We start from the raw sequence: 115,343 nt of genomic DNA, 5'->3' as shown, positions 1-115,343 counted from the left end.
CAACATAACCATTAAGTAGATAGATGCGACGACGAAGATTTTCTTATTTACCGCTCTTAGAGAAAGCAGCAACGATTGCATTAGCGGTACTTTCTTATCACAAATCAGCAGAATTGAATTGCTGAATGCGAGTGAAAAGTAGATAGACAAGAACGGCAAAAGCATACCGGCGATGCCTTGAAGCATTAGGCTGAACAAAGTGACTAGAATGACTGGAACCGTGAACTGTAAACCTTTCCCTATGTGGCGCACTTTGGTTTGTAGTCCGGCAGCGTGGCTCATTGCCATTAAACAGATACCAGCATAGATAGGTGCGCTGACCACTTCATAGCTGAAGTTAGCAATAAAAATCGATTCAACGATTTGTGGTGTAAATGCTTCTGGGTCGATAACCGCGTCTAAGATAACCGCGGGGTCACCAAGCTGCAGTTTGAGTGCGATATAAAAGATAGCCAGTTGCACGAACATCAATGCAACGATCGCAGGAGAAAACGAAAGAAAGTGACTTACAGTATGTTTCCATGCTTCTTGGAATACAGCCGTTGCTTTGAGCTCATAATCGCCGGAAAGTGCACGGTCGATACTACCGCCCAAATTAAAATCTTTTTCGATGTCGTTGTTCATATTGATACCTAGGTGCGCCAAGTAAACGAAGCCACCTAACTTATTGATAAAAAATTGCCTCCATTATACCCATATGTAGACTGCAAACTAAAATATGAATCTGTAACAAGGCTTGCTTTTGCGTCTTGATGGTTAATAATTAGACACTTGTTAAGGTGTGAACCTGATAAATAACAGTATGGTAAAGGATGTTTACTTTTACCTGCGAATTTTTTTATCCCTGAATGGTAAAAAATGCTTTGAATTCACGTTTTTGGTGATTATGATGCGCGCCTTAAAGGTGTATAGCAACAGGTCTCAAATAGAACCAAGGTGGAGAAAAACAGACGTTGAACGCTAAAAAATCAGTAGGAAAGCCAGTCGTACAGTTAACTGGCATTAGTAAAAGTTTCGATGGTAAGGAAGTCATCGGCAATCTTGATCTAAACGTAAATCATGGTGAGTTTCTCACGATATTAGGCCCGTCCGGTTGCGGTAAAACTACGGTACTAAGAATGATTGCAGGGTTTGAAACGGCAGATAGTGGTGAAATACTATTAGCCCAACAGAATGTAACCCAAGTTCCTGCTGAACAAAGGCATGTTAACACTGTATTCCAAAGCTATGCCCTATTCCCACATATGACCGTTTTTGACAATGTGGCATTTGGTTTACGCATGCAGAAAGTGCCAAACGCTGAGATTGAACCTCGTGTTATGGATGCTTTAAAAATGGTGCGCCTAGAACAAATGGCACAACGAAAGCCACACCAGCTATCCGGTGGCCAACAGCAACGTATTGCAATAGCTCGTGCTGTCGTTAATAAGCCTAAGGTTCTTTTGTTGGATGAGTCTCTATCTGCTCTTGATTACAAACTACGTAAACAGATGCAAATTGAGCTTAAACAACTGCAACGCCAACTTGGTATTACGTTCATTTTTGTAACGCATGACCAAGAAGAGGCGCTGTCTATGTCTGACCGTATTATTGTTATGCGAGATGGCGTGATTGAACAAGACGGAACACCAAGAGAAATCTACGAAGAGCCTAAGAACTTATTTGTTGCTCGTTTCATTGGTGAAATTAACGTATTCGAAGCGACAGCGAAATCTCGTCAAGATGAAAAGCGCATTGTTGCGACAATCGAAGGTGAAGAGTCCATTATCTATTACGATAAAGACGTAACACCGGGCCAAAAACTACAAGTACTACTTCGCCCTGAAGATCTTCGTATCGAAGAAATTAAAGAGTCGGACCAAAGCGGTATTGTTGGCCACATTGTCGAGCGAACCTACAAAGGCATGACATTAGATTCAGTCGTAGAACTTGAATCAGGTATGCGTGTCATGGTTAGCGAATTCTTCAACGAAGATGACCCTGATGTTGATCACTCACTGGGCCAAAAAGTTGCAGTAACTTGGGTTGAGAGCTGGGAAGTGGTGTTAGAAGATGAGCAAGAAGTTTAATTTACAAAACGCGATTGTTGCTTTAATCACAGGTTGGTTGGTGCTGTTCGTGATGATTCCAAACATCATGATCATCGGTACTAGTTTTCTAACTCGTGACGAAGCGAACTTGATCGAGATGACTTTCACTCTCGACAACTACCTGCGTTTGGCTGACCCGCTGTATTTTAAAGTGCTGATGCACTCTTTCTATATGGCAATTGTCGCAACCTTACTTTGTTTAATTATTGGTTACCCGTTCGCCTACATCGTGGCAAAAATGCCTGCGAAATGGCGTCCAATCATGTTGTTTTTAGTGATTGTGCCATTCTGGACAAACTCTTTGATTCGTACTTACGGATTAAAAGTGGTTCTGGGTACTCAAGGTGTGTTGAACAAAGGCTTGTTGGCGTTAGACATTATCGATAAGCCACTTCGTATTATGTATTCAGAAACGGCAGTAATGATCGGTTTAGTGTATATCCTCTTACCTTTCATGATTTTGCCGTTGTACTCAGCGATTGAAAAGCTAGATGATACTTATTTAGAAGCAGCGAAAGATTTAGGTGCGAACAAACTGCAAACGCTATTGAAGGTTGTTTTACCGCTAACGATGCCTGGCATTATCGGCGGTTGCTTACTTGTATTGCTTCCTGCGCTTGGCATGTTCTACATTTCAGACTTGTTGGGCGGTGCTAAGAACCTATTGATCGGTAACGTAATTAAGAGCCAAGTACTCAATGCTCGTGATTGGCCGTTTGGCGCAGCAACTAGTATTGCACTGACCACGGCTATGGCCGTGATGCTTTATGCCTACTACCGTGCAGGCAAGTTATTGAATAAGAAAGTGGAGCTAGACTAATGGGTCGCACAGTTAAGTTCAGCTTTATGGCGCTGGTATACGCTTTTCTATACCTACCTATTATCGTATTGATTGCAAACTCGTTTAATGCCAATAAGTTCGGCATGAAATGGGGTGGCTTTACCACTAAGTGGTATGACGTGTTGATTAACAATGACAGCCTCATGCAGGCTGCGTGGCACTCTATCAACGTAGCGGTGTTCTCAGCAACTGCCGCAACGATTGTCGGAAGCCTGACTGCTGTTGCCCTATTCCGTTACCAATTTAAAGGTAAAGGAATCGTCAATGGCATGTTGTTCATCGTGATGATGTCACCAGATATCGTAATGGCGATTTCGCTTCTTGCGCTATTCTTGGTAATGGGTGTGCAACTTGGGTTCTTTACCCTACTTGCAGCGCATATTACTTTCTGTCTGCCGTTTGTTGTTGTCACGGTCTACAGTCGCTTGAATGGCTTTGATGTGAAGATGCTAGAAGCCGCAAAAGATTTAGGCGCAAGTGAATGGACGATTCTAAAACAGATCATCCTGCCTCTTGCTAAGCCAGCGGTTGCTGCGGGTTGGTTATTGAGCTTCACTCTGTCTTTGGACGATGTGATCATCAGCTCTTTTGTTACAGGGCCAACCTACGAAATATTACCACTGAAGATTTACTCGATGGTTAAGGTCGGTATATCTCCAGAGGTCAATGCCCTAGCAACAGTGATGTTAGTGGTGTCGTTAATACTGGTGATTATTTCTCAGTTATTAGCGAGAGAGAAAATCAAGTAAGCCTTCTGCGCTTTACTGAGGCTAACTTGATAAGAAGTTAAGATACTTCAAGTTCAATAAAGTGTTAATCATAAACAGAATGGTAAATTGCCATTCTGTTTTTCTATCTACTGCCTTTAGGCAACGTTTAGTTTGGAGCTAACGTCAATGAAAAAATGGGCTACTCTATTAGCTGGTAGTGCATGTGCGCTTTCAATGTTATCTGCACCATCGTTTGCAAAAGATAACAAAGAATTGGTATTCATGAACTGGGGACCTTACATCAACAGTGAGATCTTAGAACAGTTCACTGATGAAACTGGTATCAAAGTGATTTACTCGACTTACGAGTCGAATGAAACACTGTATGCCAAATTGAAAACACACAATAAAGGTTACGACCTTGTGGTTCCTTCGACCTACTTCGTGTCTAAAATGCGCGATGAAGGCATGCTTCAAAAGATCGACAAAACCAAGCTAAACAATTTTGCGAATCTAGATACAAACTACCTAGATAAGCCATATGATCCGAACAACGACTACTCTATTCCACATGTTGTCGCTATTACGGGACTTGCTGTTAACACGGACATGTACGATCCAGAGGATTTCCAAAGCTGGGCTGATCTATGGAAGCCTGAGCTTGAAGGTCAGTTGATGATGATGGACGACACGCGTGAAGTGTTCCACATCGCACTGCGTAAGTTAGGTTACTCAGGTAACACGACCAACGAGAAAGAAATCGACGAAGCTTACGCAGAACTGCGTAAGCTGATGCCAAATGTTCTTGTGTTTAACTCAGATAACCCTGGTGCGCCATACATGTCTGGTGAAGTGGGTCTTGGTATGCTTTGGAACGGTTCTGCTGCTGCAGCACAAAATGAAGGCCTACCGATTAAACTGGTTTTCCCTAAAGAAGGCGGCATTGGTTGGGTTGATAACTTTGCTATCAGTTCTGGCGCAATCAACGTAGAAGCCGCTCATAAGATGATCGACTTCCTACTTCGCCCGGAAATCGCAGAGCAAATCTCTCGTGACACAGGCTATCTAACAGCAGTTAAAGCGTCTAACGAGAAATTTAAAGACAGCCCTGCTCTGTTCCCGTCTCAAGAAGACCTCGACCGTGTTGAATGGCAAGCGGCGGTGGGTGATAAGACGGTGAAGTATGAAGATTACTTCATGAAGCTTAAAGCGGGTCAGTAAGCGAGTTCGTTATCTCATTGCTTCGGTCAATAGACGCTAATAAGTAACGAGTTTATCTCACAAGCCTACTTAGGTAATCAACCAGTTAAAAATAAGAATATCAGTGAATAGGCAGCTTAGGCTGCCTATTTTGTTATATCGCTGCTATAATCTAGCGCGATTTTTCGAAATCCTTTTACTTTGGGTTCACCACCCAGCTCCAAATCAAACAAATGAACGGAACAGTAATGAAAAAAACACTGTATACCGGCGCATTGTGTGCTGCTACTTTACTTTCTACACCCTCTTTCGCAGCTGACCAAGAACTGTATTTTTACAATTGGTCTGAATATATCCCTAATGAAGTACTAGAAGACTTCACAAAAGAGACGGGTATCAAAGTCTACTACTCAACTTATGAGTCTAACGAGAGCATGTACGCTAAGTTAAAAACTCAAGGTACGGGTTATGACTTAGTCGTTCCTTCTACTTACTTCGTTTCTAAGATGCGTAAAGAAGGCATGCTTCAAGAGCTTGATAAAACTAAGCTAAGCCACTTTGCAGATTTGGATACAAATTACTTAGATAAGCCATTTGACCCAAACAATAACTACTCGATCCCGTACATCTGGGGCGCAACGGGTATTGGTATCAACTCAGATATGCTAGACAAATCTTCAGTTAAAAACTGGGGCGATCTTTGGGATACACAGTGGGAAGGTCAACTGATGATGATGGATGACTCTCGTGAGGTTTTCCATATCGCTCTGTCTAAATTGGGTTACTCTCCAAACACGACGAACCCTGAAGAAATCAAAGAAGCGTACGAAGAACTTCGTAAGCTAATGCCAAACGTATTGGTGTTTAACTCAGATTTCCCAGCGAACCCTTACCTAGCGGGCGAAGTGTCTCTTGGTATGCTCTGGAATGGTTCGGCTTACATGGCTCGTCAAGAAGGCGCAACGATTGACATTATCTGGCCAGAGAAAGGCACTATTTTCTGGATGGACAGCTTAGCGATCCCATCTGGCGCTAAAAATGTTGAAGCGGCACATAAGATGATCGACTTCCTTCTTCGTCCAGAAAATGCAGCGAAGATTGCGCTAGAGATCGGCTACCCAACTCCAGTTAAAACCGCTTACCCTCTTCTGCCTAAAGAATTTGCTGAAGACAAGAACATTTTCCCTCCACAATCAGTGATGGATAATGGCGTTTGGCAAGACGAAGTTGGTGAAGCGAGCGTTATTTATGACGAGTACTTCCAAAAGCTTAAAGTGAACAACTAAGTTATTGTTAGTGTTTCAGTACAATAAATGAATAAAGCGGCGTAAGCCGCTTTATTTTTATCTAAATTTTTTCAGACTCAGACTCAGACTCAGATGTGCTTTCTCAACATTATGCCTAGGCCGTTAAAGACCCTTTCTCAGTGCACAACAATTCCTCGACTAGTTTCGGCACCTCGATACTCGCTTTGCCATAACGCTTCTCTTCAAACTCACTCTCAACCGCACTTGGCTCTAAGTTAATCTCTATAGTGTGTGCACCATGCATTCTAGCGTCATGCACAAACCCTGCGGCTGGATACACCACTCCGGACGTACCAATCGAGATAAACAAGTCAGCTTCTTCTAATGCAGAATAGATGTCTCCCATCCTCAGTGGCATTTCACCGAACCAGACAATGTGAGGGCGCATCTGAGCTGGGATCTGACAACAATGGCAAAGTTCACCGGTATGAATGTCGTCTTTGTGCTCTAGAACTTGGTTTGATTCACTGCAGCGTGCTTTAAGAAGCTCACCATGCATGTGAATAATATGACTACTCCCGCCTCTCTCATGCAGGTTGTCGATGTTTTGAGTGATAACGGTAACCTTACCATCTAGTTTGGCTTCAAGCTCACCTAACGCCTTGTGAGCCGAGTTTGGTAAGATAGTTTCGCTCTGTAATCCATGACGACGTTTGTTGTAGAACGCCTGTACGAGGTCAGGATCTTTTGCAAAACCTTCTGGTGTCGCGACGTCTTCGATTTTATGGTTTTCCCATAATCCGTCTTGTGCTCGGAATGTTTGTATTCCCGACTCCGCTGAGATGCCGGCGCCAGTAAGAATTACGATATTTCTATATGGGAAATGCATATAACGTCCTTTTCAATATGTCACTTGGTAACAGCTTAGCACTGTTCAAATTCCAACAATAGTTTTAGGGATTAGACCATAGTCTTAGCCAACTGAATTCATTGGGTTATTTGTGACATAACTCGCTTGTTAGCTGTGGCTCCTCTTTTTAATCAATGTCGTCTTGTTTTCTATTTTTATTTTCAATAAGCAAAAAAAAGCGGCCGAAGCCGCTAATTTTTTCAAATATTGAGTATGACGTTGTTCTGAAATATCGAAATAAATCAAATCATTGAATAGCTTAATCTTCGTTGATAGAAGAGATCTTATGGATTGAAAGGTCAGCTCCGTTAAATTCGTCCTCTTCGCTCAAACGTAAGCCTGTCACCTTGCTAAGAATACCGTAAACAACCAATGCGCCAGTCAAAGCTACCGTAATGCCTGCTAGTGTACCAATCACCTGAACGGTAAAACTAACGCCACCTAGGCCCCAAAATGCTTGTTGGCCGAAGATACCAGCAGCAATGCCACCCCAAGCGCCACAAACACCGTGCAATGGCCAAACACCCAATACATCATCAATTTGTGTTTTGTTTTGCATGTATGTAAATAGGTAAACAAATAACGCTCCCGCTACACCACCCGTTATCAAGGCGCCAAGTGGGTGCATTAAATCTGAACCAGCACAAACAGCGACTAAACCGGCTAAAGGACCGTTGTGGATGAAGCCCGGGTCATTTTTACCTGCGACTAAAGCTGCAAGAATACCGCCAACCATCGCCATTAATGAGTTCATCGCGACTAGGCCACTGATGCCATTAATTGCTTGAGCAGACATCACGTTAAAACCAAACCAACCCACACATAAGATCCAAGATCCTAATGCTAAGAAAGGAATGTTCGATGGTGCAAAGTTAGTGTGTTTACCTGCGCGGATTCGACCTTTACGCATACCTAGGAAATAAACTGCAACTAAAGCAATCCAACCCCCAACACCGTGAACCACAACTGAACCTGCGAAGTCATGGAAACCATACCCGAATTGCGCCTTAAGCCAATCTTGAAAACCAAAATTACCATTCCAGATGATGCCTTCAAAGAATGGGTAAACAAAGCCAACGGTGAACAGTGTTGCGATGAGTATTGGATAAAAACGTGCACGCTCCGCGATACCACCAGAAACGATCGCCGGAATTGCCGCTGCGAAGGTCATCAAAAAGAAGAATTTGACCAGTTCGTAGCCATTCCCTTGCGATAACGTTTCTGCATCTGCAAAGAAATGCGCACCGTAAGCAACCCAGTAACCGATAAAGAAATAGGCAATTGCAGAGACGCCGAAATCCGAGAGGATTTTAACCAATGCGTTAACTTGGTTTTTCTTTCTTACTGTACCGACTTCCAAAAATGCAAAGCCTGCATGCATTAAGAAAACCATTATGGCGCCTAACAATAGAAATAAAGTATCCGAACTCTGCGTCAAGCTCTCTACTGCGCTATGAACTTGGGTAACCGTTTGACTCATTAAAGCTCTCTCCCTTAGCTTTGTCTCAATTGCACTAGAACCGTGCGAATTGATGTCGTAATTAATTAAAGACTCAACAATCAACGCAAGATGCGTTCCAACTTGGTTACGCAAAAAACGTGCAACAAAGTTCTATTTTAACCTATTGATTATTAATGGTTAATTTCTAAAGTGCACTTTGTTGGTTCTCAAGGAGAGAAAATATTCGATAACTGATTGCACCAATTGAGGGAGTTGCACCATATTGATGCGGTTAATATAAGGCATTAGATCAGTTACCTAGCGACCAAACGACAAAAGCCCAGTGAAATGAATCACTGGGCTTTAAATGTCTTTCGCTGTTTCGAGTAAACTCACGACAAAGGAGTTATTATCGAGTTTGGTAACCCAAACGACTTTCATTTAAACGCTTAAAGGTTTGGACCTGTTGTCGGATTTTGCGGTAGGTTTTGGCTTAAACGCTGCATACCTTGATACATACGTATAAACCAAACCACAATCGCCACACCACCAAATAACATGCCCACATATGGAATGTAGTAAGCGATGTCATCGATAATATGGTTTTGATACCAGTAATCGTTCACACCAATTAACACGCCGTTTGAGGTCGCTACCGTGACGATAAGCACAACAAAGAACGTCAGGTTCAAGAAGAACGAGCGAATCAAGCCGTAGTAATGGGTATCCACTACTTCGCCGTCTTCGCCTTTATCTAAACGGTAGCCCGCGTAGATAATCGCAACCACACCCGAGAGAAGACAAGTAAATGGTGTAAAGCAGCTTAGGATGTAAGCAACCCAAATACCCTTATGAGGTTTGTTCATTCTTATTCACCCCTTCTGTTCTCTCTGTTGCTACGTTAGCGCTTTGTTCAACGCCGTTTTTCTCTTGTTCCATCACTTCTTTGTACCAAAGGTCATGGTGCTCTTTAGCCCAGGTTTCATCGACTTCGCCTGTTACCATACCTTCTAGTGCGCCTTCCATACCGAACAAGCCAATATAGATGTGGAACACAAAACCACAGATAAGGATCAGAGCAGCAAGCATGTGAACTAAGTTTGAAAGCTCCATATCACGTCGTGTTTGGCCAAAAATTGGGAAATCTAACACCAAACCACTGATCGCAGCGACACTGCCCATAACGATAAGCAGCCAAAATAGCGCTTTTTCACCCGCGTTCGAAAACTCTGCCGATGGATGAGAACCTTTATGTTTCCCGACCATACCACCTAGTTTGATGAACCACTGGATATCCACCATCTTGAAGATCGACTTGCGCCACCACTTGATAAGAACAGCCATCAATAGCACATAGAAAATCGGGCCTATGTAGTTATGGTATTGCTTGGCCAATAGAACGATGAAGCCCCAAAGGTCAGTTGGAATGTACGGCTTCAAGAAGTGCTTGCCGTAAACCAACATCAAACCACTGAACGCGAGCGTTAAGAAAGTAAACGCCATGCTCCAGTGCAACGCACGATCCAGTCGAGACCAACGTTTGATCTTACGGCCAGTTCTTGGCGCACTCAGCATTAGTGGGCCAATCACAACGTACATTAAGGTAACGAAAGCAATACTGCCAAAGATAGCGACTGCACCGGCTGGTGACATCCACTTCTCTTTCAATATGTACCACGTTTGGCCTGGAGTACTGATCAACACACCGTGCTCAGCAGATTGAGATGTGGTGTAACCTTCCTCACCGTTTCTTACTTGTCGCCAAAAATCAGCGCCAGCAAGTTGTGTGACTTCTCTTTCTGCACTACTCGATTGAGTTTGTGAAGCGTTAGTCTCTGATGCATGGCTCATAGGAGACAGCATTGTTAGTGCTGCCAACATTGGCAGCACAACAAGGAAGAGACGCTTAAACATTGTAAGCATATGTCTCTCCTAACTAGCTCTTCATCGCATCGTAAGAAAGGTCATTGCCGTCTGTCCAGCCTGCACCTTTCGCACCACGCTCAACAACACGCTGACGGAATACATCAGAGACTTTCTCTGCATCACCCGCTAGCAGTGCTTTGGTTGAACATAAAGAAGCACACATTGGTAGCTTGCCTTCAGCAATACGGTTCGCACCGTACTTCTGACGTTCTTCCACAGAACCTGGCTCTGTTTCAGGGCCACCGGCACAGAAAGTACATTTGTCCATTTTACCGCGCTCGCCAAATGCTTCCTGTTTAGGGAATTGAGGTGCGCCAAACGGACAAGCAAACAAGCAGTAACCACAACCAATACATAGGTCTTTATTGTGAAGTACGATGCCGTCTTCTGTATGTTCAAAACAGTCTGCAGGACAAACGGCCATACATGGCGCATCAGTACAGTGCATACATGCTACAGAGATAGAGTTTTCACCCGGCTCACCATCGTTCAGTGTTACAACGCGGCGACGTTGAATACCCCATTCAAGAGCATCATCATTTTCATTCTTACATGCAGTGACACAACCGTTACATTCGATACAACGTTTGGTGTCACAAAGAAATTTCATTCTAGCCATTTTAAGACTCCTTACGCTTTACGAATATTACAAAGGGTTACTTTCGTTTCCTGCATCAACGTGACAGGGTCGTAACCATATGTGGTAGCTGTATTGGCTGCTTCACCAATAACGTAAGGATCGGTGCCTTCAGGATATTTAGAACGCAAATCTTCGCCTTCAAACTTACCACCGAAGTGGAACGGCAAGAACGCTAAACCCGGTTTAACACGACGAGTAACCATCGCTTTCACCTTAATTCGACCTTTCTCAGCACCTTCAACCCAAACATCATCGCCATCTTTGAAGCCAATGTCGTTTGCATCTTTCGGATTCACTTCAACAAACATCTCTTGTTGGAGTTCTGCTAGCCATGGGTTTGAACGTGTTTCTTCACCACCACCTTCGTACTCAACCAGACGACCAGAAGTCAAAATAATCGGATATTCACCAGATTTATCTTGGTCTTGAATCGACTTGTACAGTGTAGGAACACGGAAAATCGCTTCTTTGTCATCCCATGTCGGGTAGTCGGCAACTAGGTCGCGACGTGGTGTGTAAAGTGGCTCACGGTGCAGTGGTACGCGATCTGGGAATGTCCAAACAATCGCACGTGCTTTTGCGTTACCAAAAGGAATACAACCGTGCTTAATAGCGACGCGTTGAATGCCGCCAGAAACGTCAGTCTTCCAGTTCTTACCTTCAGCCGACACTTTCTCTTCTGCGGTTAGGTCGTCCCACCACCCCAGTTGTTTTAGTAGCTTGTCACTGAACTCTGGGTAGCCATCTTTGATTTCGCTGCCCTTCGAATAGCTGTCTTCAGCCAGTAGGCTTTGACCTTCAAATTCCACACCGAAACGAGTACGGAAGTTACCGCCGCCCTCAGCAACCGGTTTAGACGTATCGTAAAGGATATGCGTACCTGGGTGTTTCATTTCTGGGTTGCCCCAACATGGCCAAGGCAGACCATAAGTCTCGCCATTCGCTGGACCACCTTCTGCAGCAAGCGTTGTTTTGTGGAACGTGTGCCAGTTTTGTTGGTGTTCTTTCAAACGTTCTGGGCTTTGACCTGTGTAACCGATCGTCCACATACCCTTATTGAATTCACGAGTGATGTCTTCAATAAGCGGTTGATTATTATCAACACGGATGTTTTTGAACAGCTGATCAGAGAAACCAAGCTTCTTAGAAAGAAGGTACATGATTTCGTGATCAGGCTTAGATTCGAACAGAGGATCAACAACCTTGTCACGCCACTGTAGAGAACGGTTTGATGCCGTTACACTGCCGTAGGTTTCAAATTGAGTGGTTGCTGGAAGCAGGTAAACGCCGTCGGTGCGATCGTTCATTACCGCTGCAACGGTTGGGTATGGGTCAACAATAACCATCATATCCAGCTTCTGCATCGCCTTTTTCATCTCTGGACCACGAGTCTGAGAGTTCACTGCGTGACCCCAGTAGAACATGGCACGGATATTTTCGCGTTGACGAATCTTATCTTTGTCTTCAAGCACGCCATCAACCCAACGAGATACAGGAATACCTGCACTGTTCATTGGCTTTTGACCGCCGTATGCGTTGTCGTCGAAACGTCCTTTCACCCAGTCAAAGTCGATGTCCCAAACTTTAGACCAATGGCGCCAAGAACCTTCAGACAAGCCGTAGTAACCTGGAAGCGTGTCAGACAGTACGCCAAGGTCAGTTGCGCCTTGCACGTTATCGTGACCACGGAAAATGTTTGCACCACCGCCTGATTTACCAATGTTACCTAGAGCAAGCTCAAGTACACAGTAAGCACGCGTATTGTTGTTACCCGTAGTATGTTGAGTTCCACCCATACACCAAACAATACAACCCGGACGGTTTTCAGAAAGTAGTTTTGCTGTGTGGTAAACGTCTTCTTCGCTAACGCCAGTTACACGCTCAACTTCTGCAGGGCCCCACTTCGCGACTTCTTCACGGATCTCGTCCATACCGAATACACGTTGGCGGATGAATTCTTTGTCTTCCCACTTGTTAGCGAAGACATGCCATAGCACGCCCCAAATGAAGGCTACATCTGAACCTGGACGAAGAGAAACATAGTGATCAGATTTCGCAGCAGTACGCGTACGACGAGGATCTGCAACAACGATTTTACAGTTGTTCTTCTCTTTCGCGATTAGGATGTGTTGCATCGCAACCGGGTGAGCTTCTGCAGGGTTTGAACCAATGAACAGCATTGATTTACAGTTGTGCATGTCATTGAACGAGTTTGTCATCGCGCCGTAACCCCAAGTGTTCGCAACACCGGCTACTGTGGTTGAGTGACAAATACGTGCTTGGTGGTCAACGTTGTTCGTTCCCCACAAAGACGCCATCTTACGGAACGCGTAAGCTTGTTCGTTACTGTGTTTTGCACTACCTAGGAAGTAAACGGAATCAGGGCCAGACTCTTTACGAAGTTCTAGCGCCTTGTTACCGATCTCTTCTATCGCTTGTTCCCAAGACAGTTTCTTCCACTTACCGCCTTCCAATTTCATTGGGTACTTAAGACGACGTTCACCGTGGCCATGCTCACGCAGTGCTGCACCTTTCGCACAGTGTCCACCAGCGTTGAATGGGTGATCGAATGCAGGCTCTTGACCCGTCCAAACACCGTTTTGAACTTCAGCGTAAATACCACAACCCACAGAACAGTGAGAACAGATAGTGCGTTTCACTTCTGTTTTCGCTTCAGGGTCGACTGACTTAGCTTGCGCCTTTTTCATCATACCCGGAGCGAATAGACCAGCGCCTACTACCGCACCACCAGCCGCTAGAGAGGTGTTTTTCATGAAGGCACGTCGAGACACACCCAGTTGATTGGTTTCTTTGCTCACACGATCGGAGCGTTTGACAAGTTTCATCCGTTATCTCCTAAAGTGTGTCGTAGTAATCGCGAATATGTTGTGTTTCACGATAGCCCGTCTTCTTCATGTCTTCTTTCGGCATTTCAACCGTTTCTGAAGCAGTTGCCACTTTAGTTGTACCCGCGACAACGGCACCAGCGACGGCTGCAGTCGTTAAGCCTTTGAGTAAGTCCCTACGGCTTGTGTTTATTTCTTTATTATCTTTCATCATTGCTTCCTTACCTTACGGTAGATCTTTTTGGAGGCTTAATGCCCCTCTATCGATATAATCGCGTACTGCTCGATTACTCGTAATCAGTGACGTTTTTCACATCAATCTTTAATTTGTGCTTACTGCTTTTTGTATTCACGCTAAAACGCACTTGTTCTAACGTTAAGAATGCTTCACACAGCTGTGCTGCGGATTTATAGAAGTTGGCACTTTCTGCTCCTTCAAGCTGACGCGTAAAAGAGTTAAACCAAGGGCCAAGGTGCTTATTGAAAACCGCTTGTTGTAGCGCTTCTTCTTCATTGCTTAACATTGCCATGACTTCACAAAGCGCAGCAATATGATCTTCTGGCTCTTTCACTTGATCATCACGCTCAATGCCTAAAAGCTCTAGGTCATGACGAATCTCTGCTAATGGTTTTTCCATCATGGCGCCAGTGCGATGCCAAGAACCGAATGGAACAATCTCTCCACGGCCAATGCCAATGAACAGATCTTGATATTCGTCTTCTAACGCTACGCGATTTGATTCAGTTGCCGCTTGTTGAATGGCAATCCAAGCTTTTTGCATTGCACTCTCAGACGCTTCAATGTCTAACGTCTTTAGGAAATCAATGACCTCTTCAGAAGGTGCGCTACGGAACAATGCAGAAAGAACCAAGTAGATTTCAGTTCTTAGTGTTTGTTCTTGCTCTAGCTTTTGTTCTTGATCTAAATGAGTATCCAATGCCAACTCCTAGTATTTCAATTGATTCAATGGGTCTTGAGCCATTGAGTCGAACATGTCCACTACACGACAGTCTTCACACATCGCAATACGATTAATCGCAGTTTCATCTGAAAAATGAGAGTGACCGCGTAACTTGTTCTGTAACATGTCAATCATAGACTGTGGAGCGAATGGCTTATGGCAACGTAAACATTCCGCCGCTTTCTCTTCATGAATCACAACTGCTTGTTGACGTTCTTCTTTAACCCAATTCATGCGAGGTGTCAGAGTGAGAACATTCTCAGGACATGCCTTTTCACACAGACCACATTGAATACAGTCTTGTTCTACAAACTTAAGTGATGGAGAAGCACCGTTGGTATGAAGAGCACGTGTAGGACAAACCGCTACACAACTCATGCATAACGTACAATCTTTGCTTTCACACGAAACCGTGCCGTATGGCGCATTCGAAGGTAGCTCAACAATGTTTTCAACCGGAATACGAGATGAAGACATCGCATCAAGTGCTGTGAATAAACGTTGACGTTTATTGCCTTGAAGATCGCCAAGTGCAAGGTCGAATGAATCAACACATAGTGTCGGAGGGCCTTCGCGAAGCGATTCTAGGTAAAGGATATCGATGGTTTCTTTCGGAATACCAATCTGGTCAAGAAGCTCTTGAGCGATCCCGACTTCGTTATTCAGAACGCGAATGATGGTTTCTGGCATAAAGCGAGAAGCTGCAAACAGAACTTGAGTCGCCCCATTCACTAGCGCTGCAAACCAAGTATCGATACCAATAGACGGAAGTTCCTCAACAACGATTGGAATAACGTTATCTGGCAATGCTTTTAGCGCCATCACATTGTAGGTTTCATGACGAGAGCTACAGATAAGTACGATTGGATCCAGACCGCCCGCATGTTCATAGTTAGCTAGCGTACGTTCAATGAATTTTTGAGTATCGTCAGGGTTTGGAAGCGCATAGGTAATCGCTTCTGTAGGACAGCTTGTTGCACAAGTTCCGACGCCTTGACATAGATAAGGGTTAATCTCGATCTTGTGACCTGTTTTGTCTGAGCCTTCACTTGATAGCGCGCCAGCAGGACAAGCATCAACACAACGCTCACACCCTTTTACGCCACGAGAACTATGCGCACAAAGGTCAGTGTCTAAACGGAAGAACTTGGGCTTATCGAATGTGCCCATTAGCGTTGGAATCTCTTCCAATGCTTCGGCCAGTTTTGGATAGCCACGGCCTACTGGGTAATAACCAGGAACAGGCACCTCTTCTGTCATGCAGCTATTCAGACATAGATCTAGAACAACATCGAAACAATCGTGATTAATCGCGACTTTCGCCAGGTTGCTTGATGTGCCTTTACTCTCAATCACAACTTCAAACGTGCCAAGGAAACCGGATACTTGAACCGAGTTCGCGAAGTACAGTTCTGGGTTTTTGCCCTTTTCGCCGTCTGTCGACAATAAGGTTAAGCTCGTCAATTGAGGTAGTTGAGCCGCAGCACTTTCAATGATCGCAGTTGGACCAATAACAAGAGTATTACCGCCGCTTTCGTAGCTAACAGTAGGTGGAATCAGATTTGTTAACTCAACTGTATTTTCAAATGCATACAGTCTTGCTTTAGCGTTATTTGAAGTTGCTTGTTCTAATAATTGTTTAAGCATTGCTCAGTTCCATCTTTGGACATGGATAATCTGTTCAACCTTCATTGTAGTAAGCGATAGAGAACTTGCTGAGTAATCCGTTAACAACTAACCCTTTAGCCAGTGTTCTATTCGTCAGACTATGAACTCGTCTATCTACAAAAAAGTTGATAATGAACGTTATTTAGCAAATGCCATGCCAATATAATAAGTCTTGTATATCAGTGGTTTAATTCGTTATAGCGTTTATTGTGCGTATAAAAAAACCGCTTGGGACATTTTGTCGCAAGCGGTTCATTGAGTATTTAGTCAAAATGTACCTATTCTTTGTGTGGTATATTTTGTCCCACCTCTTTTAGATCTTCTTCAGTTGTTAAAGTATCAAACCTCTCGGGTACTGTATTTTTATCCAGTAGTTCTTGTTGTTCCTTGATTTCGGTACTTTCAGAAGATTCAAGCTCTACCTCAGAAGTGTCTGATTCAAGATTTTCATTATTACTATCAGTGAGTTGTGCTTCTTCTTCAGGATTTTCTTCTTCTGTCTTATCTTTTACCCAATCGCGAAGAGTTTCTGCAACACCTTCAGAAAGAGTCTTCAAATTGCTGTAATCGTCGTCATAATCATCTAAACCATCACGGACGTTAAACTCTTCGGAGAGGAATAATTTACGTAATGCGGCTTTTTTTACGCTTTCTGAGGCCTCTGATACCAATAATTGGGCAACAGACAAGTTTTCAGTGGCTTCTGGCGCTAGACCTTGAACATCAGTCGCGTCTTCTGATGACAACGTCGTTTCAGTAGAAGCTTCAGTATCAACTTGTTCTATCTCAGAGGGTGCATTTGACTGAGCTGACGAAATCTCAGAAGAAGATTCAGTGGTCTCAAGCGTTTGTTCTGTTTCCAGAGACTCGTCAGTAGATTCATCGAGCTTACGTTGTGACCAACGGCTAAAGAAATTAGTTGCCATTTGATCTGCCCGCTCCTTTGCGTTTCTTACGTCGTGCTTCTAACAACTCACCATGACGGCCTATAAAAGCTTCCATCCAAGCTTGTACCGGGAGTGGTATGTCGTAAGAAAGCACTTGGTTATCTCCGTCCATGTATTGACCAGCAACCGTTTGAGAGGCTGTAAGGAGTTGAATTACAGGCCTAACATCGGAATCAACGTTATCCATCACCAAGAATAGCTTGGGCTGCTGCGAGCTTAAGTTGAACCGGTAGTCTGTACGCTCATCTTTGTGTAATTGAAGTAAACATACGTCTAGAGTCTCAATACCAGGCGTCAATTCAAAGCCAGTCAATTCCCATTGAATCATCACCCATCGGCCCGTCGAAATTTCTTTCTCTAATCTGTTTACACCTATCGGCCAAGTTGCTTCTGTTTTTTCATATTGTTCTTTGAATTCTTTTATCTCAGACATACTTCACCCAATTGATTTTCTTTGGTCTGAATGCACTTAGGACATTTTGTACTGTGCGCAATCATATACACCCTATAAAGCAATAAACACGCCAATACAGGTTAACTTCGAGAGCGTATCTACAGCGCTCGCTATCAAGTTGTCACTATAACGTTAGTCGATAGCGGTTATTTCAGACAGCTCCACCCGGTGAACTCTCATATTTTGCGCTATTTTAATCTAATGCTTCATGTTTCCATCAATCCCCGTTATTTTGGAATAAGATTTGCTTTAGCTAGTTTGCTAATGTTATTCACAAGCTATGTATTTACAAATCTATGTATCTATAGAGTTAAGGGTATTTATAGAGTTAAGGCATGTTCGAGAACGATAATCGAAACTAGGCTTTGGCGACACCAACAAACTAGCGCATTGATGAATGAGAGCTTTATTGCTCTTGTTGACTTCTTATCTCATAAAATCGCTCTCTCATTAAGTAGGAAATGACTGTGGTAAAACCAAACATAATAAAAACCAGTGAGAACCCACTTCAGACAATCGAAGTTGAAGTGTTTGATGAATATGGCGAAAAGCTAACAAAACAGATCGCGTGTGAGCGCCCTCTTACCGTGATGTTGAACTGGAAAGAGATTGTGACGTTAATGACATTGGGCTCTCGTCCTGAGTCATTAGTATTAGGTTATTTGAAGAACCAAAGCTTTCTTTCTGACCCTGAAGCGGTTGAATCTATCATCATTGATTGGGAAACCAGCTCTGCAGCGGTTATCACCAAAGAAGATACGAGCCAACTTGAGCAAGCGCTTAAGAAGAAGACGGTGACTTCAGGATGTGGTCAAGGCACCATGTTTGGCAACGTGATGAAGCAATTGGAAGATTACCAAGTGCCTCAAACCAAGATTAAGCAATCTGAAATCTACACGGCTCTAGAAGCGTTGACTCATTATAACGATACCTATAAGAAAGCCGGTGCGGTACATGGCTGCGCGGTTTGTAAAGATGACAAGGTTCTATCGTTTGTTGAAGATGTTGGTCGTCATAACGCCGTTGATACGCTGGCTGGTGAGATGTGGCTTAATAAAGAGTCAGGTGATGACAAGATCTTCTATACAACAGGTCGTTTAACGTCAGAAATGGTTATCAAGGTCGCACAGATGGGTATCCCAGTTCTGCTATCACGTTCTGGTGTCACTCAAATGGGCTTAGATTTAGCGCAGAAGTTCGGTATTACCACGATTGCTCGCGCGAAAGGTTTACGCTTCCAGGTATTCACTGGCGCTGAAAAGATGGACTTTGATGTGAAAGGCGAACAAGCATCAAGTGAACAACAAGCATAAGTTCGATTTTATGATTAGTTAACTTTTTATAATTAATTAACTTCTTATGATTTGAAGAGTTAGCGACTCAGAAGAGAGTAGATACAAAAACGCCGTCATACTGAAAAGTATGACGGCGTTTTTTAGTTTAAAGCTTAATTCTCAACGAGTTGAGTTGAAAATTTAAGTTGCTTTAAGCTTAACCGCGAGATTTCAACAGTTCAGCGTAAGTGCCGCGGAAATCGTTGATCTTGCCGTCTTTGATCTCAAGGATACGAGTTGCTAGCGAGTCTACGAAGATTCTGTCGTGAGATACGAAGAACAATGTGCCTTTGTAGTTCTCAAGAGCCAAGTTAAGCGCTTCGATAGATTCCATATCCATGTGGTTTGTTGGTTCATCCATTAGAAGGATGTTTGGCTTGTGCATCATGATCTTGCCAAGAAGCATACGACCTTGTTCACCACCAGAAATAACCTTTACCGATTTCTTAATGTCGTCTTGACCAAACAACATACGACCTAGGAAGCTACGAACAACTTGCTCGTCTTCGCCTTCTTGGCGCCATTGGCTCATCCAATCAAACAGATTTAGGTCTTCTTCGAAATCATGCGCGTGATCTTGAGCGTAGTAACCGATGTTTGAGTTTTCAGACCACTTGTACTCACCAGTGCGAGCTTCAAGAGCACCCGCTAGCGTATTAAGTAGTGTTGTTTTACCTACACCATTCTCACCGATGATAGCTACACGTTCACCAACTTCGAAGATCGCATCGAACTTGTTGTATAGGTCTTCTTCAAAACCTTGAGATAGATTTTCAACCACAAGTGCGTTACGGAATAGTTCTTTCGACTGTTCGAAACGGATGAATGGGTTTTGACGGCTAGACGCTTTAATATCGTCTAGTTGAATTTTGTCGATCTGTTTAGCACGAGACGTTGCTTGCTTCGCTTTAGATGCGTTAGCTGAGAAACGAGAAACGAACGATTGAAGTTCAGCAATTTGAGCTTTCTTCTTAGCGTTATCAGACAGTAGACGATCACGAGCTTGTGTCGCTGCTGTCATGTACTCATCGTAGTTACCTGGGAAAAGACGAAGTTCACCGTAATCAAGGTCAGCCATGTGTGTACAAACTGAGTTTAGGAAGTGACGGTCATGCGAAATGATGATCATTGTGCAGTTACGTTGGTTTAGCGTATCTTCCAACCACTTGATGGTGTCCATGTCCAGGTTGTTCGTTGGTTCGTCTAGAAGCATGATATGCGGGTCTGCAAACAGTACTTGAGACAATAGAACACGAAGTTTCCAACCTGGCGCTACTTCGCTCATTAGCCCGAAGTGCAGTGATTCTTCAATACCTACAGCAAGAAGCAGCTCACCCGCTTTAGCTTCTGCCATGTAACCGTCCATTTCAGCGAACTGAACTTCAAGGTCGGCTACTTTCATGCCGTCTTCTTCGCTCATTTCTGGAAGCGAGTAAATACGGTCACGTTCTTGTTTGATTTCCCAAAGCTCTTTGTGACCCATGATAACCGTGTCGATTACCGTGAATTCTTCGTAAGCAAATTGGTCTTGGTTTAGCTTAGCAACGCGCTCATTTGGATCGTAGCTTACGTTACCGCCAGTCGGCTCAAGTTCACCAGATAGAATCTTCATGAACGTCGATTTACCACAGCCATTCGCGCCGATTAAACCGTAGCGGTTGCCTTCGCCGAACTTAACTGAAATATTTTCGAAAAGTGGCTTAGCGCCGAATTGTTGGGTGATATTTGCTGTGGAGATCAATGCCGTTACCTTTTTAATGTGAAAAACGCCGCAACGTTACTTGTTCAGGGCTTTAACTGCAAGTATTGATTGCAATTACTCGACATTAAGTGAGTGATAACCTAACCAAATCATAGTTTGAGCCAACTCACACTTTTGGTTTTCTATTTTGCTATAAAAAAACGTCTTTTTTCATGATAAATAAAATAACGAACAACCGCTGGTATTAAGATTTATATAACAGCGCTTATAATGCTTCTAAATGAATATATCGCACGGCGCATCGTTACAGTTGAACCTGCTTCTGGCTCATCAATATACGATCTAGCTAGATGCTCAAATACTAGCCTAATCCCTGACAATTTCATGACAATGAAGAGAGAAACAGGAATAAAGTACTCGGCCCTGAAAAGGGGTTGGATTTCACAAAGTAAGATTAACTAACTATAGTAATCCTAACCTCATAATTCTAAGAGACTTTTATGCGTTCACTATCGCGCTTCTTAATCTTCACTTTGGCTATTCTCTCTTGGCCTAGTCACGCCAACTTGGAATATGACTTACAATCACAACCTCAAGTATCGGATCTCGCCCAAGACTTGAATAATCGCATCAATGCACTCCCCGACCCTTTATTCATGAATGACTCGGATAAGCATAACGTTAACATCTTATTGGCCGAGGTGCTTCGAGTTCAAAATCAGCAAATAACGACATTTGATCAACAGCTATTCGCTTATCGAGAAAACAACGATGTTGATCTGTGGTTTGATGTTGAATCGAGTTACGTGACGTTAAACAGCTTAAACGTCAGTAAGCAGCACCTACTTGAACAGACCACGACTTCGAACAAAGATCGCCTAACGGGTTTTGGCCCTTATGGCGTGACTCAGTTTAAACAAGAGTGGGAATTAACGAAGCTGAATGTTGAATACCTTGTCTATTTCCAGATACGCAGCTTCAAAGCCCTGATTAAAGATATCTTTATTTCACCAGTGCCGGTCATTGGAGCATCATTAAAAGTCTTGTTCATTTACTTTGGATTAGCATGGTGGCTTGCCAATAGCACTCGTTTGATCGAAGCGTTTCGAGTCAACTTACTTGAAGCGAAACAAAATCCGCCTTTTCTGATTCGTGTCATTTGGTATATCAGCCGAGCCGATCGAGCGATTGCTTGGTTGATTGCCATTACGCTATCGTTGAGAGTGTTATCCAGCATCCCTAGCCTGCAACATCTGATTTTCCTCGAGATCTTTACTTGGTGGATTCTTGGTGGCTCGATTGCGATTAGCTTTATCCTCGAATTTGCTTATCGTTTAGGTCGCACGTCAAATCAAGAAGTGATTGCTCTACGTTTATCGACTATTCGTCGTTACGTATGGAGCTTCATTGTTGCGGGTGTGATTCTTCAAATATCGAGCATTACACTGGGTAAAGGTACTATTTACAGTTGGATTTATAGTGCCCTGTTTTTCTGGTTTGTATTGGTTACGATTTCAGTACTCAGATTATGGCGAGCAAAAGTCTTCGATACGCTGCAACACATTTCCGACCGTCCGGTATGGGTGAATTGGGCAGTAAACCGTAAGGATACCTTTTTACTTAATATACTGGCGACGGCGATTGGTATCGTATGGCTGAGCGTTTACAACTTCCAACACCGCATCATGGCATTGCTTTCCAATTACACATTGTTTAGCCAAGCCTTGGCTTATCTCTTTAGAATTGAAGTAGCCAAGCAATCTGATCTTGATAAAAGCCAACAGAACTTAGTAAGAATCAAAGGTGACCAGACTTTTGAATACATCCTCCCCGGATCAATCGACAGTACCCTCATTGATTACGCCGGTGATGAGGTGAAACAACTTTCTCGTTACTTGATGTCTGACAGCCCTGCGATTTGTATCGTTTCAGGCGAACGTGGTGTAGGTTCAACAACGTTGCTTTATACCTTACTGCACAAGGTATCGAATGCAGAGCCGATTTACGTAAGCTGCCCTTATGCTGGATATAGAGAATTCTTGGCCCATCTAGCCGTTAGTATTGGTTTAGATGAAGAAGCCACTGAAATTCAGATCTTGGCACATTTACGTAAGAGTGAAACCACCTATCTTATTGCGATCGATAATGCCCAACGCTTAGTCAAACCTATGGTTGGCGGCTTATCTGATCTTATCCGCTTAACTAACTTGTTACGTCGTTCTAAAAAGAATCACCGAGTCGTGATGTCGATTGCCAAGTCTAGCTGGCGCTTTGTTGATAGAGCTCGTGGTGAGCGTTTGTTGTTTGATTTGGTTTGCTTCCTTCCACGTTGGACGGAAAAGCAAGTCGGTGAACTTCTGACAAGCCGCATCAACACAGAATTAGAAAAGCCGTTGTCGTTTGATGGTTTGGTGGTTCCTAAACAGTGGGACCAAGATGACATGACAGAAGAAGAACGTGCCCGTAACGGATTCTATCGAATCCTATGGCACTACTCAGATGGCAATCCGACCGTTGCCCTGCGTTTCTTCCGTTTATCTCTGAATCGAAATAAAGAGACAGACCAAGCTGTGGTGCGTTTGTTTCATGTACCAGAAGCTCAAGAATTAGAGAACATGCCTAAACCCATGTTGGCTGTGCTGCGTTCGATTGTGCAGTTGGAAATCGCTTCCCCTGAAGTGTTGTCTGAATGTACTCAATTGAGCATCGCTGAAATTACCGGGATTCTGCGCTACTTCGAAAGCCGAGGTTACATCGGTTGGAATGAAGACAAGGCTAAGATCTCTGATCACTGGTTCCGTCATATTACCAACGTTCTCGACCGTCAACATTTATTGGTGAAGTAAAATGAAAAAGTTATTTGTCCTATTACTTGTTGGCTTAGCGACTGCGGTGAGTTTCCCGACTTACGCAACTGAAGAGTTAGCCAACGTAGAAAACATATCAAAGATAGCAAGCTTGGTGCGATGGAGCGGTGTGTTCTTCTCCATGATTGTTATTGCGGCGATGTGGCTGTTACTCAAGTTCATCAATTCGTTGGTCACTAGCTTCGGTAGCCAGTTTGTACAATATCGTATGTTGCTGCAAAAGCTTCAGTCGTTTACTCAGTTCTTCATCTATGTGAGCACGGGGCTTATCGTGTTCATGATGAGCTTTCGTATTAACGATCAGATCTTAGCGTTAATTGGCGGTACCCTCGCCGTGTCGGTCGGCTTTGCTCTTAAAGATTTAGCGGCGTCGTTCATTGCCGGTATCACAGTGATGATTGATAGACCATTTCAGGTTGGTGACCGCGTAACGTTTGAGGGCAACTATGGAGATATCATTACTATCGGTTTACGTTCAGTACGTATGAGAACTTTGAATGACGACATCATTACCATTCCAAACAACAAATTCTTAAACGAAGTCACTACCAGTGGTAACTATGGCGCGTTGGATATGCAGGTGGTGATTCCATTTTATGTAGGAATGGATGAAGACATCACCCTAGCCCGTGATTTGATTCAAGAAGCCGCTTCATCAAGTCGTTATATCCACTTACCAAAGCCTGTTACGGTTCTAGTCAAACAGACGATCACGGATAATTATTTGGCGATACAGTTAACGTGTAAGGCTTACGTTGTCGATACGGCGTATGAGAAGCTGTTTGAAACCGATATTACCTTGCGTGTGATGAAAGAGTTTAGAAAGCACAATATCAACCCACCGAAGATTTCAGTGGCAGCGCATTAGTCGAGATTGGCTTAACGCTCATTCTTGTCTATGAGTGAGTTATCTACAAAAACACCTCCGCACTTATGGTTAAAGTTCGGAGGTGTTTTGTTATGGGCTTCTTGGATTCATCTCTTGAAGATAAGAAACCGGTGACTGGTATAGTCCGTTATGAAAAACCTTAGCGGTTAAACCTTAAAGTATTTCAACTGATCGGTTAGGTGCTCGGTGGTGTTCGCCATTTTCTGACTGTCTTCTGCAAGCGATTGTGAGGCCTGCAATACTTCATTTGCTGCAAGATGAATCCCAGTGACACTTTCACTCATTTCGGTTGCTACCGTGCTTTGCTGTTCCGAGGCAGCAGCGATCTGCGCGACCATGTCGTTAGCGTTGTGAAGTTCATTCACAATTACATCGAGTTGTTGGCGAGTTTCGTTAGACGCGACAACACTATGGTCAACTTTCTCATTACTGCTTTGCATTGCTTTAAAGGTACGCTCTGCTTGCTGAGTCAGTTTTTCAATCGTGGATTGCACTTCATTGGTTGAGTTTTGAGTACGACTCGCAAGATTGCGCACTTCATCGGCCACAACTGCAAACCCTCTTCCTTGCTCTCCTGCTCGGGCTGCTTCTATTGCCGCATTAAGCGCTAACAAGTTAGTTTGCTCAGATACATCACGTATCACGCTCACCACTTGGCTTATCTCTGTGACACCAGATTGTAAGTCTCTGACAAGATCGTTCGCGGTCGAAATGTTTTCTGAAACTTGAGATATCGTCTTAGACGTTACTTGCATGTTCTGGTCGTTCTGATTTGCGTGCTCAACAACCTTATTGGTGCTTGCGGCAGTGTTTTCAGCATTAACGGCGACATCAGAAATGGTGGCACTCATTTCTGTCATCGCTGTCGACAACAATTCAAGTTGAGCATGTTGTGAGTTAACACTGGTCGCAGCCTCTTCACTGGCTTGTGCAATGTGACTCGCCATGTTGCTGGATAAACCTGCTGATTCATTCGCTGTACGAAGCGTGCTTTGTAACTTGTTGAGCATGGTATCAATTTGATTACTCATATCGCCCAGTTCATCTTTACGTGTCATGTTCATGCGTACACGAAGATCCCCATCTGCAATCTTATGGGTGTTTCCGATAAGCTTGTTAAGTGGCACAAGGATGTTGTTAGAAATTGCGTAGCCCATCGCAAACAACAGGCCTGACAATACAACCGCGACCAGTCCCTCTTTAAGTGCTAGTGCATAGAAAGCGTCTTGAATATCTGCAACTAAGATTCCCGAACCCACAATCCAATTCCACTCAGGAAATAGCTGTACATATGAAATCTTGTCTTTGAGCTCACCTTGCGGGCTCATCCATTGATAATCAAGAAACCCCTTTTTCTCTGGGGTACGGGAAATGGTGACCATCTCACGCCAGTGGTGTTTACCCGCGCCATCTTTAAAATTGCCCGCGTTCTTGCCATTTAGCTCAGGCTTCAATGGGTGGATAACAACGTTGAGCTGTTGGTTTAAGATCCAGAAGTAATTGGTGGCGTCGTAACGAAGCGTTTCAATCGCTTGCAGCGCTTTTTTCTTTGCTACTTCTTCACCGAGCACGTTACGTTGGCTGTAATAGTAGCTCGCTAAGCTGACCGCGGTTTCGACTTGAGCACTGAGTTTATCTTGGCGCTCTTGCATCGAGCTGTCACGCTGTTGCATTAGGTTGAAAGATGACGCCATTACCAATAGAACGACCGATAAGATGACGATGGAGATAAGTTTTGATTTAATAGATAGATTGCTTAATTTCATAGCTGACTGACTTTATTACATTTTTTGATTATGAATTTTGGGTCAATGTATCAAAAATCCGTACGGTTCAGATGATATGCATCAAGAACAAGGGATATACACTGTGTTACATATTCAAAAGGAGGGGCGCGTCAAGCGGCCAAAGGTTGAGGTTTCGCTCGCAATGGATTAGTAGAACGAAATTTGCGTGCTTGTGCTGAGAAATATATACAGCAACACAAGCACGTGAGAGAGGTTAAAAGATAATAATTGAGGTTGTATGGGTTAAAGGTTAGACACCAATAACTGCGGTGTGGCTTTTTGTTGAAGATAGATACTAAAGCGACTTCCTTTTCCTACTTCCGACTCGACACGTATCTCACCGCCCGTTTGGCTTAGGATACTTTGAGATACTGACAAGCCTAAGCCTGTACCGTCACGTTTGGTGGTGTAGAAAGGCGAAAAGATGCGTTTCAGTTGTTCTTCTTTGATACCGCAGCCTTCATCTTCGACATGAACGATTGCACCATGGGACACGCCATTCTCTACCCAGTCTTCACTTGAGATAGTCAATGTGCCCTGTCCGTCCATGGCATGAATAGCGTTCATCTGTAGGTTAACCAGAATCTGCAAAAGTTGGTTGCGGTTAACTTCGACAGACGTTCTAGCATGCAATTGTGATACGTAGACAATGCCTTTCTTTTTCGCGCCTGTTTTTACTAACGTAATACTCTCATCAACGATTGGGTTGATGTGCTGCCAAGTAATTTCGTCTTGTACGCCGCCATGTCGGCTGTATTGAAGCAAGCTTCGTGTGATATTTCGGATTCGGTCAATCTGCTCCATGATGGCGTGGACTTCTTCATCTACACGAGCCACTTCGTCACCGAGCTCAAACTTCATCAACTCTACATTGCCAAGAATCACAGCCGTTGGATTATTGATCTCATGAGCAATCCCCGCGGTTAATTCACCTAATGCGGCTAATTTCTCGTTGACCACCAGCTTATCTCGAGCTTGATTCAACAGCTTAATATGCAGTTCTAGTTCTTCGGTTTTCTCTTTCAAGCTAGCAGTACGAGAATGAACCTTACATTCAAGCTCTGAAGCGGCTTGTTGGATTTCTTGATTACGTTCGTGCAGCAAGTCCAACATCTTATCGAATTGCTTAGCGAGTAAAGTGAGTTCGTGTTGATCGTTTAAACCCAGTGTGCCAATTCGCTTGTCTTGGCCCATCTGTACAAGCTTGACGACTTTATGGATGCGTTCAATGGGGTCAAAAAGATCACGCGCTCCACGATGAACGATCAAGCCAGAAGCCAATAATAGTAGAACAATGGTAATGCTGATCTCACCAAGGTTAGTCAAGTACGTTTCCACTAATGGCCAAATCAGATAACCGGTATAGAGCATGCCGATGACGTTATCGAATTGGTCATGAATCGGCTGATAAGCGGTGATGTACCAAGCGTCGTAAACATACGCTCTGTCTAGCCACTCCTTCCCTTCATTCAATACTTTAGAATGAACCTCGTGAGAAACACGAGTACCAATTGCGCGCCCTGCACTTTCTTCGCTGCTCAACGGTACATTAGTGCTGACACGTAGGTCGTCAAGGAACACCGTGACGGTACCAATACGACGATTAAAACCATCGCGTTGCGGATAAATTAGGTTGCTGATCTGATCAACCAACTGTGTGCTGTTATTAAGCAGGATCCCACCATCAAGAAAACCAATCACGTGGTCATTCTTGTCTCGAATCGACACAACGGTGCGGCTAACTAAACCCCGAGTTTCAACATTTTGACTATTGAGCATTGGGACCTCGGCTTGCCTTGCAAGGTTTTGGTCTAAATCGTTGAGTTCGTTTTGGCTCAATACACTAAAGAATGACTCTTTGTGTGTCAGGTTGAGGTATTCAAGCTTTTTCTCCATGCTCTCGACGCTCCGCCAGCGCAGGAAATCGAGTTCATAGCGAGATTTGTTTTCCGAAACCCAACGTGTGAGCTCTTCTTTCGAAATATCACTCGTTAGTTTGATTCGGAAATTGTAAGACTCAGCAAATGCTTGAACGTTATAAGCCTGTTGGTTTTGAATTAGGTGAATACTGTTGTCGGCAACATCCAAACGCTCATCGACATCAATCAGAGCGCCTTGCCACGTGTAATGTACTGACCAATACAGTGTTATAGCCACAAGCGCACATAAGGTCAGAATGATGGGAGCGGATGTTAGAAATAGCAGGCGATAACGCACCATGGTTTTGAACCGGAACGCCCATTTTGTCCACCAATGACGTCTAATCGGCATATTCAGAGCCTTCTGTATTCCACTCTTTGTATTTACGCTCTAGTGTTTTACGTGCCACGCCAAGATCTCTCGCAGCTGCCGATTTATTGCCATCATGAAAACTCACCAGTTGTTCTATGTGAGATTTTTCTACTTCTTTGAGTGTCCAAGTGTTCGGGTAACCCTCAGCAGCGTCTACGTTGATTAAGTTTGGTATCTCTGCCCCATGTGACACCGTCACTGAAATGCTGGTTGGGGTTGGATCGCCATTAACTTCACGCCAATAGTGTGCTGGTGGCTTATCTAAAAGTATGCATCGTTCGACTAGGTTCTTTAGTTCACGAATATTTCCCGGCCATTCGTATTCATTCATAGCCAGGATATCTTCATGTGCCCAGTTCGGAACAGGCATACCAAGTTCATTTGATAAAAGACGAGTGAAGTATGGAACGAGCTCTATCAGATCAGACGGACGTTCTCTTAGTGGGACAACGTCAATCTTAAGAACATTAAGTCGGTAAAACAGATCACGGCGGAAGTGGCCTTTATCGACCTCTTCTTGAAGGTTTCGGTTTGTTGCTGCGACGACACGTACATCGACAGCGATCTCTTTCTCACTGCCAACGGGACGAATAGTACGTTGCTCTAACACACGTAATAGCGCAGCTTGCATTGGTAACGGCATTTCACCGATCTCATCAAGGAACAAGGTGCCACCACTTGCGACTCTGAATAGACCTTCACGGTTTTTCTTTGCGCCTGTAAATGCGCCAGAGGTATGGCCAAACAATTCACTTTCTAGAAGTTCAGGGGCAATTGCACCACAGTTGATTGGCACAAATGGGCCAGTACGTTTGCTGGCTTCATGTACACCACGAGCAACTAACTCTTTACCCGTACCCGACTCACCTTCTATAAGAACTGATGCTCTCGACGGTGCAAATTGACTGATCAGCAATTTAAGCTGTTTAGTCTTGTCTGAATTGCCAATCAATTCGGTCTTAATATGACGGCTAACATCGCGCTTCAACGCGTACTGCATTCTTTGGTCAAGGCGCTTATCCATACAACGCAGAACCGCTTGTATCATTTGTTCGAGGTTGAACGGCTTAAGAATAAAATCTGACGCACCAAGCTTAAGTGCAGATATGGTCATCTCTAGATCAGCGTAGCCTGTCATGAAAATCACATCGGCACGTTTGTCGTTGTCGTTAAACGCCTCTTCCCACTCAATACCAGACCGACCTGGCAGGTTGATATCAAGAACAATGAGATCAAAATGCTCGCTCGAACGCAGTATTTCTGCTTCTTCAACCGACCCCGCACTCGATACCTTGCCAAAGAACTTACCCAGTGCTTTCTTTAAAATAGCCTGCATACCCATTTCATCATCCACAACCAAGACGGAGAACGCTTGATATTGAGTCAATGTGCTCGGGTTGAGATTGGATGCAGATGAACTAGTTAAAGACATAATGATTAGCCGGTGGGGAAAGTTGGGACAGAGTGTACCAATTAACCTTTTGTGCAACAGGGACAATGTGCGACATTTTGTCCTAGCTCATGTTTTGATTCATTTTATAGGGTCAAATGATGCAGTTTTGTTCGATATAACAGCAATTTAATGAGATCTGATGCATGATTTTTTGGCATTAAGTTTGCTTATAATGTGTAGATTTCTAATTACAACAATTAGCGTCTTATGCACATGCCCTTTTTGAGCCCTTTAAAACTGAAGGCATGTCATTCATTTATAACAGAATGGACATAATAATAATGAAAGCAATTCCCTTAACTATTGCAGCTCTATCTATCGTCAGTTACACGGCTAGTAGCGCGGAAGACACCACTCATATTAAATTGGCGACGACCACAAGCACCTACCACTCAGGTTTGCTGGACTACTTATTACCTGAGTTCGAAAAAGATTCTGGTATCAAAGTTGATGTTTTAGCTGCGGGTACAGGTAAATCACTTCGCATGGGTGAGAATGGCGATGTAGACCTAGTGATGACTCACGCACCAAAGGCTGAAGCGAATTTCGTTGAGCAAGGTTACGGGGTTCTACCTCGCAAGCTGATGTACAACGATTTTGTCATCGTGGGTCCTCAAAGCGATCCAGCGAAGATTGAATCTCAAAAAGCAGTAACTGATGTGTTCAAAGCCATCGCGAACAACAACGTGACCTTTGTTTCTCGTGGTGACGACTCGGGTACTCATAAAAAAGAGATGGGTATTTGGGCACAAACTAAAATGGAACCAAACTTCGGTGGTTATCGCAGTGTTGGTCAAGGCATGGGCCCTACTCTGAACATGGCGTCAGAGATGCAAGGCTACACCATGACAGACCGTGGTACTTGGTTGGCTTACCAAAACAAATTGGACCTTAAAATCCTTTTCCAAGGTGACAAGAACCTATTTAACCCTTACCAAGTAATTCTTGTTAACCCAGAACGCTACCCAAGCATCAACTACCAAGCTGCGAAAGTATTCAGTGATTGGCTGGTTAACCCTAAAGGTCAGAAATTGATTAACGACTTTAAACTGCACGGCAAACAGCTATTTGTTGCAAGCGCAGAATAGTTGGTTGCAAGCGCAGAATAGTTCGTTGTAAGCAATGAGTCGTTGGTTATAAGTAAAGCGTAACGTTGAAGGTGTAGCCAAAACCAACAAGCACTACACTAACTAAACAGTCAACGAAACACTCTTAAAAACAATAGCTGACCAATACAGGCTCAAATAGTTTGTGTCAGCTATGATTAACATCAGTCATTACCGATAAAAACCTATTATCGATTCACACGAGATACTTCATGACCTTATGGCAAACAACGGTTGATGCAATGAACCTACTAGTGAGTTTTGACCACGAATTGTGGAAAATCGTCGCGGTATCCTTCAGCGTATCTTTGTCCGCCATCTCATTGGTGATTGTGCCTGCAATCCTTCTGGCTTTCTTATTGGCTTATACTGAGTTTCCCGGGAAGTGGGCATTGTTATCGGTGATCAACACCTTACAAGCGATCCCGACCGTCGTTATTGGTTTGTTGATGTACATGATGCTCTCTCGTTCAGGCCCACTCGGTGATTGGCAATTGTTGTTTACCCAAAAGGCGATGATTCTAGGTCAGATGCTGATCTGTTTTCCAATCCTCGTTGCGATGATGCACGGCGCTCTGCAAGCCAGTGATCGCCGAGCGGTGGAAACAGCACGCACGCTTGGCGTATCAACGACTCGTGTGGCATGTACCTTAATCTGGGAAACGCGCTTCCCTCTTTTAGCTGCAACTATCGCTGCCTTTTCTCGTATCGTCACTGAGGTAGGTTGTTCTATGATGGTCGGTGGCAACATTATGGGGATGACAAGAAACATCCCAACAGCTATCGCTATGGAAAGCCACAAAGGCGCATTCGCTCAAGGCGTCGCACTTGGTATGGTGTTATTAGCATTGGCATTAGCCCTTAACTTTTTCCTTTCCAGTGTGAGAGGAAAAGGCTATTTAAGAACTTAGGAACGCTGTCATGAGTATAAAAATAACAACACAGCAAATTTCAATGCGCTACAAAGAGCGTGTTTTGTTCCATATTCCCGAATTGTCGATCGGCCCCAACGATGCCATTTATCTCAAAGGAGATAATGGTGTGGGCAAAACGACCCTACTTAAAATATTGTCTGGATTGATTCAGCCAAGCTCTGGCCGCATTCAGTCTCCGACACAAAGCTGGCAGCAGATCTTATTCCCTAGGCTTAAGTTCAAAGACATTATCTATCTGCATCAAACCCCATATCTTTTTGATGGTTCGGTGTACCAAAATGTCGCTTATGGCATTCGCTTTAACAAAGAGAGCCAAAAAGATAAGCGAGCTCAAATAATTAATGCGTTGAGAATGGTAGGTTTAGAAACCCTCGCAGACGAGCATATTTCTGTTTTGTCTGGTGGTGAACGTCAACGCGTTGCAATGGCAAGAGCTTGGATTCTTAAGCCTTCAATCTTGCTTATGGATGAACCAAGTGCCTCTTTAGACAAAGAATCTATTGAAAGATTGGTGATTATGGCCGAAGATCTTCTTCAAAGAGGCGCGAGTTTAGTTATCACTAGTCACCAAACTAATGCGTTAACCGACTTATGTAAGAAGCAATGGTGGATCAAAGACAATACTTTGACCGAATCGCCGCTTCTGCAAGTTATTCAGAAAGATAAAGCACAAGAGAATATTTATGCTGCTTCCAACGCAAACTAGTTGGGTTATTTTGGCTGGCGGACAGGCCAGTCGCATGGGCGGAAAAGATAAAGGACTTGTTGAGCTCAACGGTTCTCCGCTTATTGAATACGTTATAAACAAGCTGTCACAGCAAGATGTCAGCATCACTATCAATGCCAACCGCAACTTAGACAGTTACCAAGCATTTGCTCCGGTTGTTTCTGATTCTTTCCCTGATTATCCCGGTCCACTGGGCGGCATTCATGCTGGCCTCAAAAACGCGAGCACAGATTGGGTCGGCTTTGTCCCTTGCGACAGCCCACAAATCAGTGACGATCTTGTTGAACGCTTTTGTTCTGCGGTAAAAGAAGACAGTGACATCCTTGTCGCGCATGATGGCGAATTTAAGCAACCTGTGTTCACCCTATTCCACAAACGTGTTCTGCCAAAGTTAGAGGCGTTTTTGGAACGTGGTGATCGTAAAATCATCTTGCTATACAAAGAGTGTGTTACGGAATATGTCGATTTTAGCGATTCACCTAACTGCTTTGTTAATCTCAATACGCCAGAAGAACTCACCCAATTTGGAACGCTTCAATAATGAAAGATTCAAAACAACGCCCTAACCTTCCTTTATTGGGTTTTGCTGCTTACAGCGGCACAGGAAAAACAACGGTACTTGAAGCGCTGCTGCCCCTGTTGACTAACGCGGGTTTAAAAGTGGGTGTTCTTAAACACGCTCACCACGATTTCGATGTCGATAAGCCAGGCAAAGACAGCTACCGCCTACGCAAAGCGGGCGCCAATCAAATGCTGATCGCTTCGCGTAATCGTCACGTGATGATGACAGAAACGCCAGAAGCCGAAGCTGATTTTGATTATCTACTGACACGTTTCGATACCAACACGCTGGACTTGATTCTGGTTGAAGGCTGCAAGAACATTGCCTTCCCAAAAATTGAATTGCACAGAGACGAAGTTGGCAAACCTTGGTTGTATCCAAACGATGACAACATTATTGCTATCGCTGCAGATAGCCAAGTGGAATCCGAACTGCCACAAATGGCGATCAGTGATTTGGAAGCGATTCGTGATTTCATCATTGAATATGCTCAGTCGTTTGACCCTTCATCGACAACAAGCAAAACCGCGTCGTGTTCATCTTCAAACGACGATACACCTGTTGTGTGTTGTGACTCCTTCTCTCCTGCTGGCCTAAGCGTTACGCAAGGTCAGCAAAAGATTGTTGATAGCATTGATGCGCTTGACCTAACAGAGAGTGTTGAATTACTACAAGGCTACGGACGTGTGCTGGCTGAAGATGTTATTTCACCAATCAACGTACCTCAGAATACTAACTCTGCGATGGACGGCTATGCGATCCGTAGCGAAGACCTAGAATTGGACAGCTACAACATCGTTGCTGAAGTCATGGCTGGTCACAGCTACGAGCAAACCGTTCAACAAGGTGAAGCCGTTAAGATCATGACTGGCGCTCCAATGCCAGAAGGCGTTGATGTCGTCGTGATGCGCGAACAAGCCGTTCAAGAAGGCGACACAGTTAGCTTCCCTGACGCTAAAATCTCGGTTGGACAAAATGTCCGCATGGCGGGTGAAGACTTAGAAATCGGCCAACCTGTCTTTACACGTGGCACACGCATCGAAGCACCTGAAATGGGCATGATGGCGTCGTTAGGTTTTGGTACCTGCCCTGTTCTACGCAAAGTGAAAGTGGGTGTGTTCTCTACGGGTGATGAAGTTCAAGCTCCGGGTAGCGAGCAAAAACCAAACTCTATCTACGACTCAAACCGTTTCACTATCATCGGCATGCTGCAAAAGCTTGGTTGTGACATCGTTGATTACGGCATTATCGAAGATGACGAACAAAAGATGATGGATGTACTTCATGCTGCGTCGTTAGAGACCGACATGGTTCTGACTTCAGGAGGCGTGTCTGTTGGTGATGCTGACTACATCAAACTCGCGTTAGATAAGTTGGGTGAGATTAACTTCTGGCGTATCAACATGCGCCCGGGTCGCCCTCTTGCTTACGGTAAAATTGAAGACAAACCTTTCTTCGGTTTACCTGGCAACCCAGTAGCCGTGATGGTGTCGTTCATTAACTTTGTAGAACCTGCAATCCGCAAGCTACAAGGTCAAACTAACTGGACACCAGTGAAAGCGATCGCGATAGCAACTGAGCAATTACGTTCTCGTCAAGGTCGTACTGAGTTCAGTCGTGGTGTGTTCTCAATGAACGAATCAGGCGTACTTGAAGTGAAAACAACCGGTAAGCAAGGTTCAGGTATTCTGCGTTCAATGAGCGAAGCGAACTGCTTAATCGAAATCTCGCCAGCGGTTGATACCGTGAAAGTCGGCGAAACAGTGACGATTATCCCTTTGCAGGGGCGCGTTTGATTCAAAGCTCAATGAGCTAAGTTGACTTACCAGATCTTTAATTGACTTAGCTGCTTTTTAATTGACTGAGAAGATCTTCGCCAAAACATAGACGAAGCCCCTATATAGATTTTTCGATGTTATGGGGCTTTTTGTTCTTTTCGCTTCGTGAAAAACAACCTGTTCGTTGCCTAAAAGACAAATAGCTTAGATTACGCTAAACGTTAGAACGATAATCTTAAGATTTTTTATCATAACCTTGAGCCACGTACTGTTTTTATGTAGAGTGCGCGCAAAGTAATAATTCTATTGGAGAGCATCATGGCTCGTACCATTCTGTACACTTACAAAGACGAAGACAAAGAGTTACTGTTTTCGAAACAAGAACACCGCACGATCCAAGAAGCTGTAGCTGCAGCTGAAGGTATCGACATCACTGAGTATCTAAAAACTGAGCAACAGCTTGAGTTTATTTCTGATACTAAAGCGGTTCGTAACTACCAAGACAACTATTTCCGTAAGCTAGGCTTTACTAAGCTTACGTTGAAGCAAAAAGACAACCTTGGCGTTGGCAAAAAAAAGAAGTAAGCCCTCTGGCTTCTTTTTCTCAAAATTTAGCTTCTAGCTTCTAGCTTCTAGCTTTTCGTTTAACTTGATAGCTAAGAGTTAAGAGCTAAAGAAACGAAAACAATGAACAATAAAAAATGCCGCAACCTCTTTCGAGATTGCGGCATTTTTATTTGTGCTTTTTAACTAGCTTAACGTTAAGTTTCGATTACTTAATGTTAAGGAATGCAGCACCACGAACGCCGCCTGAATCACCGTGTTTCGCTTTGATGATCTTAGGACACTTCGCTACAGACAGTAGGTACTTTGGTATACGCTTTGGCATTTCTTCGTAGATAAGTTCGAAGTTTGAAAGACCACCACCCAGTGCAACAACATGTGGGTCAAGACCCGTAAACAGGTTCGCAAAACAGATAGCCAATAGCTCCATGAAGCGATCTACGTGCTCAGCCGCTTTTGCTTCACCTTCGTTGTATGCTTGGATGATTTCAATCGCTTTCTTCTTCTCACCGAAGTAGTGCTCGTAAATCAATTCGAAACCACGACCAGATAAGTAGCTGTCTAAACAACCTTTTTTACCACAACCACAACCTAATAGCGGTGCGTTGTCACCAAGGTGGAACCATGCATCAATAGGAAGACGCATATGGCCGAGCTCGCCTGCAACGTGGTTACGACCAGAGAAAACTTTGCCTTCATAAACTAAACCGCCACCGAAGCCAGTACCTAGAATTAGGCCAGCCACTGATGGTTCATCTTTAAGTTCATCATCCCATGCTTCTGAAAGCGCAAAACAGTTCGCATCGTTCTCGATTTTTACACTACGACCAATAAGCGCTTCTAAGTCTTTACGTAGTGGCTTACCTGTTGAAGCTGGTACGTTAACAACAAGCATTGTGCCGTCGTCTGCGTTTTCCATGCCAGGAAGACCAAGGCCAATTTTGCCTTCGCAAGAGAATTCGCTATCGTACTTTTTGACCAAACCAGCAATCGTATCAAGCAGTAATTGATAATCGTCTGTTGGTGTAGGAACACGCTCTGTTGCTACTCGCTCAAGTTTCTCATTGAATGCACCAAACTCAATTTTTGTGCCGCCAACATCGAAGCCGTAATACATGAAATCTCTCCAATTTTTCCCTAAATTCGGGCAAATAAAATTTTTAAATTAAACAACTAAGGAGCATTATCCATAACACTCCCCCTACAAACCGTGATAGATAACAAACTTATCTCGCGTTCGAATCTGTTTGAACAACAAGTCAGCACAAAGCGGTTAAAGGTTAGAGTGACGTCTCACTTTTAGTATGCTCTATGAATGCATTCAGGCTTGGTTTGGTTGGATCGGACTTAAAACGCGTCTTGCTTAGCATGTAGCTTTCGCGAAATACTTCAAACCATAGCTGTAAAGTCTTAGCACCCTGCTCTTCACCGGCTTGTTTTAAAACTAAGCTCGCGACTTCGGCCGTTGATAGATGTTGTTCGTTGTCTGACTTACGCATCATGTATTGAGAAACCGATTCCGGTTCAATAGACAACACAGGTAAATCTTGCAGATACTCTGAACGACGGAAGATACGTCGTGCTTCGCGCCAACTGCCATCAATGAAAATCAGCAGCAGCTTTTTATTTGGGTCACGCATTTGTGGCAGATCTTGAACCACTCGCGTTTTGTCATCGGTATAATCTTCAGGGAATACGATAACGGGTTGGTATCTGTCATCTTTGAGAACATCCAACATCTCTTGATTTGGTTCAGTGCGATGCCAAAGGTAGGCGTAACTGTCTTTAACCGTATCAATAATCAAACGACCAGTGTTACTTGGCTTTAAGATTTCGTTGTCTGACAAGATCAACATAGTCGCGACGTTCGTATTAACGTTAGGTTGATGCTCACAGATACAGCTGTCTTGTTTGATTTTACAAAACTCACATCGCACTACTTTACACCCGCGCGCATTAAACGGCTTGGTAGCAATGGATAAACGGTGTTGATATAAACGGTGAAAAGCGTGGATTCTCATGGACAATAACGATAAATCTAGAAAAGTGGCACGATTGTACTTACAGTGTCTTCAGAATGATAGAAGGAATTCCTATGCAAGACCCATCACTGCTTCGCCTTGTTTGTTTTATTGTCGTTTTTGGATTATGTGCGCTTTGGGAGCACCGTTTTCCGCGTAAAGTGCTGACTCAAAGCAAATGGTTTCGTTGGGGGAACAACTTTGCGTTGGTAGCTTTGAACAGCTTTCTATTAGCCACATTGATTCCTATCGCGGCATTCCAAGCCGCGGTTATCGCACAAGAAAACCAGTGGGGTCTGTTTAACACCCTGTCACTTCCAAAAGAACTCACGGTTCTGCTCTGCGTGCTGCTGTTGGATTGCGCCATTTACCTTCAACACTTGGTGTTCCATCGTATTCCTTGGCTATGGAAATTACACCGAGTTCACCACGCAGACTTAGATATTGATGTTACAACCGGAACCCGCTTTCACCCTATTGAGATGATTGTTTCAATGCTCATCAAAGTGAGCTTGGTAATCGCACTAGGAGTCCCTGTCATTGCGGTCGTGATATTTGAGATTGTCCTTAATGCGAGTGCGATGTTTAACCACAGCAATGCACGTCTTCCGCTATGGATGGATAAGCGATTGAGAAAAGTGATTGTGACCCCAGACATGCACCGCGTTCATCACTCGGTCATTGTGAAAGAAACCCACTCAAACTTCGGCTTCTTTTTATCTGTGTGGGACATCTGGTTTAAGACTTACCGCGCTCAGCCAAAGCTTGGCCACGATAACGTTCAGATTGGCGTTCCAGAGATTCAAGATGGTAAAGAACAACGGTTAGATCTGATGCTACGTCAGCCATTTACTCAATTCCCGGCGACGAAAAACTAGGTTTGCAGTCGTTTGAGGCTCAAGTTTATATTGAGACTAAATTTATCTCAAAGCCAAACTTATCGTAATACGGAAACAAAACGCCCTCAGATTCTTGTGAGAATTTAAGGGCGTTTCTGTATCGATAGTCGTTAATTGCGTAGTGGGTGATTGAGTGCTGCTAGTGCTTAAATTCTTGCGCTATCTAGCTTAACTCCGCGCACTTGTTTACCTCAGTACCTCGTTTATTTCAGTACGTATTTGTGAAGCATGGCTTGTTGGTGCCCTGCTATCTCGCCGACTTGCTCTGAACTCTCGATCATAGATTCAAGTTGCAGCTTAGTATTCTCACCCTGCTCTGATACTCGGGTGATAGAATGCGTTACATCGACAGTCGCACGTGCTTGTTGCTCGGTAGCCACCATGATTTGCTCTACTCGTCCTTTGATCTGGCTAACCGCGACTTCGATTTTCTCGAAGGCTTGTTTTACATCGCCACTGGTTTCCAGTGCATTTGCCATTTCGCGTCTAGATTCCGTAACAGAAGCACGAGAGCGATCAGCCGCCGCAACCAATTCGTTCATCATATTTCGAATATTAGTGGTTTGCTGGGATGTACCACTCGCCAGTTTTCGTACTTCATCGGCAACCACTGCAAACCCGCGACCTTGGTCTCCTGCTCGCGCTGCTTCTATTGCAGCATTCAATGCTAGTAAGTTGGTGTTTTCAGCTATACCACTGATCATATCAACCATTTCACGAATCTGTTTAACGCGGCCATCCAAATCAGTCATCGATTCTTCATTCAGGCTAAGAGATTGCTCTAGTGCTTGTAACCGCTGTTGGTTAATGCCGACCACTTGGCTGCCATTGACTGATTCGTCTTCTGCCATCTGCGCGTCATCATTCGATGCATTCGAGATTCGAGCAATCTCACTAATGGATGCTTCAAGTTCTGTAATTGTAGCGATCATATTCTGTAGCGATTCATTTTGCTCGTTCAAGCTTGAATTGGTTTGCTCGGCAGCGTCATGGCTTACTTCAGCGGTTTGATAAAGCGTTTCACAGTTGCGCGTTACCAAACGAACCGAGTCAGCGGTTGAATCTACGACCGTATTTAGCTTCGAAGTAATAGCCTGCAGCTCTCGCGGCCCCAGCAGCTCACTCAGTTTAGAGAAGTCATGATCTGCGAGTAAACTTAGTTGTTGAGTAATGTTTTTAAGCCCTTTATTCATCCAACGACGTAATACAAACCATGAGAGCACGATAATTATGGCAATCACCAATCCACTTATAAATAACACACGACCAATATTGGCAATGGTTTGATTTACGACGAGTTCACTTTCATCAATCAGTTGATACGATGTAGAAGATAACTGATTTAGTGTATTGATAACCGTGTTCGCTAAGGTAATGGCTTTCTCTAAGTTCTGCTCTTGCTGCTTAACCAGTTCGAGCTTTAAGAGGATCTGTTTAATCACGCCATGTTCCGTGAATCCCTCTTTCACCATATCATAAGGCGCGGTCAGGCTAGCAAACTCAGCAATATCTGGGTGCCATTCTGAAAAGTCATCGTAAGCGAGGTTAATCCCAGCAATGCGGTTTCTTAACTCACGAAACTCATCTTCCGCTTTATTTAAGTCTGATTGCATCAATAGCATTAAGAAGGTGTTAGCCATTGCAGAAGCGCTTGCCGTAAAGCGGTTGGCAGCATCATGTGCTTCAGGGTTGTTTTGAACCAGAAATGAGCTAATACGGTTCATCTCAGGACCAATTGAACCCACACCATAGCGAAAACCACCAATTTGGCTATCGATGACGTTTTGCTTACCTTGTATATCAATCTGCGCCAGTAACACGCTGTTAGTCATTCTTTGTAGCTGAGCCATATCATCAATCAGGTTTTGTTTTTGTTCTAGAGAGATCGCATCGGGGAAAGATCGGGAGATAAAAAGGAGTTCCTCGAGCGTTGTATTACTCTCTGTCGCGAGTCGGTCAATTAAGCCCCTAGTCGAATTCAGTGTATCTAAGTCGGTTGATTGGGTGCTGTAAGTGAGAAGTTTCACTTGCTCTAAAACGCTTTGCGTTAATTCGGCGTTGTGTAAAGCAAGGGGTAATGCTTGTTCTGAAAGTGCCTCAAAATATCCTCCGACCCGTTCAACTCCCCGAATGCTAACCATTGATAAAAAACTAACGAGTAAAAGAATAGAAATAAATACAGCAGTGATGGTTTGAATGAGCGAGAATGTATAACGTGAAGGTTTTATTGATAAATTTGTGTCGGGCATGTGAAATCCAGTTTGACTACGAAAAGAGATATCCTTAAGTTAGTCCGTATACTAGAAGTCCTTGATGACGTTTATATTTCAGTTTTTTGTCAGAAGAGTTACATATGAAAATCAGAAAAATAGCTGTAGTTACAATAACTTTAGCAACATTGGCTGCTTGTAGCTCGACTCCATCCCCTTCTCAACTTAGTCAAACCGCACAAAAACCTTTATCAAAGTCGGAAAAATTGACCACCAACGCGTATATGAGTGTGTATGAACAGTGGAAAGGTGTGCCATACCATTTTGGTGGGACATCGTTTCGAGGCATAGATTGCTCCGCTTTTGTTCAAATTGCCGTCCAAAATGCGACTCAACAAGCCCTTCCAAGAACCACAAAAGATCAGAGTAAAAAAGGAAAAGAAATAGCGTATGGGCAGGCAATAAGCGGTGACTTGGTGTTTTTCAAAACTTCAATGACGGTGCGACACGTAGGTGTGTATTTAGGAAACAATCAATTCCTACATGCTTCTACATCGAAGGGTGTCATTATATCGAGGTTGGATAACCCTTATTGGGCTTCCAAGTTTTGGCACTTTAGGCGTTTATAGCGGTTTAAAGTTTTAACCGCTAAACAAGGTCATTTCTGAAGGTATGACTTAAACGCCTAACATCGTGAGCATAATCATCGTGACAAATGACTAACGAAGAAAAAAGTAGCTAACGAAGAAATGGACAAATAGTTAGTCGTATTTAGCGACAGCAGTATCAAATAGATTCTTCACTAGTGCGATGTATTCATCTAGAAATACAATTTGCTCGTTGGTCGCTTTCTTAGCCCATACACCCGCTAAAACTTCCCCTAAATCCGCTACCACAGCGTCAGCTTCTTTCAAAAGTTGAAAACGGACACTCGAATGCAACTCTGGATTTTGCTCAAATATAGCCATGATGTTTGTTGAAATCATGTCGGTGATGATGTCTTCAACACTCTCACTTCCTGTATCGCCATTACTATTGGTAAAGACATCCAGATTAAATGATAAGTGTTCGATCAGAGCCAAATAGCCATCGGTTTCTACAACCACAATAAATCTCCGTTTTAAGCTCAAGAGCAGATTAATACGTACTTGCTTAATACTATGTAAATGAAGCGATTTGTCATCACTTTATTACCAAAAACCGTATTAAAATGATCCTAATTAGTATTTCAGCTTAAATATTAAACCAATAGCTGAATATATACGTGTCGCTAGATGTCTGTTGGTCAAGATATTTGAAGACTTAACACACCATTATCACTCGGCTATTAAAGAGCTATTCAATAGTGAGTAAGAGCTAGGCTGCTCAAATTTCACGTACCCTATCGTTAACCATAGTCGTTTCAAGCTACTCTAAAAGTACATTTAAGTTAATGCGTAGATAATAACAAGCTCCAACTACTTTTCCTGTTTGTTTCAATCAAAACCGTTTCGATTGTGATGCCAGTTCCAAACAATTCTATAACGTCGCTTACCAATTTCTGTTTGTATTTCAAAGAGCTTGAATCAGTTCAAGTTCACAAATTGACCAATTGATTCTACATAAGGTGAATAAGAGCTAAGAACATTGACGAGTGCGTCTATAAATTGCTCAGATTTATCCTAAACTATGACTATCAAACAAGATTTTTAACCTTCATTCTTTTTAACTTTCAGTCTTTGAGGATTTCCTATGTGGCAGGCCATTTCTCAACAACTTTCAGATACTCTTCTATTTAACTTTCAGATTACTGAACGTACCAAGGTTTCTGGTGGCGACATTAACGATTGCTATATGATCAGCGATGGTAATGAACGTTACTTTGTGAAAGTGAATCAGCGGGAATTTCTACCTAAATTTGAAATCGAAGCTGAAAACTTACGTTTGTTAAGAGAAACCTCGACCGTTTATGTTCCTGAATTGGTTCTGATTGGTAAAACCAAAGAATGTTCATTCATTATTCTCAATTACTTGCCAACTAAGCCGCTTGATACGGGTAATAACAGCTTTGATTTCGGAGTACAGCTTGCACAACTTCATAAATGGGGCGAGCAAAAAGAGTTTGGTTGTGATCAAGATAATTTTATCGGTAGTACACTTCAGCCTAACCCTTGGCATAAGAAATGGGGTCGGTTTTTCTCTGAGCAGCGCATAGGCTTCCAACTGCAGTTACTAAAAGAGAAAGGTATCGAATTCGGTGATATTGACGACATCGTTGATGTAGTAAACATGCGTCTAGCAGGCCGCAACCCTCGTCCTTCTTTGCTTCATGGTGATCTCTGGAATGGCAACGTCGCTAACTCAGCCTTCGGGCCAATCTGCTACGATCCTGCTTGTTACTGGGGCGACCATGAATGTGACTTAGCGCTAACCGAATTGTTTGAAGGGTTTCCAAAAGAATTTTATGAAGGTTACCAAAGCGTCAACCCACTCGACGTTGGCTATACTGATAGGAAGGACATTTACAACTTGTATCATCTTCTCAACCACTGTAATCAATTCGGTGGTGAGTATTTAGCACAAACTGAGGCGTGCATTAAGAAGATACAGGCCGTTTAATACCAATCTCGGGGTCGGTTTAGTTATTTATTACGAGCTATATAAGCGACTTATTACGCGATTTAAGCTACTACGATTGGAACAAGTTACAGTGAGGAGAGTTTGCCATGCATAAATACACAGAGAAACATGTCTCGTGCCCCCACTGTGGGCATGCAATCAGCATAACGCTCGACGCTTCGAATGGAAGCCAAGATTTTTATGACGATTGCCCAGCGTGTTGCAATGCCATTCACCTCGACATGCAGGTAGATGAAGTAAGAGACAGAATTAGCCTTTCGATTGATGCAGACGACGAACAAGTCTTCTAAGCTTCGCTTTCTCTATTGAGGCAATCCTAGAGTTCGACCAAGTAAAATACAAAAAAGAGCACATTCGATGCTCTTTTTTAATATCTTCGACTTTTTACTTAGTGTCGCTGTATAGGCAATCGCTATTTATAAACCGTCACTAATGCTGCTGGTTTGCTAATACGCGTTCAACAGTATCAACAATCGCTTGTGTTTGAGGATCAAACTCAATATTTACTTGGTCGCCTACTTCGCGGCTGCCAAACAAAGTGCGATTCAGCGTTTCTGGAATCAGGTGAACGGAGAAACGGTTCTCTTCTACTTCACCAATCGTTAGCGAACAACCATCAACGCCGATGTAACCTTTGCTCAATACATACTTCATTGATTCTTGCGGTAGTTCGAACCATAGCGTTCGGTTGTTTTCTGTCTTGATTACATCAACGAGGTTAGCCATCAGAGTAATGTGGCCAGACATGCTGTGCCCACCAATTTCATCACCGAACTTTGCTGCACGCTCAACATTCACTTTGTCACCAACATTCAGTTGGCCTAAGTTCGTTAATCGTAATGTAGCTTGCATTAAATCAAAGGCAATCTGGTTGCCTGAAATTTCCGTTACCGTTAAGCAGCAACCGTTATGAGCCACAGAAGCACCAATGGCTAATCCCTCAACCATTTCGTCAGTTAACTCAATGGTATGAGTCTGAAATAACTCTTTCTTATTTATTGCAACCAGTGTTGCCATGCCTTGAACGATACCTGTAAACATAAGATTCCTATTTAGCATTCTAATAACAGTTTTTCATAGCAGTTATTGTGACATTTCTTTATGATTCGTCCAGTGGAAGCTTAAGATCATTGTCTCTGATTCCTTCAGAATGCCCTTTCCTACACTATTATTCTAATTTTTCCTCTTATTTGGAGTTGTTTGTGCATCGTTACAAAGAAGAATCCTCGAATCTAATCAAACTTGCTACCCCAGTTTTGATCGCATCTGTTGCACAAACTGGGATGGGTTTTGTTGATACCGTGATGGCCGGTGGCGTAAGTGCTATCGATATGGCGGCGGTTTCGATTGCAGCAAGTATCTGGCTACCATCAATATTATTTGGTGTAGGTCTTTTGATGGCGTTGGTTCCTGTTGTTGCACAACTGAACGGTTCAGGCCGCCAAGTCAAAATACCATTTGAGATTCAGCAAGGTGCATTTTTGGCACTCGTCATCTCGTTACCTATCATTGGCGTGCTGTTCCAAACGCAGCTGATATTGGAATGGATGGACATTGAACAACTGATGGCAGATAAGACCATTGGTTACATGAATGCGGTGATGTTTGCTGTACCTGCGTTTTTGTTGTTCCAAACATTGAGGAGTTTTACTGATGGTATGTCTTTAACTAAGCCTGCCATGGTGATCGGTTTTATTGGCTTGCTATTGAACATCCCGCTTAACTGGATGTTCGTATACGGAAAACTAGGAGCTCCTGCTCTTGGTGGTATTGGCTGTGGCGTTGCAACGGCTATCGTCTATTGGGTGATGTTTGCGCTGCTGTTCGCCTATGTTCTTACCTCAAAGCGTTTAGCGAAAATTAACATCTTTGGAACGTTCCATAAGCCTCAACTTAAAGCTCAAATTCGTTTGTTCAAACTTGGCTTCCCAGTTGCTGCCGCTATCTTCTTCGAGGTAACGTTGTTCGCAGTCGTTTCCCTATTGGTTGCCCCATTAGGTTCATTGGTTGTTGCCGCACACCAAGTCGCGATTAATTTCTCTTCTCTTGTGTTTATGATTCCAATGAGTATCGGTGCCGCTGTTAGTATTCGTGTTGGTCATAAGCTCGGTGAAAACAACACGGAAGGCGCGAAGATCGCTACGCACGTGGGTATCATTGTTGGTTTAGTCACTGCTTTGATGACCGCGACATTCACTGTTTTGTTCAGAGAGCAGGTTTCGTTACTGTACACAGAAAACACGGCGGTAATTACCGTTGCAATGCAGTTACTGTTGTTCGCTGCTGTTTATCAATGTACCGACGCAATCCAAGTGATCGCTGCAGGTGCTTTGCGTGGATACAAAGACATGCGTTCGATCTTCAACATTACTTTCGTTGCTTATTGGTTGCTTGGTCTTCCTATTGGCTACATCTTAGGAATGAAAGATTGGATTGTTGAGCCTATGGGCGCGCACGGCTTCTGGGTTGGTTTCATTATCGGCCTAACGTCAGCAGCCATTATGCTGGGTATGCGTTTGCATTGGATGCATAAACAAGACGATGATGTGCAGTTAGAATTTAGCTCTCGTTAGATTCTCACTGCTACGCCGGTATAACCGATATCGCATACAAAAAAAGAGCTCTGACTTTCAGAGCTCTTTTTCGTTTACGGGTGCGTATAATTTAGGGCGCGGTAGTTTGTTTTAGCCGGTAAATTAGTGTGCCTTAATATTCACTTTTCTCTCGAACGAAGCGCGCAAACTTTGGTTTTCCGTTTTGAGTAAAACCATTGTAGCGAAAGGTAATACGGCTGCCGATCTCAGGCGGTGCGAGCCTCATTTGGTCACTGAATCCACTACCAATATAGAATTCAACGCCCTCTTCTGTGTGGACTAAGACAGAACCCATCATCCCTTTATACTTCCCTGTCCCGCCTTTGTAGCCAATAACCGTGGCTTCTGCATCGTGATGTCTTTTCAGCTTTAATAAATCATTACTTCGGCCTGCTTGATAACGACTGGTGATTTTTCTAAGCATCAAACCTTCACCATTACGTTCATCGACATTGTCTAATTGATAAAACAGAGCTTCTTCATTGTGAATAGGCACATGTTCGATGTAGCTGACATGAGGTTCATCAATCATACTTACCCAATGCAAAATGTTGTAATAGCGCTTTTGATAATCACCTGCAGCTCCTGGCATATCAAACAGCATTAAATCTATTTGGCGCCATGCTACGTCGCTAGGCGTATGATCCAGGACGGTAGATTGGACCAAATGGAATTTGCCTCTTCCTGCCCACAGTTCCCCTTCAAGATGTACTTTAGGCAAATTTTCTGTAAACCACTTCGGTGAGTAAATGCGATTCCCATTTCGAGTATAAAGATGTTCTCCATCCCAAAGAGCGCGAATCCCATCTAGTTTTTCACTCTTCCAGTATTGGGAAACATCAATGCCTTGTTGGTATGTATTAGCCAGCACCAAATGGTCAGGTGGTAAATAGGATGAGTGAGAAGAAAGCGAACACGCCCATAAAGTTGCTATCGCCAATTTAGTTAATCTCATCATCTGCTCCGTATTGATATCTGTAGTGGTCAACAAATGCCTTTAATCCTAAGCGTTCTGATGCGTAGGTAGACAACCTTTGTTAGAAGATGCGATCCACACGCCAACCTTATTTAACTTTCAATTTCATTCATATAATTAATGACTTATGGATCTCAAATGTTCACCCGTTTTTAGTTCTCATATTGAGAAACTGACTTTTTCAATATGAGATAAAGATTAGCCAATTCATTAAGCTGTTGAAAAATAACAATATAAAAGTTGGCACATTCAGTGCAATTGTTCATACATACTCAAAAGGAGATATCGCTATGGAACTACGTAAGATTGATTTGAACACAACCACACTGACACTTTCTATTTTTGGTAATTTAGATGCAGCGGGCAGCCGTGATGCTCAGACCGATATTGATGATGTAATCTCAAACGATGGTCATCCAGAGATCGAAGTTGATTTCAGCCAAGTAGAGTTTTTGGATTCATCGGGTGTTGGCGCAATTGTTTACATGTTCAAACGCCTAACTGAACGCGAACGCAATATGCGACTTGAAAATGTGACTGGTCAGCCTCTTGAAATTATGAACCTACTACGTATTGGCCACGCTATCCCAGTAAATTCAAAAAATCCTGCAAATTCATGAAGATCCACTAAGCTAGAAGTAACAAAACATAATAATAAAAAGTAAAAACATAGGACGTTGGCATGAAAATACTGAAAAATCACATAGCCCTTTCTCTGTCTGCTCTGGTTCTAGGTGGCTGTACTAGCTACCCTGAACAAGGCACAGGCGGTTTGGCTGAAAGTTATGATTCCATCAATTATCAAAATTCTGACTTTTCTCCTGTCATGCCAGACGAGCCTCTTGGTCCTGAGCATGGATTGCGTTTTGATTGGCAACTGGCTAAGTTACATCTTGATGCCTTGATTCAAGAAGGCGCTCGTTGGTGCTTCCCCGCTGCTGTTGTACAAGCGATAGAGAAGCAAAATCGTATCGCTCGTGAACTACAAGGTGGCCTACTTCTAGATGCGGCCAACGATCTAGTCATACAAAGAAAACGCCTAAACGAACTTGAAGTCCAACTCGATTACGTAACCTCACAAGCTCGCTGTGAGCCACCAAAAAATGAAAACCAATTTAGAATGCAATTGTCGGTTATCGAACAATTGTATGACCTGCTTAATGTTGATAACCAATTCGCTGCAAACTCTATTGAAGTAAATCCTAAATACATGGGAAGACTTGCAGAGGCGACAACTTTATTGAAAGAACATAAATCTCTAGACTTAGTTGTTACAGGCCATGCTGATGCTGCGGGTGCTGAGGGGTATAACGATAAATTGGCACTTGGACGGGCTAAACAAGTTGAACGCTATCTTACTATTTTTGGTTTGGGTGCTCAGCGAATCAAAGCAGTATCTGTTGGTGAAACTGTCCCTCTTTTTGAAGGCGAATCAGACGGTACTCGTTTAACTAACCGTCGAGTTAGTATCGAGGTTATCTCCCCTAAAAATGCCGAGAAAATGGGAGGTGGATTATGAAATCATTGATCGCTTTTATCATCACCCTGTCGTTATTCGTTTCGAACGTCGTAAGTGCTAACGAAGAGTTTTCAGATGCGGTTCAAGTCGGCGATCTTATCCAAGTTAACGTGCCCGGAGAAAGCACTCTAAATACTGGGTTTCAAGTTGATAAACGAGGCCGTATTACCCTTCCTGAAGTGGGTGCAGTATTCGTGGCAGGTTACGACAGTGAGCAGCTAAACAAAGTCGTTCTAGAGTCACTAGCTACCGCTTATAAAGACCTTTCGAACGCTTCTGTGTATGTAAAAGAACAACAAATCATCATCTACGTTCAGGGTTATGTAGAACAGCCTGGCGAATACACGCTGGCATTGGGTTCTAGCATCCAAATGGCGCTTTATGCTGCGGGTGGATTGCGCCCGGGAGCACAATTGGACAAATTGATTCTTAAGCGAGGCGCTGACAAGAAAGAGTTTAACTACAAACGATTCCTTGATTCAGGCGATGAGTCAACATTACCTATTCTGCAATCACTGGATTCGCTGTTTGTTCCTGCATCTCCACTTGTTGGTAACATCGAGCAAGAATTCGATGCTGCGAAGCTTGCTAACTCTGGTGATAGTGCTGATTCTCGCAACTCTATTAAAGTGTTCGGTGAGGTAAACGCACCGGGCTCATTCACTTATAAAGAGAGCACTGACCTTGTCGACGTATTAATGCGTTCAGGCGGTGTGACTCGTTATGCGAGTGTTGAACAAATCCGAGTGATTTCAAACAACACCCCTACGTTATTTAACCTTAAACGTTACTTAGATTCTGGTGACGAAAGCCTACTCCCTAACTTACGCCCAGGCGCGACCATTTTTGTGCCGAAGCAAGAAGAAGAGATCAAATCTGGCGCTAATATGGTTTACGTAATGGGTGAAGTTGCGGCTCCCGGTGCTTTTGAAGGAAAAAGAGACGCAACTTTCATGGACATCCTTGCTAACGCTGGCGGTCCGACTCGATTTGCTGAGTCACGACAAATACGTGTCATTAAAGCAGATGGTCGAGTGCTTAAATTCGATTTAGCGGCTTACACAGAAGGTCTGCCTAACTCTAACCCTCCGAGCATTAAAGCAGGTGACGCGATTTTCGTTCCTGAGAAAACCGATATGAACGAAAAGTCTTGGTTGAAGATTGCGCCAGACAGAGCGGTTAACGTCATTGGTGAAGTAAACCGACCTGGACGTATCGAATGGTCAGATGAAATGAACTTCATGGGACTATTGGCTCACGTTGGCGGCCCTACACTACGCGCTGATACATCAAAAATTGAAGTTGTGACAGGTAGGAAGTTAGTTGTGTTTAATCTTGATGATTTCATCAGAAATGGCGCGCCTCGAGATCTGATGCCGCAAATTCGCGCAGGCTCTATCGTCCGTGTTCACGACTTACCACAAGATCCTTCAGACAATAAATCTCAATGGGTACGTCAAAGCTCTGATGCTTCGATATACATCTTTGGGCAAGTTAATGCGCCGGGTCGTTACCGTTTCACTAAAGACATGCACTTTCTAGACATTTTGTCTGCGGCAGACGGTCCTACTAAGGATGCTGACATACACAACGTTCGTGTAACGCACCGTGATAAAACCTACTCTAAAGTAAGCAAACTCAATTTATCGCTGTACTTTGAAACCGGTGATGAATCACTACTGCCAAACGTAACCACTGGTGACACCATTTATATCCCAGAGAAAGGTAAAAACTGGCTAGATACACCGAAAGAAGAAACCGTTCGTGTACTTGGTGCGATTAACAATCCGGGTCGTTATGTATTCAACGACAACATGACCATCCTAGATATCTTGGCAGAAGCGGCAGGCCCTACTGACAATGCTTACGTAGAGAAAATCACCATCGTAAACATGTCTTGCTGCCAAGGCCAAGCCCGTACTTTCGACCTTGTTGAATTCAGCAAAACAGCTAACATTTACAACCTACCTGTGCTACGCGCTGGTGATACCATTTATATCCCAGACCGTCGTGAAAGCTTTATTGAGAAAGCACGTGTCGGACTAGATGACATACTACGTATTACGACCACCATCGTACTAATAGGAGCTTTATAATGACTATTTCAGCGACCCATGCCGAAGTCGAGCAGCTCTATTTAGCTTCTGAACTTAACGGCCACAAATCAATTTGTGTGACGGCTTGTCATTCAGGTGACGGGGTAACGTCTGTTGCGGCAGCATTAGCGGAACGTTTCCTTCTTGCTGGTCATTCTACGCTTTATGTTGACCTCAACTTATACAACCCAGCTTTCAAAGATTTGAACATGTTAGAAGACAATCAACAGGGACAATTAATAGAACATGTTGAGTCTCATCGTTTATTCATTGGTGTACCAGCCCCTCAAGTGGCATCAACGCAGCTCGCTTATAAAGATCCGACAACGCTACAAAACGTAGTGAAGAAATGGTTAGAGAAATACGATAGAGTCATCATCGACACCTCACCGCTTCTCAATATAAATAAAGGGAATATCCCCGCGCAATCTGTTGCGAGTGCCTGTGACAGCACATTGATGGTTATCGCCTATGGTGAAACGTCGAGTCACCACTTAGAGCAAGCGAAAAAACTGCTTGATGCACAAAGCATCAACCTAATGGGCAGTGTAATGAACATGAAACAAACACCTAGCTTTGCACAAGACTTGGTAAGACAAATCAATCGAATGAAATTCCTTCCAACTAAACTTCGCGATAGCTTGACAAATAAGCTGTATCAAAATGAGTTTTTAAACCTGCCAATGTAACTTTTCTCTTCCACTATAGGTTTCTTGTACAGCTATAACTTTTCTGTGCCGTTTTATGGCTGTCATTGATACCAAGACAGCCTGCTATTTTATTAGAACTCGATCTTAGCCTTCCAGAACTAAATTGGGTGTTTTTGGCGAAATTATTGTTAAAAATACGATTTTAAAAACCATTCAACGCATTTCACACACGTCAATTATGGTCTTACCACCTTTAAATCCCTTCAAAAATCAACAGCCCCATGCCTAACTTTAGCGGTAATGTGACACAGACGGTTAAAGTGCCATGTAAAATGCATCAAAGATGGAATTCGTACGATTATTCCCTAAGATTATAACTAGAGGTGGTTTTTGACGAATTTGTAATAGTTTGACAAAGTTATCCGATGGCTGTTGAAACACAGTGGATGAATTGGCAAATCACACTTCACAGACTTTGCACGTTTATCTATTCAAACTTCACCCATCCCTCCTTCTGCTCAAATGGTTCAAATACACGGAAAGGATCACCATCGAGCAATTTAGATAATCAATTTACCTTGGTTACCTTAGTTGTATTATTAAAGAGAAAGGAAACTCAATATGAAATACAAGTTAAGCTCCGTATTTTTGTTAGTAGCAGCAGCCAGCGGTAATGCTAACGCTGGAGAATGTGGCAGCGTAACAATCGCAGATATGAACTGGAACTCTGCAACACTGATCGCCAATATTGACCAATTCATCCTAGAACATGGTTATGGGTGTGATGCCGAACTTATCCCTGGCGATACGATGCCAACTGGCACATCTATGATCGAAAAAGGCCAGCCCGATGTCGCCCCTGAACTTTGGAGCAACAGCTTAAAAGACGCATTAGATAAGGGTGTTGCAGAAAAACGTCTTCGCTACGCAGGTAAAGCACTTGTGAACGGCGGCGAAGAAGGTTTTTGGGTTCCGGCTTACCTAGTTAAACAGTACCCTGAAATCGCAACTATTGAAGGCGTGCGCAAGAACGCTAGCTTATTCAAACACCCTGAAGATCCAGATACATCTGCATTCTACAGCTGTCCAGCAGGCTGGAACTGTCAGATCAGCGCTGGAAACTTGTTTAATGCTCTTGAGTTAGAAAACAGTGGTTTTACCATTGTTGACCCTGGTTCGAGTGCCGGCTTATCTGGCTCTATCGCAAAAGCTTATGAACGTGAAGAAGCTTGGTTTGGTTACTACTGGGCACCAACCGCTGTTCTAGGTAAATACGACATGGTTAAAGTTGATTTTGGAAGTGGCGTTAATGAGGAAGAGTTCCTTAACTGTACCACCAAAGAAGATTGCGACTCACCTAAAGCAACCATGTACCCGCCTTCACCTGTCCACACTATTACTACTGAGAGTTTTGCATCACGTGCACCTGAAGCTTATGACTACTTTACTAAACGTGGTTTCACTAACGAAAAAATGAACTCACTTCTTGCATGGATGGAAGACAACCAAGCTGATGGTGAAGAAGCGAGTATTCATTTCTTGAGTGAATTCCCGGAAGTATGGCACCCATGGGTTTCTCAAGAAGTCGCTAAGAAAGTTGAAGCTGAGCTTTAATTTCAGCATTCCAATAGTGGCAGTATTTTGATACTCACTGCGCACTAAGCATTACGCTTCAATAATACGGAAATAACGTCGCTATACTTGATGTTATTCATGATTCGGAGCCCTTTTCATTGGTGAACACCTCATCGCATGAACAAGTGGCTCCGAACTATAAGGATATAAAATGGCTGACAGCAATTGGTTATCAAGCTTTCCAGAGATGGAACGCGCTGATTTACGAACCATAAAAAAGACGCTAGATGGCGCATACCGTGAATTCTCTCGTGAATACGGTGAAATGATTGAATCTCTATTTGACCCTCTTCTCTCATTCCTTGTTTGGTTTGAAAAACTTCTTATCTCAACCCCTTGGATTATCGTCCTCGCAGTGTGTACAAGCCTTGTCTACGCCGCGAGCCGTTCTTGGAAGTTGGCTTTGGGTTGTGTGGTTTCCCTGCTCCTTATTGGTTATTTCGGAATGTGGGAAGACACCATGCGGACACTCAGTATTATCACAGTATGTACCTTGGTTTCGATATTCCTAGGCATTCCAATTGGCATCGCGATGGCACGTTCAAATCGAGCTCAATCAATCGTTACGCCTATGCTTGATATTATGCAGACCATGCCGGCATTCGTTTACTTGATCCCAGTCGTGATGCTACTCGGAATCGGTAAAATTCCAGGGCTGATCGCCGTGGTTATCTACGCTATCCCACCAGTGATTCGTTTAACCAACCTCGGAATACGCTTAGTCGATAAAGAAGTACTAGAAGCCGCTACTGCCTTTGGTGCTAGCAAGAAACAACGTTTATGGGGTGTTCAACTTCCTCTAGCGATGCCAACTATCATGGCGGGTATCAACCAAACCATCATGATGGCACTGTCTATGGTGGTCATTGCCTCTATGATCGGTGTTAAAGGCTTAGGCCAACCGGTTCTTAAATCTATTACCAACCAATACTTCACATTAGGCCTGATGAATGGTTTTGCCATTGTTGCCCTCGCGATCCTTTTTGACCGAGCTTCACAAGCTTACGCGAGAAGAACCAATGCGCACCTTGGAGGATTCAAGCATGACTAAACCATTGATTGAAATTAGTGGTCTATACAAAGTGTTTGGACCAAAACCTTTATCTGTTATGGATCGAGTTCAGAACGGTGACCAAAAAGACGACATATTGGCAGATACCGGGCACACCGTCGGTTTGAAAGAGATTAACCTTGAGATTAACCGTGGTGAAATCTTCGTTATCATGGGGCTTTCTGGTTCAGGGAAGTCCACTTTGATTCGCCACTTCAACCGTTTAATTGACCCAACTCAAGGGAAGATCATGGTTGAAGGCATCGATGTTATGAGCCTGAATACCAAGCAATTAGAAGAGTTCCGTCGCCATAAAATGTCGATGGTATTTCAACGCTTTGGGTTAATGCCTCATCGCACTGTGGTAGAAAACGTTGCGTACGGGTTGGAAGTACAAGGCATCAAAAAAGAAGACCGTTTAGCAAAAGCCAATGAATGGTTAGAAACAGTGGGGTTGAAAGGATACGGTAAGCAATATCCTGCTCAGCTTTCTGGCGGTCAACAACAACGTGTAGGGCTTTCTCGTGCACTGTGTACTAACGCAGAAATATTGTTAATGGATGAAGCGTTTTCTGCGCTCGACCCTTTGATTCGAAGTGAAATGCAAGATCAACTCATTGAACTGCAGGAGAAACTTCATAAGACGATTGTTTTCATCACCCATGATTTGGACGAAGCACTCCGCCTTGGTGATCGAATCGCAATCTTGAAAGATGGCGAGTTGATACAACAAGGTACGCCACATGAAATTCTACTGAATCCAGCCGATGACTATGTAGAGGCGTTCGTTAAAGACGTAAACCGTGCTCGTGCATTGACGGTTGAAACGGTTATGCAGCCCCCTCTTTATCGAATCACCTCAGAAACGATTGAAGGTGCTTTGGCACAAATGAAGATGCTGAAAAACGACTACGCTTACCACGTAACGGACGAAGGCTATCAAGGTTTAGTGACTCAAGAGAGCCTACAAGATGCGGTTGAAGATGCCTCTGTCCACGACTTCAGCGACGAGATTTACGAAGAGGTACCTGCTGTTTTACCTGATGCGGTAATTGAAGAAGTACTTCCAGACACTATGTCCTGTGACTACTCCCTTCCAGTTGTCGACGAAGAAGGCAATCTAAAGGGTGAATTAGAGAGAAGCGCCGTTGCAGATATCTTCTCTGAAAGTAGCGAGGAAGAAGTTGAAGTCGACCCAAAGCCAAAAATTGATAAAGCTTCTTAGTTCCATTCGTCGTTATTTTAATCTGATACAAATCTCTTAATATGATCTAAGGCCACTGTTGTTATCTAACCTCAGTGGTCTTTTTTATGCGTATCGCCCGAGTTTTCTCATGCACTCTATGCGCACTTTACGCTTTATAGGCACCTAAGTTTATATTTAATAAGAGAAAACAGCGTTAAATCAGTTCGTTAGGTTTGTCACAAACATAGTGACAACACGGGTGATAAGGCATTTAATTGCTCTATTTATACGGCAAGCAGTTGAAATTATTCTAGAAAATGACTAAAACTTAATAGGGGCTGTTGACCTTTCGAGCTGGGTTTTGCAGCATCTTGTGGAAAATTAATACAAGGAAGAGGCTTTGACGTGTAGCTGGCCTACATGAAAAGTCTCTAACGCAGTAGAAATGAACCACAAGGGCTGCCCGAAGGGTTCGAGCTAGGCGCCCCCACAAAAATCGTTTTATGCTTTGTTGAAGAATATTTGCTTAGAATGACTAGGCTACATACTCTTCGCCGCACCTAAAACGATTTTATCTCGAACAAAACTTAACCACGAAAGGTCAACAGCCCCTTTACTCACGGATATTAGGCTCAAAAAAGGACTTAGTTTGATGAATTCCACTTTAACGTCAGACACACCTGCAGATCTAAACTCACAAGAAGTTAACCGGCTTGTTGATGAAAGCGTTCTGGAGCAAATGATTCGAGATACAAGTGCGGAGATTATCCCGATCTTGATCGACCATTATGTCGAAGAATCACAAACACGATTGGTTGCTATAAAAGAAGCGGCCAATCAAAAAGACGCTCAAACACTTGAATTTGAGGTCCACACGCTCGGAAGCACAGCGCTATCACTAGGTAACCGTCCCTTGGGTGAGTTATCTCGCGATCTAGAAAAACAATGTTTAGAACAGTCTCATGATGCCGCATTTCTTCAAGTTGAAGAATTACTTGAACTCGCCGAACGTTCAATCAAAGCCTTACTTGAAAGAAAAGAGGCAGGGTTCAACTAGTTTGGGATGTTCATCATGGGTCAGGTTAAAAACTCAACATAGTGGTTATTAATACACTTACCGTTATTAATGGATTTATCGATTTATCGTTAAGATACGTTCCATCATGACTAACAACGCGAGAAAGTACACCGATAGCTTCTTAACAGATTGCATGCGGTAGATAACAAAAACACAAAACTCGTATTGATGGATACATACCACTATGTTATTGATTGGTTAGGATAAAGTTTCAAAAGGAATACACAATGCGCCCTAAGGTATTGTTAGTTGAAGACTCCACCTCACTCGCCGTACTCTACAAGCAGTACGTAAAAGACGAGCCTTACGATATTTTCCACGTCGAAACTGGCGCGGAAGCTAAAACCTTCATTGAAAGACATTCACCACAGCTTGTTATTCTCGATCTTAAGCTACCCGATATGCCAGGTGAAGAAGTATTAGATTGGATTAGCGAGAATGAAATACCAACCGCCGTCGTCATAGCAACAGCACATGGATCAGTAAACATTGCTGTAGACCTCATCCAGCGCGGTGCGGAAGATTTCTTAGAAAAACCGATTCAAGCCGATCGACTTAAGACCTCTGTTCGATTGCATTTAAAACGAGCTAAGCTAGAGAATCTCGTTGATGACATGCAAAGTAAGTTTGATCGTGACCGCTTTCATAATTTCATCGGCTCTTGCCTACCCATGCAAGCGGTTTACAAGATCATTGACTCTGTAGCGCCCACCACTGCTAGCGTGTTTATCAATGGCGAAAGTGGTACGGGTAAAGAAGTGTGTGCGGAAGCGATTCACCAAGAGAGTCAGCGTAACAGCAAACCTTTTGTAGCCATTAACTGTGGCGCCATCCCACGAGACTTGATGGAGAGTGAAATCTTCGGTCACGTTAAAGGAGCGTTTACCGGTGCAACAACCGACCGTAAAGGTGCTGCAATGCAAGCGCATGGAGGCACCCTATTTCTCGATGAGCTTTGTGAAATGGAATTGGAGATGCAGAAGAAGCTCCTGCGATTTTTGCAAACGGGTACTTTTACTCCACTCGGTGGTAATCGAGAGATTAAAGTTGATATCAGAATTATCTGTGCAACCAACCGTGACCCCCTAGTTGAGGTAGAAGAAGGGCGTTTTAGAGAAGACCTTTACTATCGTGTTCATGTTGTTCCTATCGAGATGCCACCGCTTCGTGAACGAGGAAGTGACATTGTCACCCTATCCAATCACTTCTTGAAGCTGTACGCGAAGCAAGACAAGAAGAAGTTCAAATCAATAGACAAAGAAACGCAGAATCTACTCAAACGTTATGCTTGGCCAGGCAACGTACGTCAGTTGCAAAACATCATCCGCAACATCGTGGTGTTGAACAATGAAACGAGCGTGACCAAAGACATGTTACCGCCTCCGATTAATAAGGTGGACGTTGCGACACCATCGAAATCAGTGACGCCAATTCGAGTAGCGGCGCCCCAAACTGCTGTTGTGGAAGCACCGGAAGCTAAATTGTCACCTATTACTCCGGAAGAGTTGGAACAATCGTCAGTTGTTCCCGCTAACAACAACCAGATAACGCCCGTATTTACAACAAGCCAAGGTGCTATTCGTCCGATGTGGCAAATAGAACGTGAAGCGATTCAACACGCGATCAATTATTGCGACGGAAATGTGTTAAACGCAGCTGTGTTGTTAGAACTTAGCCCTTCTACTGTTTACCGTAAGAAACAGGCTTGGGAATCGGAAGATGAGTACAATCAAGCCTAACCATGGTGTACTCAATGTAAACCTTCATGAGGTTTGGCTGTTAATCGACAGCCAAACTTTTGGAGGTATAGAAACGCATGTTTTAGAATTAGCACAAGGCCTGATATCTGAAAGCAAACAGTATTCAGATGCTGTTCGAATCGTTCTGTTGACCAAATTTTCCCCTCAAGCGATCATCGTTGAAAAGTTGAATGCGCTGAACATCCCTTTTAGTTACCTCTCCGATTTAGCCTCATGCTCTGCAGATATAAGCGGCAACAGCGCGACACAGCTTAAAAGTGCTGTCCAACATTATCAGCCCAGACTTATACATGCTCATGGTTATAAAGCCAGTTTGGTCAGCAAGCTAATAAAGCTCCCACCTCGTTTAAACAACACCAAACAAATCACCACTTATCACGCAGGTGAAACCCCAACAGGAAAGGTGTGGTTCTATGACTGGCTCGACCGTTACAGCAGCTTCCTTTCGGATCAATCTCTTGTAGTCAGTGAGAAGATTAAGGCGAAAGTGCCGAGTAAAACCCATCAATTGAATAACTTTGTCAAAGTTCCGACCGGATTAACACATACTCCTTCATCAAGCTCATTCCATGTCGGCTTTGTCGGAAGGCTTAGCCACGAAAAAGCGCCTGATCGATTTGTCGCATTAGCTAAACAGTTTCCCGAGGTTCAGTTTGAACTTTATGGCGACGGGCCCGAAATGGAGGCTTTAGTTAAATCGCAGCCTGATAATGTTACCTTTCATGGGCATCAGACCAATATGGATGATATCTGGAGCCAAATCGATCTATTAATCATCCCTTCCCGCTTCGAAGGCTTGCCGATGGCAGCATTAGAAGCCATGATTCGCGGCATCCCCGTTCTCGCCACCTCCGTTGGTAACTTACCTCAACTCATCGAACATCAAGTTAATGGCTACCTCGCCCATTCTGAATCTGATTCAGAAATATTATTAATACTAGAACAGCATTTATCCTCGTGGATGTCATTGACGAGCGAACAACGTGACTCTCTCAAGAGTAACGCGATAGAAACCGTCAAAAACCAATATTCGCCACAAGCTGTTGTGCCGCAGTTGTTGGAAATCTATCAACTCGACCGCTAATACTGTTAGTTATAATCGATATCAGTTATAAGCGCTATTAGTTATAAACGCTAATGGTAATAAAGAACTGATCGCAGTAAATACCCGTTTATTTTAGATTGACGATTTAGCCGTTCTAGCCAGTTTTATACTGACTCTCAAAATGACAACCCTCAACTCAAGATTAAAGCCTGAACCAACAATAAATAATTAAATCAATTAGTTATAGTGGATTTATAACTGGCACTTGCTTTGCAATCTTTAACATCAGGCGTCAATGCGACTATCAAATGTATAACGACAGCGAGCTGCCATGAATAGTTTACTTAGTAATCGAGGTTACAATGATCACCCACGACACAAATAGATTACCGATCATCATAACGATCAGCGTCTTGTGCGTTGGACTTGGTATTGTTTGGTACTTTGTGCCGCACCCTGCTGTTATTGTTGCGCTAGCACTTCTTCCTCTTGCTGGTATGTTTGTCATTAACAAGACCTTTTGGATGGTGATACTGTTCGTAGTCTTTTCATTTTTCCGAATCCACGAAGCGATACCCCTGCTCTATTCGTTAAAAATACCGCTATTACTCTCGTTAGGCGCCCTTTCCGCTTTGCTCTGGCACGCTTTCATCAGCAAAGAGCTTAAAATATTCTGGCATCCTACATTAAACTGGCTTGCCATATTTTGGGCCCTCGTCTTTATCGGTCTGATCTTTGCGTCTAACCGTTCAATAGCAATCGCTGAGTTTAAAGGTGTGTATTGGAAAATAATGGTGATGACACTCGCTATTGTGTGGCTAGTAAACAGCGTCGAAAACTTAGCAAAGACATCGACGATCATAATGATGTCGGGTTCGTTAGTCGCACTTATTGCAATCAATAACTCAATAAATGGTATCGGATTAGTAGAAGGGTCACGTGTCACTATTGGCCGTGATTTTGGCTCGATGCTAGGAGACCCAAATGATTTGGCCTTGGTTCTTTTGTTCCCACTCGCGTTTGCGCTCAGTCAGACGACCACACAAGGCATTCATACTTTAAAACGTTTATTGAGTATTGGTGTCGCTGTATTGTTACTTGCTGCTATCGTTGCAACCCAAAGCCGTGGTGGATTACTTGGTGCGCTAGCAGTGGTCGGTATTTTTGCGTTAAAAGTAATACGTTCAAAATCACTGTTGATCACTTTGGGCGTTATCGGAGCGATTGGCCTTTACTTTGTCGCTGGAATTTCAGACCGAGTATCAGGTGGCGCAGCTGAACAAGGGGTCGATGAATCAGCAATGGGTCGGATTTACGCGTGGGAAGCCGCGTTTAAAATGGCACTGGATAATCCTTTAACCGGAGTCGGCCTGGACAATTTCTTTTCTAACTACTTCTTCTACAGTTCCCATTGGGATGGTTTAAACCATGCGGTTCACAGCACCTGGTTTGGCGTGCTCGCTGAAACCGGCTTTCTAGGGTTGATTATCTTTTTGATATTGATTGGCTCACTGGTCAAAACAATACGCTCGACGCTCAAACAACTTTCAGAGACGGCCAACGCAATCGACCCAAACCTGAATGCTGCAGCTTACGCCGTATATGCCGGATTAATTGGCACCATCGTTTCGGGTACCTTCCTGACACAAGGCTTTAACTGGCCTATTTATATTCTTTCCGCATTAATTGTCGCTGTTGCGAATATATCTCATACTGCTTGTCAAAATGATAAAATCTAAAATCGATTTTTTAACTAACTGAAAATTATAACTTTATTAGATGGCACAATATATGAAAGTACTTCTATATAACAAAAAAGAGGATTTTCATTATGACGTCAGTAACTATTCATCAATTCAAACATTGGCTTAAGTTTCATCCTAATTCTCGAATTAGAAATGTGTTTTTCATTTTGAAAGACATCAGAAGCATAGAGCTACCTACCCCTCAAGTGCTGAATCGCTGCCTGTACCAAGCACATAAGCTTGTCGTAAATTTGGTTTCTGGCTTTACTCGATTCTTCTACTGGACACCTGCGTTCAAAGGACGTGTCGCTCAATGTGGCAAGCGCCTGTACTTATACGGTGGTCTTCCTTTTGTCAGCGGTCCGGTACAAATCACAATTGGCGATAACTGTCGCATCTCTGGCCACACCACGTTTTCAGGCTGCACGCAGCCATTGGAAGGCTTAGAACACCCACTGCTGACGATTGGTAACAATGTCGACATCGGCTGGCAGTCAACTATCGCGGTTGGAGGTAAAGTGGTTATCTCTGACAACGTACGCATCGCAGGTGGTGCATTCTTGTTTGGATATTCTGGACACCCACTTGATGCAAAACGTCGAGCACTAGGTGAAGGCGATGACCCTCAGCAAATCAGCGACATCATTCTCGAACAAGATGTATGGCTAGGCACCAATGTTACCGTCAAAGGTGGCGTAACCATCGGCGAAGGCGCAGTAATAGCCGCAGGCAGCGTGGTAACAAAGAACATACCTGCCTTTGCCATCGCAGGTGGTAACCCAGCTCGAGTTGTTGGTCAGATTAAATCCGTTGAAGTGACAGAATCCGATGTATTCGACTCGTTAGAGACTCATGGAGGTGACCATGCGTGATTTAATCGTGTTTGGTGAAGACTTCGGCGGCCTACCTTCATCGACTCAACACTTAGTTCGCCACTTGGCTAAACAACACAAAGTCTTATGGGTTAACTCTATTGGTCTAAGACAACCGAAACTGTCCGCTAAAGATGCAACACGAGCGTTCAACAAGTTGTTCGGCAAAACCAAAGCCGTGACTCAAAACATGCTCGACTCTGAGGGACACGACAACATTACAATCGTTAACTTAAAGACCATTCCTGCGCCTGCTTCTAAATTATCGAGAAAACTGGCTCAGCAAATGATGTTACGTCAATTGACGCCAGTTATTGCTGAACTAAAACTTCATAGACCTATTCTATGGACTTCACTTCCGACGGCTGTCGACCTATGTGGCCATCTTGGTGAGTCAGCGGTTGTTTATTACTGCGGGGATGACTTTAGCGCACTCGCGGGCGTTGACCACAAAATTGTTGCACAGCACGAATTGGAATTAATTGAAAAATCAGATCTGATTTTCGCTGCAAGTGAAAAGCTGATGGGCAAGTTCCCTAGTGAAAAAGCTCAACTCTTACCACATGGTGTCGATGTCGGTCTATTTTCTACACCAGTACCAAGAGCACATGATTTGCCAAGTAACCATCGTCCAATTGCGGGCTTTTATGGCAGCCTATCTAAGTGGCTTGATTATGAAATGATTGGTCATGTTGCGAATACGATGCCGGAATGGGATTTTGTTTTCATTGGTCCGAATGAGCTCGATACGCTCATGCTACCGAAATTAGATAACGTACATTACCTTGGGCCTCGTCCACATCACACATTGCCAAGTTATTCTCAGCACTGGGATGTGAGCCTATTACCGTTTGTTGATAACGAGCAGATCCGAGCTTGCAGCCCACTCAAACTAATGGAATACCTTGCGGCTGGCACGCCAATTATTACAACACCGTTCCCTGCTTTGGTTCCATATCAAGAGCACGTAACAACTGTCGGAAGTGCAAACCAAATGATTTGGGCGCTTGACCATGCACGCCAACTGCGCAATTCACCTATCTCTGTCGTCGAACAAGACAGCTGGCAGAACCGCGGTAACTTCGTACATTGGATGTTGGAGCTATTATGAATAATCTAAAAATGCGTTTGCTTGTTATCATCAATGCTATGTGGCGCCAACGATATGTCATATTAGTGCCTATTCTTATTTTGCCTTTTGTCGGTTTTGGCGTAAGCAAACTTGCTCCAACAAAGTATGACGCACACACCAGTATGTTGATTCAAGAAACGGCTAAAATGAATCCATTCTTGGAAGACATCGCCGTTTCTACCATGCTTAAAGACCGCCTAAATGCTTTGAGAACATTGCTTCACAGTCGACATGTTCTTTACTCTGTAGCGGAAGAGCTTGAACTGACCACGCCAGATATGTCTGAAGTAGAGAAACAAGAAATTATCACTGACCTGTCTCAGCGTTTATCAGTAACACAACTCGGAAAAGATTTTCTTAAAATTAGTTTAACGTCAAACACGCCAGATGGAATGGAAGCCATGCTTCGTTCAGTAAGTGAGCATTTCGTTGAGCAGTTGTTGGCCCCTGAACGTTCTTCGATCGAAGACTCGAGCAACTTTTTACAAATTCATATAGATAAGCGCAGTGCTGAACTTGAAGTAGCTGAAGAAGCCCTTGCCTTATACATGAATGAAAATGTCCATTCGACGCCTGAGGTACAGAGCCAAAGTCTCAATCGTTTAGCATCTTTAAAGCAAAGCCTTGCTGAAAAAGACGCTGAATTGTCGGGTGTAAAAAAGAGCTTAGGTTCAATCGACCAACAACTTTCAAGAACCAATCCAGTGATAGGCAAACTCGAAGATCAAATCATTGATATTAGAAGCGACCTTACCTTGCTACAGGCAAAATACACAGACCAACACAGTGCTGTGCAAGCCAAGGTACGCGAACTAGACAGACTTGAAAACGAAAGAAAAATGCTACTGGATGTAAAACAACCAACCATGAATAGCGACAAACTGTGGGACATTGCAAGCAGCACGACTCTGAACAAACTATCGGATACTCAACCGCTTTTAGTGACCCAGTTACACAGCTTACAACTGGTTCGTGCCCGTTATGAGTCTTTGACAGAAGAGACCAAAAGCCTTCGTACAATGATCTTTGAACTAGAACAAAAGGCTAATAACTTTGGCGAAAATGCAAAAGAAATGTACCGCCTTCAACGTCAAGTTAATATCAAGCGTCAGCTATACGATGAACTGACAGAACGTTATGAAATGGCTCAGCTAACGGGTTCGTTGGGCGTGTTCGAGCAAAACAAACGGGTGAAGATTATCGATTTACCCTTCACGCCTAGTATCAAATCTAACATACCTTCTTTTGTGTTTGTTTTGGCTGGTTTCGTTGCAGGTATCGGCCTTGGAATTGGACTAGCGATACTGTTTGAGCTGTTCGATTCAACAATCAAGCGTAAAGACGAAATCGAGGACATCTTAGGTGTTCCCGTGATTACCGTAATCCCTAAAATGAGTTAATGAGCTCTATAAAATCAAAGCTTAACTTAGATTTATTTCCTTTCAGCAAACGCCAACATTTGATTGGCGTTTTTCTTGTTTAAAGATCCAACAATTAATCCCACTGTCTATTTCCACAAGTACCACTGTCTAATTCCCCAAACACCAACATTCAAACTGCAATTCACTCATATTTTGTTTTGATTCCCATTTTGAGAAATGAAAACCACCCTTGGGCTGCACTCCATAACCTTATGATAATTAATAACTATTTATTTGGCACAACTCCTGCAGACTCCTTGTGTAGTCAAACGTTTTAAAGAAGCCACTTCTAGGTAAACGTCAGAAAAGCGAAACAAGATTAACCAAAGCAGGGACCAAATTATGAATAACCAGATAACAAAGCATGGCAAGAAGATCATACACGTTGTTCAACACCTTGCTCCGGGCGGATTAGAAACGCTAACGTTAGATTTGCTGCGCCTTGCTAAGCCAACAGATCAAGTGTTGATTGTCAGTTTAGAAGGAACAAAACAAGACTCGATCAACAATTGGCCTAAATTGGAGCAGTATCAAAATCAAATCGTCTTTTTGGATAAAGCGCCAGGCGTACAATTCAACGTCATCATCAAACTCATTAAAGCATTCAACTCGATTCGACCAGATGTGGTTCACACCCACCACATTGGTCCCCTACTTTATGCAGGCTATGCGGCTCGCGTCACCGGTGTTCCAACTCGAATTCATACTGAACATGATGCTTGGCATTTGAAAAACAACAAACGTCGTCGCCTACAAGCACTAGCGTTAAAGGCGGCCCAACCTACATTGGTTGCCGACGCAACACGTGTTTACAATCAACTGCGTAGTGCCTTTTCATACAAAAACATAATCACGATTAAAAACGGCGTGGATTGTGAGAAGTTCAAACCGATGTCAAAAGCAGACGCGAGAACAAAGCTCAAACTACCGACCGACAAACACATCGTAGGTTGTGCTGGTCGTTTAGAACACGTGAAAGGTCAAGATCAGCTGATTAAAGCACTTGCTCTACTTCCATCTAACACCGTTGTTGCATTGGCAGGCGATGGTTCAAAACGCAAGCAATTGGAACAGCTCACTAGTCGCTTAAATCTCAGTGACCGCGTCATCTTCCTTGGCCTCGTCGAGGACATGACCACCTTTTACGGCGCGTTAGACACCTTCTGTCTACCTTCTCGTCATGAGGGCCTTCCTCTTTCTACACTCGAAGCTCAAGCTTGTAACGTTCCAACTGTCGCGATGAACGTCGGTGCGGTTGACGAAACCTTATGTCCAATCAGCGGAACTCTAGTTAAAAGCGGCAGCATTGCGGGATTAGCCAGTGCGCTATTAGAAAAACAAAATGAACGCTTTTTGTCACCTCGTCGTTACGTACTCGACAACTTCGACATTGTGAAAATGGTTGCCTCATACAACGATATTTCAGAAGGAGTTTGCGCATGATCGACTGGTTGCTTGCAGGTCTTTGCTTATTCTCTGGTGCGCTGATTGTCTACCATCACGCCGCCTATCCACTGTTACTGCGCTGGTACGCTAAAAGTCACCCCGCGCGTCAAATTGAAGAGAGTCATCGTTGTTACAAAGACGAACAACAAGATTGCACACTACCGAGCATTACTATTCTTGTACCTGCGTTTAATGAAGAGCAATGGATAGCAGACAAGATTCGCAACCTCTCAGCATTAGACTATCCAAAAAAGAAACTGCAAGTGATCATCGCTTGTGATGGCTGCACTGATAACACGGTAGAAATTGCTCAAATGGCGATTCAAGAAGCGATGTGCAGCGATATCTATTTCGAGATACATGACCACAAGGTCAACCGAGGAAAAGTTGCCGTTATCAATGAAGAAGTGACAAATATAAACAGCGACATCACGGCGTTAAGTGATGTGTCAGCCCTTATTTCATTGGATGCACTACTTATTGCAGCTGCTCATTTTGAAAGTGACAAGGTTGGTGTGGTCAATGCAACATATCAGCTTTGTCCAACAGGGAACGAAGGAGAAAACACCTACTGGAAGTACCAAACCGCCGTTAAAGAGTCAGAGGCTTCGTTAGGCTCTAGCTTAGGTTCTCATGGCGCGTTCTACTTGTTCAGAACCCATTTGTTTGAACTACTTCCTCTAAATACCATTAACGATGATTTCATCCTACCGATGCAAATCGTTAAACAAGGTTACATTGCAGAATACGAAACACAAATGGTCGCATTAGAGCTAGAGGAATCAAACCTAGAAACTGACTTCAAAAGAAGACTTCGTATTTCAGCGGGCAACATGCAACAAGCGATTCGATTGTTTGGCTTGTTCAGCCCGAAGTTCAAAGGTATCGCATTTGCGTTCTTCTCTGGAAAAGGACTTCGCCTACTCACTCCATATTTAATGATTGTGTGCTTGGTGTGCTCAATCTTACTTAGCGACTACTTGGTGTTTGAAGCCTTGTTATGGGCTCAAGTTGCCGTTTATACCATTGGCGTACTTGGCTGCATATTGCCAAAGCGTCTACTTAACAAACCTATTTCACTAATTTCATATTTGATAGTTGGACACTATGCCAACTTCATTGGTGGCATTCGTTACCTAATCGGACTAGAAAATTCACCTTGGACACGAGCGAATCATTAAGGACTTATTATGACCAATATTGAACAGCTATCTACTCAAAACCTATACCAATACAAAATCTCGCGAGCTAAGCGTACTTTCGATTTCGTGAGCTCACTGATTGCTTTGATTTTGTTAGCGCCGGTATTTCCATTGATTGCGATGGCCATAGCGCTTACTTCTCGTGGTCCTATTTTCTACCGTCAACTGCGTGTTGGTAAATCTACACCAGAGAAAATGGAGATCTTTGAAATTATGAAGTTTCGTAGTATGTATGAAGATGCAGAAACTCGCTCTGGTGCCGTTTGGGCAACGGCGAATGACCCAAGAATTACGCCAGTTGGCCGCTTCTTAAGAAAGACACGTCTTGATGAGCTTCCACAACTTTTTAATGTATTAAAAGGCGAAATGTCTCTTATTGGCCCACGCCCTGAACGCCCTACTTTTTACACCAAACTAGAGAACGAAATCCCTTACTTTGCCGATCGTACATACGGTGTAATGCCTGGCATAACGGGCCTAGCACAAGTTAATCAAGGTTATGATACGTGTATTGACGATGTACGTCGTAAAGTCGGCTTTGACCACAGCTACGCACTGAGTCTATGTTCTGTAAAATCTTGGATTGCGGCGGACTTAAGCATTATTACGAAAACGATTGTTGTTATGGTTGATGGACGCGGTCGTTAACCCTAACGATATGTGTATCTTTAGAGCTCACAAATCTTCAGAGCACGTTCGCCTTGAGAAGCATTAGTATCGAAAAGCGCTAGTATTGATAGTTATAAGTATCTGGAAACAGAAGTGTCGGGAAACAAAAGCATCGAAAAACATAAGTATTGAGACGCTCCCCCTAGGCAATAGTTGATTCAAATCCAACCACGACCGATGAGTACACAATTACTCATCGGTTTTTTCGATTTTATATACCATTTGGTATACGATACGTGCCAATCATTCCAAATCCACAATCCAAGCCGTTCATCATTATGAAAATCGAAGACCTAAAACTATTTACTACCGTTGTTGAGCTTGGCAGTTTTACCGCCGCTGCTAATGCACTCGATCTGCCAAGAGCAAATGTAAGTCGACGAATTAATGATTTAGAGAAAACGCTCAACATCCAACTTTTCTTCCGTACAACTCGTAGCTTATCCGTGACTAAGTCTGGCGAGCTCTACTATGACGAGCTGTTAAAGGCGTTGGGTGCGTTAGATAAAGCAAATCGCATGGCTTCAAACTTACTCGAAGTCCCTCATGGGCGTGTGAAAATTGGTTTACTTCCTGAAACCAGCGACATGCTTCAAGATACGCTCTTCCAGTTTCAAGATATGTACCCGGACATTGAACTGGACGTGCGCAGCATCAACAACGGCTTTCTCGACATGTACCGACAAGGGCTTGATCTTGCTATGCATGGCGGGCGTTTAAGTGACTCTAACGTAGTAGCGCGTAAGATGATGGACTTACAACGTATTTTTGTTGCGACTCCTGAATACATTGAGAAATCAGGGCAACCTTCAAACCTCGAAGAACTCTCTAAATTCCCATTTGTTTGCTTCCGTTGGCCAAGTGGTGACGTAGACAAGGAATGGGCAATATCCGATCAAGTGATTAAAGTCGAACCTTCTATCGTCAGCGATAGCATTGGTTTCGTTAAAGGTGCATCTACACGGCACCGAGGCATCGCTCTATTGCCTGAAATAATGGTGAGACAAGAGCTCAAAGACGGCTCTTTGATCAACCTTTTTCCTACCGATACCATTCAAAAAGAAGAAGCATGGCTGTTGTACCCACAACGTAAAGCATTGAGTCATGCAAGCCAATTATTGATTGATTTCTTGTTACAAGAACTGCCAAATATTTAATTATTGTCTCGAATATCGTGACAGTGTTTTACCGTTTACGCTGATTATCTCTTGCTAACATCTCGATAGAATTACTCCATAAATTTTTAGGAGCAATTCATGATGTCTATCTATCGCTACTCCCTACTTGCTGCAACTCTTCTGCCTCTTATCGGTTGCAACCAATCAGTTGCTACTGCGCCCGCACCAACCAAGGAAGAGCGTCCTATTCAAGTCATCCAACTTGAACCATTAGCGAATCAAACACAGAAATCATTTACCGGCAAATTGCAATCTTCTGAAACCGCGGGGGTAGCATTCCGCGTTCCTGGCACTATCCAAAGCATATTGGTTTCTACGGGTGACACTGTAATTAAGGGCCAACCTTTAGCAGAGCTTGATCCGCACGATTATCAAGTCGCGTTAGAAGAGTTACAAGCGCGTGCATTAGAAGCGAAATCAGCACACAAACTGGCTAAAGCTGAACTCGCACGCGTACAACAAGCAATTGATGATAACGCGATTGCCGACGTGAATCTCGATCGAGCAATCAGTGGTTATGAACGCAGTGAAGCGGCTGTAAAAGTCGTAGAACAAAATATCCGTCGAGCTAAAGACTCTATTCGTTACACCCAGCTACTCGCGCCTTTCGACGGTATTGTGGCATCTTCAAACTTCGACCAATACGAGCAAGTTTTACCGGGTGTTTCTGTCTTTACTATTCACAACCCAGAACAATTAGAAGTTAAAATTGACGTTCCTGAAAACCTTATTCATCAATTCAGCCCACAGCAACAATCACACATTAGCTGGTACGGTTCACAACAAGACCTAACGGCTTACGCGACCGAAATTTCAACGCAACCTCATCCTATCAAACAAACGTATTCGGTAACGTATCGCTTGGCACCTTTGGACACTGACAAAGCAACGGGTAACCTTTTACCGGGTAAAGCCGTGACCTTATCTACGCATTTAGGAGAACGTTCTAACAACTTCTGCTTGCCTTACTCCGCCATTGTTAACCAATCCGGGATCGAACAAGTGTTCACTGTTGAAAATGAACAGGCGCAAGGCGTTATGGTTAATGTCGTATCACTAAATAAAGATACCGCGTGCGTAGAATCTACGTTGAAAAAGGGTGACTACGTTGTCGTCAGCGGTTCTCAATACGTGATCGAAGGCCAACATTTCTCCAATATCCAAGTTAAGACCCTGTAGGAAACCATGATGAATCTAGCTGATTTTGCGATCAAACAACGCACCTTCATCCTGTTTTTCACTGCATTGAGTGTTATCGCAGGCCTGTTCTCTTATTTTGATTTGGGCAAACTTGAAGATCCAAGCTTTACGATTAAAACCGCCGTCGTTGTCACGCTGTACCCCGGCGCTTCTGCTGAAGAAGTTGAACAACAAGTAACGGATACCGTAGAAACCAAGCTTCAAGAGATGGCGTCGTTAAATCGACTGCGCTCACTTTCTCGTCCTGGCATGTCGATGGTGTTCGTTGACCTGAAAGAGTCACTGCAATCAGAACAGCTGCCACAAGAGTGGGATCTACTGCGTCGTAAAGTGTCTGACATGAAGTTGCTTCTTCCTAGTACTGCGCAAATCAGTGTCGTTCAAGACGAGTTTTCTGAAGTATATGGAATGCTTTTCTCAATACACAGTAACGATGCTTCACCCGTGGAACTTCGTCGTTATGCAGAAGAGCTGCAACGACGCATTAAAACCGTTGATGGTATTAAGAAAGTGGAATTACACGGTGTTCAACCTCGTGTCGTTCATATAGATATCCCAGATGAACGATTAGCTCAATACGGCCTATCAATGGCGCAAGTTTGGAGCCAACTGAATACACAAAATACTACATTTGATGCTGGTAAGTTTGCGGCGGGTAGCGAACGAATCCGCGTTCAACAATCCAGTGAGTTTTCATCTTTAGATGACATAAAAAACTTGATGATTAAAGGCGGTGTGAGTGAGCTAGGCACAGGCTTGATTCGCCTGGGTGACATTGCTGAAGTTACCATGGGTTACCAAGAACCAATGATGACAGAAAACCGCTACAACGGATCACCAGCCGTGACCTTAGCGATGAGCCCTGTTACTGGCGTCAACGTTGTTTCATTAGGCGACGACATCAATCGTATTGTCAACGAGTTCCAAGCTACTCTCCCACTCGGTGTTGATATTGCCACCGTAGCGAACCAACCGGAAGAAGTACAAAAATCAATCGACAACTTCGTCAACAACTTGGTTGAAAGTGTCGCGATAGTATTCATTGTTCTTGCCGTTTTTATGGGCTTGAAGAGTGCGACTATCGTTGGGACCAGTCTTATACTGACTATCCTACTCACTCTAATCTACATGAACTTAGCGTCTATAGACCTGCATAGGGTGTCGTTAGGCACGTTTATCTTAGCGTTAGGTATGTTGGTTGATAATGCTATTGTTATCACCGATATGATGATCGTAAAGATCAACAAAGGAATTGATCGCACTCAAGCGGCGATAGATTCAGTAAAAGAAACAGGAACGCCTCTATTTGGTGCGACCGTTATCGCTATCATGGGTGCCAGCCCGGTTATCTTTTCGAAAACAGATGCCGCCGAGTTTTCTAGCTCTGTATTTTTGATCATCGCCTCTTCGTTACTGTTGTCTTGGTTTGTTGCCATGACTTTCACGGCGCTAATGTGTTGGATATTCATTAAACCAACCAAACAGAGCGAAAACACCAAAGTCAGCTTATACCGTAAGAGTGTTAACTGGACAGTAGATAACCCACTGAAGGCGTTGAGTGCCTTGGTACCATTGATATTAGTGACCGCATTTGCAATCCCAAGCATTGCCGTTAACTTTATTCCACAAGCTGACCGACCAATCCTGTTCTTGGATTACTGGTTACCGAATGGCGCTAAAGTGGAACAAACATCTGAAGACATGAAACGCATTGAGGCTTGGTTATTAGAACAACCAGAAGTTGAAAGTATCTCGACTTATGTCGGTGCTGGTGCTCCTCGTTTTTCTGTGACGATCGAGCCAGAACCATTCGATCCAGCTTACGGCCAGATCCTAATCAACGCGACAGACTTCCCGTCATTGAGTCCATTGATTGCCCGCGGTGATAAATGGTTAACGGAAGAGTTTCCAAGCGCTGATCCCCGCTTTAGAGGCTTGAAACTCGCCACCTCAGATAAGTTCAGTGTAGAAGCCCGCTTCTCTGGCCCTGATGTAGACGTTCTACACGATCTATCTGAGCAAGCAAAAGTCATTCTAGCTGCTCACCCAGATACCAAGTACGTTCGCGACGATTGGCGCCAAAAGAGCAAAGTATTAGAGCCGATCATTAACCAAGACAAGATTCGTCTCGCGGGAATTAACCGAGCAGACATTGCCTTTGCTATGAAGCGCGCGTCTGAAGGCATGCCTCTTGGTCGCATGAACTTGAACGATGAGCTGGTGACTATTCAACTGCGTGGCACTGAAAGTTCAATTGAATCACTGGAAACATTGCCAGTTCGCTCATTGCTTGGATTGCACAGCGTGCCACTAGGCCAAGTGATTGATGGATTTGAGTTGACCAGTGAAGAAACGATGATTTGGCGTCGAGACCGCGTGAAGACCATTACCGCACAAGCTGGCGTTGGTCGTTACACCACGCCGGCAGCGGTGAGGAATTCAATCAAAGATCAAATTGAAGCGATTCACCTACCTAACGGTTATAGCCTTGAATGGGGTGGCGAATACTATGACGAATACAAGGCTGTCAGCGATATTCTCAAGCAGCTTCCAAAAGCAATCTTGTTGATGGTGATTATCTTGGTCGCGATGTTCAATGGTTTCAAACAACCCGTGATCATCTTTACTACCCTGCCGTTGGCAGCAACAGGTGCGACATTCAGCTTATTATTATTGGATAAACCATTTGGCTTTATGGCCTTGATTGGCGCGGTAACACTGACCGGTATGATCATTAAAAACGGCATTGTATTAATGGACCAAATTGAGCTCGAACGTAACAATGGCCGAACGCTTTCAGATGCAATCAAAGAAGCGACCGTTAACCGTACCATGGCAATTTCTATGGGCGCACTGACTACGGCTCTGGGTATGATTCCTCTGCTTAGTGATTTGTTGTTCGACCAAATGGCCGCAACCATTATCGGTGGGCTAGCGGCGGCAACCGTGTTGTCTTTGTTCGTTATGCCTGCGCTGTACAAGCTCTTCTATCGTTCAGAAGAGAAGACCACTACGGTCGGCGAAGCCATTCAAGACGCGATTGTGGTCCTTGATGCAACACCGAATGGTTCTTCAAACACCAACCAATCTAACATCACTCGATAAGGAGCAATAAACATGTATCTATTACCTCGGTTTAAAGTGGCTCCTATTGCCCTTGCGTTGTTACTGACTGGTTGTGCGGTGGGCCCTGATTACGAAGAGCCACAAACCACCATGGCGGAAACCTTCTTGTATAGCCAAGACGGTGTAAGCTCAAACGAGACTAACGAACAACACAATCACTGGTGGAAGCAATTCAATGATCCAACGCTTAATCAATTAGTCACCGATGTTCAAAGCCAAAACATCCCCTTAAAGTTGGCAGCAGAACGCATCAACATGGCGAATTCATACAAAAGCGTGGTTGAATCTTTCAAAGTGCCAACGGTGAATGTTGGCGGTGGTTATTACAACTATCAACTGAGTGAGAACGACTCCCTACTCGGCCCTGTATTTGGTGCATCTGACGCGGTTCAATCGGCGACAGGAATGTCGCTGTTGGAAGCGCAACACGATGGTGGTTTCTTAGGGGCGAGCATCGCATGGGAAATGGACCTGTTTGGCCGTATCGACAGACAATCTAATGCGGCAACAATTCGAGTTGAACAAGCCGAGATATTCCAATCAGGTTTGAATACCCTGATCACGGCAGATCTGATTCATAACTACCTACAATATCGAGGTGCACAAGAACGAAAAGCCATTGCGCTTGAGAACATTGAAGACCAAACGCAAACGTTAGAGTTAGTCACTAAGGTAGTACGAAGCGGCTATGGCTCTGAGCTTGACCTTGCGCAAGCCAAAGCCATGCTGGCAGGAACAGAATCTATCGTGCCTCAATTGGAAATTGCTGAACAAGTTCATAAGCAACGCATGGCGGTGTTGTTAGGCGAATCACTCACGAACGTGGATCAACGTTTAGCGGGTGAGTTTACCTTGCCAAGAATGACAGATGTTATTCCTACTGGTTTACCGTCTGACTTGTTAGAACAGCGCCCGGATATCCGAATTGCAGAACGGGAAATGGCAGCCATCAATGAAGAACTCGGCGCAAGCATTGCCAATCGTTATCCAAAGTTCTTCCTAACGGGTACGCCAGGTGTGACGGCGGGAAGTTTTGATGACTTGTTTAGCAGTGACTCATTTGGTTGGGCAGCATCAGCAGGCATCAGCTGGAACGTGTTTGATGGTGGTCGCGGTGAAGCTTTAGTCGAGATGAACGAAGCTCGATTTAAATCTGCAGCACTTAACTACCAACATTCGGTAGACAGCGCATTCGCAGAAGTTGATTCAACACTGTTTGCCTATGGCAGAAGCCAAGAAAACCAAAAGCTCATTGATGAAGCAACAGATGCGGTCGATAACGCAGTGAGCAAAGCTAAATCGTTATACAAAGCTGGCCTGGTGGATTACTTATCGGTGTTAGATGCACAAAGACAACAGAAAATGATGCAAGACCGCCAAGTGGCAGCCAAACTTCAAACCGCCAATACCACCATTGCGGTCTATAAAGCGCTAGGTGGCAATTGGAAAGTAGCCAATGAAGCAAAATCTTCAAGATCTACAGAAGCGACAGAAGCGACAAAAGTAAACTCTAATGAGCAAAAAGGTGAGATTGAAACAGTCGATTTAGCTTCAATCAACTAAGGGCAACAGCCCTAAGAACATGAGCGATAAGCTCAATAACAAATACCGCCGATATTATCGGCGGTATTTTTATGGGTAGGTCTTTTAGTGTATTCACGTGAAGCTTAACTATCGACTTGATTGCGTTTCGCCCACTCTTGCAAGGCATCACCCATAGTCAATCCTGTCGCATTATTCATCCACTGCATAAAATCACGGTCGAATTTAAACTGTTCGCCAAACTTAGATTTAAAATATCGACGCACATTCTGAGTCGTTTTGTAGCTGTTCGTAATCACTGTATTGTCATCAATCTGATTTTTGTGCCAATCAACCTTTTCCATGGTTTTAATCTCTTCCTGTCACTTAACGCACGAGTTACGCGTTTCGTGGGCCAAACATAATAATCGCCATACCTATGAGTGCGATCGAGCCACCAACCAAATCCCACGTTGTCGGCTTTTCGCCATCAACAAACCAAAGCCATATCAGAGCAACTGAAATATACACACCGCCATACGCAGCATAAATCCGCCCTGTCGCGGTTGGATGAAGCGTCAATAACCAAGCAAATAACGCAAGGCTTATCGCAGCAGGAATCAATAACCAAATGCTCTTATCTTCTCTTAACCAAAGGTAAGGGAGATAACAGCCTACAATCTCAGCTACTGCCGACCGACCGTTTTAAATTCAATCACAACTTACCTTTATCTATTTAAATGCTGAATACCCTCTGACGTCTAGGGCCGACAAACACGACAACCTGTGATTAAGAGCTAGAAGCTTCGCTGGTATCACTATCTAGAGCCTTGATCAATAGACCAGCGCACTCGATAAAATCACCGATATCAGAAAGTATCTGGTGTATCGGCTCCGCCCGTCACACCAAAACTGCCTTTCACCGTTGGACACTTCTCAGTTTTATCTGCGTCTAAAATGATCTCTACTTTATACGTATGACCGTCAGGAAAGAGTTTGGCACACTCCTCCAATGTTGAAATACTAAAACCGAACAAACGCACCGTTGGTTATACATGAACGTTACTTTGGCGCTTCTGATGCTGTAAAATTGGTTTTAAAAGTGAAGGCATACGACGTATCACCGATTTCTCTGAGGCGTTCAAGTCGCTCTATCGCTTCTTCGAGTGTGGGAGTATGGTCTTCTTCAATCCACCAAAGAACATAAGTATCTTCAGATAAACGATGAAACCAGTCCCCCTTTCTGCGCATGAAATCACGGTGATGAGTGCGGAACATGAAGTTCTTTAACGAATCCACAGAGTCCCACACCGACATGTTCACAATCATATTAGGATCATCGAAAGCTTGGATATTGGTTGCGTCACCAGATTCATCTTTCAGACGCCAAACAAACCCTTCACTGCTTTCTGCGATTCCATTAACCAACTCTAAGTTATCAACAAACTCTTTGATTTCCGGCGCATCTAACGGGTACTTCGCCAGAGCGATATTTAACTGAGCTAATTTCATAACGTTTCTTCCTTGATAAATTATGATTAGAAAATTTCAAACACACCGACTGATACTAAGACAACTAAAGAACCGTCACGCCTTCAACTTCAATCACTGAGTTAACATTAGCGCGTTCAATTATCTTGAGTAACGTCGTTTGGATTAGCTCATTATCTCGAATTTCTGTGTCACAAGAAAAACGCTCCTCTTGGACACCATCGCCCTCACCCAGCATAAATTGAACTGCGACTTCCGTTGCGAGATCTTTGGTCGCACCGTAATACGCTAACGTGATTTTTGGGTATCCGTGGTCGCCTTTTTTAACCTGCTTTGCGATACGTTTCTTGGCTTTATCTAAATTCATACAACTTCCTTTTAAGTCTGAAACTAACATGAACAAACGTCTGATATTTCTTAGCTTTACTATAAAGCATTACCACATTCACTACATGATTTAATGGATGAAAATCCACTTTTTCTTCCGTTAGTTTTTCCACAAGAACCACAAAATTTCAAAGAGTGGACATTGTAAATAGACATTAAAGTAACAAGCGGAATCCAGACCAACAATTCTGGCCCATTACCACCTGAACAATAGATAAAACCAATCGCGAAGATACCAAACATAACAGACTCCAAAGTCCACAATGTTTGTTTGTACTTTGCATCTTTGATAATAAAAAACGTAAAAAATCCGATTAAACTACTGATAACCCCATAGACCGCAAATCCTATAAAGGCTTCTTGTTGATTCATAACTTTCCCTGTCCACATACCACTTTACGGTCCGAGCAACGCCACTAACCTAAACCATAAGACGTTAAACACTAACCTACATTAAACGAGAAGTGCCAAGCCTTGTAAATCAGTGGCAGGCGTACTTTTCAAATTCTAATCACATTCAGTTAAGCACGTGACAGCACGTAAGAATTACGCGCCAAGAAGCGGTAGATGTTTTCGTTGTTGATAAGTTAAGGTTAGCTCTAAGCACTGCTTAATCGGTGCCTTGGGAAGTGGTTCAGTTCGGTTCAAGACGATTGCCCTATTACCCTGAAATGTCAGCGTACCATCGTGCAATTCTCTGAATGTGTCGATTAGCTTCGTTTGACAGTTAAAGAACAAGTAATACTTGTTTGGTGATTTTAATTTCCAGTCGATTCGAATTGGACTGCCCGTCTTAACGCTGTAACTCGGCTCGCCCCATTTCAGAGACTCTTCGACTTCACCTAGTTCCAAATCAAAGCAAAGCTCAAAGATTAATGAACGCAACTCTTCAAGCCGAGCTCGAACATCATCGGGATACTCGTCGAAATGTGTTTTGATTGCTCTGTCCATTCAATCTCCGATTCACTTATTACGATATTAAGGTGCTGCTAACTCAAACTAAGCTTGGTTATATAACTTGTTAAGTGTCTTGTTGAACCCAAACAACATTTTCATTTAAAGTGGGAACCTCAAACCAAGACCAAAACAGATCTAACATTTCAGGTGTCATTTCATAAGACTTACCATCCAGTTCAGAGTTACGGCTAAATGCTCTCTGCTTACAAGTCTCAAACGGAACATCAAGGTAGTGAACTTCGCTGTCCACGCCTAGGTTTGATGCCCAGCTTATAAAAGAATCTCGGTCGGACTTACGCCAAAAACCAAAGTCAAAAATCACCGGAACACCCAAAGAAAAGAGCTGCATTGCAGAGTCCTTGAATAAACCTTGAAGCGTAGCCAGCCGGCTATCAAAAACTTCACGCTCCATATGTTCGCCATACAAAGGAATCATCCACTCATCAATCGAGAAACGAAAGGCGCCATGCTTTTCTGCAATCGCTTTAGAGTAAGTCGTTTTACCCGAACCAATAAAGCCACATACGAAATAGATTTTAATCATGATGCTCCATTAGTCTCCTTGTTACGCATGATTCTTTCTTTTAGAAGTGTACCAATACTGCTCACTACAAACGTAAAAGCAAACGCCACAATTGGCCGATAGAAATCAAACGCACCATCCGTCATAAAAAAGTACTGATGAATGGCAACACCAAAGCCAACCCCTAATGCCAACTTCAGATTCTTGAAAATTCCTTGTCTCATGTTCATTCCCTCGTAGAAAGCAACACTATGTATGGGTGTGAGTGAGTTTATGATCAGATCTTAAATCAATGCGAAATATGCGCTTAAACTGAAGTAAGCCGAAAATGTCCAGCGTTGGACATTCGTCTTAAACGCTTTGTATGTTTAATAGTTGTGCTCTTGCGTACGGTGATAAAAGTTAGAAGATAAGTTCACTCGTTTGAAAAGATCGCTAGTCATAATAAGCCCTAGTAAAGTCTGCATTACGACTCCATATTCGCTTAACTTTTGATCATCGCCACTCAATTCATAATGCTCATCGTATGCTGCTTCATCATAGCCAGGCATACCATAAAGTGCGACAGCATAACGGTTACTCCAATCTCCGATATTTTTCCTGACTCGTTCGCGGGTCTCTTCGGACCTATATGTGTCCTCTAACCTGTTACTCTCGCGCTCAGCGTTAATCAACTTCAACAACTCAACTTTATGCTTAACGGTCAACTCAGATTCATTTGCCTTAACTTTCTCTTGAATTTGTGTATCTATGATTCCATCCAAATCAGACCAAGTATCTAACTTATCCTCTTCGTATTCTTCAAGCTCTTCCCAACTGTCTAAGGGCTTGTTTGCCTGATCCCACCAGTTAATGTACTCATTGAGAGTTTTGTTGAGACCAGCTTCTGTATGAATGTAAACAACGCCTTCAGAAATCACTACCGCGTAAATACTTTCACTCTCATAGTTATCAATTAATACTTTTAGCTTAGGCTCAAGCTCCTGAAAAATTAAATCCGCGTTTAAACGCCTTCTCATAAAGTTTCCCTATTAAACTAACGCTTAGTTAAGCCGCCACAACGCTGATGGCACTACAATTCGCGAAGCAAGAGTGCCATGCGTTTGAGGTTGGCTTGAACGCCTTGTTATGTGACTATTAAAACATCGAGTTATTGTTGGCTGACTCTTTTGGGACCACTTGAATTGAATCCCAATGCTCGACTATTTTTCCATTTGAATCGAAACGAAAAAAGTCCATCGTTACGTACTCTTCACCAGCAGGCCATGTTTGCCTTGTATGCAAAGCTACCTGATCACCTTCAGCTATAACTCTCAAAAACTCTATATCCTTTTTTGGATAGTCCCGAGACATTTCTTCAAAGTAATCTATAAAGCCCTGCTTACCATCAGCAACAACTGGATTGTGCTGGATATAATCATCACCAACATACAACTCTACTGCTTTAGCTGGCTCGCCGATGTAAGCAGTTCTATAAAAAGCAATAGCATTATCTTTGTTTTGTCTAAGTTGATTCGTCATAGCAGCCTCATGAAGGGAAGTTTCACACTAACAATATGAAATATCGAGTGCTTTCGCCAGCGATGGATTAACGCTTGTCACATAATGAATGACACGGATTCCCCCTACCGAGGTTCTGCCACACTTATGTGGTACTTAAATACATCGGAGGCACCATGTCTGATTATTCTTATTTCGGCGATATCGACCTAGCCAAAAAACCACTTCAGTGTTCATGCCGTAGACCAAAATGCTAAAGTCATACTTCATAAGTCGGTAACTCGCTCTGAACTACTGACTCCAATAGCAAATATGCCGATCATGGGTGTCGCTCCAATAACACGCGAAAGTGGGCGCTACCAAGGTAAGCGCGTGATTCAAGGTGGTCGAGCACAAGTACGCATAATGTTTTATATGGCAATGATGTCAGCCATGCAATGTAACCCCGTATTCAAAGCAACTTATGCTCGACTTGTAGCTGCCGGAAAGCCTAAGAAAGTCGCAATAATCGCGTGTGTTCGAAAGATGGTTGTGACCCTAAACTCTATGCTGAGAGATGGCGCTATGTGGAATGAAAGTACAGCCAAAAACTAATCATTGACGCCATAGTCGTTTGTTAGCCGTACATTGCCCAACGAAAATACGGACGCTGATTATCTATACGCTCGACTTCTGCACCTAACTTTTTGTAAAACTCGTGTGCTCTGGTGTTATAAGGGCTAGCAGTCCATGAAATGTGAGAAGTTAACGACTCTTCAGCAACCATTTTCAAAGCATGCATAAGTTCAGCACCGTACCCCTTTGAGCGATTCTTACCAACAACTAGAAGGTCATCAAGCCAAATAGACGGCTCACCACGAAAGGAGGAATAACGATAATGAAATAAGGCGAACCCCTGAGCTTCGCCATCGACCTCCAATAACAAAGCGTGAGCAAACGGATAATCACCAAATAAGGTTCGTTCAATCTTCTGTTTAGTCGTAGAGATTTCGCCGTCGAACCCTTTCATACTTCGGTCAAACTCTGCTTTGTATCCAATAAGTTCTAACAACTTACCGGAGTCTTGCTTGATCGCTTTCCTTACGTTCACTTTGTTCTCCATAACTAAAATTTGTGCTTGTCGGCTAACGCTTTGCTAAGCGGCAATAAAATAGCTGGCTAAAATTAGCGAGGAACGAGCAAAAGCCAGCTGTTTTTTGTCCGTTTAAGCAACTTGTTATGTTTAAACCTTCTTTGCTTCCCAGTTATCAATTAAAAATAGAACTGCACTATCTTCATCTTGGTTCCATACAGTACGCTCTAAGCCCCAATAGAAAAAGTATGTTTTATTACCTGATTTGTTTTGTTTGATAGAGTCGGTTCCATCTTTTGTGTAAATAACAACCAAAGAATTTTTTTCCACCGATTTATCCGGTATCCAGAATGTATGCCTAACCTTATTAGATACTTCATTATCATTAATGTAAGTAGTATCTGCTAGCATATAATTACCCACATTTACATCATCGATTGCTTTTAAGATAATACGTTCTGACTTTAAATTGCCGTGCTCTTTAACTGATTGGATTGCTAATTTCATTTTTTCACCAACTTAGCTACTATCGCTCCAGCAACTAGAATCAAACCTATACCGCCGATAACTAGTGGTTGATTTTTTGTAGAATCTAACGATGGAGAAAACCCTAAAAGGACTGCGCCTAGCGTTAAGCTCACCGAGTATAATATTTCGGAAAATTTATGCGTTTTTTCCTTTTCTAGCGAAACGGCTAATTTTTTATCTGCATCATAAAATTTATCCCTAAACTTATCTATGCGATTGATAAGTGTTTCTAATCTAGATATTTCAGCTAAAAACATCTTCTGAACACCAGACGAACTTAATTCATCATTAGTTAACTCAGTCGCTAACTTCGAATATTCTTTTCTCGCAGGCTTAGTCGTAGCATTTGTAGTGCTTGGTTCAATATCATCACCTGGCTCTACATCGTCAAACTCATTACTCATAAAGATCTCTTAATTTAAACGGGAATTGATTAATACTCCCGAGGTGAACATTAAACATAACGCTTTGCTAAGAGGCGTAAAATGCTTGGCTAAAATTAGCGACGAAGGAGCGTAAGCCAAGCGTTTTACGTCCTATTGAGCAACTTGTTATACATCTACTTGCTTGATTTATCTGGGCTTTTCTCATTAAAAGACAATCTACTTACTGCCTGAATTACATTAGCCGCACTTTCCAGTGTTTTAGGGTCAAATGAATCAGGAGAATTTGCGCAAAATGCAGTGTTGCTGGAAATATTCCAATGTTCAAATGCTTCTTTAATTTGAGCCCAATCAGCGTCTGCACCATATGATTCAAGGTAAAACTTACCAAAATTTATTGCGTGCCGCCTTTCACTGCTCTTTAGTGATTCATGCATATACGACTGGCTAAAAGTAAACGAATATTTTGCTAACGCGATAAACAACCCTACAACTATCAAGCCTTTAAACGTAATCAGAACGAGGAAGCTCCAACTGACAGCATCTTTTTGTTCTAGAGTATTAAAGCTCTCAACCCCAAGATATGACAGAATAAATATCCCTGCAGCAATAGAAATGGCTCCAAACACCGACCAAATCCGAGAGATTAGGTGATATTGTTTCTCTTTTGTTTCTAGGACCTCTAAGGCATCGTTTACATAGACTCCTGATTTTTGCTCAATACTTTTACGACTCTCCTCGCGATATTTTTCCTTATCTTTTTCCAACTGCAAGTACGACTGCTTGAGTTGTTTTTCTTGCTCAATTATTTGAATTTGAAGTTTTTTTGCATCCTCTCTTTCTTTTTGAGCCAACGCTTCGATTTTATGCAACTGTTCTTGCTGTTGCATAAACATCACTTTCCTTTGCTCTTCTTCTTCTGCTAATCGACGCATACTTTCTTTTTGCTCATCACTTAATTTAGCCTGATAAGCGTCTAGTTGAGCCTTTTGATGTTCGATTTGCATTCGATAATTATTTTCTCTTTCAAATGCTTCTTTTTCTCTAACATTTAATTCATTTTGGTGTTCTTTCAACTGCTCGAAGAGTAGCTTAGTTCTGTAGTGCTCGTTGTCAGAGATAGAATGATTAAATTCATTTTTAATTAGCATTAAATTTTCTAAGTCTGAGCTTCCACCCTTGCTTCTAGGTTTTATGTGTTCAACGGCAAGTTCGTCAGGGTGGTTAACTTCTTCCCCTGTTACAGCACACCTAAGACCATCTCGTTCAATCAATTTTTTCTTTATATTAGTAGATACCATGATGGTTCCTGATTAGATGTATAACGCCCAATTAAGTAGCTGACAACGCTACCAATACACTCAAATTTACCACTAAAATCATTGAAGCTAAACCAAGCTGAAAATGCCAAGCGTTGGCAGTGATCTTCACCCGATAAAATGGACACCCTATCTTCTTTAACCCGTCATGACTTCATATTCATGCGGGCTTCGATATCCAAGACTTGAGTGCAGTCTATAACGGTTATAAAAATGCTGGATATAACCGGCAAGTTTATCTCTAAGCTGCTTCTCACTTTTAAAACTATTTTTCCTAATTATGTCGCCTTTGAGCGTATGGAAGAACGACTCCACCTCCGCATTATCAGTGCAATGACCTGGGCGATTCATGCTTGGGACAATTCCATTTTTTGATAACAAAGCTTGAACTTCATGGGCTCGATATTCAGAGCCTCTGTCGGTATGAAACAATAAGCGCTCTTGTGGCTTTCGATTTCTAATTGCCATTCTCAACGAACTCATCGTTAGCTGTGTACTCTTCTTACTACCAAGCGACCAACCGACGACTTTACGTGAGTAAAGGTCGATAACGACGGCTAGATACATCCAACGTTTGCCTTGCCTGATATACGTTAGATCTCCAGACCACTGTTGATTAACTGCCGTTGGTTTTGGTGTGTCTTTTTTAATATTCTTAATCGATTGATAGAACCGATGTAGCTTGGCCATTTTCATGTAAATGCGATAACTTCGTGCTCTTAGCCCTTGCTCTCTCATGATCCGAGCCACACGCTTGCGGCTAACCAAAACTCCTTGGCGCCTCAGTTCTGCATGAACTCGTGGGCTGCTGTAAGTCTCTCGACTCTGGGTAAACACTTTAATTATACGCTTCTTCAAAGCCTGCTCTTCTTGTTCGTAGCGGCTTGGTTCTCTATCAAGCCATGCGTAGTAACCCGACTTAGAAACAGATAGAAAACGGCACATCAATACAATGGAATAACGCGTTTTGTAATGGGCTATGAATCGGAATTTTGTCGATTTTCTTGGGCAACGAATCGTTGCCACTTTTTTAGCAAGTCATTCTCGAGCTTAAGTTGTTCGTTCTGACGTTCGAGCTCTGCAATCCGACTAGACTCAGTTTTCTGGCTCGGGATCTGAGTCCTTTTCTTACGTTTATCTTCCATAATAACCCCTTCTCTATAGTCCTTTCGCCATTTAGAAAGCATATAAGGGTGGATATCTAATGATAGCGCCACGCTTTTAACTGTAACTCCTTCTCGAAGCGAAAGTCGGACAGCAGTTACCTTAAATTCCGTAAGATATTGTTGAGTTTTTTTACCTGATTTATAAGCTGGCATAATCACCTCCAATTACAATTGAAGGTGTCCATTAGATCGGGTCAACTACACAGTCTGCTTAAATTGCTTGTTAGTTTTATTACAGCAAGCGATCTTTGAATACACTTAACAACTGACAATGCTGGTCTTGAAGTCTGTCTATCGACTCTTCCATATACTGCATGTACTTCTCCGCCTCTTTAGCTTCCGCTTTGTTTTTATAAGCCAAGCTAATTTCTTCGTAGTTAAACCAACTTGAAGCATTTGAATCAACATTAGTTAGCCAGTCAATAATGCCCTCATCAAAGTAAAAATCAGCCAGAGCAAGTGCCTCCTGAAAATTTTCATACAGCTTGTGATCGACTTTACGAGTGTTATCAGTGTTCCGCAAAAGTCTTTGCACTGACATATATATCTGTAGTCTTTCAGACTTACTATCACGTTTTTCCTTAGCAGCATTCAACTTCCATTGCTGATAAGCAATATAAGCGACTGAAACAGCAATCACTGGACTAAGTAGCGCAGAAAAAATGTCAATTACTTGTTTTATTAGACTTAGATTATCCAACGATTTCTCCCGTAAAACTAACGCCCAATTAAGTAGCTGACAACGCTACCAATATGCTCAACCATAACACCTAAATCACTGAAACCAAATTGGAAGTAAAACTGCCGCGCGTTGGCTGTCTGCTTAAATTGCTTGTTATGGCGCGTTACTGGTAGTGTTGCTTACACCAATTTTCCCAACTTGTTTCACCCAAGAGCTTTCGTGCCTTAATGGTGCGAAACACGTTAATAAGCGCCATACAAATGCCAAATAGGGATGATGTGATAAGATAGGTTATCCAATGGTCAGGCTCTGAATGCCAAAATAATATCCACATTAGCGCCCCCCACAACCCTCCCATGAACAAACCATTTGTTATTAGTATTCTTATAGGAGACTGAAAAACTATTGGTTTTTGGGACGGGTCTTTGTATTTAGACCAAATAAAAGTTGTTGGCTTGGTTAAGTCTGCTGGTACACCCTTTTCAATGAGGTGCTTTTGAATGAATTTCGCCTTTTCCATCTTAGCCTCTATGCATGTATATCAACTTCAAGTCTAAGTCCATATCACGACTTATCGAGAATAGTGATTAAAGTGCTGCGACTGACTTCAAAGTCTGGCTTGCGCCATAACGAATGACATGGATTCCCCCTCCCGAGGATCTGCCACACTTATGTGGTACTTAAATGCATCGGAGGCACCATGTCTGATTATTCTTATTTCTGCGGTATCGACCTAGCTAAAAACCACTTTAGTCTTCATGCCGTAGACCAAAATGGTAAGGTCATACTTCATAAGTCAGTAACCCGCTCTAAACTACTGACTACAATAGCAAATATGCCACTCATGCGTATAGGCGTTGAAGCGTGTGGTGGTGCACATTATTGGGCAAGAACACTCAATAAACTCGGTCACGACGCCCGTATTATGGCCGTTAAATACGTAATTCCTTATCGAACCAAGGGAAAGAACGACCTTAATGATGCTGTTGCCATATGCGAAGCTGTTCAGCGACCATCCACTCGCTTTGTACCCGTAAAATCCCCAGAGCAACAAGCCATCTTATCGGTACATAGAATGAGAGAGCATTGGGTTCGTGAACGCACCGCGCTTATGAATCGCATGCGTGCCTTACTCTCTGAATTCGGGTTGATCATTCCTGTTGGCCGCTCTTCGTTAATGAAACACGTTCCCTTAATGCTGGAAGACGCAGAAAATGAACTGCCGCACCTCGCAAGAACTGTGATTGCCGATGCCTATCATCACCTTGGAGAATTGAATCAACGTATCGCCGATACTGAACAAGTCTTCGATTCTTTTGCTAAGGTCAGCACCAATGTTCAACGAGTGATGAAGGTTCGAGGAATTGGACCGCAAACCGCTACTGCGATACTTGCTTCGATAGGCAATGGTTCTCAATTTGATCAAAGCCGTGATTTTTCTGCTTGGCTAGGACTCGTACCAAAACAATATTCCACAGGAGGAAAACCTCGGTTAGGCCGAATAACCAAACACGGCGACAAATACTTACGAACACTATTAGTTCACGGCGCAAGGACCGTGATTGCCAACCTTGGCGACAAGCAAGATAAGTTAAGTCAGTAGTGTCGCGGCGTTCTAGAACGAAGAGGAATGAACCGAGCGATAGTTGCACTTGCCGCGAAGAACGCACGGATTATATGGTCGCTTTTACACAATCAAACAGAATATGAAAACTATGCTGCTTAAGTAAAAACTTAAGCAGCATAAAGAGTTAAACCCACCGGGTCATTGCAGACGCTAATGATGGAGATAGGTTAAGACCACTTGCGGAGAGCCTGTTAATGCGGCGGACACACTAGATGTCATCTAACGAATAAGGCACCGCAGTCGCGCAAGTCATCAGGGCCACGACGTATGCGAATCGTCGATAAGTAGGCCGAATGTAGAGCGGCAGTCCAAAACCCATCAACATAAGTTTAGCGGATGTTTGACAACCTGGGGGGAATCCATGTAGCCGCATTAAGGTGTGAGCAACGCTACCACGGAACGAAACCATACCACCGTAAACACAAAACCCAACGATGGAATGAAAAATGCCATGCGTTGGGAATCACTCTTAAATGCTTTGTTATGTGCGTGTTATTTCAATAGTTTAACTGAACTTTTTCACGACATACGGGATTAGTTCATCAGGAGTTATCACTTCACTAACGCTATCCACTGCACCTAAATCTAAGAAAACTGGTTCATTGAGTTTCTTTGAACTAATAGCTTGACTAGCGAAACGAAATTCAAACTCTTCGGCATATGATTCATCTTTGATGAATGGGCACAAAACGCCCTCTGCTCGAGGAACAACTCCCTGAGGTAAATAATATACCTCACCAAACTCCATATGTTCATGCAACGCTAGTACCTGAGATACAAATTGTTTGGGGTTATTAATAACAATGACGCTATATTGTTTACTTTTGTCATCCTGAAATTTCTCGATATCGTACTCATTTAAGAACCGTTCAAGAGTATGTCGGGTAACAAAACTAAAGCAAAGAATACTGTACAGCCCACCAATAGAAAGCTCCATCAACTGTATGTCAACACCTGGCATTTTTACATTTTCAACTTTAATAGCTTGGTGTGGACGATTTTCATTGAGATCATACCAAGGTCCCTCACTCTTAGGTTTTCTGTAATTTTGTGTTGGCGCGAACCTACCGACTTTATCCTGCATAAAACTGTCGACGTATTTAGTTTCTACAACACGAAATAGAACCGAGTCCTCCAAGGAGGATAACCCATTATTTTGATAAAGTTCTCTGTTTATAAAAGTTGTAAACTTTTCTACGCCCTTTTTATGTCCTAATTCTGAAGTCAGAGAATTGTGCAAACCTTGCCACACACCGAGCTTAGTATAGTCGGACAATATAGACGTTTTAAAATGTTCTACTGCTCTATCCCAAATTCCTAGATCTTGATAATGGCGCCCCAATAGGTAATGTGTGTAATAACAGGTAGGATTAATTTCCAACTGTTCCATACAAACACTTAGTAATAAAGGTGAGGAAAATTCTTGGTTTTCAATGAGCTTCTTTATTTTCTTTGTTCTTTGAAGTAGTACATTTTTCTTGTTCCAGTACTCTTTCAGCTTTCTGTTTCTACGCCTTTTTTGTTCTAAGCGCTTTCTGATATTCATTTTTCCTCCTAGCACATAACGCTTAAGTATTTATCCGTTGTCGTAGCACAATGGATAAATACCTGTTGGACTTGGCCGCTTCTATCTATGGAATTTGCTTTTTAGGACTGACTTGCGTTCTACTCTTATCATTAAGACCGGTACCCCGTCAGCCGTCCATTTTCCACTTCTAGCCGCCAATTTATCTACAGCGACTATACCCGTTGCATAATATTTTTAAAAGCGAACAATGCCCCTCTCTCGCCATAACACAACGATAATTTTATTCATTATAATCAGACAACTAGGTCAGTCGGTGCTCTGAAACGACTATCCTAGGTCTAATATTGATGCACACGAGTACCATGCTGTTGCTATGGCAGTTCGGACAACACGGTTTCTCTTTCAGCACTTCCGATTTCTCTGCGGGTCGCTCTCGTAAGCTATGCCTAATTTCCGCTATCGCTTTTACCCGTACAGCATTAGCTAAAAAGCCATAGTAGCGTATTCGCATTAGCCCTTTAGGCAACACATGTAAAAGTAAGCGTCGAAGTAACTCGCCCGCATTACAACACATTCTTTGCGTCCCATTTGTTCGGTAGTCTTTGTAACTCATCGTGATACGGCCATCCACGTTATAACTTAATTGGTTGGGATTTAACCCGATACGATTGCAATACCGAGATAGATAACCCACTACCGCTGTAGGCTCGTGGAGTACAGGTTTACTGTACACAACCCATCTCTTACTAGCGGCTTCCTCTAATAAATTACTGTGCGTTGCTATCAACTCGCTTACTCGACATAACATCTCTTTCTTAAAGCGAACGGATAAGGCTTTAACCGGAAGCAGGTAACTCTCTTTTCTTGTCGGTTGCCATTGCCGATCTTTTGTAAGCACCCCACTCGGTAGTAGGCAATGAATATGAGTATGTTGACTCAGGTTTCTTCCCCAAGTGTGAAGAACCATTAATGCTCCAAGTTGACCGACAAGGTGATGCCGCTCATTAGCAAACGCGCATAATGTTGCCCACACGGAATGAAACAAGCATTGATAAACCACCTTAGGATGCGCTTTAACCAGAGCATTGAACTCGTGCGGTAAGGTAAAAACCATATGATGATAGGCCACGGGTAAAATATCTTGGCTTCGCTTTGTTAACCATTGCTGCCTCATCTGCTCTTGGCAATTGGGGCAATGGCGGTCTCGACAAGAGCAGTACCAACGAGTTTCATGACCACATTGCTGACAACGCCAGTCGTAACTGCCCATACGCTCCGTTCGGCAGTCTCTTAAATGGTTAAGTACTTGCCACTGTCTCGGTGTGACTTTGCTTTTATCAAGCTCTTCTAAACCTTGGGTTAATACGGCTTGGTAAGGAGATAATGCGTTCATTCGCTCTCCTCCCATAGTTGAGCAACTAAGTCGAACTTACTTCCGCCCGAGCTTTCGTTGTGATGACCTATCCAATGGGTGTACCTCAATGTCGTTTTGATATTCGAATGCCCAAGGTAACGCTGCAGAACATTCAAAGGCATGCCCGATTCAAGCTGATGTGTCGCATAAGCGTGCCTCAAGGCGTGTATTCCTCCTAATTTTCTGACGTTTGCCTCAACTTTCGCTGCTTTGAAGCACTTCTGCAAAGAGCTAATACCCAATGGTTTTTCGGGCTCTAGGCTGGGAAACAGCACTACGGTTGGGTGATAATGACGCCAGTAATTTCGAAGATGATTCAGTTGGCTATCACCCAGTGGAACAAAGCGATCTTTTTTACCTTTACCACAATGAATGTGCAGTCGTTTCGCCGTACCATCAATGTCTTTCACGTACAAACCCACGACCTCACTGACACGTAGGCCACATCCATAACACATTTCAAGTGCGGTCTGATATTTAAGACTTCGACAATGACTAATGATACTTCTTACTTCCTCGCGATTAAGCAGCTCCGGTATTTTACTGGCGCGTTTAATCGGGGGAACCAGTCGCTCTTCAAATTCTCTATTCAAAACGGCACGATAAAAGAACAAGATGGCATTCAAAGCTTGAGCACAAGTACTACTACTTAAGCTCCGCTCTGTGGTGAGCGTACGTAAATACGCACTAATCTGTTGATCGGTGAGTAAATTGGGGGACAGATCGTAAGTAGTAGATAGATCTTTAACCCAACGTAAATAGCTTGCATGGGTTTTCGGAGAAAAACGGCGAACCGCCATTTCATCGATAAGTTGTTGTCTTAATGGGGTCATGATGTATTCCTTAATCTATGGATACATCATAAGTTTGGTCTATCGGGTAAGTGAGAGGAAAGTCCTCCGCGAAGCGGCTTAGTTCAACAGCTCTTAGACAGAAAAATTCTACATTTAAATATAGAATTTTTCTATCTAGTTTCATATACGCAGCACTCTACCATGATTAATCACAGTATTTCAGTGACTTAAAACATAGATAAACTCATTGAATGACAAAATGCAGAATATTTCTATATAGTATGATTTTATCGAAAACCTCACTAAACTGTACGTAAAAACAGTATTCACCTTACATACCCCAAACACAAAAAAGCCTGCCATCTATGCGAACATAAATGGCAGGCTTTATACGTTAGTTAAGCTTGTAAATTGCTAGCTTATGCCGCTTCGAATACGAGGGCTTTCTTCTCTACTTGGCGGAAGATCAGTGTTAATACACCATTCACTGCTAGGTAGAATGCACCTGCAATACCGAACACGGTGAGCGTGTCGTAGGTTTGGCCGTTGATACGCTGAGCGTAGCCCATCAAATCCATGATGGTGATGGTGCTTGCCAGTGACGTACCTTTGAAGACTAGAATCACTTCGTTCGAGTAAGCTGGAACGGCGCGACGTAGAGCGTATGGCAGTAACACTTTAAGCGTTGCGACTTTGTCCATGCCAAGTGCGCGACACGCTTCCCACTGCCCTGCTGGAATGGCGTTGAATGCGCCTCTGAACAGTAGCGTGCTGTATGCGGCGGTGTTCAAAGCTAATGCTAACATTGCACAGAACCAAGGTTGGCTAAGCCATGTCCATAAGAAGCTTTCACGAATCCAATCGAATTGACCCGGCCCGTAATACACCAAGAAGATTTGCACCAATAATGGTGTGCCAGTGAACAGCGTGATGATGCCACGAGTTAACCAGTGAATCACAGGTATTCTTAGGATTAGCGTTACCGTCATCAGCAGTGAAAAGATACAACCAACCAGCAATGAAGCGCCTGTGAGTTGAAGACTGGTCACTAAGCCTTCAAGCATTTGAGAGAGGTATTGTTGATTCATGCCATTGCCCCTTTGTTACCCAAACCTTGAATAGAGAACTTACCATCAATCACTTTTACCAATCTTTGTGTGATTAAAGTGATGACCAAGTAGATTGCTGCTGCTGTCGCGTACCAAGTGAATGCTTCGTGCGTTGCCGCTGATGTTAGTTGTGCTTGTTTCAGCAAATCCGTTACGCCAATTAGCGATACTAATGCGGTGTCTTTCAGTAACACTAACCATTGGTTGGTTAACCCAGGTAGCGCGTGTCTTACCGCTTGAGGTAAAACTATTCGAAAAAATGAACGTGACTGAGAGATACCAAGCGCGCTTGCTGCTTCTCTCTGCCCTTTGCTTACTGCTTTCAAAGCACCACGGATGGTTTGTGAAGCGTAAGAAGCAAAGATAAGTGACAGTGCAACAACACCAGATAAGAACGGGCTCACTTCGATGAAGTCACCAGTGATCATAAACAGAACTTGTGTCGAGCCAAAATAGATAAACAGCACGACCAGAATTTCTGGTAAACCACGAACAATCGTCACAAATGCAGTCGTTGGCCATTTTATTGCAATACGACGAGACATCTCACCACTTGCAAAAAAAACTGCTAGAACCAATCCAACCAATAGGCTTACGAACGCAAGCTGAACAGTCATCCAGCTTGCTTCGACGAGCCCTAAAGAGTAACCCGTTAACTGCATATTACTTACCGAAGTACTTGTTGAAGATCTTGTCGTATTCGCCGTTCGCTTTCACTGCTGCAAGTGCAACGTTAAGCTGGTCTACAAGTTCTTGGTTGCTCTTGTTTACAGCGATACCAAAGCCGTTACCGAAGTACTCTTGGTTTGTTACTTGGTCGCCAACGTACGTTAGGTTGTCTTCTTTCTTGAACCATTCTGCTACAACGGCTGTGTCACCGAATACAGAATCGATACGACCGTTTTTCATGTCGATGAATGCATCTTGGTAGCTTGAGTAAGGTACCGCTGTAACGCCAGTCATTTGCTCAAGTAGAAAGCTTTGGTGAGTAGAACCATTTTGAACACCAACACGCTTACCTTCTAGTGCTGCTTGGTCTGCTACTTTGCCCTCGAAAGAGATGAATGCTGCAGAGTTATCGTAGTATGCGTTAGAGAAGTTCACTTGTTTAAGACGCGCTTCAGTGATATCCATTGCTGAAATAGCGGCATCGTAACGTTTGAATTTAAGCGCAGGGATCAAGCTATCGAATGCTTGGTTGTGGAAAGTACAGGTCGCTTTCATCTCTTCACAAAGTGCGTTTGCTAGGTCTACGTCAAAACCTTGAATTTGGTTGTTCTCATCCATGTATTCGAATGGTGCGTAAGTTGCTTCCATTGCGAATTTGATTTCTTCTTGCGCCGCTGCGTTGAAAGAAGCAAGGCCGATAAGTGAAGCTAGTAGAATCTTTTTCATTTTGTTACTCCGAATACTGTTTGATAGCGGCCTGTGGCCATTCTTATAATTTGATTGTTTTGATTGTTTTGATTGATGTTGTGTTTAGCGAAATCTAGTGAGTCAACTTTCTTTTAATACGTGACTTACTTAATGAGTCAAATACTCGGCAAACTCCGGTGTCTGCGGATTGACGAATGAATCGCTGGTGCCGTGTTCAACGATGTACCCTTTCTCTAGGTACAGAACGTGGCTCGCAATCTTTTTCGCGAAATCGACTTCGTGCGTCACGACCACTTGGGTAATGCCCGTCCCGCTCAATTTTTTAATAATGCTCACGACTTGGTTGGTGATTTCAGGATCAAGCGCCGCTGTTGGCTCATCAAACAACAACACATCCGGTTTCATCATCAGTGCACGTGCAATAGCAACACGCTGTTGTTGACCGCCAGACAGTTGAAGTGGCCAAGCGTCTGCTTTGTCTGCAAGTTGAAGTGTCTTTAGTACTTCTTGAGCTTGCTTAATCGCTTCTTGCTTATCCAAACCCGCAACTTTCGTTGGTGCTTCAATCAAGTTTTCCATCACCGTCATGTGTGGCCATAAGTTGTATTGCTGGAACACCATGCCGACTTTACGACGAAGTTTAAGCCCTTGCTTATCTTGGATCTGACCAGCAAAGTCGAATTGCTCGTTAGCAATGTCTAATTCGCCGTTGTCCGCGATTTCTAGCAGGTTCAAAACTCGCAGTAGTGAACTCTTGCCTGCGCCGCTTGGGCCAAGCAATACCAAGGTTTCGCCACTCTCACAGTCAAAGCTGATGTCGTGAAGAACTTGGGTATCACCGTATGATTTGTTGATGCTCTTTACTTGAATACTCATGCCACAATACTGCATTAATTGTCATTTGCTGGTTATTCTATTCAATCCGAGGTTTTATGCAAGAAAAATGTATAAAAAACTACTTTGTTGAATTTTTGTAACAAATATTTCGCAAAAAACAGTCGCTATAACTGGTCTAACAACCAAAAATTGCAAGCCATTGATAAAATTAGTATCGAGATAAAAAGCAAACGTTTTACTTTGAGTTTATAAATCATTGCTCGGTTGCTAGTTTATGAGCACACTCTCCTATCACCCACTATTTACTTGCATAAAAATTAAGGTTAAATGGCCACTTAATGTATCAAACTGACTAGATAAGAATGCTTAATTTTCCTTTAAGGTCGTTTCGAACTATGCACTTAGTGATGATGAAGTATTGGAAATTGAGTTTCCTAGGGAGCGTCACAGCGCAATAAATGCTTTAATGGGTTCTATTCTCAACAACAATTACTTCCCAGCGAACAACGCGCAGTACAGGCAACAAGCCATCTAATTTTAAAGCGACAACACATTAAGGCAGTCATATGCAAAACGATGTCTCTTCTACGCTCGACTCTACTCAGCGACCGACTCAACGATCCACTCAACAAGCGCCAGACCCCAAACCTGAGAAGAAAAGCCTCAGTATTCTGTTTGAACTCAGCAAATTTATTCAGCCCTATAAAGGTCGTGTGCTCTTCGCACTGCTCGCGTTGATCTTCACAGCAAGCTTAACGCTCTCGGTTGGACACGGTATTCGCCTACTTATTGACCAAGGGTTTAGCCAGCAATCACTCTCAGATTTAGGCAGCGCGATTCAGTTCATCATGGTGGTGGTAGTGTTGATCTCGATTGGCACCTTCTTCCGCTTCTATTTGGTCTCTTCCGTTGGAGAACGCGTGAGTGCGGATATTCGCCTCTCGGTTTTTAATCATGTTGTGACGCTGCATCCGAGTTATTTCGAAACCAATGGCAGTGGCGACATCATGTCACGCATCACGACAGACACGACTCTACTTCAAAGCATCATTGGCTCGTCGTTCTCTATGGCGATGCGCAGCGCGTTAATGTGTATTGGCGCAATCATTATGTTGTTTGCGACCAACATAAAACTCACGCTGATCGTATTGGCCTCTGTGCCATTTATCTTAGTGCCTATTTTGTTCTATGGCCGACGAGTCAGAGCGCTCTCTCGCCAAAGCCAAGATTCTATGTCTGATGTGGGCTCTTATGCAGGCGAAGCTATTGAACACATCAAAACGGTACAAAGCTACAGCCGAGAAGCGCAAGAGAAAGCCTCATTTGCTGTTGAAGTGGAAAAGGCTTATGAGATTGGTCGCCAGCGTGTGAAACAGCGCGCGATTCTTATCTCTGGTGTGATTGTTATCGTGTTCAGCGCAATATCTGGGATGCTTTGGGTAGGTGGTAGTGACGTGATTAACGGCACCATGTCTGCCGGTGATCTGGCTGCCTTTGTCTTCTATGCGATCATGGTGGCCTCATCACTCGGTACGATCTCTGAAGTGATGGGCGAACTGCAACGTGCGGCAGGCGCAACAGAGCGATTGATTGAAATACTACAAGTCGAAAGTCATATTGTTGCGCCAGTTGAGAATCCAACATCGCTTGATAAGCTAACGCCAGAAGTCGCTTTCAACGATGTGACCTTCAGTTATCCATCAAGACCCGATCAACCAGCAACAAAGAACCTCACACTGACCGCGAAAGAAGGCAAAGTGTTAGCACTGGTTGGTCCGTCTGGCGCAGGCAAAACCACCCTGTTCGAACTTCTGCAACGTTTCTATGACCCGCAAGTGGGTAAAGTCACGTTAGGCGGTGTTGAATTAAATCAGTTTGACCCAAACGAACTAAGAAAGCAGATGGCTCTGGTTCCACAACAACCCGCTCTGTTCAGCAACGATGTGTTCCATAACATTCGATACGGAAATCCAAAAGCAACGGACGAGCAAGTTGTAGAAGCCGCTAAGAAAGCACATGCGCACGAGTTCATTCAAAACTTACCTGAGGGCTACAACAGCTTTCTTGGTGAACGTGGCGTAAGGCTTTCTGGTGGGCAGAGACAACGTATTGCGATTGCACGAGCCATATTAAAAGATCCTAACATTCTATTATTGGATGAAGCGACCAGCGCGCTAGACAGCGAAAGTGAGCACCATGTTCAACAAGCTTTAGAAGAATTAATGCGTGGCAGAACAACGATCATTATCGCCCACCGTTTATCAACAATTAAACACGCCGACCAAATTGCGGTACTCGATCAAGGACAACTCGTAGACATCGGCGACCACCAGTCGCTCATCAATAGCTGCGAACTGTACCAACGCTTAGTTGAACTGCAATTCAAACACCTCAGCAGCTAAGTTATAAAGTAAAGGGAGCGTAAGTGATTAACTCAGTGAGAGAGTAATCAGTAAGTAAAAGAGAGTTAAGTCTCTGACATTGTGTGATTTCAAGCTTCAAAAACTTAAATCACACGTGTTGCAGTTTTGTTAATTTAGCGGTAGTGTTTTTATTCCAATAACAACTTATCCCGACGAAGGATAAGCAAATAACGTTAATTACCCAGATAACATTAACTACACAGATAACAATAAGAGAGTTCGCATGGAAGCACTATTGTCTGACTACCCGGTAGTAACAGAAATCCCTGTCGCTTGGGGAGAAATGGACGCGCTCAATCACGTTAACAACGCCGTATATTTTCGCTATTTCGAAACCGCTCGCTTAGATTTTTTCAAGCACGTTGAGCTGATGGAAGAGATGGCGATTACCAAAGTTGGCCCTGTTCTTGGTGACACTTACTGTAAGTATTTCCGCCCAGTCACGTATCCAGATACGTTGTTGATTGGCTCTCGCGTTACGGATATCCATGATGACCGATTTACAATGGAATACGCGATTGTCAGCAAGGCACAGAAAAAGCTCACGACAATTGGTACCGCGACCATCGTGATGTTCGATTTTGCTTCGAATCAAAAAGCGCTGCTCTCGCTACGCTTAACGAGCGAAATAGAAAAGATGAATACATTAAAAAGCCCCTGCTTTAAGCAAGAAGCCGTGGCGGAATAACGCTTTCACTGATTCATAAAGCACAGACATTAAAAAGGCCACTCGACTGTTATAGACAGTCAAAGTGGCCTTTTGTTTTTCTGTTTACTGGTTCGTATTAATGAATACGATTACAGACTTTTCAGCTTATAAAGCTTACAGCCTATAGACCTTGAACCCTATAAGCCTTGTACGTACTGAGCATTAGTTCGAACTTCAACCATTTGCTCTAGGTTCTGTTGTGAACCTTCGACGCCGTTGATCAAACCTTGGAAGTGTTTGATCAACTCAACCTTGTCTTGTACTTCTTTCGAACCAGCACCAATGTTGGTTAGGTCGATGAAGAACTCGTCAAACAAGCCAGAGAAATCCGTTACAGCGTCATGGTTTAAGAACTGTTCGTGGTTGTAAATGCTTGGATAGCCACCCTTCTGCTTATCAACCGCAAAAGAAATACCCTTCACGTTGGTAATCGTGGTCGCTTTCTCACACTTCAACATACAACCCGCTTCGATGCTTGGCTTGTTACAACCCACTGTTCTTTGGAAGAAACACTGACGACTGGTCATCATCAAGATTGGGTGGTAAATGCTGTAGAACAGTTTGAAGTTTTCTGGGCGGTTGATATGACGAATTTGACCTTTGTTGATCTCGTTCGAAATGAATGCGCCCGCACAGTTCAATTCTTCTTTCAACGTCACAAGTGCGTGCGAGTTAGTTGTGTTCATGAACGGACCTGCTACCCATTCAATACCCATCTCGTAAGCCTTGTAAGCAATACCGGTGTTGTTGGTCACAATGCGAGCTGGTTTGATTTCTTCAAGAATTCGAACCGCCTCATCGTAATCTTTGCCGATCAATACCGCAGGGAACCAAGGGATTAAGCGAGGGTTTGCCGCCAAGATATCGATGTACTTGTTACAACGCTTCTTGAAGCTTTCAGGCAATTTGAAGTAAACGTCAGCGTCCGTTACATCACACAAGTGTAAATCTTCAACGTCTGCGATCAACATAGATAATGTTGGCGTTTCATTCACTTTAGGATGCTTAGGCAATGCAGGTACTTCAACGTGCTTAATGACTTTTACAGAACCGTTAAGAATGAAGTCGATTTCGTCTTTTAAGACAGACACTTCTTTTAGAGGAAGAATCAGGCCAGCATCTAGATTGTCGTAATTGTAGCTTTCTAGCGTATGCACCGCACTCTTCACTGACTTGAAACGTTTTTCTAGTAACTCTTGAGTAATCGATGTTTCAGCCGCAGTTTCTAACAGAGACTTAGACTGAACTTCAAAGCTTTCTTTGTCTGATGTTACCGTCACAGTCAAGGCTTGGCCTAATTTCGCATTGAACGAAAGTGACACTGCTGTTTTACGGATATCAAGGAACTCAATCTTGTCGCGCATTTCGCTACCCAGCGCGTTTTTAGCTTCGTAGAGATCGCTGGTCACTTCTTGAATCTGCACAACAGAGATTTCATTGTTCTCTTTGGTCGCTTTATCAACGGCATAGTTCATGCTGTTGTCACGCGGGTTATCGATGAACATGTCTTTCGTTAGGTTGCCCTTAAGGAAAGAGTTGGTGAAATCACGGTTGAATACTTTGTGCAGGTTCGAATCGTCTTCGATCAACAAACCACTTTCTACAAAGCTATCAATCTGTTTACGCCAGGTATCTATTACTGTGTAAACGTAATGTGCGCCTTTAATACGGCCTTCTACTTTTAACGAGTCAACTTTAGCGTCAACCAGTTCAGGTAAGTCGTAATATGCCGAGTTATCTTTTAAGTTCAATGGGAACTTGTTACCCGCATCTGTGATTTCGTATTCATCACGACACGCTTGGCTACAACGGCCACGGTTACCAGAGTTACCCACACTTACAGAACTTGAGTAACATTGGCCTGAGAATGCGATACACAAAGCACCATGCACAAACACTTCGGTCAGTACGTCGTGATCGTGTGCGACTTCCGTCAGCATTTTGATTTCAGGTAGGTTCAATTCACGAGACAAGTTAACGCGTGTTGCGCCAATCTTAGACAAGAACTTAATCTGACCTTCGTTATGCGTGGTCAGTTGCGTAGACGCGTGAACATCTAGCGATGGGAAATGCTTTTTCACCAAATCGAACAAACCAAGATCTTGAACGATGATGCCGTCTAGTTTGGTGTTCACCAGTTGGTTCAGTAATTTAGTGATGGTCTTAATTTCATGCTCCAGCAGCACAACGTTAAGAGTCAGAAACACTTCACAACCGTATTCATGAGCAAGGCGAATCACACCATTCAACTCATCTAACGAAAGGTTAGAGGCTCTGTTACGAGCGTTGAAGGTGTCTAAACCACAATAAACCGCATTGGCACCGGCCACGATAGCGGCTTTAATCGCCTCGACATCGCCACCTGGGGCTAATAACTCAATCTTTCTGCTCATTTTTGAAGTCGCTCACTTACTTATAATTTTTAAGCCGCGTATTCTACCTACATCACGATCTCTTTACCACCTAACAACACTTTTCAAACTAAATGACCTCAATAATGCCAAACGAATCCGATTTACCGATCCTTTATTCTTTAAGACGCTGCCCTTACGCGATGCGCGGGAGAATGGGGATCGCCTTGTCCCAGCAAAAAGTGTTACTTAGAGAAATCGTGACCAAAGATAAGCCTAGCGAACTATTGGCCAGTTCGCCAAAAGGTACCGTCCCGGTATTGGTTTTGCCACAAGGGACAATCATAGAGCAAAGCATCGATGTGATGAATTGGGCGTTGGAGCAAAACGATCCTCAAGATCTTCTGCGTTCGAGCAATCCCACCTTAAGTGAGTCGATCCACCAGCTTATTAAAACCAACGACAATGAGTTTATTGGTCACTTAGAGAAATACCGCGCTTCAGTACGTTATCGAAACGATGATAGTGAACAACGCAGGCACAACTGCGAAGAATTTATATCTGAACTCGAAAGTAAACTGACCCTTCATCCCTACCTGTTCGGCGACACACCAAGCCTAGCCGATTTTGCAGTGATGCCATTCGTCAGCCAATTTGTGCGTGTAGAAAAGAAGTGGTTTGTGCAATCTGAATACCAAAGCGTAGGACGTTGGTTAAGAGCGCACCTAGAAAGTAAGCTCTATACCCAAGTAATGAAACAATACCCTTTGTGGAATGAAACCAAACAAGATTGTCTTTTTGGGTAGTGCTAAATCGTTCTATATGAGCGTAATGAGCTCTGAATTGTTACGAAAATCGTGACACTGAATTACAGGCAGCGCCATTGATGGCCTATCTAATATCAACGAAAATAGCATTTCACTCAACAACACGTCAGTTTGAAATGCACTATGTCGAAAACCAAAAGTAACGCATTAGACAAACCAGAGTATTGGCTGAAAGGGTTAACGCAAATATCATTGTTAGTAGCCTTCTCACTCAATCTTTCTGGTTGTAGTGCTAAAAATAAAACAACCAACACAAGTCAGTTAGACGAACCACCGAACCAATCCTACACCGCTGAAAACTTCCATAAACAAGACGACAAAGTCACCTTAATCCTCTCTTTTTCTGGAGGTGGTACACGTGCTGCCGCGCTTTCTTATGGCGTATTGCAGGCATTGCGCGATACAAATATGGAAATCGATGGCGAAAGTATCAATCTATTAGAAGAAGTAGACATGATCAGCTCCGTGTCGGGAGGGAGTTTTACAGCCGCCTATTACGGCTTATATGGCGACAAGATATTTGAAGATTACGAAGAGGCGTTTCTTTATCACGAAGTCTCTAAAGACCTACTCTCTATCGTGTTGTCTCCTACCTATTGGTTCTCATACGCGACAAGAACCGACAAAGCGACAGACTATTACGAGGCCAACATCTTTGGTGATAGTACATTCGCTGATATTCGACGTGATGGCGCACCATACATCGTGATTAACGCTACTGATATCTCAACAGGTTCTCGCTTTTCATTTACACAAGAATACTTTGATCTCATTTGCTCAGACTTAAACAGTTATTCAGTTTCGAGTTCAGTGACTGCATCTTCTGCCGTCCCTTTTGTATTCACCCCTGTTGTACTTGAGAACAAAAAAGATTGTGACAAAACAGAGCACTTGCAGCCTTCATTTGATACGACAAGCTACCGCAACCGAAATCTGATCAAATCGCTGAAGTCATATAGCAATAAAGACGACGTTAATTATCTTCATTTGGTTGATGGCGGGATTACGGATAACCTCGGTTTGTTGTCAGTCTACGAGATATTTGAATACTTGCGGTACAACGACAAAGAACAGCTAAAAAGTTTACATGGAAATCAAAACGCTCGCCCTATTGTCATCATTTCGGTTGATGCCGCAACAATGCCAGAATCCGGAATTGGTCGCTCTCTTGAAGCACCAAGCATGAAACAGACGGTAGACGTCATCACAGACATTCAACTGCACCGTTATAATGATACGACCAAAGATCTCATCGTTGACGAATTAGAATCTTGGTCAGAATTTGCCTCTTATCAAGATCACAAGGTTACCCCTTACTTCATTGAGGTCAGCTTGAACAAAACCAATAACAGCGCTAAACGCTACCTACTCAATCAAATCCCGACAGATTTCATGATAGACAAAGAAAACGTCGACATACTCATTGAGGAGGGAAACAAACAACTTATCTCAGATACTGAATTTCAAACATTCTTATCTTTTGGCAACCAAAAATAATGCTAACCTAGTTGCTTATTAAATAACGTATAGACAGTCATAACACACGTCAGAATTTTACTTATACAGGCTTATTATGGAATTTGAAAACAACGTCTTACACCTAGGGTCATTCTTTGCGGTGACCATGGGTATTGTGGTTCTATTCATCGGTCGAAGGCTTAACCAGGTCATTGGCTTTTTAAAAGAGTTTAGTATTCCAGAACCCGTATCTGGTGGGATCTTAGCTTCGTTGTTGTTTGCTTCGCTTTATGCAACAACATCCATTGAAGTTCAGTTTGACCTATTGGCTCGCGACGTTTTATTGGTTTATTTCTTTACGACAATCGGCATCAATTCAAGCTTGAAAGACCTGTTCAAAGGTGGAAAACCGTTAGTCATTCTGCTCGCGATCACCATCTTCTTTATGATCATGCAAAACATCGTCGGTATTTCTGTCGCGTCTATGTTTGGTTTAGAGCCTGTTTTTGGCCTACTAAGCGGCAGTATTTCATTAATTGGTGGCCACGGTACAGCTATCGCTTGGGCACCAAAAGTGGGTGAAGAATTTGGATTAGAAAGCGCAATGGAAATCGGTATCGCTAGTGCAACATTCGGACTGATCCTAGCCAGTTTAATGGGTGGGCCTATTGCAAAGTTCCTTATCAAACGACACAACCTTAAACCTAACGATGACCAATCCAATTCGCAAAATTCAAGTAAGACTAAACAGCAACAAAGTCTGACATCATTTCAGTTCCTAGACGCCGTTTTAGCCATCCATATCTGCGTTATCGTCGGTGCGTTGCTGAATGAATTGATCAGTCAAGCAGGCTTACAATTACCATTGTTCGTGTCTTGTTTGTTTGCTGGTATCGTCATTACTAACTTAATACCGGACTCTTACCCAAGAATCTCTGGAGCGAAATGGCCGACACGCTCTCCTGCGATAGACCTCATTGCCGAAATTTCTCTGGGTACGTTTTTGGCAATGTCGTTAATGAGCATGCAATTATGGACATTAATTGATTTAGCCGGCCCAATCTTCGCAATACTGGCAATGCAGCTTTTGTTGGCTGTCATCATCAATATCTTTGTTGTTTTCCCGTCGATGGGTAAAACTTATGATGCCGCCGTTGTCTGTGCCGGTTTCGGTGGGATTTCACTGGGTTCAACACCAACAGCGATGGCCAACATGTCTGCGGTCAGCCAAAAGTATGGTCACTCAACACAAGCCTTTATCATCGTACCTTTAGTGTGTGCGTTCTTCATTGATTTAGCGAACGCCCTGATTATTCCTTACTTCATGAGAATGATGTAGTTAGTTTTATTCTGGGCAAGGTAGCCTCAAAAAAAGAGCCACTCATATAGAGCGGCTCTTTTTTATTCATCTGTTACCACTAGCTTTTATAGTCAACAAGCTACAAGCAAAAGCCTTATTTAATCGCTATAGAAATCTCGACCTCAGTTTCGCCTTTATAGAATTCAAAGTCTGTCGTGTAAGCACGAATATGCGGACAATCGGGAGCGTTAAAATACGTCCAAACGTCACCCCATAGATCGATCACGGCTTGAGGTAGCTCACCTTCAGCAGAAAACGTTAAGTACTTGCCTGCTTGTATTTCGGTTTCTACAAAGTTATCCGCAGTTTTGAATAAGTCATCTAAATTTTGATCTGCAAGCACATTGGTACAAGCAACAACATCAAATTCACCCGTAGAGTCAGACTCGTAGTTGGTATAGACACCATACACTTTTGAATCTGGAGTCAATTTAGGGAAAACCTGATCAAAAAAGCCCTGCCATAATTGGCCTATCTTAGCTTTGGCTGGGTCAATCTCATCGGTATTATTGGTTCTTACTGAAAAACCATACGCCTTAACGGCTTCAATCATTTCTACTTTCATTTGTTTATTCCTAAGCCAATCAACACTGTAACTATATAGAGTCTTAACTAATCTTGTATCTCTTTATGACCACACTTTTCACAGACAAGATGACGAGAAAACTCATCCATTGAAGCGATAAACGGACCAAGGAACCAACCTTTTATCATGCCAGCCCAAAACTCGCTTCGCTTTTGGTTAGGTTTGTCTGCAAACGCACTCGTCTTTCTGACCAACACAACAACGTGTTGTGTGTCTTCTCGGCATACGGTGCAATAGCATTGTTCTATCGTGTTATTCATTTGAAAACCTATGACGTTTTGAATGAAATCTGCTGAAAATGAGGATTGTCGACACAGACTTCTAGTGTGGAAAGATCAGTGAGTACGACAAGTTGTTCTGTCCCTTGAACACTGACTTTAATACACTCTTCACGGCTATCATTGCGTTGAGTATCTAATCCGACACATTCAATCTGTTCGCCAGATTTCAGCGTTAGTTTGATTGGGTATCGGTGCATACACACAATCTCAATATAATCGTAATCATTGCAACTAATCATAATACCCCTCCAATTCATCCACCACGCTAATGCGACATGCCATACTATGCAATATGCATATAATCAATCATTTATCTAAATCACGTTGATGTTGGTTCGCAACTAAATTTATTTTTGAGCTTACTTTTAAATTTAGCTTAATCCCGCTTTACCTATTCACGTTTCTTCTACTCGCACCAGTTTATTCTTTCATTGTTAAATAATAATCGAGAGCAAAACAATGCAAACCATGAACCATTTACACGTATTAACTTTCTTGGGATTAGTCGCTTCAATGATGACTTTAATGCGAGTGCTGCTTCAAAAGTCGATGCCAGCCACTTCGCCAATGGTAAAGCCAAATATCAGCAGCTTTGTCAGGTGTGCCATGGTGACAAGGGTCATGGAGACGGCCCCACAGTCGCTTCATTACCAAACGAACCCGCTAACATCTCAAATGAACTTGGAGGATTTTTTACCAGTCCAAGTTCTTTGGCGGATGACATTTTAGAGGGTGATGTAGAACAAGGTATGCCAGCGTGGGAAGGGGCTATTACCAAACAAGACGCATTGGATATCTTGTCGTACATAGATTCAATTCAGTAAGTTTTCGCTTGTTTGAGTATTCTTGTATAAGCATCAAGTGGCTAAGTTGGGACAGCGGTAACTAGAGCGTCTTCCAGTATTGGTAAAGCCCGTCGATATCTGAAGAACACATCAATGACATGGCACCTTTGATTTGCTCTTCGCTCCACTCCCACCATTTCATTTCTAGCAACTGAGCGATTTCGGACTCATTGAAACGATAGCGGATGTGACGCGCAGGGTTTGAACCAACAATCGAGTATGGTGCCACGTCTTTCGTCACAACGGCTCGACTTGCGATAATTGCACCATCACCAATCTTAACACCACTCATGATCATGGCTTCTGTGCCAATCCACACATCGTTACCAATCACGGTATCACCAGAGCGTTCGAAGCCGTCTATCGCATCTTCAAACTTCTCGTCGTCTTGGTAGAAGAACGGGAAGGTACTCACCCACTGATTTTGGTGGCCTTGGTTACCCGCCATCATAAACACAGCGCCAGAACCAATTGAGCAATAACTACCGATGATCAATTTATCGATGTCTGTTCTATCCGGTAATAGGTAACGCGCGCAATCATCAAAACTGTGGTTATGGTAGTAACCCGAGTAGTAGCTGTGCTCACCCACAATAATATTTGGATTGGTCACTTGTTCTTTGAGTGATTTTCCGACAAACGGACTTTCAAAATAGTTTTGCATGTTTGTACTCTTAGTTTCATTCTTTTAGTTGGGTACGTTTAATAGCGTTTTTATGGATCTATCTGATTTATCTGAGTGTAAAGGCTTCAGAGCTTTATCGCCCACCCGCAATGTCAATAAATGAGCCAGTTACATAAGAAGCTTCGTCTGACAATAGCCAAGCGATTGAGTTAGCCACTTCTTCTGGCGTGCCACCTCGTTGTAGCGGTAGTTGCGAGGCTAGTCTATCAACTCGCCCTGGTTCTCCGCCGTCAGCGTGCATTTCGGTGTAGATACAACCCGGCCTTACACCATTAACTCGGATATTACGTGCAGCCAATTCAAGCGATAAACCTTTGGTGAGTGAATCCATCGCACCTTTAGATGCCGCATAGTCCACATATTCGAACGGCGCACCCGTTCGAGAAGCGGCAGACGATACATTTACAATCGAACCCGCACCGTCAGCTTGTTTAATAAAGGCTTTACTGCACAGGAAGCAGCTAGACACATTCGACTTCATTACCTTTTCAAAGCGATCCAGTTCAATATCAACCAATGCCGATTGGTTAAACAAGATCCCGGCATTATTAACCAAATGAGTGACTGGGCCTAGCTTGTTACGAGCAATCTCGAACAAGGATTTTACATCCGATTCAACAGACACATCAGCTCTTACACTGATAGCGGTTCCGCCCTGCTCACGAATCTCATTCACCAGATCTTCAGCTCTCGATTCGTTGTGTATGAAATTAACACATACGGCATAGCCTTTACTGGCCAACAATTTAGATGTCGCTGCGCCAATACCTCGGCTTCCGCCTGTTACAATCGCTACCTTGTTCAATGAAACCTCCTAATGCCACTTGTTTGTTATAACCTGATTTTTCGATGAAACCTGATTGTTCGATATAACCTGATTGTTCGATAAAAACTGATCGTATCGATACAAACTAATTATTCGTCACAACCTGAACCCACTGCGATCGCCACACCGGCGCTTCGAATGGGTCTGGCCAAAACTCAGTTTGCTTTTGAATTAAACCATCAACAACCGTGTGAAAGGTAATCACTCGATCTTTCAATACGCTGTCAGTAACTGAAACATCCGTCACAACGGTATCCCCCTCACAAACAATCGAATTGAGGGTGAATTCCCAAACACCATTGGCTGGGTATTCAGCATTGATTGCAGTGAAGTTGTCACGCCCTACCGTCAGTTCAGACGACTGAGGCCAATATCCTTCAAAATCTTCCGCTAGCCATTCACTCGCCTTTGAAAAATCATTACTGCGCATTGCATCCCAAAAACCTAATACCACTTGTTTTGGTGTCATTATTCTTCCTTAAATTAACTAGATTTAATCAAACGATACTGATTAACCGTATTTGCCAATGATCATTAAAAGATCTCAACACTGTTAGCAATATAATCGGGCTTGGTTTACCAATTTTCAGGTTCAGATCGGTTGTAGCCTGCAGCCACTGCAATCACATTTGCGTTCTTACTAGGTCGGCTTCAATATTACGAGTAAATTGCGTATCCGCTTCGTAGGATATCTCGTTGTTTAAATTGATGATTTCAATTTATCACTCGAAGCCCAGTTAAGGGAAATCTTATTGTCCTGAGTTTCAAAATTGGTCTAATGAGCAAAAGCAATAGAACAAATAATTGCTAGTAAACAAAAACCCACAACCTTTAACCACATCACTGCTTTATCAATTGGAATATATGCGTATAATCCCCCGCTCTATAACGCTACCCAGTATAGGAATAGCGTCATCCCAAATTTTGTGAGTACCCAATGTCGAAACTATTTTTCAAAGGCCGTATAGAAACAAGACAGAACCACGTTCTTGCTGGCTACAATGTAAACCGCGATGTTAAAGTGGGTACTGAAGAGTCACCAGTTGCGGTAATGGTTCAAACTGAAGCTCGTAAAGCAGAAGTTGAAGCAATCGCGGCTGAGCATTCAATCTTTGTTACTGTATCTGTTGATGCAACCAAAGAAGAAAATACGCTTGAGTTCGACACGTTGCTAAACAAGCCAAAAACAATGACGTTCGAAAAGACACCTAACCGTAACGACCCATGCTCTTGCGGTAGCGGTAAGAAATACAAGAAGTGTTGTGCATAAGGCATCTCACTCAAACGGCTAACAGCACGATGAGTTAAACAATATCTGACGGGAAGATCATTGAGGTCTTCCCGTTTTTATTTGTCCAGACCAAACTCACAAACTCAGTCGAGGTTGTCTGGTGTATTCAGATATGTTCCACATTGGGTACATTTGTAATCACCTGTCGCGCCCGAACCTGTTACACCAAAAGATAGAAGCTCCGATAAAATTCGTTGGAGTAAGCTCGGTTCTTTATCTTCAGCTTGTGGTGCCTTTTGCACTTGGCTACTGAACATCGTGTACCTATGCAGTGTAAGTTCCTTACAGTTACAGCAGAACGCTCTCGTCTTCTCACTTCCATACATAATATCTATAGCCTTAACTAAAAGCACAAATTAAACACATGGCAAATATGCCACATGTTGAATTAAATCTAAATATTTTCATGAAGTTATGAGCAAATTAAAGCGTTTCAAAGAAAGGTAAGCTCTCACCTGTTAAGTGACGTGTTGGCGGACAAAGTTATTCAATTCACTCACGCTTCTGATGATGTGAACCTCTTTCTCTTTGGCGCGTAATTCTAACCGTACTCTAAAGTCGTCATTCCAAAATTTCGGGCACAGTTTTAGTGTCTTATAACTTTGTATCGTGCCTTTTATAACTGAGCTTCCATCAGGCCAGCCTTCAGGTTTAACGAACAACCCTTTGAGCATTCGCTTGGTGACAAACCAGTAGCTAATTGGATAAGGAAGGTCGATATAAATCAAGGTATCAGCTGCATCTAAACGTGTGTTGAATGAACCTAGCGGGCCAAAACCATCGATGATCCAGCTTTCAGAATTGAGTATGTTGTCGTGCGCGAGGTCGAACGCTTCACGTTCAACAAACTCACCATTGGCCTTATAGACGATCGAATCTAACTGGTGAAGCTCTAAACCTGTTGCTAGTGCTAACGCTTTGCTGATTGTGGATTTTCCACTACCAGGCTTGCCAAAAACCGCGACCTTTTTCATATGACTTCCTCTATTCAGATAAAACCCATAAGACAGCTACAAAAAAACCCACCTTACGGGTGGGTTCGATAAACAAAGCGCATCAACCATCCCACCATTCCTATGGAATGATGATAATTCGTTGGTTAGATAGCGCTAAATTCAGTTTCATAACACTACTTTTATATATTGAACATTCGATGTCAATGCAGTGAGCGTATAATTCAAACCAATTTTTCTACTCATTTGCCATCTAGGGCGACCGACACAAGATGCAATCTATGGCTTCACTAACAAGCATTCTCAAGCTCGTTCTTCATGCACCATTAACGCTCCCAAGATCTAAATTCAGAATGAGAGACTTTTATGTCATCGTACAACCAAACCATTCGGTCCAAAAACCACAGTTTCAGAACCAAGATCCAGAAATTGCCGAACGCAATTAACCAAAGGTCGTTAAGGTATAAGCCGTAGAACAAAATAGGCAATCCCGGAACCATTGATAAAGTAATCAAACGAGCAGCCGTTAAATGATGTTGGCGAATATCAAGCGATGCCTTCTGCAAGTAAACACGTTCACCAAATACAGCTTTGGAGGCCCAATTATCTGTATGTTCAGGTACACCAAATGCTCTTGGGTTGTACCAAATCCAGAACAAAGCAAGCCCGATGGGGAAAATGGAATATAGGCCAATGTGCTCTCTCGACCAAAGCGCAAGCGACAGAATCGACAAACAGGGAATACGAGTATAAACACTGAGTGGGTTTGAGTGACGCGCCCAACTCTGCTCGCTCATCACCATCATTTTTTCAAATAACTTCATAAAAGCACTCGTACTGTACCTGTTCCAGTGCCATACAGTTAGAATATAGCACCGATTGATATTTAAATTTCTGGTTCAGCCACGGCTATTTTTTCGCCACTGTCGCTTCTGATAGTTTGCTTAGAACACCCGATATCTTCTTAACCACTTCGCCACAACCATTGATTGCGTGACGCTCTACCAAGTAATTAGGATCGTTGTAAGATAGCCATACTTCTTTATTTGAGTCTTCAGTGACTAACACTTTCTGCGGTAAATCGATCGCGACTTCTTGAGCACATTGCATTAATGGTGTCCCTACTTTCGGGTTGCCAAATATAATGACTTCGGTTGGTCTCAATTCAAGACCGACCTTACTCGCGTTTTTCTGATGGTCGATTCTCGCAAACAAGGTCAAACCTTTGCTTTTGGCGATTTCTTCAAAGCGGTCAGCGGTTTCTTTCACTGAGTAATTACTTTGGTATTTAATCAAACCATCAGAAGCCGCGGCTGAAAATGATGCTGAAAGTAAAATGGCGCATAGTGGTAGTAATTTTTTCATCGTCACCTCTGAGGTTTAACCTAATCAAACTTGCATTCATAACGCCACTTATTAATTCAGTGACGTAACCAATGTCAGTATAGACGTGTTTCTATTCTCAGTTTGCAGAGAGGATCACTTTTCTAATGCGTCTTATTATCATCAGTTTAGGTAGGAATTGTTTCAAAAGCTAAACACACGATCAATGCCACGACTTAGTCCCGCATTTTTCACACTGGTATTCGTAATCACTGTCGACATAAAAACCGGGAACATTATGGTCATCTTTAAACAATAACGTCATCAGGTACTCCATCAACACACCTAATTTCCATTGTTTCTTTTCAGATTCAGCTTTAGATTGAGCACCGGAAGCATTAACAGCAAGGTGCGGGGTAAGTGCGTTGCACTGGTTACAATGGTACGGGTGTTTAATGTATTTATTATCAAGCATTTATATAAGCCAACCAACATTTATAAAGTTAATCGCATACTAACAAGTTCTTATTGAATACACTAACTTATTATTTTAAAAGCTTTTTTAGGAAAACAACACATGAGACAACACCATGTGTTGTGTATCTACTTTGATTGGTATTGCAGTTGATTGATATTGCGGATGTCCGATAGCAAAGCAAAAAGAGTAACCCTGTATCGTTTGAAATTTAGTTAAGCGCTTTAACTAGAACCGTGTATTTCCATAGGTTTGCTTGATCTTCTCCAAGCTCGATACTTGCTTCTCCACCCTCTTTATCAAGAATAAAAACAGGCATCTGGTCGCTAGACTCACCATTTTCATAATCACATGACATTTTGGCCTCTAATAGAATAGCGTTAGCTTCATGCTTAGAAAGAACACCCGAATAAATGCACTTTTCAGTTTGAGATGTGACTTCCTGACCGAAAGAGTGGAACTTAAAGGTTGGGAAGCTGAGTTTTGATTCAGAATCCTCGACAGTGACCGACACTTGGTAATCGATCGCTTCAATATTGGTATTGGTTGCAAATGCACTACCAGAAACACTAAGCAACAATAAAGCTAAAGCAGTGGTTTTCATGTGGTTCTTATTCCTTTAACAATGGGTTTGCTACGCTGAAGTAACACTATGAATTCCCGAGTTTAATTTAAACGTTGTTAGGTTGAAACTTCTTTGTCATTACTTGGCAAGACCGTTAATTTTTACTTTAATAACCCTTTGTCCGCAGCCCCTTCAAGTTGCACTTCTAGCTCTTTCCATAGAGCACGACTGCCTTTAGAAATACGCTCGCCATTAAAGGTCAGTACTTTATCTTTGGATATGTTATGCATCTTCCAGCTGTGACCACCACCATGGATGTTATGAAGCAAAGGCGGCACTCTATCGATTGCCTTACCGAATCTGGCTTCCGGTGATTCACCCGCTTCGAACTCAAGCCATAAATCCAAATACTCAGTTCTTAAATGATTCGGCAATGATTTCAGTAAGCGTTCTACACAGTTTTTCTCTTTGAGCTTGTTTTCTTCGGTTTCACTGGCATAAATGATGGTGTCTCCGGCATCGATTTCTCCAAGATCATGAATCAGCAGCATCTTCATCACTCGCGTAATATCAATTTCTTCATTGGCATAGTCTTTTAACATGAGTGCGCTCAAACAAGTGTGCCAACTGTGCTCAGCGGAGTTTTCATATCGATCCAATCCAACCGGTTTTGTTTGTCGATGAACATCCTTTAATTTTTCAATTTCCACCATGAATTGCAGAATGCCTTTGATTTCTTCCACGATGAGCTTCCTTAACTTAAGTTGTGATTTAGCGGTGCGGAGGGTTAACCTAACGAAAGAGAAGCGTTACTCCCAATGAACCGACATTTTATAATACGCAACACCCGATTTTTCAAATTCAGAGCCTTCTACAGCCATCCCAAACTTTTGATAAAAACCTAAAGCCGTTGTACGCGCATCGCACCAAAAATATTGGATGTTTAAATCTTTGAGGTTAGAGATAGCATGATCAATCACGTTTGAACCGATTCCCTGCCCTTGGAGTTCAGGCAGCGTGGCAAACTTTCTCAGCCTAGCTCCATTGTCTTGAATATAGATAGACGCGACACAAACCAACTGTGCACCAAAAAACGCCCCATAATGCGTTGCGTGTTCGTCATCTGGCACCACACAAAACGACATCGGTTTATCAGGCCAAAGCACTTGATGCCTAACCGGAAGTACCTCAATCGCTGAAAGCTGTTTTATTTCCATATTCTCGGTTTAAACTCCCGACTTGATTACCCTTGTTGTAATTGTAGGGCTTGTGATTGCTATGGCTGTTATCACTAAGCTATGGTTGATATTACAAAGCTTGGTACGTCAGTAAGTGATAACGCTCTAATCCCTCTCCCTCTGTGGACGAGATAACAAAGCCTTGCGACTGATAAAAGCCAATAGCATTTTCATTAGCAGTCAGACACTTCAATGTCAGAACAGAGTAATGTTGTTTGCAGGTATTGAGTAAAGCAGAGCCTACCCCAGAACGTAGAGTTCGCGGGCAAACATAGAGGTGATGAATGAAGCTCTCAGGTTTCCAAATAGAGGCAAAACCTAAAACCTTATTGCCAGAAACAGCCACCCATATTTCTTCACTTTCTGTATCTAAATCGAAATCGGATAACTTAAAAGCGTCGGCATCAGCCCAATGAAAGGTGTTCTGTCTTGATTCTAGATAGAGCACCTGTAAAGCGGTTAAATACTTGAGTTGATACCTTGTGACTTCCATGTCGCTCCTGCAAATCCGTATGACTAGAATTAAGGTTGTAGGCTTGGCTTATCTACCTGTTAGCCATAGGGTGTTCAGGGTTTAACTGAAGCAGATCCCACAAGTTACCGTAAAGATCTTCAAACACAGCAACCGTACCGTAGCCTTGCTCCTTAGGCTCTCGAACAAAGTTAATGCCCAAAGAAGTCATGCGTTCGTAATCACGCCAGAAATCATCGGTGTTTAAGAATAGGAATACGCGTCCACCAGCTTGGTTGCCGATGAAATCAAGTTGCTCTGGCTTGGAAGCTCTAGCAAGTAACAGGCTCACACCGGTTGAATTTGGTGGCGCAACAACAACCCAGCGCTTATCTTCTTCTGGTAGATACGTATCTTCGATGAGATCAAACTTAAGCTTGTTTACATAGAAATCAAGCGCTTCATCGTAGTCTTTTACCACGAGTGCAATGTGGACAATATTCTGTTTCATAACATACCTTGTTGGGGTTTTAGCTGCGTGGAATGATGCCATGAAGAAAGCAAAGACACTAGGTGTTAACGCTTAGTTCAGTGTTATGGCTAAATCAGTCCAAAGAGTACTCATGCTTTAGTTGCTAACAAAGCACCGCAAGTCGCCAAAAAGCCACCTGATAATCTGTTCAATAGCGTCTTTGCTGAGCGCCCTTGAAATACAAAACGAGCTTTAGAGGCAGTGCAAGCATAGAGACTCAATACTCCACCTACAGCTACAGTTGAAATCACCAAAATCATCACCACATCTGTTGTGGTAAATGTTTTTAGGTCTATGAATGCAGGAAAGAAACCCATGTAAAACAAAATCGCCTTTGGGTTTGAAACTGTCATCAATAAGCCGATAATCACGCTTGAGGCTTTCGTTCCTTGCTCCGAAGATGTACTCGATGATTCACTAACATCTGACGTCCATGTTGTGTAAGCCAACCAAAACAAATAGGTAACGCCTACATATTTAATTACCGTAGCAAATTCACCCATTGCGCTAGCTAAAGCTGATAAACCAGACAAAGCTAAGAATACAAAAATGTAATCCGCGATTAGTACGCCAAGCACCACTAACAAGCCTTGTTTCCAGCCATAGCTTAGAGACCTCGACAGAACGGCGAGAACGCTGGGTCCTGGTATCGCTGCAGATAGTAACATCACAACAAACAGAGCTATTCCTGATGTAATTGACATGATCCCTCCTTAGACCGTTTGTCGTTCGACAATTAACCTGTTTATGTAACTAAACGATTTGACCGCGCATGATAAATTGCGGGCCTGCTGCGCCACCTAGATACTGTTCATTGGTATCTTCGAAGCCGCCTTTCTTATAACAGTTGAATGCTGCGGGATTTTTGCAATTCACGGTTAAGTAAATCGACTCATACGCTAAATAATTCGCTTTTAAATACGGAAACAAAGCCTTCACCGTGCCTGTTCCTAAACCTTTACCTTGCTGGTTTTTATCAAGCACAAAAGCTCTTAGCCCAATGCTTCCTTCAGGGCAAAACTCATAAGAATCTGCGTAAGCGATATCCAGCTTAAAGAAACCAACAACTTTGTTATTAGACTTAATCACGTGCAAGTGCGTCGTTTCACTGCCATCTAATAAAAACTCTGCAGCTGTGCCAGCGAACTTGACCTGTTCATCGGCGAGTTGGATGGCCTGAACTAACGCCACATGTGATTCTTCAAGCCTTTCGATAGTTATCATTGTTCTTCCTTCTGTATAACACGCACGAAAAACCGACTAAAACTCATCGCTAGTGTCTCGAGAACCGTAGTTTGGGAAGTTGATATTAAGAACGTTATCATCCTCAAGTGTGAATAGAACGCTTCCATTCTCTACACCGGTTTCGTTCCTATCCGAACAACCTAGAAACAACTCCCAATCAAACGAATATTGAAGTCGGTATTGATTCGCATTGATGTGTAGAACGTCTTTGATTTTAATGCCGTTCACCACATGTGCCATATCATCGATGTATGACAGATCGGGGATTAACTTTTCTTCGAAGTCACTCTTGTGCTCGGTGAAGAAATTGAGCAGCTCAGAACATAACTCGGAGCCATGAACCAATGATTTAGACAGACTAGAAAACAACATTTCTAAATACTCCAAGGATTGTTTTGATATTGGGCAGATGCGCGCGAATCTGTTACAGATTCAAGGTCAGCCAGCGCGAACTTATAAGGCTAAACGTTACTATTATCCGAGCTATTAAACGAGTACATTCGAACTTCATCTCGAGGAAACCAGCCCAACTTTTCGTAAAACTGTTGAGCATTGATGTTGTCGTTATAGACAAACAAGTGGGTCTTCGGGATACCAAAACCTGCAAGTGCGTTGACCGCCTCTGCGACAAGCTTACAACCTAACTTTTGCCCTCTGAATTTGGCCGAGACAGCTAAGTGTTGTAAATACCCACGACGTCCATCCGTTCCAACCAACACAGCGCCAATGATCTCGTTGTTACTTTCAGCCACAAAACTCAGACCAGGGTTACGATCTAAATAGCTCGCAATACTTTCTTTCGAATCGGCATCGCGAATACTCATGCCTTCTGTCTGGCACCACAACGCGATCACGGAGTCGTAGTCTGAAATTGCCATTTCCCGAATGTTTACCACTCTACTCTCCTTGTTTATACAGGGTCTTTATTTGCTACTTTTTGACTAGCGACTTGGTGAGAAACGATAGCGAGGAATCTACAGGGTAATTTTCTAACACCATCTGGCATTCATACCCTCGTTTCTCATAGAAAGGCTTAGCTTGGAAACTTAATGTATCGACCAATGACGACGTACAACCTTGAGACTTCGCATACTTTTCAATACGCTCAAGTAGTTCACTTCCGACTTGCTTTCCTCTCATCGAATCATCGACCCAGAGAAACTTAATCAGTAACCAGTTTCCCCAAAGATCAGCAATAATGCCACCGACTTTGTTACCTTCCTCCATCGCGTAGTACGCAACTTGAGACTTGGGTATCCCTTCCAGAAACGGCGTGTTGTGTTTGATTAACCCGCCTCGGACTTCATTAATGTCGTCATCGGAGGGCTCGATATCTAATTGGTATTCCATTGACTTCCTATCTCTGGATTAACGGCTTATGTAGCAACAAGTAAGTGGCCAATAAGATTTATGTGTTAAAGAATATCTTGGCAAAACCTAAAGAGGTAACCGGCTGGGGTTTGGACTATGAACTGTGTAGTGGTCAACTAAAATTG

The 115,343-nt window shown here is 43.1% G+C and carries 114 protein-coding genes and 6 pseudogenes (1 of these 120 running past the window's edge); 50 read left to right on the top strand and 70 right to left on the bottom strand.

Features of this window, described 5'->3' with window-relative positions; all coding sequences use genetic code 11:
* A protein-coding gene (locus BCU75_RS20390) for a hypothetical protein (protein ID WP_102474912.1) crosses the window boundary here: on the bottom strand, nucleotides 1-624 show its 5' portion. 234 nt of this gene lie to the left of the window's left edge; the window shows 624 of its 858 coding nt (coding positions 1-624); it begins with the start codon at nucleotides 622-624; its stop codon lies beyond the left edge, outside the window.
* A gap of 329 nt (nucleotides 625-953) precedes the next feature.
* On the opposite strand from BCU75_RS20390, the gene potA reads away from it, so the two are divergent.
* From potA to BCU75_RS20365, 5 genes are all read left to right on the top strand, one after another.
* Nucleotides 954-2,069, top strand: coding sequence for a spermidine/putrescine ABC transporter ATP-binding protein PotA (gene potA / locus BCU75_RS20385; RefSeq protein ID WP_102474911.1), 1,116 nt, complete (start codon nucleotides 954-956; stop codon nucleotides 2,067-2,069).
* Nucleotides 2,053-2,910, top strand: a complete 858-nt coding sequence (gene potB, locus BCU75_RS20380; RefSeq protein ID WP_017107109.1) for a spermidine/putrescine ABC transporter permease PotB — start codon at nucleotides 2,053-2,055, stop codon at nucleotides 2,908-2,910. Before potA ends, potB begins: the two co-directional genes overlap by 17 nt.
* Entirely contained in the window at nucleotides 2,910-3,680 is a 771-nt protein-coding gene (gene potC / locus BCU75_RS20375) for a spermidine/putrescine ABC transporter permease PotC (RefSeq protein WP_102474910.1), read from the top strand. The genes potB and potC overlap by 1 nt, the downstream gene beginning before the upstream one ends.
* A 147-nt stretch (nucleotides 3,681-3,827) precedes the next feature.
* Nucleotides 3,828-4,862 (top strand): extracellular solute-binding protein, encoded by a 1,035-nt coding sequence (locus tag BCU75_RS20370; protein ID WP_009846723.1) that lies wholly within the window; start codon nucleotides 3,828-3,830, stop codon nucleotides 4,860-4,862.
* Nucleotides 4,863-5,089: 227 nt separating this feature from the next.
* The gene (locus BCU75_RS20365; protein WP_102474909.1) at nucleotides 5,090-6,127 is read left to right on the top strand and encodes an extracellular solute-binding protein; all 1,038 of its coding nucleotides are present in this window, start codon (nucleotides 5,090-5,092) and stop codon (nucleotides 6,125-6,127) included.
* Nucleotides 6,128-6,242: 115 nt separating this feature from the next.
* Here BCU75_RS20365 and cobB read toward each other — a convergent pair whose 3' ends face one another.
* The 11 genes from cobB to BCU75_RS20310 form a co-directional block, all read right to left on the bottom strand.
* Nucleotides 6,243-6,977 carry a Sir2 family NAD+-dependent deacetylase gene (gene cobB / locus BCU75_RS20360; RefSeq protein ID WP_102474908.1) on the bottom strand — a complete coding sequence of 245 codons (735 nt, stop codon included), beginning with the start codon at nucleotides 6,975-6,977 and terminating at the stop codon, nucleotides 6,243-6,245.
* Between the two features lie 280 nt (nucleotides 6,978-7,257).
* The gene (locus BCU75_RS20355) at nucleotides 7,258-8,478 is read right to left on the bottom strand and encodes an ammonium transporter (protein WP_102474907.1); all 1,221 of its coding nucleotides are present in this window, start codon (nucleotides 8,476-8,478) and stop codon (nucleotides 7,258-7,260) included.
* A 410-nt stretch (nucleotides 8,479-8,888) separates the two neighbouring features.
* The gene (locus tag BCU75_RS20350) at nucleotides 8,889-9,305 is read right to left on the bottom strand and encodes a hypothetical protein (RefSeq protein ID WP_017059624.1); all 417 of its coding nucleotides are present in this window, start codon (nucleotides 9,303-9,305) and stop codon (nucleotides 8,889-8,891) included.
* Nucleotides 9,289-10,362, bottom strand: coding sequence for a formate dehydrogenase subunit gamma (locus BCU75_RS20345; protein ID WP_102474906.1), 1,074 nt, complete (start codon nucleotides 10,360-10,362; stop codon nucleotides 9,289-9,291). The genes BCU75_RS20350 and BCU75_RS20345 overlap by 17 nt, the downstream gene beginning before the upstream one ends.
* Nucleotides 10,363-10,375: 13 nt before the next feature.
* Complete coding sequence (gene fdh3B / locus BCU75_RS20340; protein WP_004733723.1) at nucleotides 10,376-10,984, bottom strand: formate dehydrogenase FDH3 subunit beta; 609 nt, start codon at nucleotides 10,982-10,984, stop codon at nucleotides 10,376-10,378.
* Nucleotides 10,985-10,995: 11 nt separating this feature from the next.
* Nucleotides 10,996-13,851, bottom strand: coding sequence for a formate dehydrogenase subunit alpha (locus BCU75_RS20335; RefSeq protein ID WP_102474905.1), 2,856 nt, complete (start codon nucleotides 13,849-13,851; stop codon nucleotides 10,996-10,998).
* 10 nt (nucleotides 13,852-13,861) lie between these two features.
* Entirely contained in the window at nucleotides 13,862-14,062 is a 201-nt protein-coding gene (locus tag BCU75_RS20330; RefSeq protein WP_004733728.1) for a twin-arginine translocation signal domain-containing protein, read from the bottom strand.
* Nucleotides 14,063-14,138: 76 nt separating this feature from the next.
* Nucleotides 14,139-14,789 carry a TorD/DmsD family molecular chaperone gene (locus tag BCU75_RS20325; RefSeq protein ID WP_102474904.1) on the bottom strand — a complete coding sequence of 217 codons (651 nt, stop codon included), beginning with the start codon at nucleotides 14,787-14,789 and terminating at the stop codon, nucleotides 14,139-14,141.
* A gap of 9 nt (nucleotides 14,790-14,798) precedes the next feature.
* The gene (locus BCU75_RS20320) at nucleotides 14,799-16,460 is read right to left on the bottom strand and encodes a 4Fe-4S dicluster domain-containing protein (RefSeq protein WP_102474903.1); all 1,662 of its coding nucleotides are present in this window, start codon (nucleotides 16,458-16,460) and stop codon (nucleotides 14,799-14,801) included.
* 299 nt (nucleotides 16,461-16,759) lie between these two features.
* Complete coding sequence (locus BCU75_RS20315) at nucleotides 16,760-17,407, bottom strand: DUF3306 domain-containing protein (protein ID WP_102474902.1); 648 nt, start codon at nucleotides 17,405-17,407, stop codon at nucleotides 16,760-16,762.
* Entirely contained in the window at nucleotides 17,397-17,861 is a 465-nt protein-coding gene (locus BCU75_RS20310; protein WP_102474901.1) for a DUF3305 domain-containing protein, read from the bottom strand. Before BCU75_RS20310 ends, BCU75_RS20315 begins: the two co-directional genes overlap by 11 nt.
* Before the next feature lie 488 nt (nucleotides 17,862-18,349).
* Here BCU75_RS20310 and fdhD point away from each other — a divergent pair, with 488 nt between their 5' ends.
* Nucleotides 18,350-19,195: a formate dehydrogenase accessory sulfurtransferase FdhD gene (gene fdhD / locus BCU75_RS20305; protein WP_102474944.1), complete on the top strand. Its 846-nt coding sequence runs from the start codon at nucleotides 18,350-18,352 to the stop codon at nucleotides 19,193-19,195.
* A gap of 178 nt (nucleotides 19,196-19,373) precedes the next feature.
* Here fdhD and BCU75_RS20300 read toward each other — a convergent pair whose 3' ends face one another.
* Nucleotides 19,374-20,957 (bottom strand): ABC-F family ATPase, encoded by a 1,584-nt coding sequence (locus tag BCU75_RS20300; protein ID WP_076678426.1) that lies wholly within the window; start codon nucleotides 20,955-20,957, stop codon nucleotides 19,374-19,376.
* A 461-nt stretch (nucleotides 20,958-21,418) separates the two neighbouring features.
* Here BCU75_RS20300 and BCU75_RS20290 point away from each other — a divergent pair, with 461 nt between their 5' ends.
* Both BCU75_RS20290 and BCU75_RS20285 read left to right on the top strand, forming a co-directional pair.
* Nucleotides 21,419-23,764: an ATP-binding protein gene (locus BCU75_RS20290; protein ID WP_102474900.1), complete on the top strand. Its 2,346-nt coding sequence runs from the start codon at nucleotides 21,419-21,421 to the stop codon at nucleotides 23,762-23,764.
* A gap of 1 nt (nucleotide 23,765) precedes the next feature.
* Complete coding sequence (locus tag BCU75_RS20285; RefSeq protein ID WP_102474899.1) at nucleotides 23,766-24,653, top strand: mechanosensitive ion channel family protein; 888 nt, start codon at nucleotides 23,766-23,768, stop codon at nucleotides 24,651-24,653.
* Nucleotides 24,654-24,820: 167 nt separating this feature from the next.
* Here the strand turns inward: BCU75_RS20285 and BCU75_RS20280 are convergent, their stop codons facing one another.
* The 3 genes from BCU75_RS20280 to BCU75_RS20270 all read right to left on the bottom strand — a co-directional run bounded on the left by BCU75_RS20280 (nucleotide 24,821) and on the right by BCU75_RS20270 (nucleotide 30,185).
* Nucleotides 24,821-26,440, bottom strand: coding sequence for a methyl-accepting chemotaxis protein (locus tag BCU75_RS20280; RefSeq protein WP_076678423.1), 1,620 nt, complete (start codon nucleotides 26,438-26,440; stop codon nucleotides 24,821-24,823).
* A gap of 264 nt (nucleotides 26,441-26,704) precedes the next feature.
* Nucleotides 26,705-28,732, bottom strand: coding sequence for a sensor histidine kinase (locus BCU75_RS20275; protein ID WP_102465126.1), 2,028 nt, complete (start codon nucleotides 28,730-28,732; stop codon nucleotides 26,705-26,707).
* Nucleotides 28,722-30,185, bottom strand: a complete 1,464-nt coding sequence (locus BCU75_RS20270) for a sigma-54-dependent transcriptional regulator (RefSeq protein ID WP_102474898.1) — start codon at nucleotides 30,183-30,185, stop codon at nucleotides 28,722-28,724. The genes BCU75_RS20275 and BCU75_RS20270 overlap by 11 nt, the downstream gene beginning before the upstream one ends.
* Before the next feature lie 302 nt (nucleotides 30,186-30,487).
* On the opposite strand from BCU75_RS20270, the gene BCU75_RS20265 reads away from it, so the two are divergent.
* From BCU75_RS20265 to BCU75_RS20240, 6 genes are all read left to right on the top strand, one after another.
* Nucleotides 30,488-31,294, top strand: a complete 807-nt coding sequence (locus BCU75_RS20265) for a substrate-binding domain-containing protein (protein WP_017077255.1) — start codon at nucleotides 30,488-30,490, stop codon at nucleotides 31,292-31,294.
* Between the two features lie 230 nt (nucleotides 31,295-31,524).
* Nucleotides 31,525-32,223, top strand: a complete 699-nt coding sequence (locus tag BCU75_RS20260) for an ABC transporter permease (RefSeq protein WP_102474897.1) — start codon at nucleotides 31,525-31,527, stop codon at nucleotides 32,221-32,223.
* A 10-nt stretch (nucleotides 32,224-32,233) separates the two neighbouring features.
* On the top strand, nucleotides 32,234-32,953 hold the full coding sequence (locus tag BCU75_RS20255) for an energy-coupling factor ABC transporter ATP-binding protein (RefSeq protein ID WP_004733775.1): 720 nt from the start codon (nucleotides 32,234-32,236) through the stop codon (nucleotides 32,951-32,953).
* Nucleotides 32,931-33,515 carry a molybdenum cofactor guanylyltransferase MobA gene (gene mobA / locus BCU75_RS20250; RefSeq protein WP_076678419.1) on the top strand — a complete coding sequence of 195 codons (585 nt, stop codon included), beginning with the start codon at nucleotides 32,931-32,933 and terminating at the stop codon, nucleotides 33,513-33,515. Before BCU75_RS20255 ends, mobA begins: the two co-directional genes overlap by 23 nt.
* Complete coding sequence (locus BCU75_RS20245) at nucleotides 33,515-35,332, top strand: bifunctional molybdopterin-guanine dinucleotide biosynthesis adaptor protein MobB/molybdopterin molybdotransferase MoeA (RefSeq protein ID WP_102474896.1); 1,818 nt, start codon at nucleotides 33,515-33,517, stop codon at nucleotides 35,330-35,332. The genes mobA and BCU75_RS20245 overlap by 1 nt, the downstream gene beginning before the upstream one ends.
* A 300-nt stretch (nucleotides 35,333-35,632) precedes the next feature.
* Nucleotides 35,633-35,899: a DUF2960 family protein gene (locus tag BCU75_RS20240; RefSeq protein WP_004733780.1), complete on the top strand. Its 267-nt coding sequence runs from the start codon at nucleotides 35,633-35,635 to the stop codon at nucleotides 35,897-35,899.
* Between the two features lie 187 nt (nucleotides 35,900-36,086).
* Here BCU75_RS20240 and nagK read toward each other — a convergent pair whose 3' ends face one another.
* Both nagK and BCU75_RS20230 read right to left on the bottom strand, forming a co-directional pair.
* Nucleotides 36,087-36,995 (bottom strand): N-acetylglucosamine kinase, encoded by a 909-nt coding sequence (gene nagK, locus BCU75_RS20235; RefSeq protein ID WP_017112058.1) that lies wholly within the window; start codon nucleotides 36,993-36,995, stop codon nucleotides 36,087-36,089.
* Between the two features lie 163 nt (nucleotides 36,996-37,158).
* A complete protein-coding gene (locus BCU75_RS20230) occupies nucleotides 37,159-37,905 on the bottom strand; it encodes a tRNA-uridine aminocarboxypropyltransferase (protein WP_076678416.1) in 747 nt (248 codons plus the stop codon).
* 68 nt (nucleotides 37,906-37,973) lie between these two features.
* Between BCU75_RS20230 and BCU75_RS20225 the strand changes: the two genes are divergently transcribed.
* Nucleotides 37,974-38,777, top strand: coding sequence for a sterol desaturase family protein (locus tag BCU75_RS20225; protein WP_102474895.1), 804 nt, complete (start codon nucleotides 37,974-37,976; stop codon nucleotides 38,775-38,777).
* Between the two features lie 224 nt (nucleotides 38,778-39,001).
* Here BCU75_RS20225 and BCU75_RS20220 read toward each other — a convergent pair whose 3' ends face one another.
* Nucleotides 39,002-41,047 (bottom strand): methyl-accepting chemotaxis protein, encoded by a 2,046-nt coding sequence (locus BCU75_RS20220; protein WP_102474894.1) that lies wholly within the window; start codon nucleotides 41,045-41,047, stop codon nucleotides 39,002-39,004.
* Nucleotides 41,048-41,151: 104 nt separating this feature from the next.
* On the opposite strand from BCU75_RS20220, the gene BCU75_RS20215 reads away from it, so the two are divergent.
* Nucleotides 41,152-41,637 (top strand): NlpC/P60 family protein, encoded by a 486-nt coding sequence (locus BCU75_RS20215; protein WP_102474893.1) that lies wholly within the window; start codon nucleotides 41,152-41,154, stop codon nucleotides 41,635-41,637.
* Between the two features lie 132 nt (nucleotides 41,638-41,769).
* Here BCU75_RS20215 and BCU75_RS20210 read toward each other — a convergent pair whose 3' ends face one another.
* Nucleotides 41,770-42,114 carry a DUF3802 family protein gene (locus BCU75_RS20210; RefSeq protein ID WP_076678412.1) on the bottom strand — a complete coding sequence of 115 codons (345 nt, stop codon included), beginning with the start codon at nucleotides 42,112-42,114 and terminating at the stop codon, nucleotides 41,770-41,772.
* A 625-nt stretch (nucleotides 42,115-42,739) separates the two neighbouring features.
* On the opposite strand from BCU75_RS20210, the gene BCU75_RS20205 reads away from it, so the two are divergent.
* Both BCU75_RS20205 and BCU75_RS20200 read left to right on the top strand, forming a co-directional pair.
* Complete coding sequence (locus BCU75_RS20205) at nucleotides 42,740-43,606, top strand: fructosamine kinase family protein (RefSeq protein WP_076678411.1); 867 nt, start codon at nucleotides 42,740-42,742, stop codon at nucleotides 43,604-43,606.
* A 107-nt stretch (nucleotides 43,607-43,713) separates the two neighbouring features.
* Complete coding sequence (locus tag BCU75_RS20200; protein WP_076678410.1) at nucleotides 43,714-43,917, top strand: CPXCG motif-containing cysteine-rich protein; 204 nt, start codon at nucleotides 43,714-43,716, stop codon at nucleotides 43,915-43,917.
* Between the two features lie 139 nt (nucleotides 43,918-44,056).
* On the opposite strand, the gene BCU75_RS20195 is transcribed toward BCU75_RS20200, so the two are convergent.
* Nucleotides 44,057-44,668 (bottom strand): riboflavin synthase subunit alpha, encoded by a 612-nt coding sequence (locus BCU75_RS20195; protein ID WP_102474892.1) that lies wholly within the window; start codon nucleotides 44,666-44,668, stop codon nucleotides 44,057-44,059.
* 161 nt (nucleotides 44,669-44,829) lie between these two features.
* Between BCU75_RS20195 and BCU75_RS20190 the strand changes: the two genes are divergently transcribed.
* Nucleotides 44,830-46,200 carry an MATE family efflux transporter gene (locus BCU75_RS20190; RefSeq protein WP_102474891.1) on the top strand — a complete coding sequence of 457 codons (1,371 nt, stop codon included), beginning with the start codon at nucleotides 44,830-44,832 and terminating at the stop codon, nucleotides 46,198-46,200.
* 133 nt (nucleotides 46,201-46,333) lie between these two features.
* Here BCU75_RS20190 and BCU75_RS20185 read toward each other — a convergent pair whose 3' ends face one another.
* Nucleotides 46,334-47,176 (bottom strand): DNA ligase, encoded by an 843-nt coding sequence (locus tag BCU75_RS20185; protein WP_102474890.1) that lies wholly within the window; start codon nucleotides 47,174-47,176, stop codon nucleotides 46,334-46,336.
* Nucleotides 47,177-47,487: 311 nt separating this feature from the next.
* On the opposite strand from BCU75_RS20185, the gene BCU75_RS20180 reads away from it, so the two are divergent.
* The 21 genes from BCU75_RS20180 to BCU75_RS20080 all read left to right on the top strand — a co-directional run bounded on the left by BCU75_RS20180 (nucleotide 47,488) and on the right by BCU75_RS20080 (nucleotide 74,771).
* Entirely contained in the window at nucleotides 47,488-47,817 is a 330-nt protein-coding gene (locus tag BCU75_RS20180) for an STAS domain-containing protein (RefSeq protein WP_076678406.1), read from the top strand.
* 62 nt (nucleotides 47,818-47,879) lie between these two features.
* Nucleotides 47,880-48,716, top strand: coding sequence for an OmpA family protein (locus tag BCU75_RS20175; RefSeq protein ID WP_102467286.1), 837 nt, complete (start codon nucleotides 47,880-47,882; stop codon nucleotides 48,714-48,716).
* A complete protein-coding gene (locus BCU75_RS20170) occupies nucleotides 48,713-50,812 on the top strand; it encodes an SLBB domain-containing protein (protein ID WP_076678404.1) in 2,100 nt (699 codons plus the stop codon). Before BCU75_RS20175 ends, BCU75_RS20170 begins: the two co-directional genes overlap by 4 nt.
* Entirely contained in the window at nucleotides 50,812-51,501 is a 690-nt protein-coding gene (locus tag BCU75_RS20165; protein WP_102474889.1) for a tyrosine-protein kinase family protein, read from the top strand. Before BCU75_RS20170 ends, BCU75_RS20165 begins: the two co-directional genes overlap by 1 nt.
* 582 nt (nucleotides 51,502-52,083) lie before the next feature.
* Entirely contained in the window at nucleotides 52,084-53,076 is a 993-nt protein-coding gene (locus BCU75_RS20160; RefSeq protein WP_102474888.1) for an ABC transporter substrate-binding protein, read from the top strand.
* A 172-nt stretch (nucleotides 53,077-53,248) separates the two neighbouring features.
* A complete protein-coding gene (locus BCU75_RS20155; RefSeq protein WP_076678401.1) occupies nucleotides 53,249-54,148 on the top strand; it encodes an ABC transporter permease in 900 nt (299 codons plus the stop codon).
* Entirely contained in the window at nucleotides 54,141-55,373 is a 1,233-nt protein-coding gene (locus tag BCU75_RS20150; RefSeq protein WP_102467289.1) for a quaternary amine ABC transporter ATP-binding protein, read from the top strand. Before BCU75_RS20155 ends, BCU75_RS20150 begins: the two co-directional genes overlap by 8 nt.
* 613 nt (nucleotides 55,374-55,986) lie before the next feature.
* Entirely contained in the window at nucleotides 55,987-56,391 is a 405-nt protein-coding gene (locus tag BCU75_RS20145) for an Hpt domain-containing protein (RefSeq protein ID WP_102474887.1), read from the top strand.
* A gap of 248 nt (nucleotides 56,392-56,639) precedes the next feature.
* The gene (locus tag BCU75_RS20140) at nucleotides 56,640-58,151 is read left to right on the top strand and encodes a sigma-54-dependent transcriptional regulator (protein ID WP_102474886.1); all 1,512 of its coding nucleotides are present in this window, start codon (nucleotides 56,640-56,642) and stop codon (nucleotides 58,149-58,151) included.
* Nucleotides 58,132-59,256, top strand: a complete 1,125-nt coding sequence (locus BCU75_RS20135) for a glycosyltransferase family 4 protein (protein ID WP_102474885.1) — start codon at nucleotides 58,132-58,134, stop codon at nucleotides 59,254-59,256. The genes BCU75_RS20140 and BCU75_RS20135 overlap by 20 nt, the downstream gene beginning before the upstream one ends.
* Before the next feature lie 323 nt (nucleotides 59,257-59,579).
* Entirely contained in the window at nucleotides 59,580-60,956 is a 1,377-nt protein-coding gene (locus tag BCU75_RS20130) for an O-antigen ligase family protein (protein WP_102474884.1), read from the top strand.
* Nucleotides 60,957-61,048: 92 nt separating this feature from the next.
* Entirely contained in the window at nucleotides 61,049-61,834 is a 786-nt protein-coding gene (locus BCU75_RS20125) for an acyltransferase (RefSeq protein ID WP_102467294.1), read from the top strand.
* Complete coding sequence (locus tag BCU75_RS20120) at nucleotides 61,827-62,945, top strand: glycosyltransferase (RefSeq protein WP_102474883.1); 1,119 nt, start codon at nucleotides 61,827-61,829, stop codon at nucleotides 62,943-62,945. Before BCU75_RS20125 ends, BCU75_RS20120 begins: the two co-directional genes overlap by 8 nt.
* The gene (locus tag BCU75_RS20115; protein WP_076678393.1) at nucleotides 62,942-64,366 is read left to right on the top strand and encodes a GumC family protein; all 1,425 of its coding nucleotides are present in this window, start codon (nucleotides 62,942-62,944) and stop codon (nucleotides 64,364-64,366) included. Before BCU75_RS20120 ends, BCU75_RS20115 begins: the two co-directional genes overlap by 4 nt.
* A 363-nt stretch (nucleotides 64,367-64,729) precedes the next feature.
* Nucleotides 64,730-65,830 (top strand): glycosyltransferase, encoded by a 1,101-nt coding sequence (locus BCU75_RS20110; RefSeq protein WP_102474882.1) that lies wholly within the window; start codon nucleotides 64,730-64,732, stop codon nucleotides 65,828-65,830.
* Nucleotides 65,827-67,014, top strand: coding sequence for a glycosyltransferase family 2 protein (locus BCU75_RS20105; RefSeq protein WP_076678391.1), 1,188 nt, complete (start codon nucleotides 65,827-65,829; stop codon nucleotides 67,012-67,014). Before BCU75_RS20110 ends, BCU75_RS20105 begins: the two co-directional genes overlap by 4 nt.
* 9 nt (nucleotides 67,015-67,023) lie before the next feature.
* A complete protein-coding gene (locus BCU75_RS20100; RefSeq protein WP_102464500.1) occupies nucleotides 67,024-67,683 on the top strand; it encodes a sugar transferase in 660 nt (219 codons plus the stop codon).
* A gap of 299 nt (nucleotides 67,684-67,982) precedes the next feature.
* On the top strand, nucleotides 67,983-68,861 hold the full coding sequence (locus BCU75_RS20095) for a LysR family transcriptional regulator (protein WP_076678455.1): 879 nt from the start codon (nucleotides 67,983-67,985) through the stop codon (nucleotides 68,859-68,861).
* Between the two features lie 99 nt (nucleotides 68,862-68,960).
* Complete coding sequence (locus tag BCU75_RS20090; RefSeq protein WP_102474881.1) at nucleotides 68,961-70,061, top strand: efflux RND transporter periplasmic adaptor subunit; 1,101 nt, start codon at nucleotides 68,961-68,963, stop codon at nucleotides 70,059-70,061.
* Between the two features lie 9 nt (nucleotides 70,062-70,070).
* Nucleotides 70,071-73,187: an efflux RND transporter permease subunit gene (locus tag BCU75_RS20085; RefSeq protein WP_198593443.1), complete on the top strand. Its 3,117-nt coding sequence runs from the start codon at nucleotides 70,071-70,073 to the stop codon at nucleotides 73,185-73,187.
* Nucleotides 73,188-73,199: 12 nt separating this feature from the next.
* Nucleotides 73,200-74,771, top strand: coding sequence for an efflux transporter outer membrane subunit (locus tag BCU75_RS20080; protein WP_425336950.1), 1,572 nt, complete (start codon nucleotides 73,200-73,202; stop codon nucleotides 74,769-74,771).
* Nucleotides 74,772-74,875: 104 nt separating this feature from the next.
* Here BCU75_RS20080 and BCU75_RS20075 read toward each other — a convergent pair whose 3' ends face one another.
* The 11 genes and pseudogenes from BCU75_RS20075 to BCU75_RS20025 form a co-directional block, all read right to left on the bottom strand.
* Nucleotides 74,876-75,094: a DUF6434 domain-containing protein gene (locus tag BCU75_RS20075; RefSeq protein ID WP_102474879.1), complete on the bottom strand. Its 219-nt coding sequence runs from the start codon at nucleotides 75,092-75,094 to the stop codon at nucleotides 74,876-74,878.
* 34 nt (nucleotides 75,095-75,128) lie between these two features.
* Nucleotides 75,129-75,410, bottom strand: a complete 282-nt coding sequence (locus BCU75_RS20070; RefSeq protein ID WP_102474878.1) for a YnfA family protein — start codon at nucleotides 75,408-75,410, stop codon at nucleotides 75,129-75,131.
* Between the two features lie 109 nt (nucleotides 75,411-75,519).
* Nucleotides 75,520-75,772, bottom strand: a pseudogene (locus BCU75_RS20065) (hypothetical protein).
* Nucleotides 75,773-75,791: 19 nt separating this feature from the next.
* The gene (locus BCU75_RS20060) at nucleotides 75,792-76,241 is read right to left on the bottom strand and encodes a DUF3291 domain-containing protein (RefSeq protein ID WP_102474877.1); all 450 of its coding nucleotides are present in this window, start codon (nucleotides 76,239-76,241) and stop codon (nucleotides 75,792-75,794) included.
* A gap of 64 nt (nucleotides 76,242-76,305) precedes the next feature.
* Nucleotides 76,306-76,587: a hypothetical protein gene (locus BCU75_RS20055; RefSeq protein ID WP_102464504.1), complete on the bottom strand. Its 282-nt coding sequence runs from the start codon at nucleotides 76,585-76,587 to the stop codon at nucleotides 76,306-76,308.
* Between the two features lie 59 nt (nucleotides 76,588-76,646).
* Nucleotides 76,647-76,979, bottom strand: coding sequence for a hypothetical protein (locus BCU75_RS20050; RefSeq protein WP_102474876.1), 333 nt, complete (start codon nucleotides 76,977-76,979; stop codon nucleotides 76,647-76,649).
* A gap of 174 nt (nucleotides 76,980-77,153) precedes the next feature.
* Complete coding sequence (locus BCU75_RS20045; RefSeq protein WP_102474875.1) at nucleotides 77,154-77,558, bottom strand: DUF1801 domain-containing protein; 405 nt, start codon at nucleotides 77,556-77,558, stop codon at nucleotides 77,154-77,156.
* Nucleotides 77,559-77,628: 70 nt separating this feature from the next.
* The gene (locus BCU75_RS20040) at nucleotides 77,629-78,108 is read right to left on the bottom strand and encodes an AAA family ATPase (protein ID WP_102474874.1); all 480 of its coding nucleotides are present in this window, start codon (nucleotides 78,106-78,108) and stop codon (nucleotides 77,629-77,631) included.
* Complete coding sequence (locus tag BCU75_RS20035; protein ID WP_102474873.1) at nucleotides 78,105-78,311, bottom strand: hypothetical protein; 207 nt, start codon at nucleotides 78,309-78,311, stop codon at nucleotides 78,105-78,107. Before BCU75_RS20035 ends, BCU75_RS20040 begins: the two co-directional genes overlap by 4 nt.
* Before the next feature lie 144 nt (nucleotides 78,312-78,455).
* On the bottom strand, nucleotides 78,456-79,106 hold the full coding sequence (locus tag BCU75_RS20030) for a hypothetical protein (protein ID WP_065607805.1): 651 nt from the start codon (nucleotides 79,104-79,106) through the stop codon (nucleotides 78,456-78,458).
* 118 nt (nucleotides 79,107-79,224) lie between these two features.
* Complete coding sequence (locus BCU75_RS20025; protein WP_102474872.1) at nucleotides 79,225-79,608, bottom strand: nuclear transport factor 2 family protein; 384 nt, start codon at nucleotides 79,606-79,608, stop codon at nucleotides 79,225-79,227.
* A gap of 155 nt (nucleotides 79,609-79,763) precedes the next feature.
* On the opposite strand from BCU75_RS20025, the pseudogene BCU75_RS24475 reads away from it, so the two are divergent.
* Both BCU75_RS24475 and BCU75_RS20020 read left to right on the top strand, forming a co-directional pair.
* Nucleotides 79,764-79,917, top strand: a pseudogene (locus BCU75_RS24475) (IS110 family transposase); the annotation flags it as partial.
* Nucleotides 79,906-80,181, top strand: a pseudogene (locus BCU75_RS20020) (transposase); the annotation flags it as partial. The pseudogenes BCU75_RS24475 and BCU75_RS20020, both read left to right, overlap by 12 nt.
* A gap of 22 nt (nucleotides 80,182-80,203) precedes the next feature.
* Here the strand turns inward: BCU75_RS20020 and BCU75_RS20015 are convergent.
* From BCU75_RS20015 to BCU75_RS19985, 7 genes are all read right to left on the bottom strand, one after another.
* Complete coding sequence (locus tag BCU75_RS20015) at nucleotides 80,204-80,689, bottom strand: GNAT family N-acetyltransferase (RefSeq protein WP_198593441.1); 486 nt, start codon at nucleotides 80,687-80,689, stop codon at nucleotides 80,204-80,206.
* Between the two features lie 120 nt (nucleotides 80,690-80,809).
* Nucleotides 80,810-81,166: a hypothetical protein gene (locus tag BCU75_RS20010; RefSeq protein WP_102474870.1), complete on the bottom strand. Its 357-nt coding sequence runs from the start codon at nucleotides 81,164-81,166 to the stop codon at nucleotides 80,810-80,812.
* Nucleotides 81,163-81,591, bottom strand: coding sequence for a hypothetical protein (locus BCU75_RS20005; protein WP_102474869.1), 429 nt, complete (start codon nucleotides 81,589-81,591; stop codon nucleotides 81,163-81,165). The genes BCU75_RS20010 and BCU75_RS20005 overlap by 4 nt, the downstream gene beginning before the upstream one ends.
* Nucleotides 81,592-81,746: 155 nt before the next feature.
* A complete protein-coding gene (locus BCU75_RS20000; protein ID WP_102474868.1) occupies nucleotides 81,747-82,871 on the bottom strand; it encodes an HNH endonuclease in 1,125 nt (374 codons plus the stop codon).
* A 156-nt stretch (nucleotides 82,872-83,027) separates the two neighbouring features.
* A protein-coding gene (locus BCU75_RS19995) for an IS3 family transposase (RefSeq protein WP_102474867.1) occupies nucleotides 83,028-84,208 on the bottom strand; the annotation gives its coding sequence in 2 pieces (ribosomal slippage) (nucleotides 83,028-83,923 and nucleotides 83,923-84,208; 1,182 coding nt in all).
* A 79-nt stretch (nucleotides 84,209-84,287) separates the two neighbouring features.
* Nucleotides 84,288-84,755, bottom strand: a complete 468-nt coding sequence (locus BCU75_RS19990) for a hypothetical protein (RefSeq protein WP_102474866.1) — start codon at nucleotides 84,753-84,755, stop codon at nucleotides 84,288-84,290.
* A gap of 145 nt (nucleotides 84,756-84,900) precedes the next feature.
* Complete coding sequence (locus BCU75_RS19985; protein ID WP_102474865.1) at nucleotides 84,901-85,257, bottom strand: DUF6404 family protein; 357 nt, start codon at nucleotides 85,255-85,257, stop codon at nucleotides 84,901-84,903.
* Nucleotides 85,258-85,437: 180 nt separating this feature from the next.
* Here BCU75_RS19985 and BCU75_RS19980 point away from each other — a divergent pair.
* Nucleotides 85,438-86,463: pseudogene (locus tag BCU75_RS19980) on the top strand (IS110-like element ISVisp6 family transposase).
* Nucleotides 86,464-86,869: 406 nt separating this feature from the next.
* On the opposite strand, the gene BCU75_RS19975 reads toward BCU75_RS19980, so the two are convergent.
* The 7 genes from BCU75_RS19975 to artP all read right to left on the bottom strand — a co-directional run bounded on the left by BCU75_RS19975 (nucleotide 86,870) and on the right by artP (nucleotide 93,462).
* A complete protein-coding gene (locus BCU75_RS19975; RefSeq protein WP_102474864.1) occupies nucleotides 86,870-87,910 on the bottom strand; it encodes a hypothetical protein in 1,041 nt (346 codons plus the stop codon).
* A gap of 283 nt (nucleotides 87,911-88,193) precedes the next feature.
* The gene (locus tag BCU75_RS19970; RefSeq protein WP_102474863.1) at nucleotides 88,194-89,285 is read right to left on the bottom strand and encodes an IS91 family transposase; all 1,092 of its coding nucleotides are present in this window, start codon (nucleotides 89,283-89,285) and stop codon (nucleotides 88,194-88,196) included.
* Complete coding sequence (locus tag BCU75_RS19965; RefSeq protein ID WP_102474862.1) at nucleotides 89,282-90,139, bottom strand: tyrosine-type recombinase/integrase; 858 nt, start codon at nucleotides 90,137-90,139, stop codon at nucleotides 89,282-89,284. The genes BCU75_RS19970 and BCU75_RS19965 overlap by 4 nt, the downstream gene beginning before the upstream one ends.
* A gap of 380 nt (nucleotides 90,140-90,519) precedes the next feature.
* Nucleotides 90,520-91,188, bottom strand: a complete 669-nt coding sequence (artM, locus tag BCU75_RS19960; protein WP_102474861.1) for an arginine ABC transporter permease ArtM — start codon at nucleotides 91,186-91,188, stop codon at nucleotides 90,520-90,522.
* Nucleotides 91,185-91,871, bottom strand: coding sequence for an arginine ABC transporter permease ArtQ (gene artQ / locus BCU75_RS19955; RefSeq protein ID WP_102474860.1), 687 nt, complete (start codon nucleotides 91,869-91,871; stop codon nucleotides 91,185-91,187). Before artQ ends, artM begins: the two co-directional genes overlap by 4 nt.
* Nucleotide 91,872: 1 nt before the next feature.
* Complete coding sequence (locus BCU75_RS19950) at nucleotides 91,873-92,604, bottom strand: lysine/arginine/ornithine ABC transporter substrate-binding protein (RefSeq protein ID WP_017063913.1); 732 nt, start codon at nucleotides 92,602-92,604, stop codon at nucleotides 91,873-91,875.
* A 129-nt stretch (nucleotides 92,605-92,733) separates the two neighbouring features.
* Nucleotides 92,734-93,462, bottom strand: a complete 729-nt coding sequence (gene artP, locus BCU75_RS19945; RefSeq protein ID WP_102474943.1) for an arginine ABC transporter ATP-binding protein ArtP — start codon at nucleotides 93,460-93,462, stop codon at nucleotides 92,734-92,736.
* A gap of 527 nt (nucleotides 93,463-93,989) precedes the next feature.
* On the opposite strand from artP, the gene BCU75_RS19940 reads away from it, so the two are divergent.
* Both BCU75_RS19940 and BCU75_RS19935 read left to right on the top strand, forming a co-directional pair.
* Complete coding sequence (locus BCU75_RS19940; RefSeq protein ID WP_102474859.1) at nucleotides 93,990-95,825, top strand: ABC transporter ATP-binding protein/permease; 1,836 nt, start codon at nucleotides 93,990-93,992, stop codon at nucleotides 95,823-95,825.
* Nucleotides 95,826-96,069: 244 nt separating this feature from the next.
* On the top strand, nucleotides 96,070-96,534 hold the full coding sequence (locus tag BCU75_RS19935) for an acyl-CoA thioesterase (RefSeq protein ID WP_102474858.1): 465 nt from the start codon (nucleotides 96,070-96,072) through the stop codon (nucleotides 96,532-96,534).
* Nucleotides 96,535-96,692: 158 nt separating this feature from the next.
* Here the strand turns inward: BCU75_RS19935 and BCU75_RS19930 are convergent, their stop codons facing one another.
* On the bottom strand, nucleotides 96,693-98,948 hold the full coding sequence (locus BCU75_RS19930; RefSeq protein ID WP_102474857.1) for a peptidase U32 family protein: 2,256 nt from the start codon (nucleotides 98,946-98,948) through the stop codon (nucleotides 96,693-96,695).
* A gap of 173 nt (nucleotides 98,949-99,121) precedes the next feature.
* Here BCU75_RS19930 and BCU75_RS19925 point away from each other — a divergent pair, with 173 nt between their 5' ends.
* The 3 genes from BCU75_RS19925 (at nucleotide 99,122) to gltS (ending at nucleotide 102,530) form a co-directional block, all read left to right on the top strand.
* Nucleotides 99,122-99,712, top strand: a complete 591-nt coding sequence (locus tag BCU75_RS19925; RefSeq protein WP_241903920.1) for a glutathione S-transferase — start codon at nucleotides 99,122-99,124, stop codon at nucleotides 99,710-99,712.
* Between the two features lie 144 nt (nucleotides 99,713-99,856).
* The gene (locus BCU75_RS19920) at nucleotides 99,857-101,230 is read left to right on the top strand and encodes a patatin-like phospholipase family protein (RefSeq protein WP_102474855.1); all 1,374 of its coding nucleotides are present in this window, start codon (nucleotides 99,857-99,859) and stop codon (nucleotides 101,228-101,230) included.
* A 76-nt stretch (nucleotides 101,231-101,306) separates the two neighbouring features.
* On the top strand, nucleotides 101,307-102,530 hold the full coding sequence (gene gltS, locus BCU75_RS19915; protein ID WP_102474854.1) for a sodium/glutamate symporter: 1,224 nt from the start codon (nucleotides 101,307-101,309) through the stop codon (nucleotides 102,528-102,530).
* A gap of 115 nt (nucleotides 102,531-102,645) precedes the next feature.
* On the opposite strand, the gene BCU75_RS19910 is transcribed toward gltS, so the two are convergent.
* From BCU75_RS19910 to BCU75_RS19900, 3 genes are read right to left on the bottom strand one after another with little or no spacing between them, the layout of a single operon-like run.
* Nucleotides 102,646-103,116: a GyrI-like domain-containing protein gene (locus tag BCU75_RS19910; RefSeq protein ID WP_102474853.1), complete on the bottom strand. Its 471-nt coding sequence runs from the start codon at nucleotides 103,114-103,116 to the stop codon at nucleotides 102,646-102,648.
* Between the two features lie 47 nt (nucleotides 103,117-103,163).
* Nucleotides 103,164-103,397, bottom strand: coding sequence for a hypothetical protein (locus BCU75_RS19905; RefSeq protein ID WP_076678774.1), 234 nt, complete (start codon nucleotides 103,395-103,397; stop codon nucleotides 103,164-103,166).
* An 8-nt stretch (nucleotides 103,398-103,405) separates the two neighbouring features.
* The gene (locus tag BCU75_RS19900) at nucleotides 103,406-103,657 is read right to left on the bottom strand and encodes a Rho-binding antiterminator (protein ID WP_102474852.1); all 252 of its coding nucleotides are present in this window, start codon (nucleotides 103,655-103,657) and stop codon (nucleotides 103,406-103,408) included.
* A 220-nt stretch (nucleotides 103,658-103,877) separates the two neighbouring features.
* Between BCU75_RS19900 and BCU75_RS19895 the strand changes: the two are divergent.
* Nucleotides 103,878-104,242, top strand: a pseudogene (locus BCU75_RS19895) (c-type cytochrome).
* Between the two features lie 61 nt (nucleotides 104,243-104,303).
* Here the strand turns inward: BCU75_RS19895 and catB are convergent.
* The 4 genes and pseudogenes from catB to BCU75_RS24780 form a co-directional block, all read right to left on the bottom strand.
* On the bottom strand, nucleotides 104,304-104,927 hold the full coding sequence (gene catB / locus BCU75_RS19890; RefSeq protein ID WP_102474851.1) for a type B chloramphenicol O-acetyltransferase: 624 nt from the start codon (nucleotides 104,925-104,927) through the stop codon (nucleotides 104,304-104,306).
* A 94-nt stretch (nucleotides 104,928-105,021) separates the two neighbouring features.
* Entirely contained in the window at nucleotides 105,022-105,753 is a 732-nt protein-coding gene (locus BCU75_RS19885; protein WP_102474850.1) for a glucose 1-dehydrogenase, read from the bottom strand.
* 106 nt (nucleotides 105,754-105,859) lie between these two features.
* Nucleotides 105,860-106,243, bottom strand: coding sequence for a nuclear transport factor 2 family protein (locus BCU75_RS19880; protein ID WP_102474849.1), 384 nt, complete (start codon nucleotides 106,241-106,243; stop codon nucleotides 105,860-105,862).
* 42 nt (nucleotides 106,244-106,285) lie between these two features.
* A pseudogene (locus BCU75_RS24780) lies at nucleotides 106,286-106,460 on the bottom strand (HAD family hydrolase); the annotation flags it as partial.
* 251 nt (nucleotides 106,461-106,711) lie between these two features.
* Between BCU75_RS24780 and BCU75_RS19870 the strand changes: the two are divergent.
* The gene (locus tag BCU75_RS19870) at nucleotides 106,712-107,044 is read left to right on the top strand and encodes a PBPRA1643 family SWIM/SEC-C metal-binding motif protein (RefSeq protein ID WP_004733856.1); all 333 of its coding nucleotides are present in this window, start codon (nucleotides 106,712-106,714) and stop codon (nucleotides 107,042-107,044) included.
* A gap of 104 nt (nucleotides 107,045-107,148) precedes the next feature.
* Here BCU75_RS19870 and BCU75_RS24470 read toward each other — a convergent pair whose 3' ends face one another.
* From BCU75_RS24470 to BCU75_RS19800, 15 genes are all read right to left on the bottom strand, one after another.
* Nucleotides 107,149-107,391, bottom strand: a complete 243-nt coding sequence (locus BCU75_RS24470) for a hypothetical protein (RefSeq protein WP_029222243.1) — start codon at nucleotides 107,389-107,391, stop codon at nucleotides 107,149-107,151.
* Nucleotides 107,392-107,523: 132 nt separating this feature from the next.
* Entirely contained in the window at nucleotides 107,524-108,039 is a 516-nt protein-coding gene (locus BCU75_RS19865) for an adenylate kinase (RefSeq protein ID WP_102474848.1), read from the bottom strand.
* A 305-nt stretch (nucleotides 108,040-108,344) separates the two neighbouring features.
* Entirely contained in the window at nucleotides 108,345-108,842 is a 498-nt protein-coding gene (locus BCU75_RS19860; RefSeq protein ID WP_102474847.1) for a DUF6653 family protein, read from the bottom strand.
* 85 nt (nucleotides 108,843-108,927) lie between these two features.
* Nucleotides 108,928-109,383 carry a DUF302 domain-containing protein gene (locus BCU75_RS19855; protein ID WP_102465712.1) on the bottom strand — a complete coding sequence of 152 codons (456 nt, stop codon included), beginning with the start codon at nucleotides 109,381-109,383 and terminating at the stop codon, nucleotides 108,928-108,930.
* Between the two features lie 181 nt (nucleotides 109,384-109,564).
* Nucleotides 109,565-109,816, bottom strand: coding sequence for a hypothetical protein (locus tag BCU75_RS19850; protein ID WP_076678763.1), 252 nt, complete (start codon nucleotides 109,814-109,816; stop codon nucleotides 109,565-109,567).
* Between the two features lie 211 nt (nucleotides 109,817-110,027).
* Nucleotides 110,028-110,420 carry a hypothetical protein gene (locus BCU75_RS19845; protein ID WP_102474846.1) on the bottom strand — a complete coding sequence of 131 codons (393 nt, stop codon included), beginning with the start codon at nucleotides 110,418-110,420 and terminating at the stop codon, nucleotides 110,028-110,030.
* A 122-nt stretch (nucleotides 110,421-110,542) separates the two neighbouring features.
* Nucleotides 110,543-111,124: an HD domain-containing protein gene (locus BCU75_RS19840; RefSeq protein WP_102474845.1), complete on the bottom strand. Its 582-nt coding sequence runs from the start codon at nucleotides 111,122-111,124 to the stop codon at nucleotides 110,543-110,545.
* A 66-nt stretch (nucleotides 111,125-111,190) separates the two neighbouring features.
* The gene (locus BCU75_RS19835) at nucleotides 111,191-111,598 is read right to left on the bottom strand and encodes a GNAT family N-acetyltransferase (protein WP_102474844.1); all 408 of its coding nucleotides are present in this window, start codon (nucleotides 111,596-111,598) and stop codon (nucleotides 111,191-111,193) included.
* Between the two features lie 91 nt (nucleotides 111,599-111,689).
* Complete coding sequence (locus BCU75_RS19830; protein WP_102474843.1) at nucleotides 111,690-112,112, bottom strand: GNAT family N-acetyltransferase; 423 nt, start codon at nucleotides 112,110-112,112, stop codon at nucleotides 111,690-111,692.
* A 52-nt stretch (nucleotides 112,113-112,164) separates the two neighbouring features.
* Nucleotides 112,165-112,581 (bottom strand): VOC family protein, encoded by a 417-nt coding sequence (locus BCU75_RS19825; protein WP_017061801.1) that lies wholly within the window; start codon nucleotides 112,579-112,581, stop codon nucleotides 112,165-112,167.
* Between the two features lie 110 nt (nucleotides 112,582-112,691).
* The gene (locus BCU75_RS19820) at nucleotides 112,692-113,306 is read right to left on the bottom strand and encodes a LysE family translocator (RefSeq protein ID WP_102474842.1); all 615 of its coding nucleotides are present in this window, start codon (nucleotides 113,304-113,306) and stop codon (nucleotides 112,692-112,694) included.
* Between the two features lie 49 nt (nucleotides 113,307-113,355).
* Nucleotides 113,356-113,826, bottom strand: a complete 471-nt coding sequence (locus BCU75_RS19815) for a GNAT family N-acetyltransferase (RefSeq protein WP_102474841.1) — start codon at nucleotides 113,824-113,826, stop codon at nucleotides 113,356-113,358.
* A gap of 36 nt (nucleotides 113,827-113,862) precedes the next feature.
* Nucleotides 113,863-114,219, bottom strand: coding sequence for a hypothetical protein (locus tag BCU75_RS19810; protein WP_102474840.1), 357 nt, complete (start codon nucleotides 114,217-114,219; stop codon nucleotides 113,863-113,865).
* Nucleotides 114,220-114,308: 89 nt separating this feature from the next.
* Nucleotides 114,309-114,743, bottom strand: a complete 435-nt coding sequence (locus BCU75_RS19805) for a GNAT family N-acetyltransferase (protein ID WP_102474839.1) — start codon at nucleotides 114,741-114,743, stop codon at nucleotides 114,309-114,311.
* 34 nt (nucleotides 114,744-114,777) lie between these two features.
* A complete protein-coding gene (locus BCU75_RS19800) occupies nucleotides 114,778-115,197 on the bottom strand; it encodes a GNAT family N-acetyltransferase (protein WP_102474838.1) in 420 nt (139 codons plus the stop codon).
* Between the last annotated feature and the right edge of the window lie 146 nt (nucleotides 115,198-115,343).

This window comes from Vibrio splendidus (assembly GCF_002873455.1).
Taxonomy (GTDB): domain Bacteria; phylum Pseudomonadota; class Gammaproteobacteria; order Enterobacterales; family Vibrionaceae; genus Vibrio; species Vibrio splendidus_J.
The sequence above is the reverse complement of the archived record's forward strand: the minus strand, read 5'-3'. Positions and strand labels throughout refer to the sequence as shown.

What these genes read in the sequence shown, in the direction of transcription:
- BCU75_RS20145 (WP_102474887.1), top strand. Translation starts at nt 55,987, where the DNA reads ATGAATTCCACTTTAACGTCAGACACACCTGCAGATCTAAACTCACAA.
- potC (WP_102474910.1), top strand. Translation starts at nt 2,910, where the DNA reads ATGGGTCGCACAGTTAAGTTCAGCTTTATGGCGCTGGTATACGCTTTT.
- catB (WP_102474851.1), bottom strand. Translation starts at nt 104,927, where the DNA reads ATGCAAAACTATTTTGAAAGTCCGTTTGTCGGAAAATCACTCAAAGAA.
- BCU75_RS20150 (WP_102467289.1), top strand. Translation starts at nt 54,141, where the DNA reads ATGACTAAACCATTGATTGAAATTAGTGGTCTATACAAAGTGTTTGGA.
- BCU75_RS20280 (WP_076678423.1), bottom strand. Translation starts at nt 26,440, where the DNA reads ATGAAATTAAGCAATCTATCTATTAAATCAAAACTTATCTCCATCGTC.
- BCU75_RS20185 (WP_102474890.1), bottom strand. Translation starts at nt 47,176, where the DNA reads ATGAGATTAACTAAATTGGCGATAGCAACTTTATGGGCGTGTTCGCTT.
- BCU75_RS19970 (WP_102474863.1), bottom strand. Translation starts at nt 89,285, where the DNA reads ATGAACGCATTATCTCCTTACCAAGCCGTATTAACCCAAGGTTTAGAA.
- BCU75_RS20180 (WP_076678406.1), top strand. Translation starts at nt 47,488, where the DNA reads ATGGAACTACGTAAGATTGATTTGAACACAACCACACTGACACTTTCT.
- BCU75_RS19930 (WP_102474857.1), bottom strand. Translation starts at nt 98,948, where the DNA reads ATGAGCAGAAAGATTGAGTTATTAGCCCCAGGTGGCGATGTCGAGGCG.
- BCU75_RS20160 (WP_102474888.1), top strand. Translation starts at nt 52,084, where the DNA reads ATGAAATACAAGTTAAGCTCCGTATTTTTGTTAGTAGCAGCAGCCAGC.
- BCU75_RS20140 (WP_102474886.1), top strand. Translation starts at nt 56,640, where the DNA reads ATGCGCCCTAAGGTATTGTTAGTTGAAGACTCCACCTCACTCGCCGTA.
- BCU75_RS20320 (WP_102474903.1), bottom strand. Translation starts at nt 16,460, where the DNA reads ATGCTTAAACAATTATTAGAACAAGCAACTTCAAATAACGCTAAAGCA.
- BCU75_RS20355 (WP_102474907.1), bottom strand. Translation starts at nt 8,478, where the DNA reads ATGAGTCAAACGGTTACCCAAGTTCATAGCGCAGTAGAGAGCTTGACG.
- BCU75_RS20030 (WP_065607805.1), bottom strand. Translation starts at nt 79,106, where the DNA reads ATGAGAAGGCGTTTAAACGCGGATTTAATTTTTCAGGAGCTTGAGCCT.
- BCU75_RS20275 (WP_102465126.1), bottom strand. Translation starts at nt 28,732, where the DNA reads ATGCCGATTAGACGTCATTGGTGGACAAAATGGGCGTTCCGGTTCAAA.
- BCU75_RS19905 (WP_076678774.1), bottom strand. Translation starts at nt 103,397, where the DNA reads ATGAATAACACGATAGAACAATGCTATTGCACCGTATGCCGAGAAGAC.
- BCU75_RS20005 (WP_102474869.1), bottom strand. Translation starts at nt 81,591, where the DNA reads ATGAGTAATGAGTTTGACGATGTAGAGCCAGGTGATGATATTGAACCA.
- BCU75_RS20290 (WP_102474900.1), top strand. Translation starts at nt 21,419, where the DNA reads ATGCGTTCACTATCGCGCTTCTTAATCTTCACTTTGGCTATTCTCTCT.
- BCU75_RS20270 (WP_102474898.1), bottom strand. Translation starts at nt 30,185, where the DNA reads ATGTCTTTAACTAGTTCATCTGCATCCAATCTCAACCCGAGCACATTG.
- BCU75_RS19975 (WP_102474864.1), bottom strand. Translation starts at nt 87,910, where the DNA reads ATGAATATCAGAAAGCGCTTAGAACAAAAAAGGCGTAGAAACAGAAAG.
- BCU75_RS19825 (WP_017061801.1), bottom strand. Translation starts at nt 112,581, where the DNA reads ATGAAACAGAATATTGTCCACATTGCACTCGTGGTAAAAGACTACGAT.
- BCU75_RS19835 (WP_102474844.1), bottom strand. Translation starts at nt 111,598, where the DNA reads ATGGAAATAAAACAGCTTTCAGCGATTGAGGTACTTCCGGTTAGGCAT.
- BCU75_RS19985 (WP_102474865.1), bottom strand. Translation starts at nt 85,257, where the DNA reads ATGGAAAAGGCGAAATTCATTCAAAAGCACCTCATTGAAAAGGGTGTA.
- BCU75_RS20215 (WP_102474893.1), top strand. Translation starts at nt 41,152, where the DNA reads ATGAAAATCAGAAAAATAGCTGTAGTTACAATAACTTTAGCAACATTG.
- BCU75_RS19850 (WP_076678763.1), bottom strand. Translation starts at nt 109,816, where the DNA reads ATGCTTGATAATAAATACATTAAACACCCGTACCATTGTAACCAGTGC.
- BCU75_RS20085 (WP_198593443.1), top strand. Translation starts at nt 70,071, where the DNA reads ATGAATCTAGCTGATTTTGCGATCAAACAACGCACCTTCATCCTGTTT.
- BCU75_RS20045 (WP_102474875.1), bottom strand. Translation starts at nt 77,558, where the DNA reads ATGGACAGAGCAATCAAAACACATTTCGACGAGTATCCCGATGATGTT.
- BCU75_RS20155 (WP_076678401.1), top strand. Translation starts at nt 53,249, where the DNA reads ATGGCTGACAGCAATTGGTTATCAAGCTTTCCAGAGATGGAACGCGCT.
- BCU75_RS20310 (WP_102474901.1), bottom strand. Translation starts at nt 17,861, where the DNA reads ATGTCTGAGATAAAAGAATTCAAAGAACAATATGAAAAAACAGAAGCA.
- BCU75_RS19800 (WP_102474838.1), bottom strand. Translation starts at nt 115,197, where the DNA reads ATGGAATACCAATTAGATATCGAGCCCTCCGATGACGACATTAATGAA.
- BCU75_RS20255 (WP_004733775.1), top strand. Translation starts at nt 32,234, where the DNA reads ATGAGTATAAAAATAACAACACAGCAAATTTCAATGCGCTACAAAGAG.
- BCU75_RS20100 (WP_102464500.1), top strand. Translation starts at nt 67,024, where the DNA reads ATGACCAATATTGAACAGCTATCTACTCAAAACCTATACCAATACAAA.
- BCU75_RS20040 (WP_102474874.1), bottom strand. Translation starts at nt 78,108, where the DNA reads ATGATTAAAATCTATTTCGTATGTGGCTTTATTGGTTCGGGTAAAACG.
- BCU75_RS20055 (WP_102464504.1), bottom strand. Translation starts at nt 76,587, where the DNA reads ATGAATTTAGATAAAGCCAAGAAACGTATCGCAAAGCAGGTTAAAAAA.
- BCU75_RS19870 (WP_004733856.1), top strand. Translation starts at nt 106,712, where the DNA reads ATGTCGAAACTATTTTTCAAAGGCCGTATAGAAACAAGACAGAACCAC.
- nagK (WP_017112058.1), bottom strand. Translation starts at nt 36,995, where the DNA reads ATGTATTACGGCTTCGATGTTGGCGGCACAAAAATTGAGTTTGGTGCA.
- mobA (WP_076678419.1), top strand. Translation starts at nt 32,931, where the DNA reads ATGCTGCTTCCAACGCAAACTAGTTGGGTTATTTTGGCTGGCGGACAG.
- BCU75_RS20225 (WP_102474895.1), top strand. Translation starts at nt 37,974, where the DNA reads ATGCAAGACCCATCACTGCTTCGCCTTGTTTGTTTTATTGTCGTTTTT.
- potB (WP_017107109.1), top strand. Translation starts at nt 2,053, where the DNA reads ATGAGCAAGAAGTTTAATTTACAAAACGCGATTGTTGCTTTAATCACA.
- BCU75_RS20200 (WP_076678410.1), top strand. Translation starts at nt 43,714, where the DNA reads ATGCATAAATACACAGAGAAACATGTCTCGTGCCCCCACTGTGGGCAT.
- BCU75_RS20335 (WP_102474905.1), bottom strand. Translation starts at nt 13,851, where the DNA reads ATGAAACTTGTCAAACGCTCCGATCGTGTGAGCAAAGAAACCAATCAA.
- BCU75_RS20220 (WP_102474894.1), bottom strand. Translation starts at nt 41,047, where the DNA reads ATGCCCGACACAAATTTATCAATAAAACCTTCACGTTATACATTCTCG.
- BCU75_RS20165 (WP_102474889.1), top strand. Translation starts at nt 50,812, where the DNA reads ATGACTATTTCAGCGACCCATGCCGAAGTCGAGCAGCTCTATTTAGCT.
- fdh3B (WP_004733723.1), bottom strand. Translation starts at nt 10,984, where the DNA reads ATGGCTAGAATGAAATTTCTTTGTGACACCAAACGTTGTATCGAATGT.
- BCU75_RS19810 (WP_102474840.1), bottom strand. Translation starts at nt 114,219, where the DNA reads ATGTTGTTTTCTAGTCTGTCTAAATCATTGGTTCATGGCTCCGAGTTA.
- BCU75_RS20035 (WP_102474873.1), bottom strand. Translation starts at nt 78,311, where the DNA reads ATGAGACAAGGAATTTTCAAGAATCTGAAGTTGGCATTAGGGGTTGGC.
- BCU75_RS19965 (WP_102474862.1), bottom strand. Translation starts at nt 90,139, where the DNA reads ATGACCCCATTAAGACAACAACTTATCGATGAAATGGCGGTTCGCCGT.
- BCU75_RS20195 (WP_102474892.1), bottom strand. Translation starts at nt 44,668, where the DNA reads ATGTTTACAGGTATCGTTCAAGGCATGGCAACACTGGTTGCAATAAAT.
- BCU75_RS19860 (WP_102474847.1), bottom strand. Translation starts at nt 108,842, where the DNA reads ATGAAGTTATTTGAAAAAATGATGGTGATGAGCGAGCAGAGTTGGGCG.
- BCU75_RS24470 (WP_029222243.1), bottom strand. Translation starts at nt 107,391, where the DNA reads ATGTATGGAAGTGAGAAGACGAGAGCGTTCTGCTGTAACTGTAAGGAA.
- BCU75_RS20260 (WP_102474897.1), top strand. Translation starts at nt 31,525, where the DNA reads ATGACCTTATGGCAAACAACGGTTGATGCAATGAACCTACTAGTGAGT.
- BCU75_RS20105 (WP_076678391.1), top strand. Translation starts at nt 65,827, where the DNA reads ATGATCGACTGGTTGCTTGCAGGTCTTTGCTTATTCTCTGGTGCGCTG.
- BCU75_RS19830 (WP_102474843.1), bottom strand. Translation starts at nt 112,112, where the DNA reads ATGGAAGTCACAAGGTATCAACTCAAGTATTTAACCGCTTTACAGGTG.
- BCU75_RS20075 (WP_102474879.1), bottom strand. Translation starts at nt 75,094, where the DNA reads ATGGAAAAGGTTGATTGGCACAAAAATCAGATTGATGACAATACAGTG.
- BCU75_RS20285 (WP_102474899.1), top strand. Translation starts at nt 23,766, where the DNA reads ATGAAAAAGTTATTTGTCCTATTACTTGTTGGCTTAGCGACTGCGGTG.
- BCU75_RS19920 (WP_102474855.1), top strand. Translation starts at nt 99,857, where the DNA reads ATGTCGAAAACCAAAAGTAACGCATTAGACAAACCAGAGTATTGGCTG.
- BCU75_RS20365 (WP_102474909.1), top strand. Translation starts at nt 5,090, where the DNA reads ATGAAAAAAACACTGTATACCGGCGCATTGTGTGCTGCTACTTTACTT.
- BCU75_RS20135 (WP_102474885.1), top strand. Translation starts at nt 58,132, where the DNA reads ATGAGTACAATCAAGCCTAACCATGGTGTACTCAATGTAAACCTTCAT.
- BCU75_RS19865 (WP_102474848.1), bottom strand. Translation starts at nt 108,039, where the DNA reads ATGAAAAAGGTCGCGGTTTTTGGCAAGCCTGGTAGTGGAAAATCCACA.
- gltS (WP_102474854.1), top strand. Translation starts at nt 101,307, where the DNA reads ATGGAATTTGAAAACAACGTCTTACACCTAGGGTCATTCTTTGCGGTG.
- artQ (WP_102474860.1), bottom strand. Translation starts at nt 91,871, where the DNA reads ATGCAGTTAACGGGTTACTCTTTAGGGCTCGTCGAAGCAAGCTGGATG.
- BCU75_RS20110 (WP_102474882.1), top strand. Translation starts at nt 64,730, where the DNA reads ATGAATAACCAGATAACAAAGCATGGCAAGAAGATCATACACGTTGTT.
- BCU75_RS20345 (WP_102474906.1), bottom strand. Translation starts at nt 10,362, where the DNA reads ATGCTTACAATGTTTAAGCGTCTCTTCCTTGTTGTGCTGCCAATGTTG.
- BCU75_RS20010 (WP_102474870.1), bottom strand. Translation starts at nt 81,166, where the DNA reads ATGAAATTAGCAATCCAATCAGTTAAAGAGCACGGCAATTTAAAGTCA.
- BCU75_RS20240 (WP_004733780.1), top strand. Translation starts at nt 35,633, where the DNA reads ATGGCTCGTACCATTCTGTACACTTACAAAGACGAAGACAAAGAGTTA.
- BCU75_RS19815 (WP_102474841.1), bottom strand. Translation starts at nt 113,826, where the DNA reads ATGATAACTATCGAAAGGCTTGAAGAATCACATGTGGCGTTAGTTCAG.
- BCU75_RS20060 (WP_102474877.1), bottom strand. Translation starts at nt 76,241, where the DNA reads ATGAAATTAGCTCAGTTAAATATCGCTCTGGCGAAGTACCCGTTAGAT.
- BCU75_RS19820 (WP_102474842.1), bottom strand. Translation starts at nt 113,306, where the DNA reads ATGTCAATTACATCAGGAATAGCTCTGTTTGTTGTGATGTTACTATCT.
- BCU75_RS20370 (WP_009846723.1), top strand. Translation starts at nt 3,828, where the DNA reads ATGAAAAAATGGGCTACTCTATTAGCTGGTAGTGCATGTGCGCTTTCA.
- BCU75_RS20130 (WP_102474884.1), top strand. Translation starts at nt 59,580, where the DNA reads ATGATCACCCACGACACAAATAGATTACCGATCATCATAACGATCAGC.
- BCU75_RS20265 (WP_017077255.1), top strand. Translation starts at nt 30,488, where the DNA reads ATGAAAGCAATTCCCTTAACTATTGCAGCTCTATCTATCGTCAGTTAC.
- BCU75_RS20080 (WP_425336950.1), top strand. Translation starts at nt 73,200, where the DNA reads ATGTATCTATTACCTCGGTTTAAAGTGGCTCCTATTGCCCTTGCGTTG.
- BCU75_RS20315 (WP_102474902.1), bottom strand. Translation starts at nt 17,407, where the DNA reads ATGGCAACTAATTTCTTTAGCCGTTGGTCACAACGTAAGCTCGATGAA.
- BCU75_RS19910 (WP_102474853.1), bottom strand. Translation starts at nt 103,116, where the DNA reads ATGAAAGTAGAAATGATTGAAGCCGTTAAGGCGTATGGTTTTTCAGTA.
- BCU75_RS20170 (WP_076678404.1), top strand. Translation starts at nt 48,713, where the DNA reads ATGAAATCATTGATCGCTTTTATCATCACCCTGTCGTTATTCGTTTCG.
- BCU75_RS20175 (WP_102467286.1), top strand. Translation starts at nt 47,880, where the DNA reads ATGAAAATACTGAAAAATCACATAGCCCTTTCTCTGTCTGCTCTGGTT.
- BCU75_RS20095 (WP_076678455.1), top strand. Translation starts at nt 67,983, where the DNA reads ATGAAAATCGAAGACCTAAAACTATTTACTACCGTTGTTGAGCTTGGC.
- BCU75_RS19925 (WP_241903920.1), top strand. Translation starts at nt 99,122, where the DNA reads ATGGGGATCGCCTTGTCCCAGCAAAAAGTGTTACTTAGAGAAATCGTG.
- BCU75_RS19880 (WP_102474849.1), bottom strand. Translation starts at nt 106,243, where the DNA reads ATGACACCAAAACAAGTGGTATTAGGTTTTTGGGATGCAATGCGCAGT.
- artP (WP_102474943.1), bottom strand. Translation starts at nt 93,462, where the DNA reads ATGAGTATTCAAGTAAAGAGCATCAACAAATCATACGGTGATACCCAA.
- BCU75_RS19950 (WP_017063913.1), bottom strand. Translation starts at nt 92,604, where the DNA reads ATGAAAAAGATTCTACTAGCTTCACTTATCGGCCTTGCTTCTTTCAAC.
- BCU75_RS20350 (WP_017059624.1), bottom strand. Translation starts at nt 9,305, where the DNA reads ATGAACAAACCTCATAAGGGTATTTGGGTTGCTTACATCCTAAGCTGC.
- BCU75_RS19935 (WP_102474858.1), top strand. Translation starts at nt 96,070, where the DNA reads ATGGAAGCACTATTGTCTGACTACCCGGTAGTAACAGAAATCCCTGTC.
- BCU75_RS20015 (WP_198593441.1), bottom strand. Translation starts at nt 80,689, where the DNA reads ATGGAGAACAAAGTGAACGTAAGGAAAGCGATCAAGCAAGACTCCGGT.
- BCU75_RS20120 (WP_102474883.1), top strand. Translation starts at nt 61,827, where the DNA reads ATGCGTGATTTAATCGTGTTTGGTGAAGACTTCGGCGGCCTACCTTCA.
- BCU75_RS20025 (WP_102474872.1), bottom strand. Translation starts at nt 79,608, where the DNA reads ATGACGAATCAACTTAGACAAAACAAAGATAATGCTATTGCTTTTTAT.
- cobB (WP_102474908.1), bottom strand. Translation starts at nt 6,977, where the DNA reads ATGCATTTCCCATATAGAAATATCGTAATTCTTACTGGCGCCGGCATC.
- BCU75_RS20330 (WP_004733728.1), bottom strand. Translation starts at nt 14,062, where the DNA reads ATGAAAGATAATAAAGAAATAAACACAAGCCGTAGGGACTTACTCAAA.
- BCU75_RS20050 (WP_102474876.1), bottom strand. Translation starts at nt 76,979, where the DNA reads ATGAATCAACAAGAAGCCTTTATAGGATTTGCGGTCTATGGGGTTATC.
- BCU75_RS19845 (WP_102474846.1), bottom strand. Translation starts at nt 110,420, where the DNA reads ATGAAAACCACTGCTTTAGCTTTATTGTTGCTTAGTGTTTCTGGTAGT.
- BCU75_RS20000 (WP_102474868.1), bottom strand. Translation starts at nt 82,871, where the DNA reads ATGGTATCTACTAATATAAAGAAAAAATTGATTGAACGAGATGGTCTT.
- BCU75_RS20090 (WP_102474881.1), top strand. Translation starts at nt 68,961, where the DNA reads ATGATGTCTATCTATCGCTACTCCCTACTTGCTGCAACTCTTCTGCCT.
- BCU75_RS19900 (WP_102474852.1), bottom strand. Translation starts at nt 103,657, where the DNA reads ATGATTAGTTGCAATGATTACGATTATATTGAGATTGTGTGTATGCAC.
- BCU75_RS19855 (WP_102465712.1), bottom strand. Translation starts at nt 109,383, where the DNA reads ATGAAAAAATTACTACCACTATGCGCCATTTTACTTTCAGCATCATTT.
- BCU75_RS20125 (WP_102467294.1), top strand. Translation starts at nt 61,049, where the DNA reads ATGACGTCAGTAACTATTCATCAATTCAAACATTGGCTTAAGTTTCAT.
- BCU75_RS20245 (WP_102474896.1), top strand. Translation starts at nt 33,515, where the DNA reads ATGAAAGATTCAAAACAACGCCCTAACCTTCCTTTATTGGGTTTTGCT.
- BCU75_RS20115 (WP_076678393.1), top strand. Translation starts at nt 62,942, where the DNA reads ATGAATAATCTAAAAATGCGTTTGCTTGTTATCATCAATGCTATGTGG.
- BCU75_RS19940 (WP_102474859.1), top strand. Translation starts at nt 93,990, where the DNA reads ATGCAAAACGATGTCTCTTCTACGCTCGACTCTACTCAGCGACCGACT.
- artM (WP_102474861.1), bottom strand. Translation starts at nt 91,188, where the DNA reads ATGAATCAACAATACCTCTCTCAAATGCTTGAAGGCTTAGTGACCAGT.
- BCU75_RS20205 (WP_076678411.1), top strand. Translation starts at nt 42,740, where the DNA reads ATGTGGCAGGCCATTTCTCAACAACTTTCAGATACTCTTCTATTTAAC.